Here is a 115,343-nt window from a genome sequence, read left to right as displayed (position 1 = left end):
CCTTGTGCTTTTCCAGTTCGCCCAGACGCGCAATCAGCTTGTCCTGAGGAATGTTCAGGGCGCCAACGATATGGCCGGCGGCATAATCCTTGGCCGGGCGAATATCGACGACGACGGCCTCATCCTTGTTGACCAGCGCGGTCAGCTCCGACGTGCTCAGGCTGCGACCACCGCGGCTCAGTTCGTGAGCGATCAGCAGCGCCAGCAGGATGACGAAGGCGCCCACAAGCAGGTAGTGGGCAGTGGCAAATGCAATCAGGTGATCAACCATCAAGGAGGTTCCAGGGCGTTAAAATGGCGGTAAGTATACACAGCCGCCAGGGGGGGCCAACCCCCGTAAAGCGGTGACGTGGTTGGAACTTCGCTTTAAACTGCCACTCCCTTTTCAATTGTCTTCCTTTATTAGCGCCGCGAGAGGATCTATGACTACCACGCCTAAACCTTTGGTCCTGATAATTCTCGATGGCTTCGGACACAGTGAAAGCCACCACGACAACGCGGTGTACTCGGCCAACAAGCCGGTACTGGACCGCCTGACCGCCACCGTGCCCAACGGCCTGATCTCAGGTTCCGGCATGGACGTGGGCCTGCCGGACGGCCAGATGGGCAACTCGGAAGTCGGCCACATGAACCTCGGTGCCGGACGAGTGGTGTACCAGGACTTCACTCGTGTCACCAAGGCGATCCGCGATGGCGAGTTCTTCGAGAACCCGACCATCTGCGCCGCGGTCGATAAAGCCGTTGCCGCGGGCAAGGCCGTGCACTTCATGGGCCTGTTGTCGGACGGCGGCGTACACAGCCATCAGGATCACTTGGTCGCCATGGCCGAACTGGCGTTCAAGCGCGGCGCTGACAAAATCTATCTGCACGCCTTCCTCGACGGCCGCGACACGCCGCCTAAAAGCGCGCAATCCTCCATCGAACTGCTGGATACCACCTTCGCCGCTCTGGGCAAGGGCCGTATCGCCAGCCTGGTGGGCCGTTACTTCGCCATGGACCGCGACAACCGCTGGGACCGTGTCGCCCAGGCGTACAACCTGATCGTCGACGGCCAGGCCGAATTCAACGCAGCCACCGCCCAGGAAGGCCTGGAAGCGGCCTACGCCCGAGGTGAAAGCGATGAATTCGTCAAAGCCACCACCATCGGCGAACCGGTGAAGGTCGAAGACGGCGACGCCGTGGTGTTCATGAACTTCCGCGCCGACCGCGCCCGTGAACTGAGCCATGTGTTCGTCGATGAAGGCTTCAAGGACTTCGAACGCGCGCGCCAGCCGAAGGTCGAGTTCGTCATGCTCACTCAATACGCCGCCAACATCCCGGCCCCGTCGGCATTCGCCCCGGGCAGCCTGGAGAACGTGCTGGGCGACTACCTGTCCAAGAACGGCAAGACCCAACTGCGCATCGCCGAAACCGAGAAATACGCCCACGTGACGTTCTTCTTCTCCGGTGGCCGCGAAGAGCCGTTCCCCGGCGAAGAGCGCATCCTGATCCCGTCGCCAAAAGTCGCTACCTACGACTTGCAGCCGGAAATGAGCGCACCGGAAGTGACCGACAAGATCGTCGACGCCATTGATCACCAGCGTTATGACGTGATCGTCGTCAACTACGCCAACGGCGACATGGTTGGCCACAGCGGCAACCTGGAAGCGGCGGTCAAGGCCGTGGAATGCCTGGATAAATGTGTTGGCCGCATCGTCGACGCGCTGGAAAAAGTCGGCGGCGAAGCGCTGATCACCGCCGACCATGGCAACTGCGAACAGATGTCCGACGAATCCACTGGTCAGGCTCACACAGCACACACCACCGAGCCGGTACCGTTCATCTATGTCGGCAAACGTGACCTGAAAGTGCGTGAAGGTGGCGTGCTGGCGGATGTGGCGCCGACCATGCTGAAACTGATGGGGCTGGAGCAACCGAAGGAGATGACCGGGACCTCGATCCTGGTCTGATCCAAAGTACGCCACAAAACAGTGTGGGAGCGGGCTTGCCCGCGATAGCGGCTAATCAGTCGACATCTATGTCGCTGACCCACCGCAATCGCGGGCAAGCCCGCTCCCACATTGGTTTTGTGGTGTTTGATAGATGTCTTTTTGCCATACCATCGCCACTCGGCGGCTATCTTGCCCTACCGCCCCAATTGGGCGTTTTTTTTGCAGCGCTTGGCGGGCATACTAGGCCGTCCTTTTCCCCTGGTGTCGCCCGCCTCTATGCTTCGCGCCTTGATCACCCTTGCTCTTGTCTGCCTGCTCCAACCGGCATTTGCCGATGAGCGCGCACAAACCCAACAACAGTTGGACGCTACGCGTCAGGACATTACCGAGCTGAAAAAACTGCTCGGCAAGCTCCAGGAAGAAAAATCCGGGGTGCAGAAAGACCTGCGCGGCACGGAAACCGAGATGGGCAAGCTGGAGAAGCAGGTCCAGGAGCTGCAAAAAGAACTAAAGAAGAGCGAGTCGGAACTGGAGCGACTCGACGCTGAGAAAAAAAAACTCCAGAGCGCACGCGTTGAACAGCAACGCCTGATCGCGATCCAGGCCCGTGCCGCGTACCAGAGCGGCCGCCAGGAGTACCTCAAGCTGCTGCTCAACCAGCAGAACCCGGAAAAATTCGCCCGTACCCTCACCTATTACGACTACCTGAGCCAGGCACGCCTGGCGCAATTGAAGGGGTTTAACGAAACCCTGCGCCAATTGGCCAATGTCGAGCAAGAGATTGCCGACCAGCAATCGCAACTGCTCGACCAGAAAACCGCCCTCGACACCCAGCGTGATCAGTTGGACAAGGTGCGCAAGGAACGCCAGCAGGCCCTGGCCAAGCTCAACAGCGACGTAAAAGCCCGCGACGCCAAGCTCCAGGCCCGCGAGCAGGACCAGGCCGACCTGGCCAAAGTCCTCAAGACTATCGAAGAAACCCTGGCCCGCCAGGCACGCGAGGCCGAAGAAGCGCGGCAAAAAGCGCTGATCGCCCAGCAGGAAGCCGAAAAAAAGCGTCAGCGTGAGGCCGAACTGGCTGCCACCAGCGACGCTCCGGCCCCGCGCAAACCGGCGCGTGCAGCCCCTGGCCCGCTGGTTTCCAGCAGTGGCGAGTCCTTCGGTGGCCCTTTTGCTTCAGCTCGGGGCAAACTTCCATGGCCGGTTGATGGTCGATTACTGGCACGCTTTGGGGAAACCCGTGGCGATGACACCCGTGCCAAGTGGGACGGCGTGATGATCAGCGCCTCTGCCGGCAGCCAGGTCCACGCCGTGCATGGTGGGCGCGTGGTGTTCGCCGATTGGTTGCGGGGCGCCGGCTTGCTGGTGATTCTTGACCACGGTAATGGCTATTTGAGCCTTTACGGCCACAATCAGACACTACTCAAGTCGGCAGGTGATGTTGTAAAAGCCGGTGAATCCATCTCCACTGTCGGTAACAGTGGTGGTCAGGACACCCCGGCGCTGTACTTTGCTATTCGTCAGCAGGGCCGCCCGAGCGACCCTGCACAATGGTGCCGGTCCCAAGGATAGGGTCGCATCTACATTAGGAGTTCGTTCGACATGCTGCATTTGTCCCGCCTCACTTCGCTGGCCCTGACGATCGCTCTGGTGATCGGCGCGCCTCTGGCTTTTGCCGACCAGGCCGCACCGGCTGCACCTGCCATGGCTGCGACGACCAAGGCGCCATTGCCGCTGGACGAGCTGCGCACCTTTGCCGAGGTCATGGACCGGATCAAGGCAGCGTATGTCGAACCCGTAGACGACAAGGCCCTGCTGGAAAATGCCATCAAGGGCATGCTCAGCAACCTCGACCCGCACTCCGCCTACCTGGGCCCGGAAGATTTCGCCGAGCTGCAGGAAAGCACCAGTGGTGAGTTCGGCGGCCTGGGCATCGAAGTGGGCTCCGAAGACGGCCAGATCAAAGTGGTCTCGCCCATCGACGACACCCCAGCGTCCAAGGCCGGCATCCAGGCCGGCGACCTGATCGTGAAGATCAATGGCCAGCCGACCCGTGGCCAGACCATGACCGAAGCCGTCGACAAGATGCGCGGCAAGCTCGGCCAGAAGATCACCCTCACCCTGGTACGCGACGGCGGCAACCCGTTTGACGTGACCCTGGCCCGTGCGACCATCACGGTCAAGAGCGTGAAGAGCCAGTTGCTGGAGTCGGGCTACGGTTACATCCGTATCACCCAGTTCCAGGTCAAGACCGGCGACGAAGTGGCCAAGGCCCTGGCCAAGCTGCGCAAAGACAACGGCAAGAAGCTCAACGGCATCGTGCTTGACCTGCGTAACAACCCAGGCGGCGTGTTGCAGTCGGCGGTTGAAGTGGTCGACCACTTTGTCACCAAGGGCCTGATCGTTTATACCAAAGGCCGGATTGCCAACTCCGAACTGCGCTTCTCGGCCACCGGCAACGACTTGAGCGAAAACGTGCCGTTGGCGGTGCTGATCAACGGCGGCAGCGCCTCGGCCTCGGAAATCGTCGCCGGCGCCCTGCAAGACCTCAAGCGCGGCGTGCTGATGGGCACCACCAGCTTCGGCAAAGGCTCGGTGCAGACCGTATTGCCGCTGAACAACGAACGCGCACTGAAGATCACCACGGCGCTGTACTACACGCCTAACGGCCGCTCGATCCAGGCCCAGGGCATCGTGCCGGACATCGAAGTACGCCGCGCCAAGATCACCAACGAGATCGATGGCGAATACTACAAAGAGGCCGATCTGCAAGGTCACCTGGGCAATGGCAACGGCGGCGCCGACCAGCCAACCGGCAGCCGCGCCAAGGCCAAGCCGATGCCCCAGGACGATGACTACCAACTGGCCCAGGCACTCAGCCTGCTCAAGGGCTTGAGCATCACCCGCAGCCGTTGATCATGCGCTTTGCCCTGATCTTCGCTGTGCTGTGCAGCCTGGCAGGGGTCGCTCAAGCGGCCCCTGCCGGCGAACCGCACAAAGCCTACCTGACGCTTATCATCGACGACCTGGGGCAAAACCTGCCTCGGGATCGTCGCGTGCTTGCGCTACCCGGCCCGGTGACCGCCGCCATCATGCCGGACACGCCCCACGCCGCCGAATTCGCCCGTGAGGCCCACAAGGCTGGCAAGATCGTGATCCTGCACATGCCTATGGACCCGGCCACCGGCCCATTCGCCTGGCACCCGGAGCTGTCCATCGAAGAACTGGGCAAGCGCCTGGACGCGGCATTTGAAGCCGTGCCCTACACCGCCGGTATCAACAACCACATGGGCAGCCGCATGACTGCACAACCGGTAGCGATGGCCTGGCTGATGGGTGAGTTGCAACGGCGTCACAAGTTCTTCGTCGACAGCCGCACCAGTGCGCAAACCGTCGCCGCCGCCGAGGCACAGAAGATCGGTTTGGCCCATGTGTCGCGGGATGTATTTCTCGATGACGAACGCACCGAGGCAGCGATTACCACGCAACTGCAGACCGCGATCAAACTGGCACATAAGCAGGGTTCGGCAGTCATGATCGGGCATCCTTACCCACAGACGCTGGCGGTGCTGGAGCGCGAATTGCCCAAGCTCAAGGCCCAGGGCGTGGAGTGGATCGATATCAAGTTGATGATCAGCGTGCGCAGTAATCGGGCGATGGCCGGGCATGGCAAGGACGGTATTTACCGTTAAGGAAGATCGCAAAGATCTACTGTGGGAGCGGGCTTGCCCGCGATGGCGGAGTGTCGGTCACACAGGTATTGGCTGATCCAATGTTATCGCGGGCAACCCCGCTCCCACATTGTTGATCATGTTCATCCTGCCGACTTCAGAGGTAACGCGCCATGATTTCGTCTATACGGCCGCTGTTGCGTAACTCATCCAATGCGGCCTGGAGCCTGGCCACCACCTCATCCGGCACGTCCTTGTTCAACGCCAGGTAAAGCTGCGCACTGTTGAACCGCAACACCGTCTTGAGCCCGTTTACCCCCACCTGCCGCGCCAGGTAACGCCCGGCAGGATCGCCGGTGGCCCACAGGTCGATCTGGCCTTCCATGAGCTTTTGCGCATTGTCCTGGTCACGCAGGGCGACCATCGGCTTGAGCCCCTGCTTGTCGAGGCTTTCGGCAATGGCGTCGCCTTTGTAGGCGCCAATCTTGTAGCGGCGCGCTTGCTCCAGGCTTTCTAGCTGAATCTTGCTGTCGGCCTTGGCCAGCAGTACCCAATCATCCGGGCCGATGGGGCCGACCCATTTGAACAAGGCTTCACGGTCTGGCAGACGCGCCATCACAAACACACCGTAACCGGGTTTTTCCAGGGCGAGCTTGTAGATTCGTTCCCACGGGAAGCGCAGGGTCAGGTTGTAGGAAATGCCGGCACGCTGGAAGGTTTCGCGCATGATGTCTACGGCGATGCCTTCGATGTTCTCGTCCTTGGCGAAGTTCTTGCCGTTTTTCGCCATGTTGTAGGGCGGAAAATTTTCCGTCAGCAACACCAGGGAGGCGTCAGACGGTTGTTCGGCGTGTGCCGTAGCCGCCATGAACATGGAGGAACTGGCGAGGGCGAGCAGCAGGTGTTTGAACATGAAGGCTACCGGAATCCATGGCAAGCGCAGAGAGTGCCGCGAGCCTGCCATGGTGTCCAGCAGCGTTTAGCGCACGACGATACCGCGCGCCGCCATATAGGCCTTGGCCTCGGGCACGGTGTATTCACCAAAGTGAAAAATACTCGCCGCCAGCACCGCGCTGGCATGGCCTTCGAGCACGCCATCGGCCAAGTGTTGCAGGTTGCCGACGCCGCCCGACGCGATCACCGGGATGCCCAGGGCATCACTGATGGCGCGGGTGACGCCCAGGTCGAAACCGTTTTTCATGCCGTCCTGGTCCATGCTGGTCAGCAGGATTTCACCGGCGCCCAGGCCTTCCATCTTCATCGCCCACTCCACCGCGTCCAGCCCGGTAGGCTTGCGCCCGCCGTGGGTGAAGATCTCCCAGCGCGGGGTTTCGCCCGGGCCGGACACCTTTTTGGCGTCGATAGCCACCACGATGCATTGCGAGCCGAAGTGTTGCGCGGCTTCGCCGACAAACTCAGGGTTGAACACGGCGGCGGTGTTGATCGAGACCTTGTCCGCACCGGCATTAAGCAGGTTGCGGATGTCTTGCACGGTGCGCACGCCACCGCCCACGGTCAGCGGGATAAATACCTGGCTGGCCATGCGCTCGACGGTATGCAGCGTGGTGTCGCGGCCATCGACGCTGGCGGTGATGTCGAGGAAGGTGATCTCGTCGGCACCTTGCTCATCGTAGCGACGGGCGATTTCTACCGGGTCGCCGGCATCACGGATGTTCTCGAACTTGACGCCCTTGACCACACGACCGTTGTCGACGTCCAGGCAAGGGATGATGCGTTTGGCCAGCGCCATGGTCAGTCCTCAGCCGTTGTAGGCGTCGCAGTAAGCCTGAGCTTCGGCGACGTCCAGGGTACCTTCATAGATCGCACGGCCGGTGATGGCGCCGATAATGCCGGGAGCCTTGGCGTCCAGCAGCGACTTGATGTCACCCAGGTTGTGAATGCCGCCCGAGGCGATCACCGGAATCTTGGTGGCCGCTGCCAGGGCTGCGGTGAACGGAACGTTGCAGCCCTGCATCATGCCGTCTTTGGCGATGTCGGTATAAACGATGGCAGACACGCCGTCGGCTTCGAACTGTTTGGCCAGGTCGATCACCTGCACGGTGCTGATTTCAGCCCAGCCATCGGTGGCAACAAAGCCGTCTTTAGCATCCAGGCCGACGATAACCTTGCCGGGGAACGCGCGGCAGGCTTCGGCGACGAAGGCCGGGTCTTTCACGGCCTTGGTGCCGATGATCACGTAGCTCACGCCCGCCTTGACGTAGTGCTCGATGGTTTCCAGGGAGCGGATACCACCGCCGATCTGGATCGGCAGGTTCGGGTAGCGTTTGGCGATGGCGGTGACCACCTCGCCATTGACCGGCTGGCCTTCGAAGGCGCCGTTCAAGTCCACCAGATGCAGACGACGGCAGCCCCCTTCTACCCATTTGGCAGCCATGCTCACCGGGTCATCGGAGAACACCGTGGAATCTTCCATGCGGCCTTGGCGCAGGCGGACACAAGCGCCGTCCTTGAGATCGATAGCGGGGATAATCAGCATCTGGCAAACCTTATTCGATATTCAGCAATGCTTGGGAAATCAGGGTTTCTCAAGCGACCACAAGTCGCTTTCGATGCTTTCGAACCTTTCCTTAAGGAGCGTCTGCGTGTCGAAAACCGCCCTGTTGTAATAATGCGGCGCCACTTCGGTGGTGAACAGCTCAAGAATCTCGGCGACCTCGAACGAACCCAGCTTGAGCTCGAAGCGGTCTTCCATGAAACGTTTGATCTTGTCGGTGGCCGCACGCTCCTGCTCGGGCGTGAGGTTCAAGATCGGCGGCTTCGGTTTCTTGGCCATTACCAGCGACCATCCCACGCGGCGAAGTTCTGCAGCAATTGCAGGCCATGGGTATGGCTCTTCTCCGGGTGGAACTGCACGGCAAAGCGCGAACCATCGGCCAGCGCGGCGGCAAAATCGACGCCGTAATGCCCGCCACCCACCACCTGGCGCGGGTTACCGGCGGCGATATAGTAGCTGTGCACGAAGTAGAAACGCGCCATGTCCGGGATGTCGTGCCACAGCGGGTGGTCGACGGTGCGGCGCACTTCGTTCCAGCCCATGTGCGGGACTTTGAGGTGCTCGCCCTCTTCATGCAGGTCTTTGCCGAAGAACTTCACCTGGCCCGGAAACACCCCGATGCAGTCGACACCGCCGTTCTCTTCACTGCTGTCGAGCAAAGCTTGCATGCCCACGCAGATACCGAGGAAGGGGCGGTCCTGGCTGACTTCGCGCACCAGGCTGTCAAAGCCCAGGCGGCGGATCTCGGCCATGCAATCGCGAATCGCGCCAACGCCAGGAAACACCACGCGGTCGGCTTCGCGAATCACGTTGGCATCGCTGGTGATCAGCACCTTGCCGGCACCTACATGCTCAAGGGCCTTGGCCACCGAGTGCAGGTTACCCATGCCGTAATCGATAACCGCGACCGTCTGCATTACAGAACGCCCTTGGTCGACGGCATTTGCCCGCCCATGCGCTCATCGACTTCCACAGCCATGCGCAACGCGCGGCCGAAAGCCTTGAACACGGTTTCGATCTGGTGGTGGGTGTTGGTGCCGCGCAGGTTGTCGATGTGCAGGCTGACCAGTGCGTGGTTGACAAAGCCCTGGAAGAATTCCTGGAACAGGTCAACGTCAAAGCCACGGCCCACGTTCGCGCGGGTGTAAGGCACGTGCATCTGCAAACCCGGGCGGCCGGAGAAGTCGATGACCACCCGGGACAGCGCTTCATCCAACGGGACATAGGCATGGCCGTAGCGACGGATGCCTTTTTTGTCGCCGATGGCCTTGGCAAACGCCTGGCCGAGGGTGATGCCCACGTCTTCCACCATGTGGTGGTCGTCGATATGCAGGTCGCCTTTGCCGACGATATCCAGGTCGATCAGCCCGTGACGGGCGATCTGGTCCAGCATGTGCTCAAGAAAAGGGACACCGATATCGAATCGGGCCTTTCCGGTGCCATCCAGGTTGATCGAGGCTTTGATCTGGGTTTCCAGAGTGTCGCGCTCGACAGATGCCTTACGTTCGGCCATCACCAGCTCCGCAAAATCATTGGGCGAAAAAGGCAGCCATTATAGGGGCGCAGGCGCTAAACAGAAACAACGAAGGGGATAAGACTGACGAGTTGGAGCGAGGAATGTCGGGGATAGACATGTGCATACATGTGAGCATGGGCTTATGTGGGAGCTGGCTTTTGTGGGAGCTGGCTTGCCTGCGATAGCATCACTGCGAGGCAACTGGTACACCGAGGTGCCTGTATCGCAGGCAAGCCAGCTCCCACATTAGCCCGGCCCCACAGGAGCCGGGCCCACCCTTATTGCGGTGTCAGTGGAACAGTACCGCCGTCTTCTGCAGGGTCACCCACACACCCCACGCCAGCGGAATACCCACTACCAGCCACGCGGCAATCGCCAGCGGCTTGCTGGCGGCGGAGGCCTTCCACTCCAGCACGGTGGTGGCATCGGCACCTTTGTCATGGCCCAGCGCCTGTTCGGCGGCAAGTTCTGCATCAGTCATGAAGTACTTATCGGCCACCGGGCGCACCAGCAGGTTGCAGATGAAGCCCAGCACCAGCAAGCCGGCGAGGATGTACAAGGTGATGTCGTAGGCCGCGGCGCGTTCAACGCCGATGCTCAACTGGTATTCACGCAGGTAGTTCACCAGCACCGGGCCCAACACGCCCGCAGCGGCCCAGGCGGTCAACAGGCGACCGTGGATCGCGCCAACCATCTGGGTGCCGAACAGGTCGGCCAGGTAGGCCGGAACCGTGGCAAAACCACCGCCGTACATCGACAGGATGATGCAGAACGCCGCCACAAACAGCGCCACGTTGCCCAGATGCCCCAGGTTCGGGATCAGCGCGTACAGGGCAAAGCCCAGGGCGAAGAACACGAAGTAGGTATTTTTACGCCCCAGGTAGTCAGAGAACGAGGCCCAGAAGAACCGGCCACCGATGTTGAACAGGCTCAACAGGCCGGTAAAACCAGCGGCAATGGCTGCAATGGAGGCCAACTGGCCCGCATCCAATTGGCCGAATGGCACATCAACACCCAACAACTTACCGCCGAACACTTCCTGCAGCAGCGGCGAGGCCATGCCCAAGATGCCGATACCGGCAGACACGTTCAGGCACAGCACCAGCCATACCAGGCGGAACTGCGGGGTTTTCCACGCCACATTCACATGCACGTGACGGTGAGTGATCATCGCATTGCTGGCTTTTTTCGCCGGCGCGGTCCAGCCCTCAGGCTTCCAGCCGGTCGGCGGTACGCGATACAGCAGGGCGCCACCGATCATGAACACGAAGTAAATCGCCGCCATGACCACAAAGCTCTGCCATACGCCCACGCTGGTGGGCGAAGAGAAATGGCCCATCAGTGCCGCAGCCAGGGGCGCACCCACCATCGCGCCGCCGCCGAAGCCCATGATCGCCATGCCGGTCGCCATGCCGCGCTTGTCCGGGAACCACTTGATCAAGGTCGAAACGGGCGAGATATAGCCCAGGCCCAAGCCGATACCGCCAATGACACCGGAGCCGATCCACATCAGCCAGATCTGGTGGGTATAGATACCCAGCGCCGAGATCAGCAGGCCACCGCACCAGCACAACGCCGAGACAACGCCGGCCTTGCGTGGCCCGGCATGTTCCAGCCAGCCGCCCCAGATCGCTGCCGAGCAGCCCAGGAAGATGAAGAACAGGGTGTAGATCCAGCCCAGCATGGAGATGGGCCAGTCACATTGGGACGAGAAGACTTGGGCGATAAAGCTCATGTCCGGCGCGCAGGCCACCGGTGCGGTGATACCCAGCGCCTTGGACAACGGCAGCCAGAACACCGAGAAGCCGTAGGCCATGCCGATGCACAGGTGGATGGCCAGGGCGGCCGGTGGAACCAGCCAGCGGTTGAAGCCCGGCTTGGCGATGATGCGCTCCTTGGACAGGAACGCAGGCTGTGCGGCGGCAGTGCCGGCCACAGTGCTAGTGCTCATTGGTGTTTCCCCCAGTTATTGGTATGCGTCCGTCAGGCGCTCTCTCCCTCGGCCTTGCACGCAAAGCGTGGCCGTTTTGTTGAGTGAAGCTCCCTTTTAGGCGCGACCTTAAGTCGCAGAAGGCGGACGAACGTGCAGAGATTAGCACCAGTGGATGACAGAAAAATCAAACTGCCACTACCTTTTTTGGATTATCTGTATTTTTCTGACGTCAAAATCCCATTTCCACGCCGGTGGATACAATGTAACGATCCGTGAACTGACGCCGGCCTTCGGGCGTTATACTCTGCGGCTAAATTTTGAATTCGACATACAAGGACTCGCCCATGAAAGCGTTCGGCAAAATCCTGGGTCTGGTACTTCTGGGGCTGTTGCTGATCATTGTGGCGCTCGGCTTTGCCCTGACCCACCTTTTCGATCCCAACGACTACAAAGAAGAAATTCGCCAGATAGCCCGCGACAAGGCCCACATCGAGCTGACGCTCAATGGCGATATCGGCTGGAGCCTTTTCCCCTGGCTGGGCCTGGAACTGCACGAGGCCAGCGTCGCGACCCTGACCGCACCCACCCAACCTTTCGCCGACTTGCAGATGCTCGGCCTGTCGGTACGCGTACTGCCACTGCTGCGCCGCGAAGTGCAGATGAGCGATGTGCGTGTCGAGGGCTTGAACCTGCGCCTGAACCGCGACAAACAGGGCCACGGCAACTGGGAAGACATCGGCAAGAACCTGCCCGACGAAACCACAGGCACCCCCGCTCCCGCGCCAGTCGAACCCGTGGCTGAAACCAAGCCGGAAAAGCCGCCGCAGCCGATCCGCCTGGACATCGACAGCCTGACCATCAACAACGCTCGTGTTGAGTACACCGATGAACAGACCGGCAAGCAATTGAGTGCCGAGAGCATCCAACTGAGCGCCGGAGCCATCCACGAAGGCGCCAGCATTCCGCTGAAACTCACGGCGTTCCTGGGTAGCAACCAGCCGCTGATGCGGGTCAAGACCGAGCTGAACGGCAACTTGCGCATCCAGCGGGCCCTCAAGCGCTACCAGTTCGAAGACATGCGCTTAAGCGGTGAAGCCACCGGCGAGCCGCTGCAAGGCAAGACCGTGAGCTTCTCTACCCAGGGCCAACTGCTGGTGGACCTGGCGGCCAACGTCGCCGAATGGACCAACCTGAAACTGGCGGCCAACCAATTGCGCGCCTTGGGCGAACTGAAAGCCAATGACCTGGACAAAACCCCGCAGATCAGCGGCGCCCTGTCGGTTGCCCAGTTTGACCTGGCCAAGTTTCTTGAGAGCATCGGCCACCCACTGCCAGCCATGGCCCCAGGTAGCCTGAGCAAGGTCGAGCTGGTGAGCCGCCTCAAGGGCACGCCCACCAGCGTCGCCCTGGAAGACCTGAACCTGAAGCTCGATGGCAGCACCTTCACCGGCCGCGTCGCCGTGGATGATTTCGCCAAGCAGTCCCTGCGTGTGCAGCTCAAAGGCGATACCTTCAATGCCGACAATTACCTGCCGGCCAAATCCGAAGCCGCTAAAGGTGCAACCGCTGCACGCCAGGCCGAAGTACAGAGCAGCGAGGCCGGCGCCATGGCGGCAGGCGGCAACACACCATTGCCCGAGGCGCCGACCAAAGGTGCCTGGAGCAATGACAAACTGCTGCCGCTGACGCGCCTGCGCAGTCTGGACGTGAATGCAGACCTGACCTTTGGCGAGCTGACCCTTAGCCAATTGCCCATTCAAAATGCGGTGCTTAAAGCCTCCGGCATTGACGGGCAACTCAAGCTCGACACCCTTAGCGGCGGCCTCTACAACGGCACGTTCCAGGCCAACGGCACACTCGACGTGCGCCAGGACACGCCAGTGCTGGCCCTGCAAAGCCACATCAAGCAGGTACCTGTTGAACGCATCCTGCAGGCCCAAGGGAAAACTCCGCCGGTCAAAGGCCAGCTCACCCTCGACAGCAACCTCAGCGGCCGCGGCAACAGCCAGAAGGCCCTGATCGACAGCCTCAACGGCAACGCCAGCCTCGTGATCAACAACGGTGTGCTGCTCAATGCCAACATTGAGCAGCAACTGTGTACCGGCATCGCCCTGCTCAACCGCAAGACCCTGAGCACCACGCCAGGCGGCAAGGACACGCCCTTCCAGGAACTGCGCGGCAACCTCACGTTCCGTAACGGCGTGGCCAGCAACCCCGACCTGAAAGTGCGCATTCCTGGCCTGACGCTCAACGGCAACGGTGATGTGGATTTACGTGTGCTGGGCATGGACTACCGCGTCGGCATCATCGTTGAAGGCGACAAGCGCGACGTGCCGGACCCGGCTTGCCAGGTCGGCGCCAACTTCCAGGGCATTGAGGTACCGCTGCGCTGCCGTGGCCCGCTGGAGCTGGGCGCCAAGGCCTGCCGTCTGGACAAGGACGGCCTGGGCCAGGTCGCCCTCAAGGCGGCCGGCAATCGCCTGAACGAGAAGCTGGAAGAGAAACTCGACAAGGTTAATCCCAAGCTCAAAGACGCATTGAAAGGCCTGTTCAACCGATGAAAAACGAGCAGTTTTCACAGGCGGTGCTGGACTGGTACGACCGCCACGGCCGCCACGACCTGCCCTGGCAACAGGGCATCACGCCGTACCGAGTGTGGGTGTCGGAGATCATGCTGCAACAGACCCAGGTCAGCACCGTGCTCAATTATTTCGACCGTTTCATGGCGTCTCTGCCCACGGTCAAAGCCCTGGCCGCCGCGCCGGAAGACGAAGTGCTGCACCTGTGGACGGGCCTGGGCTACTACACCCGGGCGCGTAACCTGCAAAAAACCGCCAAGATCGTTGTCGCCGAATACGGCGGTGAGTTTCCCCGCGACGTCGAAAAGCTCACCGAGCTGCCGGGCATCGGCCTGTCCACCGCTGGCGCGATTGCCAGCCTGAGTATGGGCCTGCGCGCGCCGATCCTAGACGGCAACGTCAAACGCGTGCTGGCGCGCTTTACCGCGCAAGAGGGTTACCCTGGCGAGCCCAAGGTGGCCAAGCAGCTGTGGGCCACCGCAGAGCGCTTTACACCCCATACCCGCGTCAACGCCTACACCCAGGCAATGATGGACATGGGCGCCACGCTCTGCACCCGCAGCAAACCCAGTTGCTTGTTGTGCCCGCTGGAAAAAGGCTGCGAAGCCCACATGCTCGGCCTGGAGACGCGCTACCCGATCCCCAAGCCGCGCAAGACCATCCCGCAAAAGCGCACGCTGATGCCGATGCTGGCGAACGCCGAGGGCGCGATCCTGCTTTACCGTCGCCCGTCTACGGGCTTGTGGGGCGGCTTGTGGAGCTTGCCGGAGCTGGATGACCTGGGCGACCTTGACCACCTGGCCAACCAGCATGCACTCGCGCTGGGCAAGCATCAGGAACTGCCGGGGCTGATCCACACCTTCAGCCACTTCCAGTTGGCCATCGAACCCTGGCTGGTCCAGGTCGAGGAAACCGCCCATCACGTGGCCGAGGCCGACTGGCTCTGGTATAACCTCGCCACCCCGCCGCGCCTGGGCCTTGCCGCCCCGGTAAAAACATTGCTCAAGCGCGCGGCCGACGTATTGAACGCAGGAGTTTCGTCATGACCCGCACCGTTATGTGCCGTAAGTACAAAGAAGAACTGCCAGCCCTGGAACGTGCCCCTTTTCCGGGTGCCAAAGGCCAGGACATCTACGATAACGTTTCCGCCCAGGCGTGGGCCGACTGGCAAAAACACCAGACCCTGCTGATTAACGAAAAACGCCTGAACATGATGAACGCCGAAGACCGCAAATACCTGCAGGGCGAAATGGACAAGTTCTTTTCCGGCGAGGAATACGCCCAGGCCGAAGGCTACGTCCCACCTGCTCAATAATTGATCAAAAACCGGGGTCGGCACGTAAGCGACGGTAATAATTAAATATTTTTTGAAAACTTGCTTGACGACCCCCTGAAAAACCCGTTTAATGCGCCCCGTTGCCCAGATAGCTCAGTCGGTAGAGCAGGGGATTGAAAATCCCCGTGTCGGCGGTTCGATTCCGTCTCTGGGCACCATGAATTCTTTTCAGGTGCTTCCGAAAACACCTGAAACCCTTAGAAAACCGGCCCTAGCGCCGGTTTTTTATTGCCTACGATTCCCCATACCTACCTTGCCAGCCCAAAGTTTTGGGGGCAGAGTTGGGGGCATGACCGGTTCGGTCATCTCGCATGCCCCCAAAATGGTGCTCCATGGCCCTGAAAGTCACGCCTCTGACCGATTCCGCCCTCAAGGCTGCCAAGCCCAGGGAGAAACCCTACAAACTCGCTGACGGCGAAGGCTTGTACCTCGAAGTGATGCCCACCGGCTCCAAGCTCTGGCGCCTCAAGTACCGGCACCTAGGCCAAGAGAATCGCCTGGCGTTCGGCTCCTACCCGGAAGTGACATTGCTGCAGGCCCGCCGTAAGCGATCTGAGGCACGTCAGTTGATTTCCGAGGGCAAAGACCCAGCCCAGGAGCGCAAATCCACCAGACAGGCGCAGAAGGTCGAAGGGCTGACGTTCGAGACGCTGGCGCGAGAGTGGTTCGCCTACAACGCACCGCGCTGAGCAGAGAGCACCACCTACAAGGCCAAGCTGTACCTGGAGAATGATTTGATCCCGGGCATTGGCTCGCGCACGCTCAAAGACATCACCCGGCCCGACCTGGTGGAGCTGGTGCGCAAGGTCGAGGCCCGAGGCACGCTCAACGCCGCCGGCAAGATCCGCCAATGGCTGCACCAGATATTCCGCTACGGCCTGGCCAAGGGTGTCGTAGAGACGAATCCAGCCACAGACCTGGACGTGGTGGCCGCGCCTGCACGAGCACCCCGCCATCACCCCCACGTCGCCCTATCTGAACTGCCTGAGCTGCTGACCAGGTGCGAAAGCGCCAACATCAACACGCTGACCCGTTACGCCATCCGCCTGCTGGTGCTGACAGCCGTGCGGCCGGGGGAGCTGCGCGCGGCGCCCTGGTCTGAGTTCGATCTGGAATCCGCCACCTGGACAATCCCGAAAGAGCGGATGAAGGCTCGCCGGCCGCACGTCGTCCCACTGCCAAGCCAGGCCGTGGAGATCCTGCGCCAGATCAAGCCGATCACCGGCGAATACCCGCTCGTCTTCGCCGGCCAGCAGAACCCAGATCGTCCAATGAGCGAGAACACCGTGAACAAGGCGCTGCGCATCATGGGCTACGAGAACCGCCAGACCGGCCACGGGTTCCGGCACCTGCTCTCCACCGAGCTGAACGGACGTGGCTACAACAAGGATTGGATCGAGCGGCAGCTGGCCCACGGCGACAGCGACGGCATCCGCGACACCTACAACCACGCCAACTACCTGGAGCAGCGCCGCGGGATGATGCAGGCATGGGCTGACTCAATCGACGCGCTATGTGCTGGCGCAAACTCAAATATAAAATTGATGAGGGCGTGCTAATGCTTTGCGAATACTTCCGATATATAGACCTTGAAAAACTTTACGAGCAGCTAGACTCATTCAATTCATTTGAAAGCTCTAACCTTTCGAATATTCAAGATCAATTTACAGACACTCTATCGTTCTGCTTTGAGGAGCTGGCACACATTGCATTAGGCTTGGAGGATGAAGACGCTTGGAAGAATGTACCTGCGATCCAAGTTGGCGCAAACGTAGGCGATATCATAGAGGCAGACTTAGAGCTAATCGCAATAGCTGCTGAGATAACCCTTCCAAGCCGCCGCGCATCCGCGACGACAGCCATTGAAAAGTTAACCACGTTATCTATCCATGCCTCGTTTGGAGATTTTGACTACTGGCAGAAAACAAGCCTATTGGTATATCAATACGATTTGATGTGTTGGCTATATAGTAAAGATAAGATCAAAGAAGCGTTTGAAGTATATGAACTGATTCTGAGAACATATGGAGAGCTGGCCTCCATATACGCGCTAAACCGATCTTTTGAAAGGCAAGGACAAATCGCATCAAACATAGCCAGTGAACGAGCGAATAAACGTCATGCCTCGACGAACAAGGTAAAGACCACGCTGCTGGCGGAGTGGGACGAAACATCTTCAGCGTACAAGAACCGCTCCGACTTCTGCCGCATCATAGCCAGGCGAGACGGAATCAAAGAGCGGACACTACAAGAATGGATTCGAATTCACGAAAGCATTCGCTCGTGAGTTGACTACGGCCTGCACTGCAAACCGTACATTATGCTTGGCAAACTGTACGGTTTGCGCGGCACACCGATCTATCAGCACCGCCTCCTACCAGCCAGCATTGCCATCGTCGATTACCAATACCGCCCCAGGAGGCGCAGACGATGGCAAACGCTACCAACACCACCGCCCCAGCACGCCGCTTTATCAAGCGCCAGGAAGTAGAGTCGATCACCGGCCTATCCTGCACCGAGATTTACCGCCGTGTCGCCGCTGGCAAATTCCCCAAGCAGGTCACCCTAGGCCCCAAGAGCGTCGTCTGGATCGAATCCGAGGTGCTTACCTGGTGCGACGAGCGCATTGCTGAATGCCGCTCCGAGGTTGCGTGATGAATGCCCTTTCCTCCATTCGTGCCCTTTTTTTCCATTCGTGCCCTACTTTTTTCTCCGGCACGAATGGGGCACGAGAGGGCACGAATGAAAAAACCGCCCTAAAGATCGGCGACGAACGGTCGATAGATTCGGTTGCAAGCAATCATGGTCCTCGGTATGGTTTGCCCGTCACTGCAAATTCAGTGACCGGGTTTGGCGACCCGATGAATTCAAGGCGCACAGGCGCCCCCATCACGATTGCAGGCGCTTTTTTTGTGCCCGCACATCCTGTTTATGGTGGCTGTGCGCGGGAGACCTTCGGGTCTGCCGGGTTCCTTGATTCCCGGTTCGCCAACCTGCGCACAGCTGCCACCTTTAATCGTTTGGCGACGATCAGTGGCAGCTCCCCAAATCAAGGAGCTCGACCATGACCACTATTGTCACATCCAAAATCCGCGCACTTGCTCACCGCCGCATGGCACTGAGCGCGCTTCGCGCAAACTCGTCCTTATCCGTCCGTTTGAAACGCTACAACCACCACATGGCCCAGGCCCGCACCTTGGAATGCTCAGGGGGTGCCCAATGAACAACCTCCCGGCTATTTTGCTGCTCGAAGGCGACGTAGTACGCGAAGTGCTCATAAGCCCCGAAGACATGGCAAGGATGAATGATGCTCGCGCCACTTTCAAAGAGCTTTACTCAATCCTCATGGGTCAAGTTATTCCGGAACTTGGGGGTTTCAATAATCCGGTAGCTACTGAGATTGAGCGTCGTCTTGAATCTATCATGTTCGATAGTCGTAACTTCCTCTGGCCACATCGTTACACGGGCGCTGCTCATGCTGCCGTAAACGTTGGAGGTGTCCAGTGAGCACTCAAACTAAGCCAGGCAGCATTTCACAAGTTGCCGTCGATGCGGAATTTCAACTTTATGTAGCCCGTGGATACTCCGAGTGGATAGAAGCCTTGGCAATGTCGATTGAGGCATCTATTACAAGTCAATGCGAAATAAAACCCGACATTTTAACGCTGGCTAACCTCATACGGCATCTAAGTAACGAATCCGCCGGACATGCAGATGATGCCCGCCTTCGATTCAAATCCTTAGCAGAACAACCCATCCTTAAAAGGGGCTGATCATGAATATTCAAAACGGCGCACTTGCGCCGGCGGGATCGGCTTGCCTGGATAAAGTACTTAGTTGCCTCGACAAAGTTAAACCAGCTGGCGCCAACAAGTGGAAAGCGTGCTGTCCGGCGCATGACGACAAGAGCCCGAGCCTGGCAATTACTGAAACGTCGAAGGGAACAGTTCTGCTCAAGTGCTGGGCCGGCTGCACCACGCAAAGCATTTTGACGGCCATCGGCCTGGAGTTCCGGGATCTGTTTCCGGGCTCGTCCACCGCCCGACGCGGACCCAGTGCCGCCGCCGTTAAGCATGAGCGGGCCGTCTACCTGATCGGAAAGGCCCTGCTCGACAAGGGAACGCTGGAAGGCGACGACCTGCAGCGCTTCAACCTCGCCAAGCAGCGCCTGGGGGTCAAATGAACAAGGACCGATTTGCAGAGCAATGGACCGATGCCACGGACCCACTCCAGGCGCTTGGGCTGAAAGCTGTGCCCACCACCCCGGCGGTTTGGAAGGTGAACGCGGTAAGCGCCGCAGACATAAAGCCTCTGGCCATTCGTTGGCTATGGCCTGGCTGGTTGGCGAAAGGGAAGCTGCACATTTTGGCTGGCGCGGGCGGTACCGGGAAAACCACGCTACTCATCAGCCTTATTGCAACCATCACCACTGGAGGGCGCTGGCCAGACGGAGAGCTCTGCCAGGAGCGCGGCAATGCGCTTATCTGGTCGAGCGAGGACGACCCGGCGGACACACTGGTGCCGCGCCTGATCGCCGCCGGCGCCGACCTGTCCCGCGTCCACATCATCCAGGGCCGCACGAATGCCCAGGGAGAGGCCGATCCATTCGACCCTTCAAACGATATAGGGCTGCTACGAGACACGGTTCGCGACCTGGGCGGCGTGTCGCTGCTGATGCTCGATCCCGTGGTCAGTGCTGTGAAGGGGGATATGCACAAGGCCAATGATGTTCGGCGCGGCCTACAGGGCGTGGTGGACTTTGCTGAGGCCAATCTCTGCGCCGTGGTCGGCATCAGCCACTTCGCCAAGGGCGGTGCCGGTTCATCGCCGGCAGATCGGGTGATCGGATCGCAAGCGTTCTCGGCGCTCGCCCGGACGGTACTGGTTGCCGCCAAGCAGCAAGATTCTGACGCCCGGGTGCTGGCGCGGGCCAAGTCCAACATCGGCACCGACGAAGGCGGCGTCTCGTACACGATCGAGCCCTGCACCATTCCTGGGGAGATCGAGACAACGCACGTTGCCTGGGGCGATCTGATCGAGGGATCGGCGCGGGAGATCCTTGGCGACGTGGAAGGCCCCGACGATGACACGCACATAGATGACGACGATCCGTCAGAGGCATTGAAACGAATCCTCAAGGACGGGCCGATGACCGGCAAGCAAGTGAAAAGCTTGATGGCGGAGAACGGATACAGCGCGAAACAGACTCGCACCGCTCGCGAAAAACTGTCAGTAGTGACAGCACGTGAGGGTTTCGGAAAGGAGATTAAAACCCTCTGGTCTCTGCCACAGGCCGCCGGTCCTTTCTCGGCATTTCCTCCACTCGTGCCCTCGTGCCCCGACTCGTGCCCAGCCTTAGACATGGGCACGAATGGAGAAAAAGGGCACGAATGGGAGAAATCTGGTGATGGGGCACCAATGCCAAGCTTTGCAGACGACGACGCGGAGGAGGTCTGATGGCCGCCCTCGCCTACCTGCTCAACCTTGGATTTGTGGCGAAATTGAGCGGAAAGCGTGTCCGGGTATCGCCGGCCAGCAAGCTCAATGACCAGGTGCGGGCCTACATCAAAAACCACCGCCTCGAGCTGCTGGCGGAGCTGGCATCGAATGACGGCATTGAGCGGCGCTGCCACTGGCAGGTGACGCTCGACGGCAAGCCTCTATGCACGATGATCGGGGAGCCGATGACGCGTGCTGAGGCACTGGAGGTGGTGCGGTGGCGATGGCCTACCGCTGACCTGTCGTGATGGCTCAAATCCGAGCCAGGCACGGGGTGCAGATCCTGCGGGGGTAACGGACAAGTAACGCTCGCACCGTTACTTACCCATAAGCAGCAGTAGGGGGGTCGTGCCTGGAAACGACACCCCCCGGTTTTAACGTTAACAACCCGTTAAAGCACCGTTAAGCAGTCGGTAGGTGCGCTCAGGTGTGAGCAGATTTGCTCATATCTCGATGGAGCAGATCTGCGCCATTGCTGGATTGACCCGCTATTGATGAGCGTTCATGCGCTTATCGCTACAGGCCACGGGGCGTATGGCGCGCAGGCCGATCACCACTCCACCAGCTGCGAGGAATAGAAAGTTAGATCGGAAGGTGTTTTGAGCAAGTCCCGACCAGACGGGCGTTAGATTTCAAGATTCACATATTCCGCTACAGGCCACGGGGTGCGCCGCCTGCACCCCGTATCCGCAAATTGTGATTATGGAGGTTTGAAACGATGAAAGACGACTACGCCAGGCCTAAGCACGCGCCCTTCCCCGCTGCGCTGGCCGCCATGATTGCCCGGAAGGCTTCGATCATGGCGGACAGGCTGGAGGATCAAGCGATACGAGCAATGGTTCGCGATGCCCAGCGCGCACTAGACCGAGGGCTGGCCGTGGCAGATATCGCCCGCGAGATGGAGTTACTGCCCGCCGGCGCCGCGAAAGCAAAAAACACCGAGAAAAACAGTTGAAAACACCCAAATGAGAGCGATTCGCGCCGTAAGGGTGGGGGCGGGTCGAAAGTCTGGGCCTTTCCGCTTCTAGACCGCGCCCTCAGTCGTTTTTTCACACCCGCGAAATTAAAAACCCAGGAGTTGACCATGAAAAGAGATATTCCAATGCTGCGAGCACTCGAGCGGTACCTCCGATCAGTCGGTGTTCCTCGATCGCTCGCCGTTCAGTTCACCGGTCTTGTCCCAGATCACGTAATTCGCCGTCTCCTGCCGTGGCGCCTTCGCTTTCGACTTGCCTTAAACGGTTGGGCAGTTAGAATTGGCTTGTCGGCTAGGCCAACTGCCACCGACGCGACAACTTTGAAATCATCGACGGCGCGAGGCTGCGCGATGATAGATGAGGCCAGATCCGGAGCGAGTCCGGCGGGACGCGAAAGCAAACACCAGCGCAAGAGTCACGCACCCCGTGCGGACAAAGCGCGTCCCCCATTCCGGAAATAAAGGTCATCATCATGATTAACGCTATGAGCAACAACGCCCGCCGCGAACTCCGCACCAAAGCCGGCGGGAGCAACGATCAAGTTGGCGAGCTCCTCCTCAAAGAGCTCCAGGACCGCGACGTTGAAATCAAGAATTTCAGCGAGAACGCTGTCAAAGAAATCACCGCCTTGAAAGACCGCCTGCAAGACTTGGAACAGAAGGGTCAGCGCCGTGGTAGCAATGTTACGGCGGGTGGCGATGACGCGGTTGGCAAGATGGCAGAGGAGTTCACGAAGTCGGGCCAGTTCGCCGCTATGAAGTCTGGCGGCCCAACTACCGGGCGGGTCACTGTCGATAGTGTCAGCATCAAAGCGCTGACCAACGCCGGCCAGGGTGTCGCCGGTTCTACCAGCTACTCCGCCACCGCCCAGCGTCAGCCAGGCCTGCATAACGATCCACGCCGGGATCTCTCCCTGCTGGACTACCTGCCCTCCCTGCCCGCAACCTCCAGCACCTTCGAGTATATGCAGCTCAAGGACTACGTGAACAACGCCACGGAGCAGGAAGAAGAAGGCCAGCAGAAGGCAGAAAGCAAGATCGACGCGGAGCTGGAAACCGCCAACATCGCCACCGTCGCGCACTGGACCAGAGCGTCTAAGCAAGTGCTGGACGACACCCCGGCCCTGGGCCAGCAGATCGGCAACCTTCTGGACTATGGCTTGCTGGAGAAGCTGGAAGCCCGCTTGATCGCCGGCCCGGGTGGGAAGGGCAAGATCAAAGGCTTGCTGGGTTACGCCGTACCGCACACTGTCGTCGGCACTCTTCTGCCCGTAGATGCAATCGGCCAGGCGGTTACCGCGATGAAGACCAGCGGCTGGCAAGCCCGTCTGATCATCATGAACCCGAACGACTGGTTCAATATCTCCAGCGAGCGAGATGCCGACGGCCAATACGTGCTGGGCTCTCCACGCGATCCAGCGCCGCCTGTTCTGTGGGGTGTGCCGCTGATCACGTCTGGTTCGATGCCGGCGGGTACTGTGCTTCTCCTGGACACGTCCCAAGTGGCGATGCTAGACCGCGAACAGCCGACGCTGATGCTCAGTCGCGAAGACGGCAATAACTTCACCAGCAACATGGTCACCTTGCTGGCAGAGCTGCGCGCCGGGCTGGCGGTCTTCTCAACTGGTGCGGTTCGATCGGTTGATATCACGCCTCCCGCTGGCGGTTAACCATGTCTGTGGCCCGCAACGATGCGGGCCACAGATCAGCGATTGCCAACCCTTCCCACCCGAACATCCAATTCAGGAGGGGGCCATGAGCACCCACCAAGAACGCTTCGCCGAGGCGTGCAAATCTCAGCAGTTCCAGCCGTATGCGCTGATCCAAGGGCCCACCGCCGGCTACCTGACGTGGGAAGTTCAGCACGTCAGCCAGGGGCAGACGGTAACCATCGACGGGCCTTACTTCACTGAATCCGAGGCCCGCGTCTCCGCCGATCTAATGCGCGGGACATTCCGTGGAGCCAGGGCCAGCGAAGTAATTCACAGTCGGGTATGGAACTACGACGCGCGCCAGGAACAGTTGACCATCGACCAAGCGCTTATGGCCCGCTCGCTGCTCGCTATCCGCCTCGGCCTGCCAGCCCCGGCCACCAACACATAGGAGGTCACTCATGGCCGCACTTTCGGTTGAATATACCCCGATGAGAAACGTCAGGCTGTGCGCGCAGTTGCGCCAATTCGGGAAGTCTTACCCGCTGGCCGTCCGCACACCAGCGGAAGCCATAAAAGCCTTATGCGTGCAGATCCCTGGGTTTGAAAGATTTATCTCCAACGCCAAGTCGAGAGGCCTGGTATTTGCAGTGTTCGTGGGCAAGAAGAATGTCGGAGAGACGGAGCTGGGTTTCCAGGGCTCAGGCGACATCATCATCGCGCCCGTGATCACCGGCAGTAAGCGCGCAGGTGTCCTGCAGACCATTGTGGGAGCGGTACTTATTGTCGCGTCGTTCTTCTCGTTCTGGGCGCCACCCGTCGCTGCTGGGCTGTTTGCCTCTGGCGTTGGTATGGTCGCCGGCGGCGTGATCCAGATGCTCAGCCCTCAAACTGGAGGCCTCAAGACCAGCGCAGCGCCGGAGAATACTCCCGGCTATGCCTTCGGCAGCGCGAAGAACACCACTGCGTCGGGCAACCCGGTACCTCTCTGCTACGGCAAGCGGCGGGTGGGCGGTGCGATCATCAGCGCCGCCATCTACGCTGAGGACCAGATGTAGGAAAGAAATTACCGGAGGTCGATATGAAAATGATCACTCTAAAGGCATGGGCATCATTAAATTTCGACCCGGTACCTAGCGTAAACACGGTGAGGAGGTGGGCAAGGGATGGCCTGCTGTTCCCTGCGCCAACTAAGCACGGACGTAGCTATTACATAAACCCTGACGCTCGATACGTACCAGTGGATAAATGCCCTGTGCCGCGCGGCAATCTCTTGGAAAGAGTTCATGCGGCGAGAGGCATTTCCCCGGGCAGTACATAGGGGCACTGGTTTTTGGGGGCAGATTTGGGGGCATCCCCAACAATCAAACTGTACACACCCAGCCCAGCCATGGCTCAGGAGGACCGGTTCGATTCTGTCTCTGGCACCAAAATACCGAGAAACCCCAAGGAACAATGTGTTCCTTGGGGTTTTTTATTGCCTGCGATTTAATGCGACTCACGCATTTACGGACACGATGTCGCAGCAAGACGATTGAGGGTTATTTTTGGCTGGACTCAATCGTTCAGCCTTTACCCAAATCTCAGTTGTAAGGTTTTTTCATGACCCGCTTCTTGCTTTGCACCCTATTCATACTGGCCGCCCTGCTCAGTGGGTGTGCCACGCAGCTGGACGTAGCGATCAACGCGACGCCTGATCCCGACTATCACTTCGACCGACAGGCAGCCGTGCTGGTGACCTCCACTGGCGGCAGTGATGAAAACTCGCTCAACGCCCGCTACTACTTGCGTGACATGGTCCGCGCCATGCAGGACCAGGGCTTTCGCAATGTCTTCACCGACACCACGCTGCCCAAGAACCATGCACCGATCAAAATGACCGTCACCCTGGATGTCGACAGCAAGCAGGTGACTTATCGCTATACCGCCACCGAATACGGGCAGGTGGCAAACAGCACCACCACCCAATGCAAGAAGAACAAGAAAAAGACCGACCAACTAACCTGCACCAGCACTCCAAACACCTCCTACGGCCCGGTAGGGACCTCGGAGCGCACCGGCTACACCACGCTCACTACCTTCCGGGTCACCGCTCGTGATGAAGTGAGCAGGCGCGCGGTCTACCTGCTACGGGCGTCGTCCTATAACGACGATTGCCAAGCCGCCAAGGTAGAAGCCTTCCTGGTACAGCAGGGTTTGCAGAATCTGAATTTCCAGGACCGCGTGCAGCGCAACTATACGGTCACGATGCCTGAAGGCTTCCGTTGCAAGTAATCAGCTGCTCGGCAGGCCCTTGGCTCAAGGGCCTTCTTACCTGAGCAAAAACACCATCAATGGGTTGTCATTCAAGCGCCCTTGATAGCTCGGCGCCAAGTGCTCCACCGGCGACCCCTTCAACAGCGCGGTCTCCTTGCGCGACACGATCACCCACGAGGGCCGGGGCAGCACCGCCAATTTCTCAAGCTCGTGTCGCCCGACAAACAGCGGCTGTTCATCGTGATCCAGGTTCATCATGTAGCGCACCGCCCAGGTATCCCGTGCCAGGTCGACAAATACCAAAGGGCCCGGCTGCGCCTGGCGCAACGCCTCCACCTGGCTGACAAACCGCCGAGTATCGAATTGCAGGTCCTTGGCCGGCTCTATCACCGTCACCAGCAACAGCCATTGCGCCGCCAGGGCGATCAGACTGAGCCACACCAACCGCCATGCTCGCTGCCAGGCAATCAACGCTGCGGCTTGCAGCACCACCAGCACGCCGATCATCAACGGCAAGGAAATCTCTGGCCAGTAGCCCTGCTTGTGCCAGGCGTGTCGACACACAAACAACACCACCACGCACAACGCCGGCAGCGCCGCGACCAGCCATTCGTAGCCACGACGCACGCCCACCAGCCAGCCTTGCGCATGCAGCAGTCCATAGGCAGCGACAGCCGCAAACATCGGCACCATCGGCAGAATGTAATAAGCGCGCTTGAAGTGCGGTACCGACAGGCCGAGCAGAATCATCAAGCCGCAGCCCCCGAACCGCACCAGCAATTGCAGGTGCTCATTGCCCCAACGCTCGGGCCAGCGATGGCGCAACGCAAACAGGGTTGCAAACGCCAGCGGTACCACCGGGAAGTAGCGGTACAAGCTCAGTTGGAAGTAAAAGTAAAACGGCTCACCCGACTCATCCAGACGCCCACCGACTTGCATCTTGAAGACTTCATCGGCAAACGCATTGCCACCACTGAACCGCGCAAGCTTCATCAGTAACCACCAGCACGCGGCGAGCAACACCAGACCGACAACGCCGTGGATCAGGATCTGCCGGACACGCACCCCCGGTTTGCCCAACGCCCAATACACACACACCACCCCGCAGACTTCAATCAACCCCAGCGGCCCACGTATGGCGAAACCCAGGATGAACAACGGGAACACCGCCAGTTGCCTCAGCCGTGACCCGAGGCGTTCGCCGGTGTGCAGCAGATAGAAACTGCCCACGCATAACAATGCGACCATCTGGTCCAGGCACACCGAGCGCGACTTTTCGAGCAACTGGGCGGTGAGCAGCGTGAGCAGCATCGTCAGCAGCGACCAGGCACGGCTGTAGGGTGCCAGCAGACGATACATCAGCGCGATCACACCCGCCGAGGCGAGCGCCGTGGGCAGCACATTCGCCAAGTGGTTCGGCGCGTCGAACAAGCGGGCGAATAGATAACTGAAGAAGGTCGCGGTGCCTGGGTAATCCGCATAGGGCTGGCCGTAGGTGGTGGGGAAAAGACTCGCGCCATGGCGATACATCTCCTGCAGGAACAGCGCCCAACGCCCGTCAAAACCCTGGGGCTGCTGATCCCAGATACCTACTGTGAACAACAAGAGAGCGACCAGGAAAATACCCAGTGACTCCAGGCGAAAACGGTTGCGGTGATCCATCGGGTGACCTGTCAGGTGGGAAGCGCTGGCGTATGGTGCCGAACGCGCCCCTGAATGGCGCCTGAACAGACCTGAACATTCACGCGGTTACCGACTGGAGGGCCACACCACTGCCGGGATCAGGCGAACGTAGGCCAACTCGGCAACCAACTCGATCAGGGTCTGCAGGACCACCACCGCTGCGGCCAAGCCGCGCACATCCTCCGGCAGGGCCAGCGCCAACGGTAAAACCACCAGCGAATTACGGGTCGACGCACTGAACGTTACCGCCCGCGCCGTCAAAGCTGGCAGTGCGAACAGGCGCGCAGCCCCAATGCCCATCAACGGCGCCAGCAACACAAAGGCCACGTAGACCGGAATAACTGGCAGCAACACATTGATATCCTGCATTACCGCCGTGATGTGCGAAGCGAGCACGACAAACAGCACCAACGCCATCGCCGGCACCGGCAACCACGCCCAGGCACTGTTCCAATGACTGATTATGCTCGACCGCCGCGCAAGAGTGCTGGTCAAAACCGCCAGAAGCATCGGCACCACAATCAGCCCCAAGAACGCCTCGACAAACGGCCTCGCAGCCACCACCACGGCCGATTGCTCGCCCAACATCAGCCCCAGGTATACCGGCAACAGCAGCAGTTGCAGCAACAGCAGCAGCGGGGTTGCCGCCAGCATCGACCGCGAGTCGCCCTTGCCGATATGGGTAAACACCACCACGTAGTCGATACAGGGCGTCAGCAACACCAGCAGAGCGCCCACCAGCAACGCCGGGCGCTCCACCAGGCCGCGGGTCAACCCCCACACCAGTAAAGGCACCAGGATGAAATTGGCCACCAGCAAAGCCCCCATGAAGCGCTTGTTGCCCAAGCCTTGGCGCAGCTCAAGAAAGGGTATCTGCAAAAACGTCGCATACATCAGCACGGCGATGGCAGGGGTCACCCAAAGACTGAGGCCCTGCGCCGACAAAGGCCAGAGCAGGCCAAACGTGACGGCCGCAAAGACGGCAACGAAGTAGATCGGGACCTGATGGTGTTCCAGGGTGTCACGGGTCATGGGCGGGCTCTGGTGGATCCATAGACTGTCAGCCTAAGTACCCGCGCAGATAAGGTCGAGCACTACAGCAATCATTGCCGCCCGAGAAACCCTTGGGATTTACCCCAACCTGCGCTTCAATACACCCTCTAAATCCAGACCCCAAGGACGTTAAGCCCATGGCCTCGCCAAACAAGCAGCAAAAACGCGCCCACCGGGCAAAAGCCAAGGCCAAGCAAAACCGCACCCAGCGCGCCGTGGCGCACAAGCCGGATGCTTTTGCTGGCGACGACAGCCGCATCGACCTTGAGTCGGTGGATTTGACTGAACTGTTCGTCGAAATGCGTACCGCCGGCGAGATCAGCCAGCAGGCGCTGTGTGCGGTGTTCCTGGCGCACCCGTTGCTGGCGTTGGTGCTGGAGCAGGAAGGCGAAGAGGAAGCGACCGACTTTATCCTGGCGGCGCTGATCGAGTATCGGCAGTGGGCGACGGACAGCGATGATGAAGCCGCCGCATTGGCGTGGATTGAGTCGCCGCAGTTCCAGGCCGACTACGTGGCGGCGTCCCAGGCGCTGGCCAACGCCCCCGACTGACGCAAAATAAAAATGTGGGAGCGGGCTTGCTCGCGAATGCATTCTGACAGTCACTCAATTATTGACTGGTCTAGCGCATTCGCGAGCAAGCCCGCTCCCACAGTTTCAATAGCGGCGTATCAGTTAAGCGCCGCAGCCCCCACTCTTTGAGCCTTGCGACGGCTCGCCACCACCAACCCCGCCAACACCACCAGCAAGCTCAGAATCCCGGTGGCGATGATCTCGACCCGGTGCGCTTCCTGGAACAGCATGATGGTCAACGTACCGACGATAAACACCATCACCGCGTACGTCAGGCCAGGAAACAACCACATCTTGAACACGATCTTCTCGCCCGCCGCCGCACGCTTCTGACGCATGCGCAGTTGCGACACGGCAATCACCAAGTACACCAGCAACGCAATGGCGCCGGAGCTGGCCAGCAGGAATTCGAACACGGCCGCCGGGGCGACGTAGTTGGCAAATACCGCCAGGAACGCAGCGCCGGTAGACAGCAACACTGCCCAGTAAGGCGTGCCGCTCTTGTTGGTACGCTTGGCCACGGCCGGTGCGTCACCGCGACGGCCCAGGGAGAACAGCATGCGCGACGCGGTGTACAGCGCCGAGTTGAGGCAGCTGGTCACGGCAACCAGCACCACCAAGTCGACAATCAGCTTGGCGTTCGGAATGCCCATGCGTTCCAGCACAGTCTGGTAGGAACCTACGGCAGCCAAGGTCGGATCGTTCCAAGGCACCAGGGAGACCACGATGAAGATCGACAACAGGTAGAACAAACCAATCCGCCAGATCACCGAATTGGTGGCCTTGGTGATTTGCTGGCCAGGGTTCTTCGATTCGGCGGCAGCAATGGTGACAATCTCAGTGCCCATGAACGAGAACATGGTGGTCAGGATCGCCGCCAACACCGCGCCCATGCCGTTGGGCATGAACCCTTGGGTATCGAACAAGTGCGAAACACCGCTGACCTGGCTGGTGGGCAAGAAGCCGAAGATCGCGGCCAGGCCGAGGATCACAAAGCCGACGATCGCCACGACCTTGATCAGCGCAAACCAGAACTCGAACTCACCGTAGTTCTTCACACTGAACAGGTTGGTTGCAGTCAGCAACAACGTAATGATTAGGGTAAACGCCCAAATCGCCACGTCGGGGAACCAGGCGTGCAGGATGGTCGCCGCTGCGTTGGCCTCCAACGGAATCACCAGCACCCAGAACCACCAGTAGAGCCAGCCAATGGTGAAACCGGCCCAGTGGCCGATTGCCCGGTCGGCATAGGTAGAGAACGAACCGGTATCGGGTGACGCAACGGCCATCTCGGCCAGCATGCGCATTACCAAGACCACCAGTGTACCGGCGGCTGCATAGGCCAACAGTACAGCCGGGCCGGCAGCAGCGATCGCATGGCCGGAGCCGACAAACAAACCGGCGCCGATGACGCCGGCAATCGACAGCATGGTGACGTGCCGCGGTTTGAGCCCCTGTTCGAGGTCATTGGAGCTTTGCGTACTACTCATTGACACACCTTTGCGAGGAATTGCGAAAACGGTTCGCCCGGCCTGCAGCCTTTCTCGTGAAAAGAATCCAACAGGGCGTTCTTTATTTTTTACGCAAGATTTGCGCCAAAATATTTCAGAGCCAGAGTTGACGGGGGCTGTAGGACAATTCGCCATCTATCGCAAGTCATTGAGAACAATGGCATTCCGCTATAGCGTTACCGTGCGACTCACATTCACGGCACACCGACGCACCAAAAACACACACAAAAAGTACGTGACGCCCCATAAACGGGCTGATATGGACCGTTTGCCCGGTTAACCCTTCCAACACCCGGCCAAAGCTGGCACCATCGCGCCCTTTTTTACGCGAAGCCTGTGGATCTTTCCGGTTCAAACGTCTGTAGGTTGTTGATGGCGCGACACGCTACTGCGCCGATGCGACACCCTGCCGCAGACCATCGGTTAACCGTCCGCAGCGCTGTTGGCTGTCATCCAAACGCTATGCTAGCTTGGCGCCTCGCCAGGAAGGCGGCCCAACAGCGAAGATCGCAACGAACACAATGAGGACCGCACATGGCCGAGGCCACGCCCGCGCTTGAAATCCGCAACTTGCACAAACGCTATGGTGAGCTTGAGGTACTCAAGGGTATCTCGCTGACCGCTCGCGACGGCGATGTGATCTCGATCCTGGGTTCCTCCGGTTCCGGCAAGTCCACCTTCCTGCGCTGCATCAACCTGCTGGAAAACCCGCACCAGGGCCAGATCCTGGTGGCCGGCGAAGAACTCAAGCTCAAGGCCGCGAAAAACGGCGAACTGATGGCCGCCGACGGCAAGCAGATCAACCGCCTGCGCAGCGAAATCGGGTTTGTGTTTCAAAACTTTAACCTGTGGCCGCACATGAGCATCCTCGACAACATCATCGAGGCCCCTCGTCGCGTGCTCGGCCAAAGCAAGGCAGAAGCCATAGAAGTGGCCGAGGCCCTGCTGGCCAAGGTCGGTATTGCTGACAAGCGCCACGCTTACCCTGCGCAACTCTCCGGCGGCCAGCAACAGCGGGCGGCGATTGCCCGCACCCTGGCGATGCAACCTAAAGTCATCCTGTTCGATGAGCCGACGTCGGCGCTTGACCCGGAAATGGTTCAGGAAGTACTTAATGTGATCCGCGCACTGGCCGAAGAAGGCCGCACCATGCTGCTGGTCACCCACGAAATGGGTTTCGCCCGTCAGGTATCCAGCGAAGTGGTGTTTTTGCACCAGGGCCTGGTCGAAGAGCAAGGATCGCCACAGCAGGTGTTTGAAAACCCGCTTTCGGCGCGCTGCAAACAATTCATGTCCAGCAACCGCTAACGGAGCAACATGCATGCAGACCTATAAGAAATTCCTTCTGGCCGCGGCCGTCTCGATGGCGTTCAGCGCCACGGCCATGGCAGAAACCTTGAAAATGGGGATCGAAGCGGCCTACCCGCCGTTCAACAATAAAGACGCCAGCGGTAACGTTGTCGGCTTCGACAAGGACATCGGCGACGCCCTGTGCGCCAAGATGAAAGTCGAAAAGTGCGAAGTGTATGTGTCCGACTGGGACGGCATCATCCCGGCCCTGAACGCCAAGAAGTTCGACTTCCTGGTGTCCTCGCTGTCGATCACCGACGAGCGCAAGCAGGCGGTGGACTTCACCGACCCGTACTATTCCAACAAGCTGCAGTTCATTGCGCCCAAAGCCACTGCGGATTTCAAGACCGACGCCACTTACCTCAAAGGCAAGGTGATCGGTGCACAGCGCGCAACGCTGGCCGGTACCTACCTGGAAGACAAGCTGCCGGACACCGAAGCCAAGCTCTACGACACACAGGAAAACGCCTACCTCGACCTGACCTCCGGTCGCCTCGACGGCATCCTGGCTGACAAGTACGTGCAGTACGAATGGCTCAAGAGCAAAGACGGTTCGGCCTATGAATTCAAAGGCGACCCGGTGGTAGAAAGCGACAAGATCGGTATCGCCGTACGCAAGGGCGACCCGCTGCGCGAGCGCCTGAACAAAGCCCTGGCAGAGATCAAGGCAGACGGCACCTACAAAAAGATCAACGACAAGTACTTCCCGTTCAGCATCGAATGATCTGAACGGCCTGCCCGGCGCGCTCCTGCGAGCGCGCTGGCTTTTAGCAATGCCTGCCGCGATATGAAAACACCATGAATTTCGATCTCTACGGATTCGGCCCGGCGCTCGCCGCCGGCGCGCTGATGACCGTCAAACTGGCGCTCACGGCCCTGTGCCTGGGGCTGGTGCTCGGCCTTGCCGGCGCCTTGGCCAAGACTTCGCCGTACAAGCCGCTGCAATGGCTGGGCGGTGCGTATTCGACCATCGTTCGCGGTATTCCCGAATTACTGTGGGTGCTGCTGATTTACTTCGGCACCGTCAATCTGATGCGTGCCCTGGGTGAGTTCTTCGGCAACCCAGACTTGTCCCTGAGCGCCTTCGCCGCCGGCGTCATCGCCCTGGGCCTGTGCTTCGGCGCCTACGCAACGGAAGTGTTCCGCGGCGCGATCCTCGCCATTCCCAAGGGCCACCGCGAAGCCGGTGTGGCGTTGGGGCTGTCGAAGTTTCGGATTTTCACCCGGCTGATCATGCCGCAAATGTGGCGTATCGCCCTGCCGGGCCTGGGTAACCTGTTCATGATCCTGATGAAAGACACCGCGCTGGTGTCGGTGATCGGCCTGGAAGAAATCATGCGCCACGCGCAGATCGGCGTGACCGTGACCAAGCAACCCTTCACCTTCTTCATGGTCGCGGCGTTCATGTACCTGGGCCTGACCGTACTGGCGATGACCAGCATGCACTTCCTGGAAAAACGCGCCGCCCGCGGCTTTGCAAGGAGCACCCAATGAGCGGCGACTACAGCTGGCTATCGCACTTTGACCTGGGCCTGAACTGGGCCGTGATCATCAAGTGGCTGCCGAAGTTGGCCCAGGGCGCAACCTTGACCCTGGAGCTGGTGGCAATCGCCGTGATCGCCGGTCTGCTGCTGGCGATCCCTCTGGGCATCGCCCGCTCTTCGCGCCGCTGGTACGTGAGCGCCCTGCCCTACGGCTACATTTTCTTCTTCCGTGGCACGCCGCTGCTGGTGCAGTTGTTTTTGGTGTATTACGGCCTCGCGCAGTTCGATGCCGTGCGCAACAGCTTTATGTGGCCGTACCTGCGCGACCCGTTCTGGTGCGCCACCGCCACCATGACCCTGCACACCGCCGCCTATATCGCCGAGATCCTGCGCGGCGCGATCCAGGCCATTCCGCCGGGGGAGATCGAAGCAGCGCGGGCATTGGGCATGTCCAAACCGAAAACGCTGTTCTACATCATCCTGCCCCGCGCCTCGCGCATCGGCCTGCCGGCCTACAGCAACGAAGTGATCCTTATGCTCAAGGCCAGCGCCCTGGCCAGCACCGTGACCCTGCTGGAACTGACCGGCATGGCGCGCACCATCATTGCCCGCACCTACCTGCCGGTCGAAATCTTCTTCGCCGCCGGACTGTTCTACCTGCTAATGGCCTACGTGCTGGTGCGCGGCTTCAAACTGCTGGAAAAATGGCTGCGCGTCGATGCGTGCCAAGAACGTTGAGGCACGCTTCCAGGCACTGGATGCATTCCTGATCGAGCACCAAGGGCTGTGGCGACCACGGCCCTTTACCCAGTTGCAGTTGCCCTGGGAAACCGAGCATCCGGAATTATCCCGGTGGTTGCGTCAGCGCTCGCTGGCCGAAGCTGAAGCCAGTCATAACCAACCCCACGACCTGCCCGCGCCCGCACCGTTTCCACAGCTGGCCGCTCGCGCGCTGCGCCTCGGCGCTGTGGATAAGTTACCCACGCACACCCTTGAGCCCGCTCGCCATCGCCTGAATGTCGACGTGCCCGGGCGCAAATGGCAACAGATCGAAGCCTTCGGCGCCGCGCTGACTTTTGCCCAAACGCCTGTCCACTGGCTGGACTGGTGCGCCGGCAAAGGCCATCTAGGCCGCCGCCTGCTGCAACCCGGCCAACAGCTGACCTGCCTGGAACACGACCCCGCCCTCATCGCCTCCGGCCAAGCCTTGAGTGATCGCCACGACCTCCACGCAACCCATCACCTCCAAGACGTCATGGCGGATGTCGCGATCCAGCCCGAACACACACCGGTCGCCCTGCATGCCTGCGGCGACCTGCATGTGCGCCTGCTGCAATTGGCCAGCGCTGCCGGCTGCAAACAAATGGCCCTGGCGCCCTGCTGCTACAACCGCATCACCGCCGACCGTTATCAGGCCCTCTCCGCTGCCGGGCGCGCCTCACTGCTGCAACTGTCGATTGATGACCTGGGCCTGCCCCTGAGCGAAACCGTCACCGCCGGCAACCGTGTACGCCAACAACGAGACACCTCCATGGCGCGGCGCCTGGGTTTTGACCAACTACAGCGGCAAGTGCGCGGCTGCGACGACTACCTGCCGACACCCTCCCTGCCCGCCAGTTGGCTGGATAAATCCTTTGCCGACTACTGCCAGGAACTGGCGAGCCTCAAGGGCTTATCCACAGGTGTTCAGGACTGGCAGGCCCTGGAAGCCCACGGCTGGCAGCGCCTGGCCGAAGTGCGCAACCTTGAGTTAGTGAGAGGCTTGTTTCGACGCCCATTGGAACTGTGGTTGGTATTGGACCGAGCACTGTTCATGGTGGAACAGGGCTACAACGTCGAGGTCGGCAGCTTCTGCGAACCATCGTTGACCCCTCGCAACCTGATGGTGCTGGCCGAGCGCGAATAAAGGGCAAAAAAACCTACAAGCGCCTTGTGGATAACTCTGTTGATGAATAGTTTGCAGAGGCCCTAGATATAGGCACTTCACACCCAAAGCCGGCCTGGTCATTTTTTGTTCACAAAATAAAATGCACACAAAACAGGCAGTTGCAGCGTGTTGAGAACTGCTGCACAAAATGGCTGTTTCGGGACAACCGTTACCAACCGATTGTGCATAAACATCTGGCGCCAGACGCATAACGGGCTCTTTGTGCGGGCTGTTTGGCGCGTTTGGCAGGGGGTAAAGCCCGTTGTGCATCAGGTTACGAGAGGGTCTGTCCAAGGGATGCTTGAACCCTATCGATCTCGTCTACTGCATGGAGTTGGACCCGTACTTTGCACGCGCTCTTCAACCTTTGAAGACACGGGGAAAACGCCCTAATCGCGAGAAACCTCCGACTTTGCAAAAATAGTCAGAATTCAGGGGTTTACAGAACCTTTCCAATCGCTATAATCGTCGCCCTAACACGCCGGTATAGCTCAGTTGGTAGAGCAACTGACTTGTAATCAGTAGGTCCCGGGTTCGACTCCTGGTGCCGGCACCATACAAAACAAAGCCTCCACAGAAATGTGGAGGCTTTGTTGTTTCCGCATGTCCACATCCTGTCCACACCTTGCCATCCTGCAGCGCAAGCCTCATCGCGGTGAGATCGACAAATCAACCGACTACCAGGGTGGCAAATACAAAGACTGCCTTTTCGCACTCCTATTTCCAGGAGATGAGGGAGGTGATGATTGAATAGCCCAGGAACGTTGAGCAATAGCGAAGTGATGTGGTGCCTAGGCTGGCCGCCCGAAGCCCACGGAATAAAACCCCGGCCTGGACACGCCCGGGCTTTTTTACGAATGACGATCCATGCGCCCATCGCGATATGGCACTTAGCCACTTTTCCAATTGACACCCCCTCCCCACTCCGTTAAAAACCCCGCCTTGCTTGCGTTTTTATCGAGACATGGATGTTGTCCAAACCCCCGCTATTCAAATACCGCCGCTATTGGCTGGCGGTCATCATCGTGTTGCTGGCGATTCTTGATCCTTTCGGCCTGGCCAGTTCCAGCGACAAGGCGTCGGCGCAGTGGCTCAATCGCATGTTCGCCAGTCACTACCCGAGCCTTGGGCAGCAGCGGGTGGCGGTGGTGTTGATCGATGATGCCTACCTGATGCGCAATAACAGTTCATGGCCCATGCCGTATGGCGAGCAGAGTAAGTTGTTCAAGCGGTTGCTGGCGTACAAGCCCCAGGCGGTGTTTGTGGATTTGCTTTATAGCCACGACCACTCGCTCGGTGACCCTGCGCGGGGCAGTCAGTTGCTGGCGAATGTGTTTGAGCGTTATCAGCGCCAAGGCATCCCGCTGTGGCTGGCCAATACGGGGTTGATGCGCGCAGAGGCGGGCCAGGCGAATACGCTGGCGCCGTTTATGCAGGTGAGCCAGCCGGCCCTGGTGGTGTGGGAAGGCGTGGATGACAAATATCCACTGGCGATGAAGACACAGGCAGGGTTGTTGGAAACCCCTGCCATGTCGCTGTACCGGGTGTTCTGCGCCACGCAGCACTGCAAGCCGCCGCCGGTGGATGCGCAAACCGCTGCGCAACGCCAGCCCATTGCAGTGCAGTGGGGATTGAAGCTGGCGCCGGAACAGGCGCGTATCGCCGATATCCGCCACTGCGCGCCCGCGCGGCATTTTTTGCTGGATGGGGTGGCGCAGTTCTTCCAGGCGGTGTTCTGGAAACTCGATGACTCGGCCCAGGCGCGCTGCCCTTATACGCTGACGTTGTCGGCCAGTGACCTGGAGGTCAGCGACCCCGACGACCAGGCACTGGTCGCCGAATTGCTGCGCGACCGCCTGGTGTTGGTGGGCGCCAATATCGCCTCGACAGGGGACTTGGTGGAGTCGCCGGTGCACGGCCAACTCCCCGGCGTTTACCTGCACGCCATGGCGCTGGACAACCTGATCAATACGGGCATGGACTACGATCATGAACCGGCCAATTTCCCCCACCTGCCGTTCAATTGGCTGGACCTGCTGGAGCTCGGGCTGCTGGCGTTGATCGCCGTGCTCAAGGCGCTGCACGCACGTCGCCTGGCGGGCCATCGCCCCTGGAGCCGGTGGCGTCGCCAGGAAATCTGGTTTTTTACCTCGCCATGCCCGTCGTGGCTGTTGGTGATGTCGATGTTGGCGGGGGTCAGTGTGTTGCTGAGCCTCAATGACATCACCCCGGTCAACGTGCTGGGCATTGTGTTGCTGTCGTTGGTGCTGTTCAGCGAGCGGATCGAAGCCTTCTTCGACCGCGATCGCCGAGTGCACCGCTCTGCTATCTGACTCAAGGAAACCAAGGATGAACAGAAGCCTCATCGTCTTGCTCGCCGCCCTCTTCACCCAGGGCGCCTGGGCAGAAACCCACAGTATCAAGGCGTTCCTCGCCGACCCGGTGACCGTACTGGACGAGCAAGGCAAGCAACAACGTGAGCTGGCGAAAAAGGACGCGCCCACCCAGCCCCTGCCGGTGTTGCAGTACAACCAGGCGCTGGACCTGGTGCAGGTAGAACTGGCAGGCCAGAAGGTGTGGCTGGACACCATGGACCTGCGCATCGAGCCACCGCTGAACGTCGTGGACCTGCCCTGCCAGGGCCTGACCAAAAGCCAGGCCAAGGACAGCCGCAACAACTCCACCATCGGTTTTGGTGCCGGCTGCAATCAATAAAAGGAGCGTTGCGGTGAAGGGATATCTAGTAGCAGCCAGCCTGTTGGCCAGTTCGGTGCTCAGTGGTTGCGCCACCTTGAAAGGCGCAGACCAGGCATTTCTGAACCTGGTGGGGCCCTCGACCCAGTCCCGGGTTCAGGGCCACTACGTGGACAACAGCGACGTACGCCAGTATTACAAGCTCGACCCACAACGCCAGAGCAAACAGCGCTTGAGCTACGACGGTCGTGCGGTGCCGGCCGCTGAAGCGCGCCAGCAGAACCTGGTGGATATCCCCATGCTGCAAGCCTACCTGCAGGGCATTGTCACGCGCTTGTCCAAAGGCTGGCCGGGGGAGTTGCCGCCGCTGCAGGTGAAGATCACCGACAGCTATGGCTTCGGGCCGTCGGCAGACCCTTACGGCAATCTGTTCGTGCCGCTGGGCATGCTGGACAACGTCGCCAGTGAAGATGAAATCGCCGCGATGCTGGGCCATGAAATGAGCCACGTATTGCTGCATCACCATGACCGCATGGCCGCTTTCCAGCAGCAGAAAGACATGTTCACCACCGTCGCCTCCACGGTCGCCTTGGCCACCATGGCTGCCGATACGGGCGTGGACCGCAGCTCCGGTACGATGAAACTGTTCAGTAAAGACCCGGCCGGCACCCAGAAGACCATCGGTAATACCGTGCTGTACACCGCCCTGGCCAATACCTTTTCCGATCAGGTATGGAGCACCGCCTGGGGCCGCAGCCAGGAAGACCAGGCCGACTTGCTGGGCACCGACTTGATGATCCGCGCCGGTTACGCGCCGCGAGCCGCCACCCATAGCCTGGAGCGCCTCAACGACTTCCAGGGCAAGCAGAAACCCTTGCTCACGGGGTTCCTCACCGCGCGCAAGAATGCCATGCAGGATTCGCTGCAGCAGTTCAATCTCAACCAGTTCACCAAAGAGCTGGACGTGCTGGTCAAGGATGGCTTGACCACCGGCCTCACCGCGACCAGCCAATATTTCAACCGCTCACATATGTCGGCCATGGACCGCGATACCGAACTGCGCCAGTACTTGCAACGCGAATATCGCCAGGAACGCCGCGCCCGGGTCAACCCGCAAAGCTGGGCGAAAATGAAGAGCACGCCCCAGGTGGCGAAGGCTTTGCAGGGCTATAAAGACGCGTACTTCGCGATTGATGCCCTGGAGAAAAACAAGGTGCCAGACGCTGACGCTTTCATCCGCAAGGCCCTGGCTTCGCCGGTAAAAGACCAGCCGAGCATTCGGCGCACTGCCTATACCGTGCGCCTGGCCCAAGGCAAAAACAGCGAAGCGGTGAAAGAGTTGCAGGCGATCAAGGACTGGTCCCTGGCCGGGCCTTCCACCTATGACTTGATGATCAGCTACCACCTCAAACGCGGTGACGGGCAATCGGCACTGGCGATGATCGACAAGGCAGAACGCAACCTGGGCTCGGAGGAACTGTTTATTACCGAAAAGCTGCTGGCCAACCAGCAACTGCAGAATGCGCAGCAGGTGCAAACGGTGTTGCGCAAGTGCGAGCAGTACCCGACACGCAAGGAAAACTGCAAGAAACTCGCGCCAGCCAAGGCCTAGGTAGCAGCCTCCAGGCATAAAAAAACCCCGAACCAGTCGGGGTTTTTTATGGCCTGGCATCAGGCACGACATTCGATCAATTAGAAAACGTTGATCGGGTAGTCGGCAAACAGACGGATTTCGTTACCGCCTACGTTGTACTCGCTGGCGTTGTTGGAAACGCGCAACCACGAGGCACGAGCACGCAGGCTCAGGTCTTTGGCTGGGCCGCTCTGTACCACGTACTTGAACTGGTTCCAGATTTCACGCTCGGTACCATCGCCACGGTTGGTACCGTCGTCGATGTTGGTACCGCGCACGTAGGCAATGTTGTAGGTCAGGCCCGGTACGCCGAAGGTGGCGAAGTCGATGCCGTAACCTGCTTGCCAGGAGCGCTCGTCCTTGCCGTTGAAGTCGGACCAGTAGGAGTTGGCCAGCAAGATGGTATTGCCGCCGTCGCCGATACCGCCGGCGTTGCGGTAGCCGCCGTACAGGTAGCCAGTGTCACCGGTGCTGCGCTGGTGAGCGATGGTGAAGCTGTGCGGGCCAACGGCCCACGTGGCGCCCAGGCTCCAGATTTTGTTGTCGCGCGCGTCAGCGTCTTTTTGGTTTTCCAAGGCGAAGCTGCGATCCAGCTTGGTCTTGTAGCCATTGAAGTCAAACGTCAGCGACTGCTGCTGCGGCAAGGCCAGCACGTAGTTGACGTTGACGTATTGCTTCTTCAACACGTCCTGCATGTCGGAGGCGTAAAGGGCAGCCGACAGGCTTTCGGTGAATTTGTAGCTACCACCGATATAGTCGATGCTTTTCAGGCGGCCGCTGTCGGTGCCTTCCATGCTCTTGCGCGCTTCTTTAGTGAAATGACCCGCGTCCAATTGCAGACCGGCGATTTCTTTAGAGACGATCGAAGTACCGGTGTAGGTTTCCGACAACAGGCGAGAGTTGTCGTACTGCAGCACAGGCACAGCCGGGAACTGATCACCGTACTTGAGTACAGTGTTGGAAACGCGGAACTTAACGGCAGCGCCGCCTTTGGCCAGGTCGTGCGGTGCCGAGCCTGGGTTTGGCTTGCCGTTGTCATCAAGAGTGCCGTTGCCCTGCTTGAAGAAGTCGATACCGCCGGCGCCAGCGCGACCTTTACCACCGTCCAGGCGGATAGCGTATTGGCCAATCACATCCACACCCACACCCACGGTGCCTTGGGTGAAGCCGGACTCGAACTTGCCGATGAAGCCTTGGCCCCATTCAGCTTTGTCCTGCTTGCCGTTTTTGTAGTCACGGCTGATGTAGGCGTTACGTGCTGCGATGTTCAGGTGGCTGTCTTCAACGAAACCCTTGGATTGCTCCTGGTCGTTTGCCATTGCTGTCGATGCGCTCAAAATCCCCAGAGCGATCAGACTCATCCGTTGCTTCAACATTTTCTTATATTCCTTATTACGGGTTGAGTACGCGCTGTGACACCAGGCTCCTATTGCTTTTTCTGGTGTCGACTTTGCCGGCAAAAAGAAGGCCCGCGGACGACTGAACTGCCGCAGGCCTTTTTTATTGGGATTAGTCATGGTGGTTAGCCACAGGCGTTGGGCGCAATCCTATGCGGGCGTTGAACTATGTGTCAATTTCGTGAATCGTCTGTATTTAGGCGATATTCGTCTAAGCGGCGAGCGGAGGCGCAGGGATGAAAGCCTGAAAAGCGCCTTGAATCCCCCTCGAAACACATTAAGTAACAAATCCGACAGAGCGGACGTTAGGGAATAGATAACACGCGCAAATGCAAAGCATTACCATTCGCGCACAATTTTCCTGTCACGTCATTTGGATACGCTCCCATGCCTGCCCCTCGCCTGACGCCCCTCTCCCTTGGGCTCTCTGTTCTGCTGTCTGCCGGTTTTGCCGGTGCGGCCACGGTCTTGCCTGAAACCTCGATCAGTGTGGAAGCAGACGAAGACGACCCACGGGTCAAGGAGACCAGCACCGCCACACGCACCGCGACGGCTGTTCGCTATGTGCCCCAGGCGATCGACTCAGTCAAAACCGAAAGCCTGCGCTCCTATGGCACCAACGAGCTGGGCCAGGCGTTGAGCGGTATCCCCAACGTCAGCAGCGGCGCCGATACACGCTTCGACAGCCTGCGCATACGTGGTTTCGACGCCAGCAATGACTTCTATCTGGATGGCATTCGCGACGACAGCCAGTACGTGCGCGACCTGCATAACATCGAGCGTATCGAAGTACTCAAGGGGCCGGCTGCGGTGCTTTACGGGCGAGGCGGCCAGGGCGGCATCGTCAACCGGGTGAGCAAAATGCCAACCCCAGGGCAAAAATCCAGCATCGAAGCCCAAGGCGGCAGCAACGATTTGCGCAGCCTGTATGCCGACCTGAGTACCGACCCCACCGATAACATCAGCCTGCGCCTGAACATGGGCAACCAGGATAACAACAGCTTTCGCGATGGCGTCAGCGGCAACCGTCAGTTGTTCGCGCCGTCAATGAGCTGGCAGCTCACTCCAGAGCTGAACTGGCTGGTGCAATACGAATACAGCCGTTACAACCGCACCCCAGACCGTGGCATTCCGGGCGTCAACGGGCGCCCGGCGGATGTGAGCCGCAGCACCACTTACTTTGATCACGGCGATTACATCGACGATAAATCCCAGTCCCTGCGTTCCAAACTCGCCTACGAGCTCAACGCCGACTGGCAACTGCGCCACACCCTTGGCGTGTTCAAGCTCGACAGTGATTTCGACAATACCTACCAGACCGGCTATGAGCCGAAAACCAACAGCGTCACCCGCCAACACTGGCAGCAGGACCTGACCACCCGCAACGTGTTCAACAACCTGGAACTGGAAGGCGGTTTCGACACCTTTGGCCTGGAACACCGCCTGCTCACCGGTATTGAGCTGGGCAGCCAGCGCCGCGATCCGAAGCTGTACTCCGCTCGGGATGGCAGAACAGTGCCGAGCCTGGACCTCAACCAACCCAATCGCCGCCTGAGCCACACCGGGAGCATGCGACTGTCGAGTAACAACCACACCGAAGTCGAAAGCCGCGCCCTGTATGTGCAGGACCAACTGCGCCTGAACGACCAGTGGCAACTGCTGGGCGGGCTGCGTTATGACCGTTTCGAAGTGGACACCACCAACAAGCTGCTCGACATCCAACAGAACGTGAAAAGCCACAGCACCAGCCCGCGGGTCGGCCTGGTGTGGACGCCCCTGGAACACCACTCGTTCTATGCTTCGTGGAGCAAGACCTTCACACCAGCCGGCGGCGGCCTGATCGGCATCACGCCGAACGCCACCGGCAACGCCAACGACCTGAGCCCGGAGCTGACCAAGCAAAAGGAAATCGGCGTGAAGAGCGACTGGTTCGACGAACGCCTGAGCACCACCCTGGCCGTGTACGAACTGGAACTCTACAACCGCCGCACCAGCGACCCGCTGGACCGCACCATTACGCTGCTCACTGGCGAGCAACGCTCACGCGGCGTGGAGCTGACCGCCACCGGCAAGATCGTCGACAACTGGTATGTGCGCGGCGGCGTAGGCCTGCAGGACGCCAAGGTCGAGAAGGACAACAATGGCTTTGAAGGCAAACGAATCAGCGACGTGGCCAAGCGCAACGCCAGCCTGTTCATCACCTGGAAACCGCAGATGGGCTGGTACGCGGAAACCGGTTTGACCCTGGTGGGTGATCGATATGCCGACAACCTCAACACCGTGGTGTTGCCGGGTTATGGCCGCTGGGACGCGCTGGCCGGGTTCCGTCAGAAAGAGTGGGACGTGAGGGCGGCGCTGAACAATATTGCCGACAAAAACTACTACGCCTCGGCGACCAGTGCGGCGCAGATTCAACCGGGGGAGCCGCGAAGCCTGGTGGTCACCGGTACCTACAGCTTCTGACACGCCTCATGTGAAACAAAGCCAGCCCCCACACTGGTTAGGCATTGCCCACAACATCAGCGCCTGGCGCAGATCCCTGTGGGAGCGGGCTTGCCCGCGAAAGCGGTGTGCCAGTCACTGGATGTTTAACTGAACCACCGCCATCGCAGGCAAGCCAGCTCCCACACTGGTTAGGTAGTGCCCACAACATCAGCGCCTGGCGCAGATCCCTGTGGGAGCGGGCTTGCCCGCGAAAGCGGTGTGCCAGTCACTGGATGTTTAACTGAACCACCGCTATCGCAGGCAAGCCAACTCCCACAGTTGGTTTCAGGTGTTCTTTAGTTGCTCATTACCTCGCACAACGCCTGCACTTCATCCTCCGTGAACAACCCCAACGGGTAGCGCTCACTCATCACACTGCGCAAGTCAGACGCTTGTCTGGCCTGTCGCGAGCCGTTCGCCTTCAACCAAAGGGCCAACGCATGGATGGCGTCACCGTCGACCCGCAAAGGGTGGAACGTACGCGTGTTCATCAGGTGGACATCGGCATTCATTTCAGCGCTCTCTCCTGCTGCGTGAGCGGCTAACTTACTCAAGGTTTGTGACAGAACTACGCGGTCATCCCCCTTGGGCCACTGTAACCACAGCGATACAAGAGCTATGCCAATGTGCCCTGTTCACCGGCATGCAGGCATGAAAAAGCCCGCGACCGGGCTGGGTCGCGGGCTTGCGGGGAACACTGCAAACGCGCGGTGCTCGTGCGCCATCAAGGCGCTGTTACAACTGCACTCACTTTCGCTGCGGAGCTGGCTGCTGCTGGGTCAGGCAATGGATATTGCCCCCACCCAGTAACAGTTCGCGGCCCGGCACCATCACCACTTCATGCTGTGGGAAAAGGTTCTGCAGGATCTGCTTGGCCTGGTCGTCCAACGGGTCATCGAAGCTCGGCGCGATGATGCCGCCGTTGACGATCAGGAAGTTGACATAGGAACCGGCCAACCGCACGGTCGGATTACGCTCCTGGCTGCCCTCAACCAGGTCTACCCCGGCGCATTCCTCCTCAGTGGCATACAGCGGACCCGGGATCGGCATTTTATGCACGATGAACGAGCGGCCCTGGGCATCGGTGCTGCTTTGCAGCACGTCCATGGCAGCGTGGCAGCGGGGGTAGTTCGGGTCTTGCGGGTCATCGGTCCAGGCCAGCAACACTTCGCCCGGGCGCACGTAGCAGCAGAAGTTATCCACATGGCCGTCGGTTTCGTCGTTGAACAGGCCATCCGGCAACCAAATGATCTTATCCACAGCCAGGTTATCGCTGAGCACCGCCTCAATAGCCGCACGATCAAGGTGTGGGTTGCGGTTGCGGTTCAACAGGCATTCTTCGGTGGTGATCAGGGTGCCTTCGCCGTCGACATGAATCGAACCGCCTTCAAGCACGAAGCCTTCAGTGCGGTAACGCGGTGCGCGCTCCATCTCGAGGATCTTGCCTCCCACTTGGGAATCGCGGTTCCACGGGGAATACAGGCCGCCGTCAAAACCACCCCAGGCGTTGAAGTCCCAGTTCACACCCCGTACTTCACCACTGCCGTTGATCACGAAAGTCGGGCCGGTGTCGCGAACCCACGCGTCGTCATTGGACATTTCCACCAGGCGGATATTGGGTACGTCCAGGCGGGCACGGGCGTTTTCGTACTGGCTGGCGGAGACCGCGACGGTCACCGGCTCAAAACGTGCGATAGCCTTGGCCACCGCCACATGGGCCGCCTGCGCTGGCTTACCGCCCAGGCGCCAGTTGTCTGGGCGCTCGGGCCAGATCATCCAGGTCTGGGTCTGGGGCGCCCATTCGGCAGGCATATGAAAGCCATCGGCGCGAGGTGTGCTGTGCAAGGTGGTCATGGCGATCAGGGCTCCGAATGGGGTGAAGGGCAACTTTATAATGGATAAAAATCGGCTTTAACAGACTAAAAACATGATAGGTGCTCGGGTCTGCAAAAAATAGCCGATAACAATCGATAAATCACAGTTGTTCATCCAGCACTTTGGACAGCATGTCCACAAAGAAGTCCACGCTGCGCCTGGACGTCACCATCGGCGGCTTGATTTTGAGGATATTCAGATAATCACCGGTAGGTTGCATGAAAATCCCCAGCTCCCGCAGGCGATCACACAACAAGGCGGTTTCTGCCGTCGCAGGTTCCAGGGTGTGGCGATCACGCACCAGTTCAAGGCCCAGATAGAAGCCCGAACCGTGCACGGCACCGACGAGTGGATGGCGATCAATCAATTCCTCCAGTCGTGCCTTGAAATGCCCGCCTACCACTTGGGCGTTTTCCCACAGCTTTTCCTCTTCCATCACGTCCAGCACTGCCATGCCGATCCGGCAACTGACCGGGCTGCCTCCCGATGACGAGAAGAAGTAACCCTCGGCCTCCAGCGCCTCGGCAATCTCTCGGCGGGTAATCACTGCGCCCAACGGCTGGCCGTTGCCCATGCCCTTGGCCATGGTAATGATGTCAGGCACCACACCCTGCTGTTCAAACCCCCAGAAGAAATGCCCCATGCGGCCGTAACCCACCTGCACTTCATCGGCGATGCACACGCCCCCCTGGGCACGCACCAAGCCATACACCTGTTGCAGGTAACCCGCTGGCAGGGAGATGCCACCGGCGTTGCCGTACACCGGTTCACAGATAAACCCGGCCAATTGACGCTGGCTCGCGGCGATTTTCGCCAGGTTATGCTCAACACTTCGTACATAGTCCGGCGCGCTGTCCGGCCCGCGGAATTCACCGCGGTAAGTATTGGGCGCGGTCACCGGGTGTACCCAATCCGGGCGGCTGCTCAAGGCCTGGGGGTTATCGGCAATCGAGGTGGACACGGCATCCGCCGCCACCGACCAGCCGTGATAGGCCTCCAGCACGCTGAGCATGTCGCGCCCGCCGCTGTAGGCCCAGGCCAAACGAATCGCCAGGTCATTGGCCTCCGTGCCGCTGTTGACCAGGAACACCCGGTCCATGCCCTGTGGCGCCAACGCCAGCAGGCGCTCGGAGAACTCGGCAATTGCCGCATAGTGAAAGCGCGAGTTGGTGTTGAGCAACGACCATTGCCGAGCCGCCACCTCAGCCATGCGCGGGTGGCCATGGCCCAGCACGGCCACGTTGTTGAGCATGTCGAGGTAGGATCGGCCCTGCATATCGATCAGGTGGTTACGCCAGCCGCGCTCGATACGCGGTGGGTCGGCGTAGTAGTGCTTCTGGGAGCGGGCAAAGCTGGCATCCCGCCGGGCCAGCAGGGCCTGCGGGTCCAGTTCCGGCTCAGCATCACAGGCCAGGCCCAACAGCGCCGAGGGTGACGGGCACAACGCCTGCCACGCCAACGCCCGGGAAGGTGTGCAGAACAGCGGCGGCTCAAGGTCGGCGCGGCATAACTGCACAGTCAACGGCGCCTGCACCTCGCCCAGCACCTGCCCTTTGACCAGCGTTGCGCCGGGCTTGAGTGACGTGCGCACGCCCCACAGGCGCAGGCTCAGCTCACTGTCGTGCAAGCACAGCAAGCCGTCGGCACCTTCGCGCAGCGTTCCCGCAAAGGGTGCTTCCAGAACCGTGCCGTGAGGCAGGTGCAGTTCGACATGCAGGGGTAATGTCTCGGGCTCTAGCGCACTGTCGGGGCGGGTGCGCGACAAGCGGTATTGCCCATAACGACTGGCCGCCAGCCCATGCACCGTCGCCGCTTGATCCAGCAAGCGCCGATCGATGCCGGGAGTTTCCCAATTGCCAGCCTCGAAATGCGGGCTGAGTACGCCCAGGTCGATCAGCGCGAACTCGCGCCCCACCAAGCCTGGCAATAAAGGCGCGAAGTCTTGGTTGGCGACGGGCGGTAATGTTTCACCGACGCTGCACAGAATCGCTGCTTGCATGAGTTCAAAGGGCACCGACGTGGCGATATGGAAGATTTCCCACTCGTGTTCGGCGTTTTTCTTTAGATAAACGTTATCCGGGTCCAGGCATTGCTGCTGCTCACTGCTGAGCACCAACACTGCCGCGCGGGCGACGATCAACGGCCACAACACCTCCAACTCTTCGCGCTGCAACGGCGTGACCGCGTGGCAGGCCTGGATCGCCGGCAAGAGGGCAAACGGATCACCGTCGGCATGGTGCAACAGCGCCGCGCAGGTCACCGACAGGTCGGCAACTCGCCAGGTACGCACCAGATCGCCAAAATCGATCACGCCTTGTATACGCCAGTGCCGCTGGGCATCACGCTGCCACACCACATTGTCATCGGTGATATCCATGTGCACCGCTTGCCACGGCAGGTGTGCCGCCAACGGCTGGACATGCGCCTCGACCTGCCTGGCCACCTGCTCCAAAGCAGCACGCTGCGGCAGGTCGGGCAAGGTTGCCAGCAGGTGGGCGATCAATGCCTGCGCGTGGCGCGGGTCCCATTGCAGGGTGCGCGCAAGGCCAGGGTGCTCGAAATCTGCCAGCGCGAGGCTCATCTGCCCGCACAGCTCACCAAAGCCTTCGATCACGGTGCGGCTCAGGTGGGGTAAATGCGTCAGGGGCTGGCCGTCGATGTAGCCCAATAGCCGCAGGTGCAGGGTTTGGCCATCGACGTTGACCGTCAGTAGATCCTCGCCCTCCACGGTCGGGATGACCTTGGGCACGCGCAGGCCGGGATGCGTGCCCAGGCTGTTAAGGGCCGCATGCTGGGCCTGGAGTTCAAGCGCGGCGTAGTCACCTCGGCAGATCTTCAGAACAAAGCGGCCCCGAGTGCTGTCAACTCTATAGTTGAGGTCTTGTTGACTGCCCAATGAGCGTAATTTGCCCGTCATTCCATAATGTCGCTCGAGCAGGTGTGCTGCCTGCTCGAGGGTTACTTGTGGGCAAGGCAAGCTGGCACGGTGGGTCAACGTGGCTAACGACATTGTGACGACCTTTGTTTTTTCAGGCGTCTATATCGCCATTGTTCAGGGGCGATAATCAACCCCTTATGCTCACGGCGCTTGCGCCAGCCCGATTCACAACTCAAGCTATGCATCTTTCGCTTTATGTCCGTCTAAGGAAAAGGCCCTCGACATGCGCATTCTCATCACCGGCGGTGCCGGATTTATTGGCTCGGCCCTGATCCGGCACTTGATTCAACACACTGAGCATGAAGTGCTCAACCTGGACAAGCTGACTTACGCCGGCAACCTCGAGTCGCTGACCAGCATCGCGTCCAACAGCCGCTATGAGTTTGTCCAGGCCGATATCATCGACCAGGCCACCGTCAGCGCCGTGCTCGCACGCTTCCAACCCGATGCGATCATGCACCTGGCGGCCGAGTCCCATGTCGACCGCTCCATTGACGGTCCGTCGGATTTTATCCAGACCAACATCGTCGGCACCTACAGCCTGCTGGAAGCCACGCGCGCCTATTGGCAGAAGCTGGCAGAGCCGGCAAAAAGCGCGTTCCGTTTCCACCACATCTCCACTGATGAGGTGTATGGCGACCTGCATGGCGTGGACGACCTCTTCACCGAAACCACGCCTTACGCCCCCAGCTCGCCTTATTCCGCGAGCAAGGCGGCGTCCGACCACCTGGTACGCGCCTGGCAGCGCACCTATGGCCTGCCGGTGCTGTTGACCAACTGCTCGAACAATTACGGGCCGTTCCACTTCCCCGAAAAATTGATCCCGCTGGTGATTCTCAATGCCCTGGCGGGCAAGCCACTGCCGGTGTATGGCGATGGTCTGCAGGTGCGTGACTGGCTGTTCGTCGAGGATCACGCCCGTGCGCTGCTCACAGTGGTCACCACTGGGGTTGTGGGCGAAACCTACAATATTGGCGGCCACAACGAACAGAAGAACATCGACGTGGTACGCGGCATCTGCGCCCTGCTGGAAGAACTGGCGCCGCAACGCCCAGCCGGCGTGGAGAAATTCACTGACCTGATCACCTTCGTCAAGGATCGCCCAGGCCACGACCAACGCTATGCCATTGACGCCAGCAAAATCGAACGCGAACTGGGCTGGGTCCCGGAAGAAACCTTCGAGACCGGCCTGCGCAAAACCGTGCAGTGGTACCTCGATAACCTGGAATGGTGCCGCAGGGTCCAGGACGGCAGTTATCAAGGTGAACGACTGGGCAATACTGACGTGAAGGATTTGATCGCATGATGAAGGGAATTGTATTGGCCGGCGGTTCCGGCACCCGTTTGCATCCCATTACCCTGGGCGTGTCCAAACAGTTGTTGCCGGTATATGACAAGCCGATGATCTACTACCCGATCTCGGTACTGATGCTGGCGGGGATTAAGGACATCCTGGTGATCTCCACACCAGTGGACTTGCCCCAATACCAGAACCTGCTGGGCGATGGCAGCCAATTCGGCGTGCGCTTCACCTACGCGGAGCAGCCTTCGCCGGATGGCTTGGCCCAGGCGTTTATCATCGGCGAAGAGTTCATTGGCGATGACCCTGTGTGCTTGATCCTGGGGGACAATATCTTCCACGGCCAGCATTTCGGCGAGCAGCTGCGCACTGCGGCGGAACGCCCCTCAGGCGCTACCGTGTTCGGTTACTGGGTCAAAGACCCTGAGCGTTTCGGTGTAATTGACTTCGATAGTGAAGGCCGCGCCCTGTCCATCGAAGAAAAACCGGCTAAGCCTAAGTCCCACTACGCCGTGACCGGCCTGTACTTTTACGACAACGACGTGATCAAGATCGCCAAGGCGGTCAAGCCGTCGCCACGCGGCGAGTTGGAGATCACCGACGTCAACAATGCCTACCTCCAGCGTGGCGATCTGCACGTTGAACGCTTCGGTCGTGGTTTCGCCTGGCTCGACACCGGCACCCATGACAGCCTGTTGGAAGCCTCGACCTACGTTCAGACCATCGAGCACCGCCAGGGCTTGAAAGTGGCCTGCCTGGAAGAAATCGCCTACGAAAACGGCTGGATCGATCGTGACTATCTGCTGGAACGTGCCAAGTACTTTGGCAAGACCGGCTATGGTCAGTACTTGTACTCTCTCGCTGGGAATCCTAAATGAATGTGAACGCCACTGAACTGCCCGGTGTATTGATCATCGAGCCCAAGGTTTTTGGCGATGAACGTGGCTTTTTCTATGAAAGTTTCAACGCCCGGGATTTTGCTCAGGCCAGCGGTCTGGAACTGCAGTTTGTGCAGGACAACCACTCGCGCTCGCAAAAGGGCGTGCTGAGAGGCCTTCACTATCAGGTAGAACACGCCCAAGGAAAATTGGTGCGTGTGACCGCCGGAGAGGTACTGGACGTTGCGGTGGATATCCGCCGCAGCTCACCACATTTCGGCAAATGGGCCAGCGTGCGCCTATCGGCCGAAAATAACCGCCAGCTGTGGATTCCTCCGGGCTTCGCCCACGGTTTTGTAGTACTCAGCGAATACGCAGAATTCCTCTACAAGACCACGGATTACTACACACCGTCTGCGGAGAGGTGCATTCGCTGGGACGAACCTGAACTGAGCATTGATTGGCAGTTGGCGGGCCCACCCACCTTGTCTGCCAAGGATCAAAACGGTAAAAACCTGAAAGACGCGGACCTGTTCCCGTGACAGCCTCCCTAAAAATCCTCATCACCGGCCAACACGGCCAAGTCTCCCAGGAGCTGCAACAGCGGCTCCAGGACCTGGGCGAACTCATCGTCCTGGGCCGCGACCAGCTTGACCTGGCAAACGCAGACCTTATCCGCCAACAAGTGCGCGCCCATCGCCCCGGCCTGATCATCAACGCGGCGGCCCACACCGCCGTCGATCTGGCCGAGAGCGAGCCGGACGCTGCGTTCGCCATCAATGCCATCGCCCCCCGCATCCTCGCCGAAGAAGCCAAGGCCCTGGGCATCCCGCTGATTCACTACTCGACCGACTACGTGTTCGACGGCACTAAACCTGCCCCGTACACCGAAAGCGACACGCCGAACCCATTGGGCGTCTACGGCCAGAGCAAGCTGGCGGGTGAGCAGGCGATTGCGGCTGTTGGCGGCCAGTACCTGATCTTGCGTACCAGCTGGGTCTATTCGGGCCATGGCAAGAATTTCCTGCTGACCATGCAACGCCTGCTGCAGGAAAAAGCGCAGATGCGCATCGTTGCCGACCAGATCGGTGCGCCGACCTGGGCCGGGACTATCGCCAACAGCACCCGCGTGCTGATCGAGCAGTGGCAGGCCGGTAAGGCAGGGGATTGGGGTGTTTACCACCTCACTGCCCAGGGTGAAACCTCGTGGTTCGGTTTTGCCGCGGCGATTGGCGAGCAACTGCGCGCCGAAGGCAAGGCCTGCGCCGAGCTGGAACCGATTCCTTCCAGCGCCTACCCGACCCCCGCCAAGCGCCCGCTGAACTCGCGCCTGGACTGCACGCGCCTGCAACAGCAATGGCACGTCAGCCAGCCACAATGGCAAGACGCATTGCACGAGTGTCTTGCACAGCAGCACTAGGCATAATGCGCCTGTACTCACAGGCGCGACTCCCATGACCCCACCCCTTGCGCGAAGACCCCGCTGGCGCAGCCTAGCCCTGCTGGCTCTGTGCCTGGCACCGCTGTTGTGGCCGCTGGAGCATTTGGCCGAGCGCTATTACCGCAGCGAACTGGCCGGGCAAAATCGCCAGACCCTCGACCTCTACGTCGCCAACTTGCTGGGCACCCTGCACCGCTACGAAATACTGCCGCAGATCCTCGGTGACTTACCGGCCCTGCGTACTGCATTGGACGCTCCCCATGTCAGCACCCACCTGGTCAGCGCCAACCAGTTGCTCAAGGATGTCGCCGCCCAGGCCGGGGTAGAGGTGATGTATCTGATGGACACCACCGGCAAGACCCTCGCCGCGTCCAACTGGGACAAACAAGACAGCTTTGTCGGGCGCAACTTTTCCTTCCGTCCGTATTTCAGCGAAGCCATGGCCGGGCGCCTCGGCCGGTTCTTCGGCCTGGGCACCACCTCGGCCAAGCGCGGCTACTTCTTCGCAGCAGCGGTACGTGACGGCGATACTATCATCGGGGTGCTGGTGGTGAAGGTCGACCTGGACCACACCGAAAGCCTGTGGGGCAATACCCCCGAACAACTGTTGGTCACCGACCACAACGGCGTGGTGATCCTCACTTCGCGCCCGCAATGGCGATTCCGCGCCACGCGGCCACTGACCGCCGAAGAACGCCAGGCCATCATTGCTATCCAGCCCTACCCCACCCGCGACCCGCAGCCACTGAGCCTCAGCAGCAGCGCTTGGCTGCGCCAATCCACAGCCATCGCAGAGACCGGCTGGAACGTGGAAATCCTCGCGCCGCGCTCGCTGATCAACCGCCCGGTGCGCACGGTCGTTGCCGTGGGCGGCGCCACGTTGTTGGTGCTGATGCTGTTGCTGGGGTTGCTGATGCAGCGCCGCCGGCACTACCTGGAACGCATCGCCTTCGAAGCCAAGGCCCGCCGCGAGTTGGAAATGCGCGTGGCCGAGCGTACCAGTGACCTGGAGGGCCTGAACCGGCGCCTGAAGCAGGAAGTGCTGGAGCGCGAACACGCCCAGCAAGAACTGGTGCGCGCTCAGGACGACTTGGTCCAGGCCGGTAAACTGTCGGCGCTGGGCACCATGTCGGCGAGTATCAGCCATGAACTGAATCAGCCACTGGCGGCGATTCGCAGCTATGCCGAAAACGCCGAAATCCTGCTCGACCATGAGCGCACCAACGATGCCCGTGGCAACCTCAAGCTGATCAGCGAATTGACCGGGCGCATGGCTTCGATTATCGCCCACCTACGCGCCTTCGCCCGTCGCGACCGGCATGCGCCGGAGAGCGTGGCTTTGCAACCGGCGCTGGACGACGCCCTGGCATTGCTGGCCAAGCGTCGGCGTTCGATGGAGGTGGAGTTGATCCGCGACCTGCCAGAGGCAACCCTGTGGGTGCAGGCTGGTGAAACCCGCCTGCGCCAGGTGCTGGGGAACCTGCTGGCCAATGCCTTGGACGCCCTCACCGAAAAAGGCCCGCCACGCAAACTCTGGCTGAGTGCCGAAACCACGCCCCATGGCGTCAACTTGTATATTCGCGACAACGGCCCGGGCTTTTGCATGGAAGCCCTGGGCCGCGCCAGCGAGCCGTTTTACACCACCAAGACGCGCACTCAGGGCCTGGGCCTGGGCCTGGCGATCTGCGACACGCTGATGCGCGCCTTTGGCGGCGAACTGTTGTTCGCCAACCACAAGGAAGGCGGCGCGCTGTTAACCTTGAAATTACGTGCCGGCTCGCCGGGCGTCAGTCTGCAACCGTCCGAGGACCGCAGTGTATGAGTATCGACAACTCGATTCAGGTGGTATTGATCGACGACGATCCACACCTGCGTCAGGCCCTGTGCCAGACCCTGGACCTGGCCGGCCTGAACGTCCTGCCCCTGGGAGAAGCCAACGGGCTCACCGCACGTCTGTCCCGAGACTGGCCGGGCGTGGTGGTCAGCGACATCCGCATGCCCGGCATGGACGGCCTGGAATTGTTGGCCGAACTGCACGGCCAGGACCCCGACCTGCCGGTGCTGCTGATCACCGGCCACGGCGACGTACCGCTGGCGGTGCAGGCCATGCGTGCTGGTGCCTATGACTTCCTGGAAAAGCCCTTCGCCAGCGACGCGCTGCTCGACAGCGTGCGCCGCGCCCTGGCCCTGCGCCGGCTGGTACTGGACAACCGCAGCCTGCGCCTGGCTCTCAGCGACCGCCAGCAACTCAGTACGCGCCTGGTAGGGCACTCGCCACAGATGTTGCGCCTGCGCGAGCAAATCGGTGCACTGGCCGCGACCAAGGCCGATGTGCTGATCCTCGGCGAAACCGGCGCTGGCAAGGAGGTCGTCGCCCGCGCCCTGCACGACCTCTCAAGCCGACGCAGCGGCCCGTTTGTGGCGATTAACGCCGGAGCACTGGCGGAATCGGTCGTGGAAAGCGAACTATTCGGCCATGAACCGGGCGCGTTTACCGGCGCGCAAAAGCGCCGTATCGGCAAGTTCGAGTTCGCTAATGGCGGCACGCTGTTCCTCGATGAAATCGAAAGCATGAGCCTGGATGTACAGGTCAAGTTGCTGCGCCTTTTACAGGAGCGCGTCGTGGAGCGCCTGGGTGGCAATCAGCTGATCCCGCTGGATATCCGCATTATCGCCGCCACCAAGGAAGACCTGCGCCAGGCCGCCGATCAGGGCCGTTTCCGTGCCGACTTGTATTACCGCCTCAATGTGGCGCCGCTGCGCATTCCCCCGCTACGGGAACGGGGTGAAGATGCGCTGATGCTGTTCCAGCACTTCGCCGACGAGGCCAGCAGCCGCCACGGCCTGCCCTTGCACGAACTGCAACCGGGCCAGCGCGCGCTGTTGCTGCGCCACAGCTGGCCGGGCAATGTGCGGGAACTGCAAAACGCCGCGGAGCGTTTCGCCCTCGGCCTGGAGTTGGCCCTGGATAACGCCCAGGACCATCCCGCCGCCGGCGTGCTGACCTCCACGCCCGGAGGCCTGAGCGAGCAAGTCGAACAGTTCGAAAAAAGCCTGATCGCCGCCGAACTGACCCGCCCCCACAGCTCCGTGCGCAGCCTCGCCGAAGCCCTGGGCGTGCCGCGCAAAACCTTGCACGACAAACTGCGCAAACACGGCCTGAACTTCGCCGACAGTGCCAGCCAGAGCGCCGATGACGAATGACATCGTCCACCTACGAAGAGGCCGCCATGAGCCGCGATAGCCGTTACCTGGAATCCATCCTTCACCATGACATCCCACTCACCCGGGAAATGGGCCTCAGGGTGCTCGACTGGCAACAGGACCAGCTGCAACTGCACCTGCCCTTGCAAGCCAATATCAACCACAAGAGCACCATGTTTGGCGGCAGCCTCTACTGCGGCGCCGTGCTGGCGGGTTGGGGTTGGCTGCACCTGAAGCTGCGTGAAGCCGGGATTGAAGACGGGCACATCGTGATTCAGGAAGGGCAGATCAGCTACCCGCTGCCGGTGACCCAGGACGCGACAGCCATTTGCGCGGCGCCGGATGAAAAGATTTGGAAGCGCTTTATGGCGACCTATCAGCGCTATGGGCGGGCGCGGTTGGCGCTGCAGACGTGGATTGTGAATGAAGGCAGTGCAGCGCGTGCCGTAGTCTTTACCGGCCAGTACGTCCTGCACCGCTAGCAGCCATTACATAAAACAAATGTGGGAGCTGGCTTGCCTGCGATAGCGGTGGATCAGTCAATACCTGTACGACTGACACTCCGCCATCGCGGGCAAGCCCGCTCCCACATTTTGCTCTGCAGTGATCTTAAGATCTGGCCAGGGTCAGCAGCCGATCACGCCAGGCGGCCTTGGCTGGCAATGCCAGAAAGAACGGGTTCAGCAACGACTCCCGCGCCGGGTAGCTGAACGGCTTGCCATCCAACTCCAGCACTTCGCCCCCCGCCCCTTCCAATACACCCTGGGCCGCTGCGGTATCCCACTGCGAGGTCGGCGCCAGGCGCGGATAACAATCGGCACTGCCCTCGGCTAATAAGCAAAACTTCAACGAGCTGCCGATATTCGCCAGTTTCAACTCGCCCAAGCCCTCGCTCAAACCATCTAACAGACGCTCCTGCTCAGGGCTGGTATGACGACGGCTGGCCACCACGGTAAAGGCTTCGCCCGCAGCCCTGGCCTGGCGCACTTGAATCTGCTTGGGCGCGGCATTGACGTCCGAACGCCAAGCCCCCAGGCCCGCGCCGCCGAAGTAGCAACGGCCAGTGGTCGGTATCGACACCACGCCGAACACCACGCGGCCCTGTTCGATCAATGCAATATTGACGGTGAACTCTTCACTGCCAGAAATGAATTCCTTGGTGCCATCCAGAGGGTCCACCAACCACCAACGCTGCCAGCCGGCACGCACGCTCTGATCGATATCGGCGTCCTCTTCAGACAGCACTGGAATGCTTGGGTCCAGCGCGGTGAGGCCAGCGAGAATCAGATGGTGGGCAGCCAGGTCAGCAGCCGTCACGGGAGAATCATCCGCCTTGGACGTCACGGCTACCTCGGCACGCCAGTACGGCAGGATGGCTTCACCCGCCTGCCGAGCCAGTTCAATGACCGGAGCGATAAACGGGTGGCCTAAAAACAGTTCGCTCATGCGGTGAACGCTCCACGCTGGGTCAACAGGTCTCTTACCAGATACAGCGCCGCCAGGGCACGACCTTCGCTGAACTGCTCGTTTTGCGCCAGCGCCGACAGCTCACGCAGGTTGACCCGGTCTACCCGCATTGGTTCGGGCTCATCACCTTCAAGACGCTCTTCGTAGAGATCGGTAGCCAACACCACCTGGATCTTCTGGCTCATATAGCCGGGCGACAATGACAGCTCGGTGATGTGCTCCAACTGCCGTGCGCCATAGCCGGCCTCTTCCTTGAGTTCGCGGTCTGCCGCTGCAAGCACGTCTTCGCCGGGCTCGATCAGGCCTTTGGGCAACGACAATTCATACTCGTCAGTGCCGCCGCAGTATTCTTCCACCAGCACTGCATGGTCTTCATCGATCATCGCCACAATCATCACGGCGCCGTAGCCCGTACCGCGCCCGACAAGACGCTCGTAGGTGCGCTCAACGCCATTGGAAAAGCGCAATTGCACTTCCTCCACGCGGAACAAACGGCTACTGGCGACTATTTCGCGGGCGAGGACAGTGGGTTTCTGGCGCATAAACGGCTCCTTGGCGTGATCGGGTTACTATACCGTGGCTTTTCCGATTGTCTGTGTCGGATATCTTTACTTACGTGAGACCCCACCATGCCCTCTTTGCCCTGGCACGCCATCGACACCGTTCTGCTGGACATGGACGGCACCCTGCTCGACCTGCATTACGACAACCACTTCTGGATGGAGCACCTGCCCCAGCGCTACGCCGAACTGCACGGTGTGAGCCAGGCCATGGCCGAGATGGAGCTGCAACCGCTGTTTGAGCGTAACGCCGGACAGTTGCAATGGTATTGCCTGGATTTCTGGAGCGCCGAGCTCAAGATCCCGGTGCGCGAACTCAAGCTGGAAACCGCCCACCTGATCGCCCTGCGTCCGGATGCCGATACGTTCCTGGCGGCCATCAAACAGGCCGGCAAGCGCGTGATCATGATCACCAACGCTCATCGTGATTCGCTGTCATTGAAGTTGGAACGCATTGAACTGGCGCCGTATTTCGAGCGTTTGATCAGCTCTCACGACTACGGTTTTCCCAAGGAAAACCCGCAATTCTGGCAAGCCTTGCAAGCGGATATCCACTTTGACCCGGCCCGTAGCCTGTTTATAGACGACACTTTGCCGATCTTGCGCAGCGCCCGGGATTTCGGGGTCGGTCATTTGCTGGCAGTGAAAGAGCCTGATAGCAAGAAAGGACCAAAGGACACCGCAGAATTTTTAGCAGTGGGGGATTATCGAGATCTCATTGCCGGACTTTGATCAAGTGTGGGAGGGAGCACGCCCCTTCCCACATTTTGCCCTGCGTATTACTCAGGGATGCGCAGTGTCTGGCCGGGGTAGATCTTGTCCGGGTGCGACAGCAGCGGCTTGTTAGCCTCGAAAATCTTGTTGTACTGGTTGGCATTACCGTACACCGCCAGGGAAATCGCGCTGAGGGTATCGCCCTTTTTCACTACGACGAAGCGAGCAGCGGTAACCGCAGGGCCAGTAACAGTGATCTGGTCATCCACACTTGCCACGCCGGCAATGTTACCCAGCGCCAACAGGATCTTCTCTTTCTCTTCCTGCGTGGCCACTTCACCGGTCACCGTGACCTTGTCGCCATCCACCGTGGTCTGCACGTTTGGATTACCCAGGCCCACCTTGCTCACATGCTCCTTCAACTGCTCACTTGCGTTCGCATTACCCGGCGTCAACAGGTCGACAATCTTTTCGCCGGCTTCTTTGATAAAGCTAAAAATACTCATGGTGCGCTCTCCTTGGGATTTAATTTCCAGATGCCCAAGACTAGACCAGTCCTGCCGACTTGGGTTCCAGACTGGCTAAAGACTCAAAAGTATCCAACTCACCCCTGCCTGGAATAAGCCCGACGCAAACGCCGGTGAACCTTGATCGACGCCCTCTATCAATAGATCAATACTGGCGATTAGACGTGACCCTTTGCCGCGCCTAGTCTAAACACTGATCAATCCGCCGGTGGTACTGCCCCATGAACGCCAAGCGCCCTCACTGCGCGGCGCCCGCTCTCGAATCGACCGCGCCCGTCGCTAGCCAGAGCTATCACTATTGCAATCTTGAACACACGGAAGTCGCCAGCACTGCGCTGGCCGAAGAAGTGGCGTTGGCGATTGCCTACAACGATATCAGCCAGGCGGTGATGCTGGTGACGCCTACGGACCTGGAAGACTTCATTGTAGGTTTCAGCCTCGGCAGCGGCATTATCACCGACGTTAACGACATTTATGACCTGAAAATCAGCGGTTCAGGCGCAGCCCAGTACGCTCAGGTACAGGTTTCCAGCCGTGCGTTCTGGAACCTCAAGCAGCAACGCCGCCAATTGGCAGGCACCAGCGGCTGCGGTCTATGTGGCGTTGAAGCGGTAGAACAAGCATTGCCCGACCTCCAGGTACTGCCCGGCGCACCCTTGCCGCCCGCGCAGTGGCTAGATGGCCTGCGCCAGCGTATCAGCGCATTCCAACCCCTGGGCCAGCACAGCGGCGCCGTGCATGCGGCGATTTTTATGGACAGCCAGGGTGAATTGCTGATGGGTCGCGAAGACATCGGCCGGCATAACGCCCTGGATAAGTTGATTGGTGCGTTGATCCGCCAAAAGATTCCGACCGACGGCGGCCTCGCGATTGTTACCAGCCGCTGCAGCCTCGAATTGATTCAGAAAGTCTTGCGCGCGGGCATCCAGACCCTGGTCAGCCTGTCGTCGCCTACCGGCCTGGCCTTGCAATGGGCGCGCCGGCACAACCTCAACCTCATCCACCTGCCGCAAAAAAGCGCGCCACGGGTCTATAGCCCTGCGATGGAGCACCAGCCATGAGCCTTCACCACCAAGCCGACCAGACCCCAACCCCACGCTACAAGCCCTATAAAGGCCCAGCCGGTGGCTGGGGCGCTCTGATCAGTGTGGCGCAAGCCTGGCTGACCAGTGACAACGCCCTGAAAAACCTGCGCATGATGCTCAAGACCAATCAGAACGGCGGCTTCGACTGCCCGGGCTGCGCCTGGGGCGACTCGCCGGAAAGCGGCATGGTCAAGTTCTGCGAAAACGGCGCCAAGGCGGTCAACTGGGAAGCCACCAAGCGCCGCGTCGATGCGGCCTTCTTCGCCAAGCACAGCGTCACAGCGTTGCTGGAGCAAAGCGACTATTGGCTGGAATACCAGGGCCGCCTGACCGAGCCGATGCGCTATGACGCCGAGACCGATCGCTACACGCCCATCAGTTGGGAAGCCGCCTTCGACTTGGTCGGCAAGCACCTCAACGCACTGCCCAGCCCGAACATGGCCGAGTTCTACACCTCGGGCCGCGCCAGCAACGAAGCCGCCTACCTGTACCAGTTGTTCGTACGCGCCTTTGGCACCAACAACTTCCCGGACTGCTCGAACATGTGCCACGAAGCCAGCGGCGTAGCCCTGGCGCAGAGTGTCGGCGTGGGCAAAGGCACTGTGACCTTTGATGACTTCGAACATGCCGATGCCATTTTCGTCTGGGGCCAGAACCCCGGCACCAACCACCCACGCATGCTCGAGCCGCTACGCGAAGCGGTGAAACGCGGCGCTCAGGTGGTGTGTATCAACCCGCTGAAAGAGCGCGGCCTGGAGCGCTTCCAGCACCCGCAACATCCGCTGGAAATGCTCACCAACGGCGACAAGCCGACCAACACCGCCTACTTCCGCCCGGCGCTGGGTGGCGATATGGCTATCTTGCGTGGCATGGCCAAGTTCCTGCTGCTGTGGGAACGCCAAGCCCTGGCCGAAGGCAAGGAAGCGGTGTTCGACCACGACTTCCTCAACGAGCACACTGCCAACGTCCTGGAATACCTGGGTCAGATCGACGACACCTCGTGGGAGGAGATCGTCGAGCAGTCCGGCCTGACCCTGGTGGAGATCGAGCAAGCGGCACGCATGTACGCCAAAGGCAAGAATGTAATCATGTGCTGGGCGATGGGGATTACCCAGCACCGCCACTCGGTGCCGACTATCCAGGAAATCGCCAACCTGATGCTGCTGCGCGGCAATATCGGCCGCCCAGGTGCCGGGCTGTGCCCGGTGCGTGGCCACAGTAACGTACAGGGCGACCGCACCATGGGCATCAACGAACGCCCACCGGTGGCGTTTCTGGACGCGCTGGAGCGTCGTTTCCAGTTCCAGGTGCCGCGCGACAATGGCCATAACGTGGTGGAAGCAATTCACGCCATGCTTGAAGGCCGCTCCAAAGTCTTTATCGGCCTGGGCGGTAACTTTGCCCAAGCCACGCCAGACAGCACGCGCACCTTTGAAGCGCTGCGAAATTGCGACCTGACCGTGCAGATCAGCACCAAGCTCAACCGCAGCCACCTGATGCACGGTAAAGATGCGTTGATCTTGCCGTGCCTGGGCCGCACCGACATAGACATCCAGGCCGACGGCCCGCAAGCGGTGACGGTGGAAGACTCGTTCAGCATGGTCCACGGCTCCAACGGCCAACTGCAACCGCTGTCGAAACTGATGAAGTCCGAGCCGGCGATCCTGGCGGGCATTGCTGCCGCTACCCTGGGCAGCAAGCCCGTGGATTGGAACTGGCTGGTGGCCGACTACGGGCGCATCCGCGACCTGATCGCCGACACCATCCCAGGCTTCAAGGACTTCAACGAAAAGATCAAACATCCAGGCGGCTTCTATCTGGGCAACTCCGCCGGCGCACGCCGCTGGAACACCCCCTCAGGTCGCGCCAACTTCCGCCCCAACATCTTGCCCAAAGACCTGATCCATGAGCGCACCCACGCCACGGGCCGAGTGCCGGACCTGATCATGCAGTCAATGCGCTCCCATGATCAGTACAACACCACCATCTACGGCCTGGACGACCGTTATCGCGGGGTCAAAGGCCAACGTGACGTGCTGTTCGTCAACGAAGCCGACATCATCCGCCTGGGCTTCAAGCCGGGGCAGAAGGCAGACATCGTGTCGCTGTGGGAAGACGGTCGTGAGCGCCGCGTGAAGGGTTTTACGTTGCTGGCATTTGATATTCCGGCGGGGCAGGCGGCGGCTTACTACCCCGAAGTGAACCCGTTGGTGCCGTTGGAAAGCACTGGCGACGGTAGCCATACGCCAACGTCCAAGTTTGTTGCGATTCGCTTGGAAGCGGCGAGTGACAGTGGGTTGATCATGGCGCGCTCGGCCTGACTCGATCCGAGATATGTGTTGCTTGAACTAACGCTTTCGCGGGCAAGCCCGCTCCCACACTGGGATGGGTTCACCATTGAGACTGTGTGGACCGATCTGATGTGGGAGCGGGCTTGCCCGCGAAGAGGCCAGCACAAGCACCACACATTCGACAGGCACAAAAAAGGCCGCTTTTGCATAAAAGCGGCCGTTCCGAAGTAGCTAAAGACCCGTAAAAACGACTTAAGTTCCCCATACAAAACAGTAACTTAGCAAATTGTATACAACCTCTGCCGCCGGTCGGATTTCGATTGTCAGCGCCTCGATACAACCTCAGGATCGCGCCGTCATCCCTTGAGGTTTCCCTGAATGAAGTTCTCCTCGATTCTCTTGTTGTCCCTTGGCCTGGTCAGTGGCGCAGCCATGGCAGGCGGCACCACCGAAGCCGGTGTAGGCGGCGCATTGGGTGGGGTTCTAGGTTCCGTTGTCGGCCAGCAGCTGGGCGGCAACACCGGTTCGACCATCGGCGCGGCCCTCGGCGGCGCAGGCGGTAGTGCAGTCGGCGCCGACAAACGCAGCCGTGGCGAAGCCGCCATTGGTGGCGCATTGGGCGCAGCCGGCGGTAACGTCGTGGGCCGCAGCGTCGGCGGCAGCACCGGCGCACTGATCGGCTCCGCGGCCGGCGGTGGCGCGGGCGGCGCGCTAGGCAACTACATGGGTAACGAAAGTGATCGCGACAACCGCCATTACCGCGATCGCGACCGTGACGATCGTCGCTACTACCGCGATGGCCACCCAGGTCGCGGCCATGCCTATGGGCATCGCAAGAACAAGCATCGTTATCGCGACTGATAAACCCGCGCTCTGACGAACACATCCGATGTGGGAGCCGGGCTTGCCCGCGATAGCAGTGAATCAGGTTTTAGACGTACTGCCTGATACTGCGCCATCGCGGGCAAGCCCGGCTCCTACATTTGGGATGCTTTGCTTATAGGTGCGTCAAACCAGCAGCCGCTGCATCGCTTCGCGCAACATTCCCGGAATCGGCACTGGCTGGTTCGAGGCTCGGTCCACAAACACATGGACAAAGCGCCCCGCCGCACACGCCTCCTGCTCGCCCGCCTTGAATACTGCCAGCTCATACTGCACCGAACTATTGCCCAGCTTGCCTACCCGCAGGCCGATTTCAATGCGCTCGGGAAAAACGATCGAGGCGAAGTAATCGCAGGCCGAACTCACCACAAACCCCACCACCTCACCGTCATGAATATCCAGCCCGCCCTGTTCGATCAGGTAGGTATTAACGGCTGTGTCGAAGAAGCTGTAGTAGGTGACGTTATTCACATGGCCGTAGGCATCGTTGTCGTGCCAACGCGTGGTGATCGGTTGGAAGTGGCGGTAGTCGTCGCGCACAGGCGTTGAGTCAGGCATCGGCAAGTCTCATCAAAGTTGATCCAATTGAGCATGGGCCCAGTCGCGCACCTCGGCGTAGGGGTAGTCTTCCAGCGCAGCAAAACCGGGAATGCCCCGCGCCTTCAACTTGGTAAACAACGGTACGCTGATACCGCCAAGGAAACGCGTCAAACGCTCCGCATTCGGCAAGTGCCCCGTGTGCTCATGATGCCTGTGGATAAAATCACCGCACAGCCCCATGAAGTTTTTATCCACAAGCGGCGGCAGGCTCGGCGGCGCCGGCAGATGGGCGACCTGGCCGTGGCATACCGAACAATGCCCGCAACGCTGGGGTGCATTATCATCACCAAAGTAGTGCGCCAGACGCTGCCCCAGGCAGTGGTCGGTGGCGAACAGGTCGAGCATGGCGTGAATCCGCGCGACCTCCGTCACCTCATGCTGCTTGAAGCCTGTGTATAACTCGGCGCTTAACGCGTGCGGGTCGAAATGGGTGTCGAGCAAACTGTAGACCTCAGTCATCTGCTTGCTTTCGAGCTCGATCAGGCCCTGCTCCTGAAAATAATCCAGTGCCTTCACCACCCGGCTACGCTCGGCATTGTGCTGTTGATAAAGCGCATCGAAATCGACCGTCGCCCAGGTTTTAGCGCGCTTGCACACCTGGATGATCGCCGCGACAAACTGCTGCCGCTCGCCGGAAAAACGCGCCAGCAAGGCTTCGGGTTCGATCAGGTATTTGAAACGGTATTCCGCATAAAACGCATAGCGCGGCGCGATCATGCCCTTGAGCTCCAACTGCACCAAGAGCGTCTTGAGCGGCAGCTCGCGAATATTGCTGTGGTCCGACAGCGACCTGAGCAGGAACTCCCACTGCCCTTCACTACGCGCGGACTGCAACTCCTCCAATACGCGAAAAATGCCGTCCTGCTCCGGCGTATCACCGTACACGAAGTTTTCCAGCACATTGAGGCTGTCGCGGTTGGCCAACACCAGGCAATCCGACGGCTGCCCGTCACGCCCTGCGCGGCCGATTTCCTGGCTGTAGTTCTCGATGGACTTGGGCAGGTCGAAGTGCACGACATTGCGGATGTCACTCTTGTCGATGCCCATGCCAAACGCGATAGTTGCGACAATGCAATTGGAACGCCCGCCCATGAAACGCTGCTGGATACCTTCGCGTTTTTCATGGGGCAGCCCCGCGTGATAAGCCTCGGCCTGAATACCGTGGCGGTTCAGATGCTCGGCAATCTGCTCGGCGGTTTTCTGCAAGGTGACGTAGACGATACTCGGCTGGTTGGCCCGCGCTTTCATCCACTCCACCAGCCTGCGGCGCTTGTCATGGCCGCTGACCGGTTCCACCAGCAGGTTGAGGTTGGGCCGATAGAAGCCCGTGGTCACTACATCTTCGGCAGCAATGGCGAACTTGGCCTGCATGTCAGCAATCACCTTGGGCGTGGCCGTGGCCGTCAGCAACAGCGCCTGAGGGATGTTGAACTGGCGCTGGTAGTCCGGCAGCTTCAAATAATCCGGACGGAAGTTGTGGCCCCATTCGGAGATACAGTGCGCCTCGTCTACCACCAGCAACGAGATCTGCACGCTGTTCAGGAAATTACGGAAACGCTCGTTCTTCAAACGCTCCACGGAAATCATCAGAATCTTGAGCTCGCCCGATCGCGCACGGGCCATTACATCATTGGCCTCATCACGGCTCTGGGCCGAGTCGATACTGCCCGCCGAAATGCCATGGCGCTGCAGGAAACCCAATTGGTCCTGCATCAACGCCAGCAACGGCGACACCACCAGCGTCAGGTGCGGCAGCAACACGGCCGACAACTGGTAACACAAGGATTTGCCCGAGCCCGTAGGGAAAATGGCGGCGGCAGATCGCCCAGCCAGCACGGCGCTGACCGTCTCTTCCTGGCCCAAGCGAAAGTGTGGGTAACCAAAGACCTGCTGGAGGGTGTCGTGCATAAGGCTGTCACTCCATTGACCGCTGAGTTGGCTCAAAAACATAGCCCGGGATTCTCAGCGAATCGAGAAAGGTCGCATGGAAAAAAGAGACAGGATGATACACAGGGGGAGGGATGGCTCAGGGCCGAAGTGGGAGTTTTCTGAGAAAGTAACAGGAAGCAGCAGATTAAAAATGTGGGAGCTGGCAAGCCCTCCCCCACATTTCACAACCGAGCTACTGCTGAATCAGCGGTTCTGCACCCGCTCGATCGCCGTGTCATACACCGGGTTGGCCTTTTGCTCCTTGGCCAACTGGTAATGACGCAACGCATCCGGGAACTGCCCAGCCGCTTCGTAGATGCGTGCAATGTTGTAGTAGGCACCGGCACGCACGGTCGCGGCATTGGTACCGGTCGCCAGGGCGATAGCCTTGCGGTTGGCCCAGATCGACTCCGCAGTATTGCCGGCTTTCTGATACGCCAGGCCAAGGTTGCCGTAAGCCTTGCCGAAGCTGTTATCCAGCTCGATGGCTTGACGGAAGAAGTCGATGGCCTGGTCCAGGTTACCGGCCTGGTAGGCCGCTTCGCCCTTGAGGTTCAGCTTCTTCGCATCGGCCTGTACCGACGAGCTCACTGTCACGGCGGTGACGGCCACGCTGTCGTCCAGCAAAGGCTTGACCTCGTTGAGTACATCTTCGGCGCCAACTCTCACGCCGGTGAAGGTGTTGATGTCCTGGAAGTCGCCACTGCCTGTCATGCGGAACACGGTCCACAGGTTGCCCGTGCGGTTCTGCGGCACATAGTAAGTGCGCACCAGGGATTGCCCCATGTACACGAACACCTTGGCCTCACTGTTGGACAACTCGCTGGAGGTGGGAGAGCCGCTGTTGGAATAGTCATGCACGGCGTAGACGTAGCTTTCGCCGTAATGCTTTTTCTGCAGGGTGATGGTTTCCGGGCCATAGCTGTCGGTGTCATCCACGTCCAGTTCGGCGTCGGTGCCCTTTTTATTGTTGAAGAAGATGTTATTGCCGGGGAAGATCATATGGGAGTCGAGGTCACGTGGAGCCTTGCCCCAGGTCAACACCACACGCAGGCCGTCGAGATTTTCCATCACCGGGCTGACGGCATAGGTCATGCCTTTGCACGGGCACTTCACCACCAGGTTGGAATAGCCAGGCTTCTTGATGATCAGCAGGTTGCTGGCATCATCAGCCGCCTCGCTGGTCAGCGTTACCTGGCCTTGTGCGTTGGTACGGCCCACCACGTTCTGCGCGCCATTACGTTGCAGCAACACTTCGGCATCGGCGATTTTCTGGTCCTTGACCACCGCGCTGAGCACCTCAATTGGCAATTGCTCGGCTTGGACGGAAAACGCCACCGCACACAAAGACATCGCCGAGGCGACACGAAGCAAACCCATGCTTAACTCCCTTTAAGTAGTGGGCGGAATCGCCCTACAAGATTTTGCGGTGAAACATACGCTGAATTGAGCTCGCTGGCAGATTTTTTATACAAGTTGTGACGGGCGTTTTATCCCGCCTACCGAGCTACGCATTGCGCTACAATCAAGCCTTGCTTTCCAAGAGGACGCAGCGATGAGCGAACTGACGTTTGAGCAAAAACAGGATCACTATCACAAGATCCGGCGTTCCAATTACTTGGCCAGCCTGCGCCTGGAAGGGTTCGATACCCAACCGACCGACGTCGAAAAACCCCTGCCGACACGCGAAGCCGTCCTTGCCAAGTACCGCAACACCTCTAGCTGATGCTCGACAAATACGGGGTGGGCCAGGACCCATACTGCTACCCCGGTAGCAGTACTCTGCGCAACCGCCTCGATTTGCTCGATGAAGAACGCCTGCACCAGGCCGAGCGGGAATTATCCGAAATCGCCGTAGCCAACCTTCCACTCTTTCCGCCGCCCTACGACCTTGATCGCCTGCAACACATTCACCGCATCCTGTTCGGTGACATTTATGACTGGGCCGGCGAACTGCGCAGCGTCAACATCCAGAAAGGCGACACGCTGTTTTGCACCCCGGAGCGTATTCCACCGGAAGCGGCAAAAATTGTCCGGCATATGCAAGACGCCAATTGGTATGTCGGTGCGACTCAGGCTGACCTTGTGCGTCAAATCGCTGAAGCTTATGGCGACCTGAACGTCATTCATCCCTTCCGCGAGGGAAATGGACGGGCGCAGCGGATCCTGTTTGAGCAGATCATCGTAAACGCGGGGTTTTCGGTGAATTGGTGGTTGGTGAAACACGCGGCGTGGATACCGGCAAATATTGATGCGGTGGCGTGTGACTATCGGGGATTGGAAGCGATTTTTGAGCGGTGTATCGGTAGGCCTCTGAGTGCTTGATCGAACTTCGAACGACTAAACTATCTGTTTATTGCTCGAGAACAAACTCACTTTTAAGGTTCGGCTCGTCGCTGCCAATTCAGCGACCGGGTTTGGTCACCTGAAAACAGCTCACATAAGTGCCATTACTTGCCTTGCGAGCGTCTATCGTCTCGTAACGCACTGCTATGGCGGCTGTGTGTGGGACGTCTTCGGACGTGTCGGATTGCTGTTTCCGGCTGGCCAACCCGCGCACAGTCCGCCACCCACCGTTTGGCCACGGTGATGTCGGTTACCTAACAGCAAACCGAGTACGTTCAAATGCAAATACCTGAAACGAGGGACCGCTATCGTCAGTTACGCACCAACTTCACCGATACCCACCCTCTTGTCATAGACACCGCAGCCAAAGCTGAAGATATCCAATCGGCCGCCCACCAGCGTATCCGCGCTGCCAGCGACTTATTGGAAACCTTCTCCTGCCTGACCTTCGACCACGCCGACCTCAAAGACATTTCCCACATCATTAATGCGCTGTACCTGCTCGTTCAGGACGGCTGTGATTTGTTGGAAGCCGCGCAACACGTTCAGCTGCAACCTGAACAAGCGCAAGTCTAAGCAACACCTGTGTAGGAGCGAGCTTGCTCGCGAAAATCGCCAACGATGACGCGGTAAATCAGAAAAAACGCGGCGCCCCTGAGTTTTTCGCGAGCAAGCTCGCTCCTACAACTGATCAGCTTTACCTATTACATCGTTGCAAGCCATAAATGCCGGAGGCTTTTGTAAGACACCGCCAAACGTCACGCCATCCGTTTCCCAAACTGCTTCAAATACCCGCTCAACCCTCTATACGAGTTACGCGTAGCCGACTGAACATAACCTCCTATCAACTGTCTCGGAAAAAACCGTGAACATCGAAAGGACTCAATATATCGGCCACTATGGCATCACTTTCACGGTAATTCGACTCACCGTGATGCCAAACAATCAACAAGAGCTAGCCACACTTTGCTTGCTGGAAGTAAAAGCTTCAGCGATAGAGGTCCGCTTGCGGCTTCAGAAGTTGTACGAAAAGATGCTCGCCCGAGATCTACCCTGCGTCATGACAGTGGCCGTCTCAAAGCCACTGACCAGGAAGCAGGCAGATAGCTTGAACAATCGGAACAACCTCATAAAAGAAATCATTTCTGGCGCAGTTGCAGCCCCTGTCGGGATCATATCCAGCAAAGCAGAATCGATAGTCGAGAACGCTATCAGCGATTTGATTTCTCGCAGGATCCGCAACTTTCACAGCGCAGACATCGTCATTGGCCTGGATGCTCAGGTCAGCGGTGGCATAGGCCCGCAGCGCTCAAGCGTCTCAATGCATGTGTACTCCAGATGAACTTTAGTCAATGGCTTTACCTACAAACAGCGCTATTATTCGCTCTCCATCTGCTGCTGTATTACAAAATCACTGACTGCACGTTAAGAACGCGTTTCGCCGTTACCTTCATCGTAACGGGACTGCTTCTGTTGTTCTGGCTACCCTACATTGCCATTGTCCTGAACATTCAACTTCTTCCCCTGGCCTTGTTCTTGATAGGCTTGGCTCTCTTCGTCACGCGAAACAAATACCGCCTGCAACGTAAAAGGCCCCCTCACCCACTCCTACGCACCCCCACTATGAACCTGGCCCCCAACTTCCCCGAAGATCCAGTCATGCAGCAGCTCCTGCAATTGCTGCATGAAGAAATCGGCTTGCCAAAACACAAGACCATCGGCCTGCACACCTCACTGAACTTCGACCTCGGGTGCGATGGCGCTGAGGCCAAGCAATTCATGGAGGCGCTTGAACAGGATTTCGGGGTCGACCTGGGCGACTACGACGCTTATCGTTACTTCCAGCCGCCGGTGTTCGACGTGTTCCTGAAGCGTCGCGCCAAGGGCCGTGGTGACAAGATCCCGCTGACCATCGGCATGCTCTACCTGGCGATCAAGACCCACCGCTGGGACACGCAGATGCTGGAAAACCTGAGCTGATTCCAATGAAGGTTTTTTTGTAGGAGCGAGCTTGCTCGCGAAAAACTCACAGGCGCCGCGTTCATTCAGCAAGCACGCGTTATCGTTGACGTTTTTCGCGAGCAAGCTCGCTCCTACAGTATTAGGGCAAGCCCGCTCCCACAGTGGATCTGCGCTCATCTGACGAGCCGTATAAATAACAAGGACCTTACATGGACGTGACAATGGGCCTGCTGGCCGCTCTGCTCTGGGGTGGCACGGACTTTCTGGTGGGCCTCAACGCCCGCGCCGTTGGCGTAAAACGCGCGGTGTATTTCGGCCAAGCCCTCGGTTTTTTGATCATGACCCTCCTGCTGGTCATTTTCCCGGCCTTCCTTTTCAAATCCCTTGATGCGCCGTTAAGCGTTTGGCTCCTGGGCGTCGCCGCCGCTCTGCTGACGGTGTCCGGCGCCCTTGCGCTGTCCAAAGCCTTTGCCTTGGGCAAAGCGGCCATCGTCGCGCCATTGGTGACGTCCTATGGGGTCGTGACCACCTTGCTGTCCTGGGCCAGCGGTGAACACATCAGCCTGATACAACTGGGCTGCATCGCCCTGTGCGTGATCGGCGTTGTGCTGTCCAGCGTTCACAAGGACAACGGTACGCCTCACAACAACCCGCGCCTGTCCATTGCCTACGCCATGTTCGCTGCAACCTTGTACGGCACCAGTTTCTGGCTGCAAGGCCGCTACACACTGCCAGCGCTGGGGCCAATCACCATGTTGTGGCTGGGTTACCTGGTGGGCTTGTGCGTGCTGGTGGTGATGGTGCTGAAGATCAAGGATGGCTTGAAGATCCCGCAACTGAAAAACTGCGCGACTTTGACCGGGGCGAGCTTGATGAACCTCGGCGGTTTCTCGGCGTTTTCGTGGGGCGCAATGGCCGGCTCGGTGTCGGTGGTGACGGTGATCAGTACGCTCTCTGGAGGGATCGCGGCGATCCTGGGGTTTGTATTTTTCAAGGAGCGGTTGTCAGCGGTGCAGGTGGCAGGCGTCGTACTGGTGCTGGTCGGTGCAGTGGTACTGCACATGGCCGACTAATCGTTCGCACATAAAAAAGCCGCCTACTTAAGAGGCGGCTTTTTTACAACCGACGAATCTTACAACTTAGGACCCGCCGCCTTGATCGCATCGCTCACTTCAAACTTCTTGAAGTTCTCGATGAACAGACCCGCCAGCGCCTTCGCCGCTTCGTCGTAGGCAGCCTTGTCAGCCCAGGTGTTGCGCGGGTTCAACAGGCCGGTTTCAACGCCCGGTACGGCCAATGGCACGTCGAGATTGATGGTGTCCAGGTGTTCGGTTTGCGCACCGATCAACGCGCCGCTCTGGATCGCTGCAATCACGCCGCGAGTGGTCGGGATGTTGAAGCGTTTGCCGACGCCGTAGCCGCCGCCGGTCCAACCGGTGTTGACCAGGTAGACCTTGGAGCCGAAACCACGGATGCGCTTGATCAGAAGCTCTGCGTATTCGCCAGCCGGACGTGGGAAGAACGGCGCGCCGAAGCAGGTGGAGAAGGTCGACTTGATGCCGCTGCCCGAACCCATTTCGGTCGAGCCCACCAGAGCGGTGTAGCCGGACAGGAAGTGGTAGGCCGCCTGTTCTTCGCTGAGGATTGACACAGGCGGCAGTACGCCAGTCAGGTCGCAAGTCAGGAAGATCACCGCGTTTGGCTCGCCGCCCAGGTTCTTCTCGGAACGCTTGGCAACGTGCTCCAGCGGGTAGGCGGCACGGCTGTTCTGGGTCAGGCTGACATCGGCGTAGTCGGCGTGCTTGGCCTCGTCGATCACGACGTTTTCCAGCACCGCGCCATGCTTGATGGCTTTCCAGATAACCGGCTCGTTCTTCTCGGACAAGTCGATGCACTTGGCATAGCAACCGCCTTCGATGTTGAACACCACGCCTTCGCCCCAGCCGTGCTCGTCGTCACCGATCAGGTAACGGCTTTCGTCGGCGGACAGAGTGGTCTTGCCAGTGCCGGACAGGCCGAAGAACAGGGTCACATCGCCTGCTTCGCCGATGTTGGCGGCGCAGTGCATCGGCAGCACGTCGGCAGCCGGCAGCAGGAAGTTCTGCACCGAGAACATGGCTTTTTTCATTTCACCGGCGTAACGCATGCCGGCAATCAGTACTTTTTTCTGGGCGAAGTTGAGGATCACGCAACCGTCGGAGTTAGTGCCGTCACGCTCTGGCACGCACTCGAAGTTGGCCACGTTGAGCACTTGCCACTCTTCACGACCGGCCGGGTTGTACTGGGCCGGGTTGATGAACAGGCAACGACCGAACAGGTTCTGCCAGGCAGTCTGGGTAGTCATTTTCACGGCCAGGTAGTGGTCTTCTGCAGCCCCTACGTGAACATGGGAAACGAAATGCTCTTGCGCGTTATTGAACGCCTCGACGCGAGCCCACAGGGCATCGAACTTGTCGGCCGGGAACTTGCGGTTGATCGGGCCCCAGGCGATGGCGTCCTGGGTGGAAGGCTCTTCAACGATGAAACGGTCAACCGGCGAACGACCGGTGCGGTGACCGGTTTCTACGACCAGCGCGCCAGTATCGGCAAGCACGCCTTCACCGCGCTGCAGGGCTTCTTTGACCAGATCGTCAACACTCAGATCGGTGTATACGGCGTTATTGGCTTGCGTCATGAGGTTCCCCGTCGGCCTATGGCCGAGTGCTCCAAACGTTTTGTAGTAGAAAGTTGCGCACTACTACCGCGAAAAAAGTGGGCCGGATTATGCCAGAAAAGCCCAAAAAGAGTAGGGCCCTCCCGTCAGAACACCTCTAATCCGGCGTTTGTCAGGTGATTTACCTGTGCTTAAACGTTTTAGTGGCGGGTGTCGGAAGGGGTGTCGATGCCTGCTCCAGCGAACAATTGCGCTACATCAGCCGCATCGAACAGGTAGCGCTGGTTGCAGAACTGGCAGTCGATCTCGATATGGCCGCCATGTTCCACCACCAGGTTTTGCGCATCTTCCAGGCCCAGGCTGACCAGCGCGTTACCGGAACGCTCGCGCGAGCAACTGCAGCGAAAATGCAGGCCCTGTGCGTCGAACAGGCGCACGGCCTCTTCGTGGTAGAGGCGGTGCAGGATGGTTTCGTTGTCCAGGCCCAGCAGTTCTTCGGCCTTCAAGGTGTCGGCCAAGGCGATGATATGCCGCCAGCTTTCGGCACGATCATCCTCATCCTTGATGCGATCGGCCGGCAGTTGTTGCACCAGCAAACCACGGGCGCGCTTGCCGTCGGCGTTAAGCCAGAACTTGGTGCCCACTTGCTGGGACATAACGAAGTAGTTGGTGAAGCATTCCGACAGGGTCTGACCGTCGAGGTCGACAATACCCTGGTACCGCTGGCCCTCGGTCGGGTCGACAGTCAGTGCCAGGACGCCATTGGGCATCAGGTCGGCCAAGGTGGCATCTGCGGCAATCTGGTCAGGCTCGTAACGGGCCAGACCACGGATCTCGCGCTCGCTCGAGCACTCGATCATCAACATGGGCACTGGCCCTTCGGAACGAGCCTGCAAGATCAGCAAACCGTCGAACTTCATGGTGCCCACCAGCAGCGCCGCAGCGGCCATCAACTCGCCGAGCAATTGCGCGACCGGCTCCGGATAGGCGTGTTTGGCAAGGACTTCGGCATAGCTGAGCTCCAACGAAACCATCTCGCCGCGGGCATCGCTCTCATCGAAGATGAAGCGTTGGGTGAAGTCGGTATCCGGTAGATCAGTCATAGGTCTGGGTATCTGAAGTGATGACAAAATGATTACAAGGTTTATAAAATTAAACGCTTTAGCACCATCTTGGTGCGACTTCTCCTGAATTCAAGGAGCTGAATAGAGCGATGAGGGACAGTTTATGAACAATCCGGGTTTGTTCCAAGCCAACTGGAACCTCCGGCGATGGGCTCTTTGCAATCTACTCGCTATCGGGCTGCTGTGTTTTTGGCTGTGGCCCACGGGCCAGATGCTCTGTGTGATTTTCGACGAGTGGCTGTTTCATCTGCTCAATGGCCCATTGGCCACGAACTCGACCTGGTTGCATATATGGGCCGTGGCCAGCCTGCGGCCGTTTGATGCAGTGGTCGGCGTGATTTTGCTGGCACTGCTGATTCGCGGCGACTGGGTGTTCAAGGCCGTGCAGGTGCGCCAGGCGTTTTTTGGCTTCCTCGGCATTCTGCTGCTGTTGCTGTTTATCCGCATGCTGTTCTCCAAACTCTCGGCGCACATGGGCTGGCAGCACAGTAGCCCGTCGATGGTCATCAGCGGCGCGATTCAAATGAGCGACTTTTTCCCAGGGCTGGAGAAAGCCTGGGAATTGAAGGACCGCTCGAGCCAGAGCTTCCCCGGCGACCATGCTTCGGTGCTATTGATCTGGGCGATGTTCATGAGCGTGTTCGCCCGGCGCATCGGCCAGGTGCTGGTGATCTGGGGCCTGGCGCTGCTGTTGATGATGCCGCGGCTGGTCGCGGGCGCGCACTGGGGACAGGACGACTACATCGGTGGCGTACTGCTGGCGCTGTTGGCGTTGGGCTGGGGGTATTACACGCCGTTTGCGGCGAAGGTGTCGGGCGCTTTGTTGCGGATGACGGCGCCGCTTTTCGGGCTACTGAGCAAGTTGCCCGTTATTGGGCGGTTGAGTGTCATGCGCACAACTCCGTAACCCCCAGGGCTAAAAGTGGGAGCGGGCTTGCTCGCGAATACGGGGTGTCAATCAATGCATCTGTGCCTGACCCACCGTATTCGCGGGCAAGCCCGCTCCCACATTTGATCGAGTGTGCATGGGCGACTCGTGCAATCAATCGTCATTGCCGCTGCCGCGAAATTTGAATAGATCGCGGCGCTGCTTCTTGCTCGGCTTGCCGTCAGTGGTCAGGCCTGAAGCACCTGCTTTGCGCATGGCTGCAGCGTTTTCGCGCTTGGCGATGCTGGCTTCGGTCTCGGCATACAGTGCCTGCGCTTCAGGCGCGCCGCGGCGTACGATGGAAAGTGCCTGCACCACGATGGTTTTTTCATCAAACCCTGTACGAATCTGAAACTCGTCGCCGACGCGCGGCTCCTTGCCCGGTTTGCAGCGCTCGCCGCGATGATGCACCTTGCCGCTCTCGATAGCGGCCTTGGCCAGAGCGCGGGTCTTATAGAACCGCGCTGCCCACAACCACTTGTCCAGCCGGACCTTCTCTTCCTCTTCCTGCTTTTGAGCCACTTGAATTCCTCGCTCTGAAAAATGTCGCAACTTTACCGTTGAAACCCTTCGACGCATAAACCCCAAGGCTCACCTAAGATACGCCAGGTAGCACCCTGTTTTCGCGAGGATACGCCGTGACCGACTTTCCCCTTTCCCTCACCTCGCCCAACCAGGGGTGCGTGGGTTGCCAGCAAAGCGAGCCTCTGGGGTTCGATTTTGCGTTCGCCTACCAGCCTATCGTAGACCTGCGTGACCATTCGATCTTCGCCAACGAAGCCTTGGTGCGCGGCCCCCTGGGAGAAGGCGCGCTGTCGGTGCTGGCTCAGGTCAACGCAACCAATCGCTACCGCTTCGACCAGCGTTGCCGGACCAAGGCCATCGCCGGTGCCGCGGCCCTGGGCATGCAGACTCACCTTTCCATCAACTTCATGCCCAATGCGGTATATCGCCCGGAACTGTGTATCCGCAGCACTCTGGAGGCCGCCCGAGCGCACAATTTCCCGCTGGACCGGCTGATTTTCGAGACTCTGGAAAGCGAGCACGTAGATAACTATCGCCATTTGACGAATATTCTGCGTGAATACCGCGAATTCGGCTTCAAGACCGCCATCGACGATTTCGGCGCGGGCTATTCGGGGCTGAACCTGCTGGCCGATTTCCAACCTGACTTGATCAAGCTCGACATGGCGCTGATTCGCGATGTCGACCAGGATCGTGTCCGCCAGGTCATCGTCCGAGGGATTGTCACAATCTGTGAGCAGTTGGGGGTTACTGTCATCGCCGAAGGCATCGAAAGTGCCGGCGAGCGCGACTTCCTGTCCGACTGCGGAATATTTCTGATGCAGGGCTTCTGGTTCGCCAAGCCTGCATTCAAAGCGTTGGCTGAGGTATCTCCTCAAGCCTGGGCGAATTGACCGGTTAACCATATTGAAGACATTTGACCATTTGACCGTTGTGGGTCTGCGTGAGTGGGTGGCACTTCCCGACTTGGGAGTCGCAGGCCTGCGCGCGAAGATCGACACCGGTGCCAGTACCTCAAGCCTGCACGCCACCGATATCGAGCCCTTTGAGCGCGACGGTGAAAAGTGGGTGCGTTTTACCGCGCACCTGGGCAGCGTGGTGCAACTGCGTCACCGGCGCTGTGAAGCGCCCCTGGTGACGATGAAAACCATCAAGAGCTCCAACGGCCATGCGCAGGTGCGCTACGTGATCAGCACCACCCTGGCCCTGGGTGATCGGGTATGGCGGGTGGAGTTCACCCTCGCCTGTCGCAAAGCCATGCGTTACCGCCTGCTGCTGGGCTCCAAGGCGCTGATTGACGGCCAGCTGGTGGTCAATCCGGGCCTCAAGTACGTTCAAGACAAGCCGGTGTTCCCGGTCTCCACTATTTCTGCCCCAGGTGCTGCATGAAGATTGCTGTGCTGTCGCGAAACCCGCGTCTGTATTCTACCCGCCGCCTGGTCGAGGCCGGCACTGAACGTGGCCATGAAATGGTGGTGATCGACACGTTGCGTGCCTACATGAACATTGCCAGCCACAAGCCGCAGATCCACTACCGGGGCAAGCCCCTGGAAGGCTTTGATGCGGTGATCCCGCGTATCGGCGCTTCTGTGACGTTCTATGGCTGCGCGGTATTGCGCCAGTTTGAAATGATGGGGGTGTTTCCGCTGAATGAATCCGTGGCCATTGCACGCTCGCGGGACAAGCTGCGCTCCCTGCAACTGCTGTCGCGCCGGGGCATCGGCCTGCCGGTCACCGGTTTTGCCCACTCCCCGGATGACATTCCCGACCTGATCGAGATGGTCAATGGCGCACCGCTGGTGATCAAGGTGCTGGAAGGCACCCAGGGCATCGGCGTGGTGCTGTGTGAAACAGCAACGGCAGCGGAGTCGGTGATTGAGGCGTTCATGGGCCTCAAGCAGAACATCATGGTGCAGGAATACATCAAGGAAGCTGGCGGCGCGGACATTCGCTGCTTCGTGGTAGGCGACAAGGTGATTGCGGCGATGAAGCGCCAGGCCAAGCCCGGTGAGTTCCGCTCCAACCTTCACCGTGGTGGCAGCGCCAGCCTGATCAAGATCACCCCGGAAGAACGCATGACCGCGCTACGGGCAGCCAAGGTGATGGGGCTGAGCGTGGCGGGTGTGGACATCCTGCGCTCCAACCATGGCCCCTTGGTGATGGAAGTAAACTCATCGCCGGGCCTGGAAGGAATCGAGACCACCACCGGTAAGGATGTGGCAGGGATCATCATTCAGCATCTGGAAAAGAATGGCGGGCCGAATATGACTCGGACCAAGGGAAAGGGCTGAATACCCACATCTGCCACACGCCGCAAACCACTGTGGGAGCTGGCTTGCCTGCGATGACGCCGGTACATTCAACATCGTCGTTGAATGAACTACCGCTATCGCAGGCAAGCCAGCTCCCACATTTGCATTCATATTGCTTGTTAGACGGCGTCTCTAGGCAGCATCAACCCCAACGGCAGCCGCACCCGCGCCTCCAACCCGCCGCCTTCCCGGTTGCGCAACTCAACATTGCCGCCATGCATCGACGCAATCCGCCGCACAATCGCCAACCCCAACCCGGTGCCCTTGCCTCCTCGGGCTCGGTCGCCACGGGTGAAGGGGTTGAAGATACCTTCCAGTTCCGCCGGGTCGATTCCTGTGCCACGGTCCATCACGCTCAGCACCACGTAAGGTGCGGCACTGTCGCCAGAAACGTACGCCGCCACTTCCACATCGGAACCAGCATGGTGCAAGGCGTTGCCAATCAAGTTGTTCAGCAGGCGCTTCATCGACACCCGGCGTAATGCGAACGGCTGGATCGGCTCCAGGCGCGTGCGCACCTGCTCACCGTTCTGGTTATAGGGCGCAACCACCTCACGCACGAGCTCCGTGAGGTCGACCTCCTCGACCACCTCATCCCGCCCGTCGCGGATGAACGCCAGGAACTGGTCCAGGATGGCGTCCATGTCTTCGATGTCGCGCACCATGTCATCGGTGAGGTCGGTATGGTCACCCATCAATTCCAGGGACAAACGCAATCGCGTCAGCGGCGTGCGCAAGTCATGGGACACCCCCGCCAGCATCAACTCGCGTTCGCGCCCGGCCTGTTCGACATCTTCTGCCATCTGGTTGAAGGCGCCGTACACCTCGGTCATCTCACTGGGCGTGTCGCTGACCGGCAGACGCACACTACGCCCCTGGCCCAGTTGGCGAGCGGCAAACACCAGGCGCTTGAGGGGTTGGTTGAGCTGGCGGACGAAGATCCACGCCGACGCCGTTGAGAGCAAGCCAATGGCCAGGAACCAACCCAACACGTTCCAGATTTTTTGCCCACGCAGCGGGTGCGGATAAAGCGGAACCTTGATCCACGCATCCCCCAGGCTTGGCGCTCGCACCCACAACGCAGGCGAAACATGCATACGAAGCCGCACCTCGGTATCGGCGCCCAATTCGGCCTGCATCTGGCGCTGGTAAATCTCGCTGTAGGGCCAATGTTGCTCGCCTTCAGGCACACCGGCGCCGTCAACTCGAGTGAGGGTCGATGCCTTGGCTACCTTTTCGCGGTTCTCAGGGTCTACCGCCCAATAACCACGCAATGTCAGGGCGACGCCATGGCTGTACTGCCGATCCACCAGCACGTCTTCGTTCATCAGCAGATAAACCAACGTGAGTGCCTTGGAAAACAGAACGACAATAAGCACCAGCCAGAGGGTGCGGGAGAAGAAACTTTGCGGGAACCACAGCGGGGTTTTCATAGATGAAAGCTGCACACCTTGCAGGAACGAGCGGTGCTCGCAGAATTGCAGACGCCGGGCATCCCGTCGACCCTCATGGGGTCAAACGCCAGGATACCCGCCCCTGCAAATCATCGGTCACTTGGTTGCGGTGCCATCCGGCACAAACACATAACCCACACCCCACACCGTCTGGATATACCGCGGCTTGGACGGGTCTGGCTCGATCATCCGACGCAGTCGGGAAATCTGCACGTCGATGGAGCGCTCCAGTGCGTCCCATTCCCGGCCACGGGCCAGGTTCATCAGTTTGTCACGGGTCAGCGGCTGGCGAGCGTTCATGACCAAGGCCTTGAGCACTGCGAATTCACCCGTGGTGAGCATGTGCACTTCTTCACCGCGCTTGAGCTCACGGGTGGCCAGCGACAGTTCGTAGTCGCCAAAGGTGACGCTTTCGTCTTCGCTGCCCGGTGCGCCCGGTACCGCCGGTGCCTGGCGACGCAATACGGCCTTGACCCGCGCCATCAGCTCATCGGGGTTGAAAGGCTTGGCCAGGTAGTCATCAGCCCCCAGTTCCAGGCCCTTGATACGGCTCAGTTCATCGCCCTTGGCGGTGAGCATGATGATCGGGATCTGGTTGTTAGCACCGCGCAGGCGTTTACAGGCAGTAAGGCCGTCTTCGCCGGGCAGCATCAGGTCGAGGACGACCAGGTTGAAGACTTCACGCCCTAACAGACGATCCATCTGCTCGGTGTTCGGCACCGCCCGGGCACGATAGCCCTTGGAGTTGAAAAAACGCTCCAGCAGGCTGCTCAGCCCCGGATCGTCATCAACGATGAGAATTTTTTCGCCTTCAGCAGTTTGTGCGGTGCTGCTCATTGGATGCTCCTCTTATCTCGGCGCGCATTATGGCGTAGCTGCCGTTATACGCACCGTGTGCATTGTTAGCAGATTTTTCATCTACTGCCAGCGAACCCGCGCCCTACAAGCTGCGGCGCAGTAGCCCCCAAGGGCGGAACGCTGGTTATAATGCGGCGCCTCCGTGCAGGGCAACGTCAGATCGTTACCGTTTGCTGCCGGGCTTTTTTTACCCGCTTGTCGTGACTTTTTCGATTTCGAGGGTCAATAGCCAGCCTCTTGACCCAGGCAGCGGCGCCAGTCGGGCCGCTCAACCAGCCTCGCCGAGCCTTGTTTTTACGGGCCGGCGCGCTGATTTTAAGAATTTCAGGTGGTTTTATGGACAGCATCAACAGCCGCATCGCCGAGGAACTCGGTGTACGCCCACAACAGGTCGAAGCGGCCGTCGCTCTACTGGATGAAGGCTCCACCGTGCCCTTCATCGCCCGTTACCGAAAAGAAGTAACCGGCAGCCTCGACGACACCCAACTGCGTCACCTGGAAGAGCGCCTGCGCTACCTGCGAGAACTCGACGAACGGCGTATCAGCATCCTCGCCAGCATCGAGGAACAGGGCAAGTTGACTCCTCAACTGGAACGCGACATCAAACTCGCGGATACCAAGACCCGCCTCGAAGACCTTTACCTGCCATACAAACAGAAACGTCGTACAAAGGGCCAGATCGCCCTGGAAGCCGGCCTGGGTGATTTGGCCGACGGCCTGTTCAACGACCCATCGCTGACCCCGGAAACCGAAGCCGCGCGCTTCATCGACGCGGAAAAAGGCGTCGCCGACGTCAAGGCCGCCCTCGAGGGCGCCAAGTACATCCTGATGGAGCGCTTTGCCGAAAACGCCAGCCTCCTGGAAAAACTGCGTACCTACCTCAAGCAAGAAGCCATCCTCAGCGCCCGCGTTATCGCCGGCAAAGAGGAAGAAGGCGCCAAGTTCCGCGACTATTTCGAACATGACGAGCCGCTCAAAAGCATGCCGTCCCACCGCGCCCTGGCGATTTTCCGCGGCCGCAACGAAGGCATTCTCAGCTCCGCGTTGAAAGTCGGTGACGAGTTGCCGGGCACCATGCACCCGTGCGAAGGCATGATTGGTCAACAATTCGGCATCCAGAACCAGAACCGCCCGGCGGACAAGTGGCTCGGCGAAGTGGTGCGCTGGACCTGGAAGGTCAAGCTTTACACCCATCTGGAAACCGACCTGCTGGGCGAGCTGCGCGACGGCGCCGAAACCGAGGCGATCAACGTGTTCGCCCACAACCTGCACGATCTGCTGTTGGCCGCACCGGCCGGCCCGCGCGCCACCCTGGGCCTCGACCCGGGCCTGCGCACTGGTTGCAAGGTCGCGGTGGTCGATGCCACCGGCAAGCTGCTGGACCACGCCACCGTGTACCCACACGTACCGCACAACAAGTGGGACCAGACCCTCGCGATCCTGGCCGCCCTGTGCGCCAAGCATGCGGTGGACCTGATCGCCATCGGCAACGGCACCGCCAGCCGCGAAACCGACAAGCTGGCCGCCGAGCTGATCAAAAAATACCCAGCCATGAAGATGACCAAGGTCATGGTCTCCGAAGCAGGCGCTTCGGTGTACTCGGCGTCGGAGCTGGCCTCCAAGGAATTCCCGGACCTCGATGTGTCGATCCGTGGCGCGGTGTCCATCGCCCGTCGCCTGCAAGACCCGCTGGCCGAACTGGTGAAGATCGACCCTAAATCCATCGGCGTCGGCCAGTACCAGCACGACGTGTCGCAGCTGAAACTGGCACGCGGCCTGGATGCGGTGGTGGAAGACTGCGTAAACGCCGTGGGCGTGGATGTGAACACCGCGTCCGTGGCCCTGCTGGCGCGAATCTCCGGCCTCAACGCCACCCTGGCGCAGAACATCGTCAGCCATCGCGACGAAAATGGCGCGTTCAAAACCCGTGCTGCACTGAAAAAAGTCGCACGCCTGGGTGAAAAAACTTTTGAACAGGCTGCTGGTTTCTTACGCGTAATGAACGGTGACAACCCGCTGGACGCCTCTGCGGTTCACCCGGAAGCCTACCCATTGGTGCAACGCATTGCCGCCGAGACCGACCGCGATATCCGTTCGTTGATCGGTGATGCCGCGTTCCTCAAGCGCCTGGACCCCAAGAAGTACACCGACGAGACCTTCGGTGTGCCGACCATCACCGATATCCTGCAAGAACTGGAGAAACCGGGTCGCGACCCGCGCCCGGAGTTCAAGACCGCCGAGTTCCAGGACGGCGTCGAAGACCTCAAGGACCTGCAACCGGGCATGATCCTCGAAGGCGTGGTGACTAACGTGACCAACTTCGGCGCATTCGTGGACATCGGCGTGCATCAGGACGGTTTGGTACACATCTCCGCGCTTTCGGAGAAGTTCATCAAGGACCCACGTGAGGCGGTCAAAGCCGGTGACGTGGTCAAGGTCAAGGTCATGGAAGTCGACATCCCGCGCAAACGCGTCGGCCTGTCGATGCGCATGAGCGACACCCCCGGCGAAAAAATCGACGGTGCACGTGGTGCTCGCCCCGGTTCGGCGCCGCGCCAGTCGCAGAACAACGCGCCGCGCAAGGAAACCGCGACTGCCGCGCCAAGCAACAACGCCATGGCGTCGCTGTTTGCAAACGCTAAACAGCTGAAGAAGCGTTGATGGAGATTCCGGCCGGTTTGACCCAGAGCGCATTCAGCGAACTGATCGGCTGCCGCCTGCAACGCCTGGAAGAGGGCGTTGCCGAGGTGGCCCTGACCCTGGAGCCGCACCTGCGCAACCGCGCGGGCAAGCTCCATGGCGGGGCGATTTTCAGCCTGGTGGATATAACCATGGGCCTGGCGTGTTCCAGCGCCCACGGTTTCGACCAGCAGAGCGCCACCATCGAATGCAAGATCAACTATATTCGCGCCGTGGAAGACGGTGATGTGCTGTGCACCAGCCGGGTGATCCACACCGGTCGCCGCACCCTGGTGGTCGAGGCCGACGTGTACCAAGGCGAAAGACTTGTCGCAAAAGCACAGGGCACGTTCGCTGTCCTATAGCTCCCCACCCCCGATTTGAGTTAATTTCGGCGCTGCGATAACAGCGTCGGAATTTTCTCGCTGCGCTGTAGCCCAATTCATGGAGTGAAGTCGGCAAATTCAGAGCGGGTCAAATCGACTCAAAACCAGGCGATCACGCCAGTTTCCACTTCACCCTTGTAGACCGTCCTGCCCACCCCCATATTGGGGCGACTGACGCGTGAAGGAATCCAACTTGAGCGAACTTCTCAACCGCCGCCTGGCCCTGCTCGGCAAGCGCGAACACCTCTCCCTGCTAGAGCAATGCTTGCACGGCATCGAGCGCGAATGCCTGCGCGTCACCAGTGAGGGTCGCCTGGCGCAAACGCCACACCCCGAAGCATTGGGCGCCGCGTTGACCAACGAACAGATCACCACCGACTACTCGGAATCGCTGCTGGAGTTCATCACCCCAGCCCTGCCGAACCCGGCCGATACCCTGAGCAGCCTGGACAAGATCCATCGCTTTGCCTACACCAAGCTGGGCAGCGAATACCTGTGGAGCCCCTCGATGCCGTGCCCGTTGCCGGCCGAGGAAGATATTCCGATTGCCTACTACGGCACCTCCAATATCGGCCAGCTCAAGTACGTGTACCGCAAGGGCCTGGCCCTGCGTTACGGCAAGACCATGCAGTGCATCGCGGGCATCCACTACAACTTTTCCCTGCCGGAACAGTTGTGGCCATTGCTCAAGGAAACAGAAGGATTTGTCGGCACCGACCGTGACTATCAGTCCACGGCCTACATCGCGCTGATCCGTAATTTCCGTCGCTACAGCTGGCTGTTGATGTACCTGTTCGGCGCCTCGCCAGCCCTGGACGCCGGCTTCCTGCGGGGGCGCTCGCATCAGCTTGAAGTCCTGGATGCCGACACCCTGTACCTGCCCTACGCCACCAGCCTGCGCATGAGCGACCTGGGTTACCAGAGCAACGCCCAGGCCGGTCTGACGCCGTGCTACAACGACTTGGCCAGCTACACCGACAGCCTGCGCGAAGCGGTGGCAACACCCTACGCGCCGTACGTTGAAGTCGGCACGCACAAGGATGGCGAGTGGGTGCAGCTCAATACCAACATCCTGCAGATCGAAAACGAGTACTACTCCAACATCCGTCCCAAGCGCGTGACCTACACCGGCGAGCGGCCGATCCAGGCGTTGATGGCCCGCGGCATCCAGTACATCGAAGTACGCTGCCTGGACATCAACCCGTTCTTGCCGATGGGTATCGATCTGCCGGAATCACGGTTCCTCGACGCATTCCTGCTGTACTGCGCACTGAACGACAGCCCACTGTTCGCCAACAACGAGTGCGGCAACGCCACCTCCAACTTCCTCAGCGTGGTCAAGGAAGGTCGCCGTCCTGGCCTGCAATTGCAGCGTGACGGCCAGCCGGTGGACATGAAGGAGTGGGCGGCCGAGTTGCTGGAGAAGATTGCCCCGCTGGCCGCCCTGCTCGATCAGAGCCACGGCATCACCGAACACAGCGAGGCACTGGACGCCCAGTTGGCCAAGGTCAAGGACCCGTCCCTGACACCGTCGGCTCAGGTGTTGGCAGCCATGGCTGAGCGCAAGGAAAGCTTTGCGCAGTTCTCTCTGCATCAAAGCGAAGTGCATGCCGAGTACTTCCGCAAGGAGCCTTTGGCGCCTGAGGAACAAGCGCACTTTGAAGAACTGGCCCGTGCCTCGCTGGCGCAGCAGGCGGAGCTGGAACAGAACGAAGTGGGCGATTTCGATGTGTTTGTCGGCTCGTACCAGGCAAGCATCCTGGCCATCAGCAACTAACCTCAGGCTCGCTCTCCTGTGGGAGCTGGCTTGTGTGGGAGCTGGCTTGCCTGGGATATCGGTGGGTCAGCAACCCACCTGTTGACAGATACACCGCTATCGCAGGCAAGCCAGCGCCCACATTATTTTTGCCAGCCTGAAAACAGGCTTCGCCATTTCCCCTCATAAGCTAATTCGAAAAAGTTATTTATTTTCGAATTCTTAGATCATTTAGTCTCCTCTCACGCCGACCCTCGGCCGCCTGATTGAGGAGCTTCCCCTTGAAACTGTTGACCCCTCTGCGCCTGTTGGCCGCATTGTCCCTGGCCGGTGCCAGCCTGTTTGCCCAGGCGGCGGATGTGACCATTGCGTACCAGACCACCGTGGACCCGGCCAAAGTCGCCCAAGCCGACGGCGCCTATGAAAAAGCCACCAACGCCAAGATCGACTGGCGCAAATTCGACAATGGCGCCGACATCATCGCCGCCATCGCCTCGGGCGACGTGCAGATCGGCTACCTCGGTTCCAGCCCGCTGACCGCCGCAATAACCCGCAAAGTCCCGGTGCAAACCTTCCTCGTCGCCACCCAGATCGGCGGCGCCGAAGCCTTGGTGGCGCGTAACGGCTCGGGGATCAACAGCCCGCAGGACCTGGTCGGCAAAAAAATCGCTGTGCCCTTCGTTTCCACCGGCCACTACAGCCTGCTCGCTGCCCTGAAGCACTGGAACATCGACCCGGCCAAAGTCACCATCCTCAACCTGGCCCCGCCCGCCATCATCGCCGCCTGGAAGCGCGGTGATATCGACGCCACCTACGTGTGGGACCCGGCCCTGGGCGTGGCCAAAGAAACCGGCAAGGTGCTGATCACCTCCGGCGAACTGGCCAAGTTCGGCGCGCCGACGTTCGATGCCTGGATCGTGCGCAAGGATTTTGCCGAGAAGCACCCAGAGATCGTCACCGCCTTTGCCAAGGTCACTCTGGATGCCTACGCCGCCTACCGCAAAGACCCACAAGCCTGGCTTGCCGATACCGGCAACGTCGACAAACTGGTGAAACTCTCCGGCGCCAAGGCCAGCGATATCCCGTTGCTGCTGCAAGGCAACGTCTACCCGTTGGCCGCCGACCAGGTAACCCTGTTGGGAGCGCCGACCACCAAGGCCGTCACCGACACCGCTGCGTTCCTCAAGGAACAAGGCAAGGTCGAGGCCGTGCTGCCCGACTACGCCCCTTACGTCAGCGCCAAGTTCATTACCAACTGACCCAGGAGTTCACTGCGATGGCCTTGCTACAACTGGAGCGCATCAGCGCACAGTACCCAGGCGCCCCGGAACCGGTACTGTCCGATATTTCACTGGAGCTTGGGCCCCAGCAACTGCTGGTTGCCCTGGGCCCGTCCGGCAGTGGCAAGACGTCGTTGTTGAACCTGATTGCCGGCTTTGTCGAGCCGTCTGCCGGGCGTATCACCCTCGATGGCGAGCCGGTCAAGGGCCCCAGCGCCGAGCGCGGCGTGGTGTTCCAGGACGACGCCCTGCTGCCCTGGCAGGACGTGCTGGCCAACGTCGCCTTTGGCCTGGAACTGGCCGGCGTGCCCAAGGCGCAGCGCGAAGTGCGCGCCCGCGAAATGCTCGCGCTGGTGGACCTGGCCGGTTTCGACAGCCGGCGCATCTGGCAGCTCTCGGGCGGCCAGAAACAGCGCGTCGGCCTGGCCCGCGCCTTGGCGGCCGACCCTCGCGTATTGCTGATGGACGAACCCTTCGGCGCGCTGGATGCCTTTACCCGCGAACAAATGCAGGAGTTGCTGCTGCAAGTGTGGCGGCGCACGGCCAAGCCGGTATTCCTGATTACCCATGACATTGAAGAGGCGGTGTTTCTGGCCACGGACCTGATCCTGCTGGCGCCCAACCCCGGCCAGATCGTCGAACGCCTGCAGCTGGATTTCGGCCAACGTTACGCCGCCGGTGAATCAGCCCGCGCAATCAAGTCCGACCCGCGCTTTATCGAAACCCGTGAACATGTGCTGGGCAAAGTGTTCTCCCAACGGCAGGTGTACGCATGAGCAGCTACGAACTTCCCGCCACGGCCAGCAAGGCGGTGGCACCTGTCGTTATTCCGGTACGCCGCAGCCTGAGCACGCGTTGGATCAGCGTGCTGACCCTGGTGGCCTTGCTCGCCCTCTGGTGGGCCGTCACCGCCACCGGTTTGATCGAACCTCTGTTCCTGCCGCCACCATCGGCAGTGTTGCAAAAAGGCTGGCTGCTGGCGACCACCGGCTACATGGATTCCACCTTGTGGCAGCACCTGGGCGCGAGCTTGAGCCGCATCGGCCTGGGCCTGGGCTTTGCGGTGCTGACAGCCGTGCCGGTGGGGATTGCCATCGGAGCCAACCGCATTGCCCGAGGCATTTTCGATCCGTTGATCGAGTTCTACCGGCCAATTCCGCCGCTGGCCTACCTGCCGCTGATCGTGATCTGGTGCGGTATTGGCGAGCTGTCCAAGGTGCTGCTGATTTACCTGGCGATTTTCGCCCCGATTGCCATCGCGACCGCAACCGGGGTGCGCACCGTCGACCCTGCCAAGCTGAGGGCCGCGCAGTCGCTGGGCGCAACCCGCGCGCAACTGATTCGCCATGTGATCCTGCCCAGCGCCCTGCCCGACATCCTCACCGGTGTGCGTATCGGCCTGGGTGTGGGCTGGTCGACCCTGGTCGCCGCCGAGCTGATTGCCGCCACCAGCGGCCTGGGCTTCATGGTGCAGTCGGCGGCGCAGTTTCTGGTCACCGATGTGGTGGTTCTGGGCATCCTGGTCATCGCCCTGATCGCCTTCGCCATGGAAATGGGCCTGCGCGCCCTGCAGCGTAAATTAGTGCCCTGGCATGGCCAGGCACACTGAGTGAAGAATCCACAATGAGCAGCCTGACCGTTACCCCATTAAGCACCGCCCTGGGCGCCCAGATCAGTGGCGTCGACATCACCCAGCCGCTGAACCCTGAACAGCGCGACGCCATTGAACAGGCGTTGCTCGACTATTCGGTGCTGTTCTTCCGCGACCAGCCGATCACCCCGCAGCAACAGGCACGCTTCGCGGCCAATTTTGGCGACCTGCACATCCATCCGATCTACCCCAACGTGCCGGAACAGCCCGAAGTGCTGATCCTCGACACCGCCGTCACGGATGTGCGTGATAACGCGGTGTGGCATACCGACGTGACCTTCCTGCCCACGCCGGCCCTGGGCGCTGTGCTCAGCGCCAAGCTGCTGCCAGCCTTCGGCGGCGATACCTTGTGGGCCAGTGGGATTGCGGCGTATGAGGCATTGTCCGAGCCGTTAAAGCGCATGCTCGATGGCCTCACCGCCACACACGATTTCACCAAGTCGTTCCCGCTGGAGCGCTTTGGCAACACCGCCGAAGACCTTGCGCGCTGGGAAGCAACCCGCAAGAAAAACCCGCCGCTATCGCACCCAGTCGTGCGCACACATCCGGTGAGTGGGCGTAAATCGCTGTTCGTCAGCGACGGATTCACCACCCGAATCAATGAACTGGAACCGGCCGAAAGCAAGGCCATTCTCAAGCTGCTGTTCGCCCACGCCACCCGCCCGGAATTCACCATCCGCTGGCGCTGGCAGGAAAATGACGTTGCGTTCTGGGATAACCGCGTCACCCAGCATTACGCCGTGGATGACTACCGGCCGCAGCGGCGGGTGATGCACCGCGCGACGATTCTTGGGGATGTGCCGTTCTAACGCTTGGCGACAGATCGTTCCCACGCTCTGCGTGGGAACGCCTCCTGTGACGCTCTGCGTCACGACTTTAAAGCGGACGCCGAGCGTCCGGGGCTGCATTCCCACGCAGAGCGTGGGAACGATCAACCAGTGGTGTAAGGTTATTCGGCGGTGGACGGTTTTTCCCACAGGTTGATCCCACCTTCCTGCGCAAACCGATCAATCTCCGCCAGTTCTTGCGCACTGAAGCTCAAGTTCTTCAACGCCCCGACGTTCTCGATAATCTGCTCCGGCCGGCTTGCGCCGATCAGCGCACTGGTTACCCGTGGATCACGTAATGTCCACGCCAACGCCAACTGGGCCAGGCTCTGGCCACGGCGCTTGGCGATTTCATTCAGGCCGCGTACATGGGCGATGTTGGCTTCGGACAGGTGCTGGGCCTGCAACGAGCCACCACCCGGACGATTGACCCGCGCATCGGCTGGCACCCCGTTAAGGTATTTATCGGTCAACAAACCCTGGGCCAGCGGCGTGAAAGCGATCACCCCGGCGCCGAGTTCTTCAGTGGTCTCCAGCAGGTCTTTTTCCACCCAACGGTTGAGCAGGTTATAGGCCGGCTGGTGGATCAACAGCGGCACTTTCCACTCTTTGAGCAGCGCCGCCATTTCGCGGGTTTTTACTCCGGAGTAAGACGAGATACCGATGTACAACGCCTTGCCTTGCTGCACGGCGGTGGCAAGGGCGCTGGCGGTCTCTTCCAGCGGCGTGTCGGGGTCGAAACGGTGCGAATAGAAGATATCCACATAATCGACGCCCAGGCGTTGCAGGCTCTGGTCCAGGCTCGCCAATACGTATTTACGCGAACCGCCACCCTGGCCGTAAGGACCGGGCCACATGTCCCAACCGGCTTTGCTGGAAATGATTAATTCGTCGCGGTAGTGCTTGAAGTCTTCGCGCAGCAAACGGCCGAAGTTGATCTCGGCGCTGCCATAGGGCGGGCCGTAGTTGTTAGCCAGGTCGAAGTGGTTGATGCCCAGGTCGAACGCCGTGCGCAGCAACGCGCGCTGGGTGTCGATCGGGGTGCTGTCGCCAAAGTTGTGCCACAACCCCAGGGACAGGGCTGGTAGCACCAATCCACTGCGGCCTACGCGGCGATAGGGAATAGATTCATAGCGGTTTTCGGCAGCAATGTACGTCATCGAATCCTCTCTTGATCTAGGGCAAATAAGGCCCGGGAATAAGCATATTCCCGGGCCTTTTAAGCAGCTGAATCGCTTAAGTCTGCCTCTTCCTTTTACAGCAAAGACCTACTTGAGAGGAACGCTATCAGCGCACCATGTGCAAGAACTGCAGATGGCGCTCGTACTGGTCGAGGATGTCATTGATGATCTGCTCCTTGGTGTAGCCCACCAGGTCATAGTCCTGGCTGCCCTCACTCAAGTGCACTTCGGCCCGATAGTAGCGGCGGTTGTTGATCTCTTTCTTGCCGATGCCGCCCAAGGCGAACGACGGCGTGAAGTAGCCACGCATCTGCACCTGGTAGATGAACGGACGTTCTTCGCCATGGCCGATTTCGAGGCTGACACTGTCGTTGGACGGGTCGGGCTGGGTCACCACCGTAAGGCCCTTCTCGACAAACACGGCGGTCACTTCTTCAATCGCGGGGCGCACCGTGGTGTCGAGGAAACGGTACACCTCGTCACGCGACGGAAAATGCACGGCCTGGCTCAAGCGCTGGCGCCAGCCGCCTCGACCTTTGCGTGAAGCCGATATCGGCGCCAGGGAATGCAACTGCGCGATCTGCTTTTGCGACTCCAGGTAGAACGCCTTGTGCAGCCCCCACATCATCAGCAGCAGGATCAGCGAGAACGGCAGCGAGGTCAGTACCACCGCAGACTTGAGCGAGTCGATACTGCCAGCGAACAGCAACGCACTGGTGACCAGGGCGGTCATCGCGCCCCAGAACACACGCAGCCACTTCGGCCCGTCTTCATCCGCGTTGCCGCCTTTGGACGAGAGGGTGGAGAGCACCACAGTGCCGGAGTCAGCCGAGGTCACGAAGAATACAAAGCTGATGAACACCGTGACCGCGATCACGGTCTTGCTCCACGGGTAGGTTTCCAGCAGCAGGTAGAGGCTCATCGATGGGTCATCGATAGCCGACTGGCCCAGTGCAGCCATGCCATGGTTGAGCACCTGGTCGATGGCGCTGTTACCGAAAATCGACATCCACGCCAGGGTGAAGCCCAGCGGAATCAGCAGCACGCCAAACACGAATTCGCGGATGGTACGGCCACGGGAAATGCGCGCGATAAACAGGCCCACGAACGGCGACCATGCGATCCACCAGGCCCAGTAGAACACCGTCCAGCCGCCCAGCCAGTCGCTCGGCTCGTTGTAGGCGTACACATCAAAACTCTTGGTGGGCAACGCGCCCAAATAGTCACCGATGTTCTGGATCAGGGTGTTGAGCAGGTGCTGGGTAGGCCCGGCGAACAACACGAACAGCAGCAGCGCACAGGCCAGCAGCATGTTGATGTCGGACATCACCCGCACGCCTTTGTCGACGCCGGCCACGGCCACGATGATCGCCGCGCCCATCATCAGGGTGATCAGGCCCACCTGGATCCACTGGGTATGGGCAATGCCAAACAGGTAGTCCAGGCCAGAGTTGAGGTGCAGTACGCCAAAGCCCATGTCGGCGCCCAGGCCGAACACCGTGGCAATGATGCCAAAGCCATCCACCGCATAACCGATAGGGCCATTGATGCGCTTGCCGATCAGCGGGTACAGCGCCGAGCGCAATGCCAGCGGCAGGTTATGCCGGTAGGCGAAATAGGCCAGGGCCATGCCGACAAACGCGAACACGCCCCAGCCATGCAGGCCCCAGTGCAGGAACAACACCTGCATGGCCTGGCGCGCCGCATCGGCGTTCATTGCTTCGCCCTGGGGCGGCTGCACCAGGTGCGTCAGCGGCTCCGAGACACAGAAGAAAAACAGCGTGATGCTGATCCCGGCGGCGAACAACATGCCGGCCCAGGACAGGTAACTGAATTCGGGCTCGTCGTGGTCGGCACCGAGTTTTATCTTGCCGTAGCCCGATAGCGCGGTGACCACCACGAAGACCAGATACAGGGTCATCGCCAGCATGTAGTACCAGCCGACCGTGTTGGCCGCCCAGTTTTGCGCCGCCAGCAGCCAGGCACCGGCCTGTTGCGGGATAGCGATGACCGTGATGCCAAACAGCAGGATGACGGTGGCGGCAAAATAGAAAACGGGCGCATTCATGCGCACCATGCCGCTGGAAGGGGTGGACGATGCACTCATGAACGATGCACCTCAAGGTTGCGGGATATGGCTGTAAAAAACGGACTCAGCAAAGGTAAGCCTCCTGTTGTGAGCGGGCAGCGAACCACCGGTTTAACTTGAACGAACGTTCAAGTTAAACATGAATAGGCGGTCTGGGACTAATCGCAAGGCTGAGTGGTAGGTGTTTCCTACACTAGCTCAGGGATTGGTATGACGGATGAAGAAGGCAAATCGTTCAGCGACCCCACGTTGAAATACATTCGAAATGTGGGAGCTGGCTTGCCTGCGATAGCGCTGGGTCAGCCACCCATCTGTTGACTGATACACCGCTATCGCAGGCAAGCCAGCTCCCACACTGACCGGCGTTTGGCTCAGGTATTACTTCTGCGCCCCATCATCATGCTGCAAATTCGCCTGGGTGATATTCGCCCCGGCCGGCACGCTGCGGGTCAGCCACACATTGCCGCCAATGGTCGAACCCTGGCCAATGGTGATCCGCCCCAGGATCGTCGCCCCGGCGTAAATCACCACATCATCTTCAACAATAGGGTGACGCGGGTGGCCTTTCTGCAATTGCCCATCTTCATCCGCCGGAAAGCGTTTGGCGCCCAGTGTCACGGCCTGGTAGATGCGCACGCGCTCGCCGATGATCGCCGTCTCGCCAATCACCACGCCTGTGCCGTGATCGATAAAAAAACTCGGGCCGATCTGTGCGCCGGGGTGGATATCAATGCCGGTGGCCGAGTGGGCGATTTCTGCACTGATCCGCGCCAACAGCGGCAGGCCGGCACGGTACAGGTGATGGGCCAGGCGATGGTGGATCACCGCCAGGATGCCCGGGTAGCACAACAGCACCTCATCCACACTGCGTGCGGCCGGGTCGCCGTGGTAGGCGGCCAGTACGTCGGTGTCCAGCAGGCTGCGCAAGGATGGCAAGGCCAGGGCGAAATCCTGGATCAGGCGAATGGCGTGGGCGTTGACTTCGCTGTCGTCCTCACCGCTCTGGCGCGCGGCATAGCGTAACTCCAGGCGCGCCTGGGCGAGCAAGGCGTTGAGCGCGACGTCGAGGGTGTGGCCCACGTAGAAGTCTTCGCTTTCTTCGCGCAGGTCCGCCGGGCCCAGGCGCATCGGAAACAGGGCGCCGCACAAGGCCTCAAGAATCTGTGCCACCGCCTCGCGGGACGGCAACTCGCGGCCACCATGCTCGCCACTCAAGCGCCCATTGCGCGTTCGCCACTGGTCGCGGGCGCCGCGCAGCTGGCTGACGATGGTCTGCAATTGCCAATGACTGGAACGCTCACTCACGGTATTCACTCCTGACGAAATGGCCATCACTTTACGGTATGCACCCAGGCAGCTCTTAAGAACCAATGGTGTGAACATAAGAACCTTTCGTCATAAGCGATTGACGGTTGCCCGATGAAAAGTGCCTGCCTATAGTCCCCCCATCACTCAGCCACCGTGCGTACCCATGATCAAACAACAGCTCGACCGTTTTAACCGTCTGGAACTACTGGGCAGTGCCACGGCCCTGGAAAAACTCGAGCGGCTGTCGGCTTGGCTGGGCAGGGACATCTACGTCAAACGCGATGACACCACGCCGCTGGCCATGGGCGGCAACAAGCTGCGCAAACTCGAATACCTGGCCGCCGACGCCATCGCTCAGGGCGCCGATACCCTGGTCACCGCCGGCGCGATCCAGTCCAACCATGTGCGCCAGACCGCCGCGCTGGCTGCCAAGCTCGGCCTGGGCTGTGTTGCCCTGCTGGAGAATCCTACCGGCACCGACGACCCCAACTACCTGGGCAACGGCAATCGCCTGCTGCTGGAGTTGTTCGACGCCAAAGTGGAGTTGGTGGAAAACCTCGACAACGCCGACGACCAACTCAACGCCCTCGCCGACCGCCTGCGCAGTAACGGCAAGAAGCCGTACCTGGTGCCTATCGGCGGTTCCAATGCACTCGGCGCGCTGGGCTACGTGCGCGCCGGGCTGGAGTTGGCCGCGCAGATTGAAGACAGCGGCATTGAATTTGCCGCCGTGGTGCTTGCCTCTGGCAGTGCCGGCACCCACAGCGGCCTGGCCCTGGCCTTGAGCCAAGCACTGCCGCAATTGCCGGTGATCGGCATCACGGTGTCGCGTACCGAGCAAGCGCAATTGCCCAAGGTGCAGGGCTTGGCCGAGCGCACTGCCGAGTTGCTCGGCGTGGCTATTCCGCAAGCCTTCAAGGTCACCCTGTGGGACGAGTATTTCGGGCCGCGTTATGGCGAGCCAAACGCTGGCACCCTCTCGGCGATCAAACTTTTGGCCAGCCAGGAAGGTCTGTTGCTGGACCCGGTGTATACCGGCAAGGCCATGGCCGGTTTGCTGGACGGCATCGGGCGCCAGCGCTTTGAAGAGGGGCCGATCATTTTCCTGCATACCGGTGGCGCGCCGGCATTGTTTGCTTATGACTCAGTTTTCAACTGATTGAATACGGTCGATGTGGGAGCTGGCTTGCCTGCGATTGCGGTGGGTCAGCCAGAAACTTGGCACTGACACACTGCAATCGCAGGCAAGCCAGCTCCCACACAAGCCGCACATATTTCCAAAAAGAATATGAAATTGTATTTTTATTATTTTCAAGACTTAAAAACCCGCTTTATCATCGCGCCGAAGGCGAAGACGCGCTTCGCACTTTAGGGCAGGATACGACTACCGCGTCACCTGCTTCGCTCACCATAAAAACACAGGGGCTCTCCATGACTATTTCCGCATTTCGTCGCACGCTGTTGGTTGGCACTTTGGGCCTGGCGCTTGGCGCTGGCTGGCTGGGCCAGGCGGTTGCCGGCGAGCAGTTGAACACCATCAAAAAGGCCGGCGAGATCAAGATCGGCCTGGAAGGCACCTACCCACCGTTCAGCTTTGTCGATGAAAGCGGCAAGCTCAGCGGTTTCGAAGTGGAATTGTCCGAGGCACTGGCCAAGGAGCTGGGCGTCAAGGTCAAGCTGCAAGCCACGCCATGGGACGGCATCCTTGCCGCGCTGGAATCCAAGCGCCTGGACGCCGTGGTCAACCAGGTGACCATCTCCGAAGAGCGTAAGAAAAAATACGATTTCTCCAAGCCTTACACCGTGTCCGGCATCCAGGCGCTGGTGCTGAAAAAGAACGTCGACTCGATCAAGAAAGCCGACGACCTGGCCGGCAAGAAAGTGGGTGTGGGCCTGGGCACCAACTACGAACAATGGCTCAAGGACAACCAGCCTAAAGCTATTATCAAGACCTACAACGACGACCCGACCAAGTTCCAGGACCTGCGCATCGGCCGCATCGACGCCATCCTGATCGACCGCCTGGCCGCGCTGGAATACGCCAAGAAGGCCCCCGACACCGCCGCTGCCGGCGACGCCTTCTCCCGTCAGGAATCCGGTATCGCCCTGCGCAAAGGCGAGCCTGAATTGCTCGACGCAGTCAACAAGGCTCTGGACAAACTGCGCGCCGACGGCACCTTGAAGACGCTGTCCGAGAAGTACTTCAACGCTGACGTCACTCAATAATGGAAGCAGGTTTCCAACTCGCGCTGGACTCCGCGCCCTTTCTGCTCAAGGGCGCGTACTACACGGTAATCCTCAGCCTCGGCGGGATGTTTTTCGGCCTGTTGCTGGGCTTCGGCCTGGCCTTGATGCGCCTCTCGCGCTTCAAGTTGCTGAGTTGGACGGCCCGGGTCTACGTGTCGTTCTTTCGTGGCACGCCGTTGCTGGTGCAGCTGTTCCTGATCTACTACGGCTTGCCGCAAGTGGGCATCGAGCTGGACCCTATCCCTGCTGCCATGATCGGCTTTTCGCTGAACATGGCTGCCTATGCGTGTGAAATCCTGCGGGCCGCCATCGCCTCCATCGAGCGTGGCCAGTGGGAAGCTGCTGCCAGTATCGGCATGACCCGTGCGCAGACGTTGCGCCGGGCCATCCTGCCCCAGGCGATGCGCACGGCGTTGCCGCCTTTGGGCAACAGCTTTATTTCACTGGTCAAGGACACGGCGCTGGCCGCCACCATCCAAGTGCCCGAGCTGTTCCGCCAGGCCCAACTGGTGTCGGCGCGTACCTTCGAAATTTTCACCATGTATCTGTCCGCGGCCCTGATCTACTGGATCCTGGCGAGCATCCTGGCGCATCTGCAAAATCGTCTGGAAGACCGGGTCAACCGGCATGACCTGGAGTCTTGAAGCATGATCGTGGTTGAAAAACTGACCAAACAATTCAATGGTCAGGTGGTGCTCAACGGCATCGACCTGGAGGTCAAGGAAGGCGAAGTGGTCGCCATCATCGGCCCCAGTGGTTCCGGCAAGACCACCTTCCTGCGCTGCCTGAACTTCCTCGAAGAACCCACCAGCGGCCGTATCAAGGTGGGTGACATCGAGATCGACAGCAGCAGGCCGCTCAACCAGCAACAGGGCCTGGTGCGACGCCTGCGCCAGCATGTGGGCTTTGTGTTCCAAAACTTCAACCTGTTCCCCCACCGCACCGCACTGGAAAACGTCATCGAAGGCCCCATCGTGGTCAAGAAGATGCCACGGGAAGCGGCGGCCGAACTGGGGCGCAAGCTGTTGGCCAGGGTCGGCCTGGCAGGCAAGGAAGCGTCCTACCCAAGGCGGCTGTCCGGCGGCCAGCAACAGCGTGTGGCGATTGCCCGCGCATTGGCCATGGAGCCGGAGGTGATCCTGTTCGACGAACCCACCTCGGCCCTCGATCCGGAACTGGTGGGTGAAGTATTGGCGACCATTCGCAGCCTGGCCGAAGAAAACCGCACCATGGTCATCGTCACACACGAGATGAGCTTTGCCCGTGATGTGGCCAACCGGGTGATCTTTTTCGACAAGGGCGTGATCGTCGAACAGGGCGAAGCCAAGGCGCTGTTTGCCAACCCCAGGGAAGAACGTACCAAGCAGTTCCTGAGCAAATTCCTCGCCCACTGATGTTCTGTGTGGGAGCTGGCTTGCCTGCGATGCAAGCGCCTCGGTGTAGCAGTCCAACCGGGGTGATCCTATCGCAGGCACGCCAGCTCCCACATAAGCGAGGCCCTACAGGGAGTCGCCATTCCACCCCGTAAAAGACCCCGCCGCCTGCCCCCTGAGGTCCCCCCTCCCCGTCAGACCCGTCTGAATCTCGCCAAACCCACCGTTTAGCCCTTTGCCTCCATTGACGCTCCTTGGCCAACCCTCTTATCTAGCGCCTTGAGGATTGGATCCTATCCCGGCTACTGACTGAATCGTGCCTTTCGACCCCCCTTGCGCCTGTTCGTCGAGGTTTCGGAACGATTGCTGCTGGCTGCACCAAGGAGATTACTTATGACACACGCTCAAACCTCGGCCACGCTCCGTGCCCCAAGGCTGCCCCAGGCTATTGGAAACGGCATCAGCGCCCTGGCCTCCGCCCACTTGCAGGTCGACATTTCACCCTACCCGAGCATGGAAGAAGGCGACCTGATCGAACTGTTCTGGAACAACTGCTTCGCCGCCTCGCGCAAGGTGACGGCGTGCAAGATCGGCACGTGCACCCACCTGTGCGTACCGCAGAGTTTTGTGCAGGACGGACCGGCACGCGTCCACTACCAGGTCTTGCAGATCGGCCATGGCCCGATGCGCTCGGCGGTGACCCTGGTGCGGGTCAAGACCAACTACCCCGGCGGTCAGCCTTCGCCGCGCCTGAACCCTGAAGGCAGCGATGAAAACCAGAACCTGGCGCCCGTGAACCTGCCCGAGACGATCCGCCGCCATGGCGTCAACAGCAGCCAGGTAAGGCGCGGCATTCCGCTGACCATCGAGCCTTACCTGAACATGAGCACGGGCGATGCCATCACCTTGCGCTGGGGCGATGTACGCCTGGACCTGCCCCGCATTCAGGCTCAAAGCGTCGGCCTGGCGGTGCAGGTGTGGGTGCCGCCCCACGTGATTGTCGAAGCCGGCGACGACTGCCGGTTGGAGGTCACCTACTGCATTCTCGATCGCGTGGGTAACAACTCCCGCTGGGCGCCCGCCCGCACGCTGCGCATCGCGGCCTGCACACCGCCCCGCCCAGCCTCGCCCGCGCCAGGCTATCAACCGCGTCGCTTCGGTTCACCCTGTGAACCGGGGTGACAGCCCTTCTATGCATATTCCTAAAAGTTAGTTTATTTAAATAATTAACACGCTTAGGGTATATGCACCGGACCACCGGACATTCCTGATTTTTCTGTTTATTTCATTGAATGCGAGGTCGGTATGGTCAGAATTACCCCGGTGCGCAACGCCAGGGCATTGCGTGCAGCCAAGGAGCGGCGCTGATGTCTAACTTGGCTCTAACATCCCCCCAGAGTGATGTGGACGTAGCTCCCCTGCTGTTGCCCGCCACGGTGCTGCGCAACGACGCCCAGGCGCTGAGCGCCGCCCACGAGCTGGCCCAGGCTGCGCGTGCGCAGGCCGCCCAGCGCGACCAGCAACGCAAACTGCCCTGGGCGCAGCTCGAACAGTTCACCCGCAGCGGCTTGGGCAGTATTTCCATTCCCCGCGAATACGGCGGCCCCCAGGTGTCGTTTGTGACCCTGGCCGAAGTCTTCGCGATCATCAGCGCGGCCGACCCGGCACTCGGGCAGATCCCGCAGAACCATTTCGGCATCTTGCACGTATTGCAGGGCACCGCCACCGAGCGTCAGAAAAAGCAGCTGTTCCAGAGCGTGCTCGACGGCTGGCGCATCGGCAACGGCGGCCCGGAACGCGGCACCAAAAATACTCTGGAGCTCAAGGCGCGCCTCACGGCCGAAGGCGACGGTTACGTGCTCAGCGGCCAGAAGTTCTACTCCACAGGCGCCCTGTTCGCTCACTGGGTGGCAATCAAGGCCCTGAACGATGACGGCAAGCAGGTCATGGCTTTTGTACGTCGCGGCAGCGAAGGGCTGCGCATCGTTGATGACTGGTCCGGCTTTGGCCAACGTACCACCGCCAGCGGCACCGTGCTGCTTGATCGCGTAGCGGTGGACCCGGACCTGGTCATCGACAACTGGCGCCTGGGCGAAAGCCCGAATATCCAAGGGGCCGTGTCGCAACTGATCCAGGCCGCCATCGACGCCGGCATCGCCCGGGGCGCCCTCGACGATGCCATCGCCTTCGTGCGTGAGCGTTCGCGCCCGTGGATCGACGCCAAGGTCGAGCGAGCCAGCGACGACCTGTATGTGATCGCCGATATCGGCAAGCTGAAGATCGAACTGCACGCCGCCGAAGCCCTGCTGCGCAAGGCAGGCCAGGTGCTTGACCAGGTCAGCGCCGCGCCGATCACCGCGCAATCCGCCGCCCACGCCTCGATTGCCGTGGCCGAAGCCAAGGTGCTGACCACCGAAGTGGCGTTACAAGTCACCGAGAAGCTCTTTGAACTGGCGGGCAGCCGCGCCACCCTGGCCGAATTCAACCTTGACCGTCACTGGCGCAACGCCCGGGTTCACACCCTGCACGACCCGGTGCGCTGGAAGTACCACGCCATCGGCGCCTATCGGCTCAACGGCACCTTGCCGGCTCGTCATTCGTGGATTTAACCAACCAGAACACTTTTTCCACGAGCTTCTGGAGAAACTCATGACCCTTTCTCACCCCGTCGCGGTCATTACCAGCGACGAACAAGCGCTTATTGTCGCCAGCGATCTTGCTGAAGACTTGCGCCGCGACAGCGCCCAACGCGACCGCGAACGCCGCCTGCCGCTGCCCGAGCTGGACGGGTTTTCCCGCTCTGGCCTGTGGGGCATCAGCGTGCCCAAGGCCTACGGTGGCGCGGGCGTGTCCAACGTCACCCTGGCCAAGGTCATCGCACTGATCGCCCAGGCCGATGGCTCGTTGGGCCAGATTCCGCAAAACCATTTCTATGCCCTCGAAGTACTGCGGGTGAACGGCAGCCCCGAACAGCAGCAACGCCTGTACGCCGAGGTATTGGCTGGCCAACGCTTTGGCAACGCCTTGGCGGAGCTGGGCACCAAGACCGCACACGACCGCATTACCAGCCTCACCCGCGACGGCGATGGTTTTCGCATCAACGGGCGCAAGTTCTACGCCACCGGCGCGATCTACGCCCAGCGCATCCCCACCTCGGTGGTGGATGCAAATGGCGTGCAGCAACTGGCCTTCGTACCGCGTGACAGCGAGGGGCTGACGGTGATCGATGACTGGAGCGGCTTCGGCCAGCGCACCACCGGCAGCGGCTCGGTAGTGTTCGACAACGTGTGGGTCGCGGCGCAAGACGTGGTGCCGTTCCAGAGCGCCTTCGAACGCCCGACTACTGTCGGCCCGCTGGCGCAGATCCTTCACGCAGCCATCGACACCGGCATCGCCCGCGCAGCCTTTGAGGATGCCTTGCATTTTGTGCGCACCAAGACCCGCCCGTGGATCGACGCCGGCAACGACAAGGCCACCGAAGACCCGCTGACACTCAAGAGCTTCGGCCACCTGAGCAGCCGCCTGCACGCCGCCGAAGCCTTGCTGGAACGCTCGGGTGAATTCCTCGACCGCGCCCAGGCCGACAGCAATGCCCAGACCGTCGCCGCAGCCTCCATCGCCGTTGCCGAAATACGCGCCCTGAGCACCGAGATTTCCCTGGCGGCCGGCAGCACCCTGTTCGAACTGGCCGGCAGCCAGGCGACCCTGGCCGAACACGGCCTGGACCGCCACTGGCGCAACGCCCGGGTGCACACCCTGCACGACCCGGTGCGCTGGAAATACCATGCGGTTGGCAACTACTACCTCAACGATGAAAACCCGCCGCTGCGGGGGACCATCTGATGAGCAAAAAAAAGATCCTGCTCAATGCTTTCAACATGAACTGCATCGGGCACATCAATCACGGTTTGTGGACTCATCCACGGGACAACTCGACCGAGTACAAGACCCTCGAATACTGGACTGAACTGGCGAAGATCCTGGAGCGCGGGTTGTTCGACGGTTTGTTCATCGCTGATATCGTCGGCGTGTATGACGTGTATCAGGACTCCATCGACGTGCCGCTCCAGGAGTCGATCCAGTTACCGGTCAACGACCCGTTGCTGCTGGTGTCGGCCATGGCCGCCGTTACCCAGCACCTTGGCTTCGGCCTTACCGCCAACCTCACCTATGAGCCGCCGTACCTGTTCGCCCGGCGCATGTCGACGCTGGATCACCTGAGCCGTGGCCGGGTGGGTTGGAACATTGTCACCGGCTACCTCGACAGCGCCGCCAAGGCCATGGGCCTTACCGAACAGGTCGAGCATGACCGGCGCTACGACCAGGCCGATGAATACCTGCAGGTGTTGTACAAGCTCTGGGAAGGCAGCTGGGAAGACGACGCGGTGCACAACGATCGCCAAGCGCGGGTGTATGCGCAACCGGGCAAGGTGCACAAGGTAGAGCACCACGGCGAGTTCTATCAGGTGGAGGGTTACCACCTGTGCGAGCCATCGCCGCAGCGCACGCCGGTGCTGTTCCAGGCCGGCAGTTCCGAGCGCGGCTTGCTGTTCGCCGGGCGGCATGCCGAGTGCGTGTTTATCAGCGGGCAGAACAAGGCCGCGACCAAGCGCCAGGTGGACAAGGTGCGCGCCAGCGCAGTGGAGGCTGGGCGCAACCCGGACGACATCAAGGTGTTCATGGGCCTGAACGTCATTGTGGGCGCCACTGAAGCGTTGGCCTGGAACAAGCACGCCGAGTACCTCAGCTACGCCAGCGCGGAAGCTGGCGTGGCGCACTTCTCGGCCTCGACCGGGATTGATTTTGCCCAGTACGCGTTGGACGAACCGATCCAGTACGTCAAGAGCAACGCGATCCAGTCGGCCACCCAGAACCTGCAGAACAACGACTGGACCCGGCGCAAATTGCTCGACCAGCACGCCTTGGGCGGGCGCTATATCACCCTGGTGGGCTCGCCTGAACAGGTGGCCGATGAGCTGGAATCCTGGATCAGCGAAACCGGGCTGGATGGTTTCAACCTGACGCGCATTGTGACGCCGGAGAGCTATGTGGATTTCATTGAGCTGGTGATACCGGAGTTACAACGACGGGGCTCGTACAAGACGGAATATGCGCAGGGAACGCTGAGGGAAAAAGTCTTTCATGACACGGCTCGCTTACCCAACCAACACACCGGCTCTACCTACCGCCACGTTGTTTGATCGTTCCCACGCTCCGCGGGGGAATGCCTCTTGGGCGCTCTGCGTTCGCTTTGGGGACGCGGAGCGTCCCTGGCTGCATTACCACGCGGAGCGTGGGAACGATCTCGCTACCTAAGACCTTATGACTGGAAAACCACTATGAAAAAGACATTCTTAAACAACCCAGTCAAAGCACTGGCCCTGGCCTTCGGCTTATTCAGCTCGGCGGTATTCGCCGCCGATGCACCGTTGAAAATCGGCACCACCGCTGCCTTCGCCATTCCGTTGGAAGCCGCCGTAGAAGAGGCCGGCAAGCAGGGCCTGAAGGTCGAACTGGTGGAGTTCACCGACTGGATCGCGCCCAACGTCAGCCTCGCCGCCGGCGATATCGACGTGAACTACTTTCAGCACATCCCCTTCCTGGAAAACGCCAAGGCCGCCGCCGGGTTTGACCTGGTGCCGTACGCGCCGGGCATCATCAACAACGTCGGGCTGTATTCGAAAAAATACAAAAGCTTCAACGAGCTGCCCGCAGGCGCCAGCGTGGCGATTGCCAACGACCCGATCAACAGCGGTCGCGGCCTGCAACTGCTGGCCAAGGCCGGGCTGATCACCCTCAAACCGGGCGTGGGCTACAAGGCCACAGAAGAAGACATCATCGCCAACCCGAAAAACATCAAGATCCTGCAAGTGGAAGCGGTGCAACTGGTGCGCGCCTATGACGACGCCGATCTGGTGCAGGGCTACCCGGCGTACATCCGCCTGTCCAAGACCTTCGATGCCGAGTCGGCACTGCTGTTCGACGGCCTCGATCATCCGGAATACGTGATTCAGTTCGTCATCCAGCCCAAGAGCAAAACCGACCCACGGGTGATCAAGTTCGTCGATATCTACCAGCACTCGCCAGTGGTGCGTGCAGCCTTGGACAAGTCCCTCGGCAAGCTCTATCAGGTTGGCTGGGAAGCTAAACCATGAGTGCCGCCAACGCCCGATTGCACGATCTGGCCCCTGCGCCCAGCCACGCGGAACAGACTGAACTGCACCCGGACTTGAACCGCGCCCATGTGCGGTTCATCAACCTGGGCAAAACCTATGACGGCACGGTGCATGCGCTGCAAGGCATTGACCTGGCGATCCAGCGGGGCGAAGTGTTCGGCATCATCGGCCGCAGCGGCGCCGGCAAGTCATCGCTGATCCGCACCATCAATCGCCTGGAACAACCCAGCAGCGGACGGGTGCTGATCGACCAGGTGGACATCGGCAGCTTCGATGAAGACCATCTGGTGGCGCTGCGGCGACGCATCGGCATGATCTTCCAGCACTTCAACCTGATGTCGGCCAAGACCGTGTGGCAGAACGTCGAGTTGCCGCTCAAGGTCGCCGGTGTGCCCCAGGCACAACGCGCGCGAAAGGTGCATGAACTGCTGGAGCTGGTAGGCCTGCAAGACAAACACAAGGCGTACCCGGCGCAGCTGTCCGGCGGGCAGAAGCAGCGCGTCGGCATCGCCCGCGCGCTGGTGCACGACCCCGAGATTCTGCTGTGCGACGAAGCCACCTCGGCCCTCGACCCGGAAACCACCCAGTCGATCCTCGGCCTGCTGCGCGAGATCAACCAGCGCCTGGGCCTGACCATCGTGCTGATCACCCATGAGATGGCGGTGATCCGCGACATCTGCGACCGCGTAGTGGTGCTGGAGCACGGGCGTATCGTCGAGCAAGGCCCGGTGTGGCAGGTGTTTGGCGATCCGCAACATGAGGTCAGCAAGACCCTGCTCGCACCGCTGCAACACGGCTTGCCGCCAGAGTTGCAACGCCGCCTGCAACCCACGCCCGCCTCGGCCGACGCCGCACTGGTGCTGCGCCTGCAGTTCACCGGCAGCGACACCCTGGAGCCAGACCTCGCGGCACTGTTCAGTGCCCTCGGCGGCCGTGTGCGTTTACTACAAGGGGGCGTGGAACGCATCCAGGGGCATGCCTTGGGGCAACTGCTGCTGGCGGTGAATGGATCGCCGCACAACGCCGAAGAACTGCGCAAACGCGCGGCCAACTGGGCACAACAGGTGGAGGTGCTGGGCTATGTGGTTTGATCGTTTAGTGCAGGGCGCCATCGACACCTTGTTGATGGTGGGGGTGTCATCGCTGATCGCGCTGCTGGTGGGCATTCCGCTGGCGGTATTCCTGGTCACCAGTGACAAGGGCGGCATCTACCAGGCACCGGCGCTAAACCGCGTGCTGGGAGCGTTCGTGAATCTGTTCCGCTCCATTCCGTTTCTGATCCTGATGGTGGCGCTCATCCCGTTCACGCGCCTGATCGTCGGCACCACCTATGGCGTCTGGGCGGCAGTGGTACCGCTGACCATCGCCGCCACGCCGTTCTTTGCACGCATCGCTGAAGTGAGCCTGCGCGAGGTCGACCATGGCCTGATCGAAGCCGCGCAGGCCATGGGTTGCCGCCGTTGGCACATCATCTGGCATGTGCTGTTGCCAGAGGCGTTGCCCGGCATCGTCGGCGGCTTCACGATCACCCTGGTGACCATGATCAATTCATCGGCCATGGCCGGAGCAATCGGCGCCGGTGGCCTGGGCGATATTGCCTACCGCTATGGCTACCAGCGCTTCGATACGCAGATCATGCTCACCGTGATTGTGTTGCTTGTGGTGCTGGTGGCGGTGATCCAACTGAGTGGGGATAGGTTGGCGCGGGTGTTGAACAAGCGCTGACGTCACGGGCACTCATCCAGTTGGGCAACACTGGCACGGGGCACGAAGGTGATGGTTTTTTCCTTGGCCTGCCAGGGCCGCACGATATAGCTGCCATCCGAGTCGGCCATCACTCGCAATTTTACGCTGCGCTTGGGGTTGTCGGCGTCTACCAGCGCGCCGGGAACCTGGGCCTGCGCCGTCCAGGTCATCAAGGTACAAACGCGCCCTCCCGAGGCGGATCCTTGCAGCGGCAGGCCGCCCAACTTGGCCCCACTCGCCGGGATCAGCCCGAGTAAAACGATGAGCGCAAAGGCTACCAATGAGGCGAACGCCACCGGTTTTTTCTGGACGCGCATACGCACCACCAGGCAGGCGGCGCTTCCCTGGATCAGGAACAACACGGCCATTTCGGCGGCCATGAACGGCGCAAAGAACACGGCGCTGTCGGAGTACTCGCTGAAGGCGCGGGAGACCGGCACCGTCACCATCAGAATGACCACCATTTGAACCACCCCGGCGCCAGCACTGGCCAGCCAGAACTCGCCGGACAACTCACGCAGGGCAACATGGGCGGGGCGCGCACGAATGATGATGCCGACATAGGCCACTACCGCCGCCATGATCGCCACGATCCAACTGAGCGTCAGCAAAAACCCACTTTCGGCGTTCACGGACAGGTATACGGCGGACATCCAGAACACAAACATCACCAACAGGCTGGCCGCCCAATGTCCCAGTAACCTCCTGTGCTGGGCCGTCTCTTGCGGCGACTGCGGGCTGAGATTGAGTTGATCACTCAGACGCACACCTGTGCCGTTCAGGCGTGTGAACAAGATGAACGTGGGCACCAGGATCGATGCACCCATCATGCCGATCACAAATACCAACATGGCGAACATCGCTGGCAATGCGGTGAACGCCGACGCCGACAAGATACTCAGCGGCACCTTTTCCATCTGGATGTACTGGTACAGGTATAGGCCTGCCACCGAGAGAATCCCCACCGTCAGCGGCCAGGCACGCTCATTGAGCCAGAACAGCCCATTGCTCAATCTCGTGGCGTATTGGTCGACCTTGTTCGGCGCGGTGTGGTTGCCAACGGCGGGACGTTTTTCCTCTTCCATGGATGTATAACCCTCTGCAAATGAAGGCCGAATCTTACCCACAATTTCCCGTGACGGTCTGTCGGATGCGCACACTGCGAGCGCCATGAAGTGCCCTACAGCGGATACACGGTTTTCAACTCAAGAGTGGGCCGGGGTATAGTCCAACCACCTCAGCCGCAGCCGTGCGCCATGCCATGAAACTTGCTCCCGACGACCTCAACCAGATCACCTCCACCACCCTGGGCCATTACAACAAGGTGGCCGAAGACTTCCGTGAAGGCACCCGCGATCACGATGTGAGCCAGAACATCGACGCGCTGCTGCGGCATATCCAGGGCACGCCGCCGTTTACCGTGCTGGATTTCGGCTGCGGGCCCGGGCGGGATTTGCAGACGTTTACGCGCATGGGGCATATCGCCGTGGGCCTGGATGGCTCCGAACGTTTTGCGCAGATGGCCCGCGAAGACAGCGGCTGTGAGGTGCTGCAGCAGGACTTTCTCAAGCTGGACCTGCCCGCCGAACGCTTCGATGGCGTGTTTGCCAATGCGGTGCTGTTTCATATTCCCAAGCAGGAGTTGCCCCGAGTGCTCAAAGAGCTGCACGGCGCGTTGAAGCCTGGGGGCGTGCTGTTCAGCTCGAACCCTCGGGGCGAGAACCAGGAGGGCTGGAATGGGCCGAGGTATGGCTCTTATCACGATCTGCAGGCCTGGCGGGCCTTGCTGACCGCAGCCGGGTTTGAAGAGTTGGAGCACTACTACCGGCCGGCCGGGTTGCCGCGGGAACAACAGCCTTGGTTGGCGAGTGTATGGCGTAAGATTTAGTGCTGCATCGCCTGTACCTGCCTCATCGCAGGCAAGCCAGCTCCCACCTTTGGAATGCATTCCCTTGTGGGAGCCGGGCTTGCCCGCGATGACGCCGTAACGGGCAGCGTTATTTCACCTGATACACCACCGGCTCCCACCTTTGGAATGCATTCCCTTGTGGGAGCCGGGCTTGCCCGCGATGGCGCCGTAACGGGCAGCGTTATTTCACCTGATACACCACCGGCTCCCACCTTTGGAATGCATTCCCTTGTGGGAGCCGGGCTTGCCCGCGATGGCGCCGTAACGGGCAGCGTTATTTCACCTGATACACCACCGGCTCCCACCTTTGGAATGCATTACCCTGTGGGAGCCGGGCTTGCCCGCGATGGCGCCGTAACGGGCAGCGTTATTTCACCTGATACACCACCGGCTCCCACCTTTGGAATGCATTCCCTTGTGGGAGCCGGGCTTGCCCGCGATGGCGCCGTAACGGGCAGCGTTATTTCACCTGATACACCACCGGCTCCCACCTTTGGAATGCATTACCCTGTGGGAGCCGGGCTTGCCCGCGATGGCGCCGTAACGGGCAGCGTTATTTCACCTGATACACCACCGGCTCCTCCCCCTCCACAAGCACCGTCACACTGCGCCCGGCATACCCCTGTTTATCCACCGCCGAGAAATTCGCCACCAACCGCGTCCCGTCTGCGAAGGTGGTTTGCTGCAGCTGCTTGTCCACCGTCAGCCAGCGGAAATCCGTCATTTCCTGGGTTGCCAGGCGCTGGTGCAACGGCCGGAAAAAGCGGTCCTGGCGCTGAATAATCGGCAGCCGCGCCTTGAGCGTCGCCGCACTGAGGTGGTACAGCGGCGGCACGTTGTAGAGCAGTTGGGTCAGCTCATTGTCGCCCTGCACATTGCTCAGTTTGAGGCTGTCGAACAGCCAATGATGGGTGGTGATCACCGAGCCGTGGAACACCGCCTGATACAACGGCACGCGCATCGTCGGTTCGAAATACAGCGTGCGAAACGGCTCCTTCAACGGCACTGATTTGAAGAACACCGCCGGTTGCTCCGTGGGGTACCAGTTGCCTACGAAGTACGGCGACTGCGGGTCCTGGGTCATCTCGCGGTCACCCCAGCCGATCACCGGGGTCTGCATGCCGTGGGCAAACAGGATGCCTTGGGCAGTGATCGCGTTGCCGTCTTCGGAGCCTGTGACCAGCTTCGGCACGGTGTTGATCCAGCGGGAAGCATCGATATTGCCTTCGGCGTTTTGTGCCTGAGTCATGCTGGCGTTGCTGCGATAGCTGTCGAACAACATGCTGGTGGCGTAGGCATCGAGAAACCAGGCATTGAAGCCAGCCTTGGCGTGTACTGCCTTCACGCGTGCCTCCAGCAGCGGCCGCACACAACGTGGATCCGTGTAGTGGCCGGACTTCTGGAAACCGGTTTTCAGCTTGCCGTCTTTCAACACGATCGCGCAGTCGCGGTAGGCCTTGGCGCCCAGGTGGGCAGTGGTCCAATCGGGGTTTTCCGTGGCGGACAGGGCCGTTTCGTAGGAGTCGTAAGGCGCCATCAGAAAACCGGCTTCCACCCCCGCGCGAATCGCTTCGGGATGCCAGAGGCCACCCTCCCAACCTTCGCCCAAGGTCAGCAGCAGACGCTGCAGCCCGGCGTCGCGCAGGGTTTGAATGGTGCTACTGCCCCAGGTCTGCGGGCTGTCACTCAAGGCTCCCGCAAAGTCCACGGCCAGTTCACTGCGCAGCTCACCATAACGGGCGGCAAGGCGGGTCATATCTGGCTCTTGCACTTGCCAGGCCTGCCGGGCCTTGGTGTTGATCGCCGCGTTGAGGCCGCGCAGGAGCACGGTTTGTTCATAGCGATTCAGTGCAGCGGACTGCGCCAGCAGCTGTGCGCTCTCTTTGTCCATCAGGCTCTTGAGTTCATGGCTGCGCAGCCGTTGGATCAGTCTTGGCCAATCACGCACATCGCCCAAAGCCAGCAGGCCGTTGTCCCAGAGGTACACATGGCTGGCGCCCAGCAGTTTCTGGGCTTCGGGTGTTTGCCGCAGTTTGTCCGCCAACGGCTCATAGCGGCCCTGCTCCAGCAGCCACTGGCGGTAGCGCTTGGCACCAGCCAATGGGTCGGCATCGCCCAGGTACAGCCGCAGCGTCATCGGCGCATCAGGCGCCAGCGAGGTGAATTCATGGGCCGCGGAGAGCGCCAGGCCGTTGCCGTCGGCTTGCCATTGCAGGCGGTTGTTGTAGGGGTTGGTCAACAGCCAGCTCAAGGTGAAGCCACCGTGATCCACGCCCCACAGCGGCAGGCTCAGGTCCTGGGTGGTATTGAACTCGCCCCGCTCCAGCAGAAACGTCTTCCAGATGGCATTGCCGGCAGGCACGTAATGCCCCTCGGCCAAGGGCCAGATCAACCCTCGCCCCATGGCCTCGGCAGGCTGACGCAGCAGGGCCAGCTCACCGGGCTCGCGGGCGTTGATGGTCAAGGCCAGGTCGCGCTGTTGCAGGCGGGCGGTCAGGCGATAGGCGCCGTTGTCCCATTGCCAAGTGGCTTGATCAGGCGTGTTCTGCAATTGGCTGACGGCATGCGAGGCCACACCACTGGATGCCTGCACTGAAGCCTGGCCTGCGGGTGTCACGCGCAGCGCCAGGGTGGCGGGGTCGAGTTCGACGCGCCACAAGGCATTTTCCAGTACGGTGGCGGCGAAGGCAGACGGTGCAAGGAGCAACGCGCAAAACAGCAAGGTGAAACGCAGGCACTGCATGAGGATCGACCTGGGTTTGGAATGAGGACCAGAGGGTACAACATGCAGTAGCGAGCCAGGACGACATGGGGATTTTTCAGAAACTTCACACAGTCTCAACCAGAATGAAGATCCAAATGTGGGAGCTGGCTTGCCTGCGAAAGCGACAGTTGAGTCACAGATGCAGCGACCGATACACCGCCTTCGCGGGCAAGCCCGCTCCCACAGGGGGTTTGCGCTTAACCGGCAGCCCCCTCTCTCAGTGTTAATCCTGTTGTGGCTGATGTTCGTGTTTCGGCTCGCGGATCTTGTACCAGGCCACATACAGCGCCGGCAGAAACAGCAACGTCAGCAACGTCGCAATGATGATCCCGCCAATCATCGCGTAGGCCATCGGCCCCCAGAACACTTCCCGCGCAATCGGGATCATGCCCAGGCTCGCGGCGGCGGCCGTCAGCAGAATCGGCCGACGCCGGTGTTCGGTCGCTTCCACCACCGCGTCCCACGGCGTGTAGCCGGCCTCTTCGTACTCGTGGATCTGTGTGACCAGAATCACCGAGTTGCGGATGATGATGCCGATCAGCGCCAGGATCCCCAGGATCGCCACAAAGCCCATGGGCGTGCCCGTGGGGATCAACGCCAGCACCACGCCGATCAGCCCCAGTGGCGCAACGCTGGCCACCAGGAACATCTTCTGCACGCTGTGCAACTGAATCATCAGGAACGTGGCCATCAGGAACAACATCAACGGCACCACGCTGGCAATCGGGCCCTGGGCCTTGCCACTTTCTTCCACGGTACCGCCGGTGGCGACTTTGTAGCCCACCGGCAAGCCTTCGCTGAATTTCTCGATGGTCGGCGCCAACTGCTTGACCAGGTCGGTCGGCTGCATCTCATCGCGCACCGCGGCCTTGATGGTAATCGTCGGCTTGCGGTCACGACGCCACACCAGCGGCTGCTCCAGTTCGTAACGCACCGTGGCAAAGGCCAGCAATGGAATCGAGGTGCCATTGGGCGTAACAATCTGCAGGTTCTGCAAGGTTTCCGGCGTACCGCGCTCGGCATCCTCGGCGCGGCCGACCACGTTGATCAGGTAGATATCGTCGTGCACCTGGGTCACCGCCGCGCCGCTGACCACGCTGTTCATCAACTGCGCCACGTCTTCCGACGAAAGCCCCAGTTGTCGCGCCTTGTCCTGGGCGATGTCGACGCGCAGCACTTTGCCCGGCTCGTTCCAGTCGTAGATGATCTCGCCCAGGTGGGTGTTCTGATCCAGCAAGGTCGCCAGTTCAATGGCGTGCTTGCGCACCTGGTCGGTGTCTTTACCAGAGACGCGGTACTGGATCGGCCGCCCGACCGGCGGGCCCATTTCCAGCGGCTGCACGTAGCTGCCGATACCGACAAAATCATCGCGCAAGCGTTTCTGCAATCGAGCGATCAGGGCGCCACGCTCTTCCAGGCCCTTGCTCACAATCACCAGCTGCGCGTAGTACGGGTTCTCCAGTTGCTGGTCCAGCGGCAGGTAGAAACGAATCGCGCCCTGGCCGATGTAGGTGCTCCAACGGGCGATATCCGGGTCGTCCTTGATGATCGCTTCGAGGCGGTCTACCGCCTTGCGCGTCTCGTTGATCGAGGCGTTTTGCGGCAGGTTCAGGTCGACGAGAATTTCCGGACGGTCCGACGACGGGAAGAACTGGTTCTGCACAAATTGCATGGAAAATACCGAGGCCACGAACAGCGCCACGGTGATGCCAATCGCCCACCAGCGGTTGCGCATGGCCCACAGCATGCCGCCATTGAAGGCACGGCCAATGCGCCCTGGCTCGGCGTTGTGCGGTTTCACATTGGCGCTGAGGATATGCACGCCGATCACCGGCGCAAACAGCACCGCCACCACCCACGACACCAGCATCGCCACGGCAATCACCGCGAACAGGGTAAAGGTGTACTCGCCTGCCGAACTGGCGTTGAGGCCAATCGGTACGAAACCGGCCACGGTCACCAGCGTGCCGGTGAGCATCGGGAACGCCGTGGAGGTATAGGCGTAAGTCGCCGCCTGTTCCTTGGTTTCGCCTTTTTCCAGGCGCGTGATCATCATCTCCACCGTGATCATCGCGTCATCCACCAGCAGGCCGAGGGCGATGATCAACGCGCCCAGCGACACGCGCTGCATGGTGATGCCGCTGTATTCCATGAACACGAATACCAGCGCCAGCACCAACGGAATCGAGCACGCCACCACCAACCCGGCGCGCATGCCGAGGCTGATAAAGCTCACCACCAGCACGATGATCACCGCCTCGAACAATGCGCTGGTGAAGCCGCCGACCGCCTCTTCCACCACTTCGGCCTGGTCGGACACCTTGTGCACGCCGACGCCCACCGGCAGGTCGGCGGTCAGCTCGTCCATGCGCCCGTGCAGGGCCTTACCGAACGACTGGATATTGCCGCCCTTCTGCATGGCGATGGCCAAGCCAATCGCCGGTTTGCCGTTGAAGCGAAACATCGGCCGCGCCGGGTCCACATAACCACGGCTGATGTCGGCAATATCCGCCAGCCGGTAGAAGCGGTCATTGAGGCGCAGGTTGACGTTGGCCAGGTCTTTCTCCGAGGCGAACTGCCCGGAGGTGCGCACGGAGATGCGTTCCGGCCCGGCCTCGATCACCCCGGCGGGGGTCACGGCGTTTTGCGATTGCAGGCTTTGCACGACCTGGCGCTGATCAATCCCCAGGGCCGCGAGTTTGCGCGTGGAGAAATTCAGGTAAATCACTTCGTCCTGCTGGCCGATCATCTCGACCTTGCCCAGCCCTGGCACCGAGCGGATTTCGGCGCGCACCTGTTCCACGTAGTCACGCAACTGGCGCATCGACAGGCCATCGCCGGTAAAGGCATACACCGAGCCGAACACGTCACCGAACTCATCGTTGAACGATGGCCCCTGCAAGCCCTGGGGGAAGGTCCCACGAATGTCATCGATCTTTTTGCGGACCTGGTACCAGATCTCCGGGATGGCCTTGGCACTGGTGGTGTCCTTGAGGAACACGAACACCGTGGACTCGCCGGGCCGGGTGTAGCTTTTCACATAGTCGAGAGAGTCGAGTTCCTCGAGTTTTTTCTCGATACGGTCGGTGACCTGCTTGAGGGTTTCTTCCTGGGTCGCGCCCGGCCAGCGGGTCTGGATCACCATGGTCTTGATGGTGAACGACGGGTCTTCTTCACGGCCCAGGTTCATGTACGAGAACACGCCCATCAGCAGCGCGACGAACATCAGGTACCAGACGAAGGACTGATGCTTGAGGGCCCAGTCGGATAAGTTGAAGCTCCCTTTCATCGCGGGCTGTCCTCGTCGATTTTGACTTTTTGCCCAGGTTTCAGGCTGTTCACGCCGGCGGTGACAATGCGCTCGCCGGGTTTGACGCTGCCATTGAGCAAGGCGCTGCGGGCATCACGGCTGATAACCGTGACCTCGCGGGGTTGCACGGTCTGGCTCTGGGTGTCGAGCAGCCAGATACGGGTCTTGCCGTCCACTTCCTGCAAGGCGCTCAGGGGCAGTTCGATACGCGGGGCGATGGCGGTGCTCAACGTCACGCTGATTGCCGTGCCCAGGCGGAACGCGGGCGGGGTTTCGGCCAGGCTCAGGCGTGCGCGACGGGTGCGCGTGGCGCTTTGGGCCTGAGGCTCGATCTCACGCACCACGGCGGTGGTGTGCACGCTGGGGTCCAGTTGCCCGGCGACCAGGAACACCACATCGGCAGGCAAGCGTTCAGCCAGGCCGGCGGGCAGGTCGATCACCGCTTCCTTGATGTCCGGACGGGCCAGGGTCACCACCTGCTGGCCGGCGCTGACCACTTGGCCAGCCTCAGCGTTCCAGGCAGTGACGATGCCGGCATGGTCGGTGCGCAGTTCGGCGTAGTTGAGTTGGTCCTTGGCCTGGTTGACCGAGGCACGGGCCTGGTCAAGGGTCGCCTGGGTGGTTTTCAGGTCGGTCTGGGCCACATCCAACTGAGCCTGGGCGCCGACGCCACGGTTGAACAGCTCCTGTTGCCGCCGAGCGTTGGCCTGGGCGTTGATGAACTGCGCCTGTACGCGCGCCAGGTCGCCCTGGGCAGCGCGTAATTGGTTCTGCTGGTCGGTGGGGTCAAGCACGGCGAGCAAGGCGCCCTTCTCCACCTCGGCGCCGACATCCACGGCGCGACGGGCGATGCGGCCAGGCACACGGAAACCCAGGTTGCTTTCATAGCGGGCCTGGATGGTGCCGGCGAAACGACCGAGGTTTTCCTGGTCTTCAGCCTTCACTTCCATGGACAGCACCGGGCGTATGGGTTCGGGCGGCGCCTCTTCCTTGGAGCAGGCCATCAGCAACAGGCTGGCGGCGACAATCAGCGTCAATTGCTTCATGGCTGCGCTCCGGGTTGGGCGATCTCGACGACCATGCCGGGGTGCAGCAATTGCCCACCGGCTATCACGACTTTTTCACCGCCTTTGAGGCCCTCGCCGATGATCACTTTGCCGGTGAGGTAGCGCGCCACGGTGACCTTGTGCAACTGCGCCTTGCCTTCACCGTCCACCAGCCACACGGCTGGCTCGTTGAGGTCTTTGGTCAGCGCTGACCAAGGCAGCTCGATGCTCGCCTTGGCCGGGCCATTGGCGGTGGCACTCACCACCGACCCCAGCTCCATACCCTTGGGCAGGCTTTGCAGGGCGATCTTCACTTGGACGGTGCCGGTATTGGCGGCCACGGCGGGCGTGACTTCGCGGACTTTGCCCACGGCCTTGATGCTCGGGTTGTCCAGCAGGCTCACCGTAATCGGCGCGTCGGGGGGCGGCTCCACCAGCAGGGACTCATACACGTTGAACACGGCGTCACGCTCGCCATCGCGGGCCAGGCTGAAGATCGGCACGGTGGCTTGTACCACTTGGCCGACTTCGGCCTGGCGCGCCGTGATGATCCCCGGGGCATCGGCGATCAACGCGGTGTAGCCCAACTGTTCGCGTGCATTGGCCAACTGCGCCTGGGCAGCGGCCAGGGCACTTTGACTGCTGCGCAGCGCGGCCTGGGCGGCGTCGTATTCGCTGCGGCTGGTATAGCCTTTGGGCAAGAGTTTTTCCTGGCGCACGAAGGCGGCGGAGGTCTGCTTGACCCGCGCCTGCTCGGCCACAACCTGGGCCTGGGCCGAATCGACGTTGGTTTGCAGGTCCTTGGGGTCGAGCTTGGCCAAGACTTGCCTGGCCGTGACGCGGTCGCCTACGTCGACCATGCGCTGGATGATCTTGCCACCCACGCGAAAGGACAGATCGGTTTGCACGCGCGCCTGGATATCGCCGGTCAGCGTGACCGCCGCGGCAAAATCCGCTGACTGCACGGTTTGCACGAATACCCGCGAATGCTGCTTGGGCTCGGCTTTGTCCTGGCCACAGCCGCTGAGCAGCGCCAGGAGGCCAAGGCTGAAAATAAATGTCGAGGTGCGACCGCCCATGCAGGCTCCTTTTGCGTGATGCCGACGTTCAAGTGTGTATGCGACTGTGAGCTTAGATCAGGGTTCCTTATCTGCATGGAGGATCCCATACTCCAATGGTTCCCATGCTGACTAATTACACATGCTTAAAACCCTCGCGGTGGCCAATTACCGCTCGATCAACAAATTGGTGGTGCCCCTGGACCGGCTGAACCTGGTGACCGGGCCCAATGGCAGCGGCAAATCCAACCTGTATCGCGCCCTGCGCCTATTGGCCGAAACCGCCCAGGGCGGGGTGATCAATGCGCTGGCCCGCGAAGGCGGGCTGGATTCGACCTTCTGGGCCGGGCCGGAAACCATCAGCCGGCGCATGCGCAATGGCGAAGTACCGGTCGAATCTACTGTGCGCCAGGGCGTCAAACGCCTGCGCCTGGGGTTTGCCGCAGAGGATTTCAGCTACGCGATCTCTTTGGGCTTACCCGAAAAAACCCTCTCGGCCTTCAAACTGGACCCCGAAGTAAAAAAGGAGTGCATCTGGGCCGGCCACGTCTACCGTCCGGCCAGCCTGCTGGTGCAGCGCTCAGGGCCGATGGTGCGTGCCCGCGAAGGCCGTGCGTGGGATGTGCTGGCGCATCACACACCGAACTACCACAGCCTGTTCGATCAGGTCGGCAGCCTGCGTGGCTCGCCGGAAGTGCTGCTGTTGCGTGAAAGCATTCGTGGCTGGCGCTTTTACGATCACTTTCGCAGCGACGTGGACGCGCCAGTGCGCCAGCCACAGTTGGGCACGCGCACGCCGGTGTTGCACCACGACGGCCGCGATCTGGCGGCCGCGTTGCAGACCATCCGCGAGATTGGCGATCCCGAGGCGCTACAACGCGCCGTGAGCGATGCATTTCCGGGCGCGCGTCTGCACATTGAACCGTTGCAGGGCGGACGCTTTGCCATCGAGTTCTATCAGGAAGGCTTGCTACGCCCATTGTCGGCGGCGGAGCTGTCGGACGGCACCTTGCGCTACCTGCTGCTGATCGCCGCGCTGCTGACCCCTCGGC

106 protein-coding genes, 2 tRNA genes and 1 pseudogene (2 of these 109 only partly in view) are annotated in these 115,343 nt (G+C 60.3%); 75 read left to right on the top strand and 34 right to left on the bottom strand.

What is annotated here, in order from left to right:
- Positions 1 to 271, bottom strand: partial view of a rhodanese-like domain-containing protein gene (locus GH769_RS26660; RefSeq protein ID WP_032901811.1) — the 5' portion only. Its footprint begins 143 nt before the window's first position; only the first 271 of its 414 coding nucleotides appear in the window; it begins with the start codon at positions 269 to 271; its stop codon lies off the left edge, out of view.
- A 151-nt stretch (positions 272 to 422) separates the two neighbouring features.
- Between GH769_RS26660 and gpmI the strand changes: the two genes are divergently transcribed.
- The 4 genes from gpmI (at position 423) to GH769_RS26640 (ending at position 5,623) form a co-directional block, all read left to right on the top strand.
- The gene (gene gpmI, locus GH769_RS26655) at positions 423 to 1,949 is read left to right on the top strand and encodes a 2,3-bisphosphoglycerate-independent phosphoglycerate mutase (protein ID WP_032901810.1); all 1,527 of its coding nucleotides are present in this window, start codon (positions 423 to 425) and stop codon (positions 1,947 to 1,949) included.
- Positions 1,950 to 2,207: 258 nt separating this feature from the next.
- Entirely contained in the window at positions 2,208 to 3,503 is a 1,296-nt protein-coding gene (locus GH769_RS26650) for a murein hydrolase activator EnvC (protein ID WP_019819986.1), read from the top strand.
- A 30-nt stretch (positions 3,504 to 3,533) separates the two neighbouring features.
- Positions 3,534 to 4,847 (top strand): S41 family peptidase, encoded by a 1,314-nt coding sequence (locus GH769_RS26645; RefSeq protein ID WP_020302395.1) that lies wholly within the window; start codon positions 3,534 to 3,536, stop codon positions 4,845 to 4,847.
- A 2-nt stretch (positions 4,848 to 4,849) separates the two neighbouring features.
- The gene (locus GH769_RS26640) at positions 4,850 to 5,623 is read left to right on the top strand and encodes a divergent polysaccharide deacetylase family protein (RefSeq protein WP_019819983.1); all 774 of its coding nucleotides are present in this window, start codon (positions 4,850 to 4,852) and stop codon (positions 5,621 to 5,623) included.
- A gap of 136 nt (positions 5,624 to 5,759) precedes the next feature.
- On the opposite strand, the gene GH769_RS26635 is transcribed toward GH769_RS26640, so the two are convergent.
- The 7 genes from GH769_RS26635 to GH769_RS26605 all read right to left on the bottom strand — a co-directional run bounded on the left by GH769_RS26635 (position 5,760) and on the right by GH769_RS26605 (position 11,584).
- Positions 5,760 to 6,515 (bottom strand): ABC transporter substrate-binding protein, encoded by a 756-nt coding sequence (locus GH769_RS26635; protein ID WP_014716515.1) that lies wholly within the window; start codon positions 6,513 to 6,515, stop codon positions 5,760 to 5,762.
- A 66-nt stretch (positions 6,516 to 6,581) separates the two neighbouring features.
- A complete protein-coding gene (gene hisF, locus GH769_RS26630; RefSeq protein ID WP_003187786.1) occupies positions 6,582 to 7,352 on the bottom strand; it encodes an imidazole glycerol phosphate synthase subunit HisF in 771 nt (256 codons plus the stop codon).
- Between the two features lie 9 nt (positions 7,353 to 7,361).
- A complete protein-coding gene (hisA, locus tag GH769_RS26625) occupies positions 7,362 to 8,099 on the bottom strand; it encodes a 1-(5-phosphoribosyl)-5-[(5-phosphoribosylamino)methylideneamino]imidazole-4-carboxamide isomerase (RefSeq protein ID WP_003187784.1) in 738 nt (245 codons plus the stop codon).
- A gap of 39 nt (positions 8,100 to 8,138) precedes the next feature.
- Entirely contained in the window at positions 8,139 to 8,396 is a 258-nt protein-coding gene (locus GH769_RS26620) for a DUF2164 domain-containing protein (RefSeq protein ID WP_014716514.1), read from the bottom strand.
- On the bottom strand, positions 8,396 to 9,034 hold the full coding sequence (gene hisH, locus GH769_RS26615; RefSeq protein ID WP_014716513.1) for an imidazole glycerol phosphate synthase subunit HisH: 639 nt from the start codon (positions 9,032 to 9,034) through the stop codon (positions 8,396 to 8,398). The genes GH769_RS26620 and hisH overlap by 1 nt, the downstream gene beginning before the upstream one ends.
- The gene (gene hisB, locus GH769_RS26610; RefSeq protein ID WP_003187781.1) at positions 9,034 to 9,630 is read right to left on the bottom strand and encodes an imidazoleglycerol-phosphate dehydratase HisB; all 597 of its coding nucleotides are present in this window, start codon (positions 9,628 to 9,630) and stop codon (positions 9,034 to 9,036) included. The genes hisH and hisB overlap by 1 nt, the downstream gene beginning before the upstream one ends.
- Before the next feature lie 292 nt (positions 9,631 to 9,922).
- Positions 9,923 to 11,584 (bottom strand): OFA family MFS transporter, encoded by a 1,662-nt coding sequence (locus GH769_RS26605; protein WP_014716512.1) that lies wholly within the window; start codon positions 11,582 to 11,584, stop codon positions 9,923 to 9,925.
- A gap of 326 nt (positions 11,585 to 11,910) precedes the next feature.
- Here GH769_RS26605 and GH769_RS26600 point away from each other — a divergent pair, with 326 nt between their 5' ends.
- From GH769_RS26600 to GH769_RS26515, 19 genes and pseudogenes are all read left to right on the top strand, one after another.
- Positions 11,911 to 14,127 (top strand): AsmA family protein, encoded by a 2,217-nt coding sequence (locus tag GH769_RS26600; RefSeq protein ID WP_032901809.1) that lies wholly within the window; start codon positions 11,911 to 11,913, stop codon positions 14,125 to 14,127.
- The gene (mutY, locus tag GH769_RS26595; RefSeq protein ID WP_032901808.1) at positions 14,124 to 15,191 is read left to right on the top strand and encodes an A/G-specific adenine glycosylase; all 1,068 of its coding nucleotides are present in this window, start codon (positions 14,124 to 14,126) and stop codon (positions 15,189 to 15,191) included. Before GH769_RS26600 ends, mutY begins: the two co-directional genes overlap by 4 nt.
- Entirely contained in the window at positions 15,188 to 15,460 is a 273-nt protein-coding gene (locus GH769_RS26590; RefSeq protein WP_014716509.1) for an oxidative damage protection protein, read from the top strand. The genes mutY and GH769_RS26590 overlap by 4 nt, the downstream gene beginning before the upstream one ends.
- Before the next feature lie 103 nt (positions 15,461 to 15,563).
- A tRNA-Phe gene (locus tag GH769_RS26585) sits at positions 15,564 to 15,639 on the top strand.
- Between the two features lie 174 nt (positions 15,640 to 15,813).
- Positions 15,814 to 17,040, top strand: a pseudogene (locus GH769_RS26580) (tyrosine-type recombinase/integrase).
- Positions 17,040 to 17,768: a hypothetical protein gene (locus GH769_RS26575; RefSeq protein ID WP_178128928.1), complete on the top strand. Its 729-nt coding sequence runs from the start codon at positions 17,040 to 17,042 to the stop codon at positions 17,766 to 17,768. Before GH769_RS26580 ends, GH769_RS26575 begins: the two are co-directional and overlap by 1 nt.
- Positions 17,769 to 17,911: 143 nt before the next feature.
- On the top strand, positions 17,912 to 18,136 hold the full coding sequence (locus GH769_RS26570) for an AlpA family transcriptional regulator (protein WP_153649941.1): 225 nt from the start codon (positions 17,912 to 17,914) through the stop codon (positions 18,134 to 18,136).
- Positions 18,137 to 18,545: 409 nt separating this feature from the next.
- Complete coding sequence (locus tag GH769_RS28890) at positions 18,546 to 18,704, top strand: hypothetical protein (protein ID WP_178128927.1); 159 nt, start codon at positions 18,546 to 18,548, stop codon at positions 18,702 to 18,704.
- Positions 18,701 to 18,988 carry a hypothetical protein gene (locus GH769_RS26565; RefSeq protein ID WP_153649940.1) on the top strand — a complete coding sequence of 96 codons (288 nt, stop codon included), beginning with the start codon at positions 18,701 to 18,703 and terminating at the stop codon, positions 18,986 to 18,988. The genes GH769_RS28890 and GH769_RS26565 overlap by 4 nt, the downstream gene beginning before the upstream one ends.
- Positions 18,985 to 19,254: a hypothetical protein gene (locus GH769_RS26560; RefSeq protein WP_153649939.1), complete on the top strand. Its 270-nt coding sequence runs from the start codon at positions 18,985 to 18,987 to the stop codon at positions 19,252 to 19,254. Before GH769_RS26565 ends, GH769_RS26560 begins: the two co-directional genes overlap by 4 nt.
- 2 nt (positions 19,255 to 19,256) lie before the next feature.
- A complete protein-coding gene (locus tag GH769_RS26555; RefSeq protein ID WP_153649938.1) occupies positions 19,257 to 19,664 on the top strand; it encodes a virulence-associated protein E in 408 nt (135 codons plus the stop codon).
- The gene (locus tag GH769_RS26550) at positions 19,661 to 20,938 is read left to right on the top strand and encodes an AAA family ATPase (protein ID WP_153649937.1); all 1,278 of its coding nucleotides are present in this window, start codon (positions 19,661 to 19,663) and stop codon (positions 20,936 to 20,938) included. The genes GH769_RS26555 and GH769_RS26550 overlap by 4 nt, the downstream gene beginning before the upstream one ends.
- A complete protein-coding gene (locus GH769_RS26545) occupies positions 20,938 to 21,228 on the top strand; it encodes a hypothetical protein (protein ID WP_153649936.1) in 291 nt (96 codons plus the stop codon). The genes GH769_RS26550 and GH769_RS26545 overlap by 1 nt, the downstream gene beginning before the upstream one ends.
- Before the next feature lie 470 nt (positions 21,229 to 21,698).
- Positions 21,699 to 21,935: a hypothetical protein gene (locus tag GH769_RS26540; RefSeq protein WP_153649935.1), complete on the top strand. Its 237-nt coding sequence runs from the start codon at positions 21,699 to 21,701 to the stop codon at positions 21,933 to 21,935.
- 494 nt (positions 21,936 to 22,429) lie between these two features.
- Entirely contained in the window at positions 22,430 to 23,626 is a 1,197-nt protein-coding gene (locus GH769_RS26535; protein ID WP_153649934.1) for a phage major capsid protein, read from the top strand.
- 85 nt (positions 23,627 to 23,711) lie between these two features.
- Positions 23,712 to 24,059 (top strand): hypothetical protein, encoded by a 348-nt coding sequence (locus GH769_RS26530; RefSeq protein WP_153649933.1) that lies wholly within the window; start codon positions 23,712 to 23,714, stop codon positions 24,057 to 24,059.
- Between the two features lie 10 nt (positions 24,060 to 24,069).
- Positions 24,070 to 24,666: a tail assembly protein gene (locus GH769_RS26525; RefSeq protein ID WP_153649932.1), complete on the top strand. Its 597-nt coding sequence runs from the start codon at positions 24,070 to 24,072 to the stop codon at positions 24,664 to 24,666.
- 23 nt (positions 24,667 to 24,689) lie between these two features.
- Entirely contained in the window at positions 24,690 to 24,929 is a 240-nt protein-coding gene (locus tag GH769_RS26520; RefSeq protein ID WP_153649931.1) for an excisionase, read from the top strand.
- 281 nt (positions 24,930 to 25,210) lie between these two features.
- Complete coding sequence (locus tag GH769_RS26515) at positions 25,211 to 25,882, top strand: hypothetical protein (protein WP_020302400.1); 672 nt, start codon at positions 25,211 to 25,213, stop codon at positions 25,880 to 25,882.
- 36 nt (positions 25,883 to 25,918) lie between these two features.
- Here GH769_RS26515 and GH769_RS26510 read toward each other — a convergent pair whose 3' ends face one another.
- On the bottom strand, positions 25,919 to 27,526 hold the full coding sequence (locus GH769_RS26510; protein WP_032901806.1) for a glycosyltransferase family 39 protein: 1,608 nt from the start codon (positions 27,524 to 27,526) through the stop codon (positions 25,919 to 25,921).
- Between the two features lie 87 nt (positions 27,527 to 27,613).
- On the bottom strand, positions 27,614 to 28,579 hold the full coding sequence (locus GH769_RS26505; RefSeq protein WP_032901805.1) for an arsenic resistance protein: 966 nt from the start codon (positions 28,577 to 28,579) through the stop codon (positions 27,614 to 27,616).
- A gap of 158 nt (positions 28,580 to 28,737) precedes the next feature.
- Between GH769_RS26505 and GH769_RS26500 the strand changes: the two genes are divergently transcribed.
- On the top strand, positions 28,738 to 29,151 hold the full coding sequence (locus tag GH769_RS26500) for a hypothetical protein (protein WP_014716505.1): 414 nt from the start codon (positions 28,738 to 28,740) through the stop codon (positions 29,149 to 29,151).
- A gap of 119 nt (positions 29,152 to 29,270) precedes the next feature.
- Here GH769_RS26500 and gabP read toward each other — a convergent pair whose 3' ends face one another.
- A complete protein-coding gene (gene gabP, locus GH769_RS26495; RefSeq protein ID WP_020302403.1) occupies positions 29,271 to 30,662 on the bottom strand; it encodes a GABA permease in 1,392 nt (463 codons plus the stop codon).
- Positions 30,663 to 31,217: 555 nt separating this feature from the next.
- On the opposite strand from gabP, the gene GH769_RS26490 reads away from it, so the two are divergent.
- The 9 genes from GH769_RS26490 to GH769_RS26450 all read left to right on the top strand — a co-directional run bounded on the left by GH769_RS26490 (position 31,218) and on the right by GH769_RS26450 (position 39,750).
- Positions 31,218 to 31,991, top strand: coding sequence for an ABC transporter ATP-binding protein (locus GH769_RS26490; RefSeq protein ID WP_010213906.1), 774 nt, complete (start codon positions 31,218 to 31,220; stop codon positions 31,989 to 31,991).
- Positions 31,992 to 32,004: 13 nt separating this feature from the next.
- Positions 32,005 to 32,757 (top strand): ABC transporter substrate-binding protein, encoded by a 753-nt coding sequence (locus tag GH769_RS26485; RefSeq protein WP_014716503.1) that lies wholly within the window; start codon positions 32,005 to 32,007, stop codon positions 32,755 to 32,757.
- A 74-nt stretch (positions 32,758 to 32,831) separates the two neighbouring features.
- Positions 32,832 to 33,527: an ABC transporter permease gene (locus GH769_RS26480; protein WP_005783890.1), complete on the top strand. Its 696-nt coding sequence runs from the start codon at positions 32,832 to 32,834 to the stop codon at positions 33,525 to 33,527.
- 38 nt (positions 33,528 to 33,565) lie between these two features.
- Positions 33,566 to 34,255, top strand: coding sequence for an ABC transporter permease (locus tag GH769_RS26475; protein ID WP_032901841.1), 690 nt, complete (start codon positions 33,566 to 33,568; stop codon positions 34,253 to 34,255).
- Positions 34,236 to 35,423: a methyltransferase gene (locus GH769_RS26470; RefSeq protein WP_032901804.1), complete on the top strand. Its 1,188-nt coding sequence runs from the start codon at positions 34,236 to 34,238 to the stop codon at positions 35,421 to 35,423. The genes GH769_RS26475 and GH769_RS26470 overlap by 20 nt, the downstream gene beginning before the upstream one ends.
- A 501-nt stretch (positions 35,424 to 35,924) precedes the next feature.
- A tRNA-Thr gene (locus tag GH769_RS26465) sits at positions 35,925 to 36,000 on the top strand.
- Between the two features lie 412 nt (positions 36,001 to 36,412).
- Positions 36,413 to 37,777, top strand: coding sequence for a CHASE2 domain-containing protein (locus tag GH769_RS26460; RefSeq protein WP_032901799.1), 1,365 nt, complete (start codon positions 36,413 to 36,415; stop codon positions 37,775 to 37,777).
- Positions 37,778 to 37,793: 16 nt separating this feature from the next.
- Positions 37,794 to 38,159 (top strand): hypothetical protein, encoded by a 366-nt coding sequence (locus GH769_RS26455; RefSeq protein WP_014716500.1) that lies wholly within the window; start codon positions 37,794 to 37,796, stop codon positions 38,157 to 38,159.
- 13 nt (positions 38,160 to 38,172) lie between these two features.
- Positions 38,173 to 39,750, top strand: coding sequence for a M48 family metallopeptidase (locus GH769_RS26450; RefSeq protein WP_032901798.1), 1,578 nt, complete (start codon positions 38,173 to 38,175; stop codon positions 39,748 to 39,750).
- A gap of 80 nt (positions 39,751 to 39,830) precedes the next feature.
- Here GH769_RS26450 and GH769_RS26445 read toward each other — a convergent pair whose 3' ends face one another.
- A complete protein-coding gene (locus tag GH769_RS26445; RefSeq protein ID WP_014716498.1) occupies positions 39,831 to 41,147 on the bottom strand; it encodes an OprD family porin in 1,317 nt (438 codons plus the stop codon).
- Positions 41,148 to 41,555: 408 nt separating this feature from the next.
- Here GH769_RS26445 and GH769_RS26440 point away from each other — a divergent pair, with 408 nt between their 5' ends.
- On the top strand, positions 41,556 to 43,631 hold the full coding sequence (locus GH769_RS26440) for a TonB-dependent siderophore receptor (RefSeq protein ID WP_032901797.1): 2,076 nt from the start codon (positions 41,556 to 41,558) through the stop codon (positions 43,629 to 43,631).
- Positions 43,632 to 43,948: 317 nt separating this feature from the next.
- On the opposite strand, the gene GH769_RS26435 is transcribed toward GH769_RS26440, so the two are convergent.
- The 3 genes from GH769_RS26435 to GH769_RS26425 form a co-directional block, all read right to left on the bottom strand.
- A complete protein-coding gene (locus tag GH769_RS26435; protein ID WP_014716496.1) occupies positions 43,949 to 44,164 on the bottom strand; it encodes a hypothetical protein in 216 nt (71 codons plus the stop codon).
- Positions 44,165 to 44,399: 235 nt separating this feature from the next.
- Complete coding sequence (gene aguA, locus GH769_RS26430; RefSeq protein ID WP_019817883.1) at positions 44,400 to 45,506, bottom strand: agmatine deiminase; 1,107 nt, start codon at positions 45,504 to 45,506, stop codon at positions 44,400 to 44,402.
- A 121-nt stretch (positions 45,507 to 45,627) separates the two neighbouring features.
- A complete protein-coding gene (locus GH769_RS26425; RefSeq protein ID WP_020302408.1) occupies positions 45,628 to 48,537 on the bottom strand; it encodes an aminotransferase in 2,910 nt (969 codons plus the stop codon).
- 151 nt (positions 48,538 to 48,688) lie between these two features.
- On the opposite strand from GH769_RS26425, the gene rfbB reads away from it, so the two are divergent.
- The 7 genes from rfbB to GH769_RS26390 are packed head-to-tail and all read left to right on the top strand — an operon-like array spanning position 48,689 to position 55,770.
- Positions 48,689 to 49,771, top strand: a complete 1,083-nt coding sequence (rfbB, locus tag GH769_RS26420) for a dTDP-glucose 4,6-dehydratase (RefSeq protein ID WP_020302409.1) — start codon at positions 48,689 to 48,691, stop codon at positions 49,769 to 49,771.
- The gene (gene rfbA, locus GH769_RS26415) at positions 49,768 to 50,643 is read left to right on the top strand and encodes a glucose-1-phosphate thymidylyltransferase RfbA (protein ID WP_014716492.1); all 876 of its coding nucleotides are present in this window, start codon (positions 49,768 to 49,770) and stop codon (positions 50,641 to 50,643) included. Before rfbB ends, rfbA begins: the two co-directional genes overlap by 4 nt.
- Positions 50,640 to 51,185 (top strand): dTDP-4-dehydrorhamnose 3,5-epimerase, encoded by a 546-nt coding sequence (gene rfbC, locus GH769_RS26410; RefSeq protein WP_014716491.1) that lies wholly within the window; start codon positions 50,640 to 50,642, stop codon positions 51,183 to 51,185. Before rfbA ends, rfbC begins: the two co-directional genes overlap by 4 nt.
- Positions 51,182 to 52,063, top strand: coding sequence for a dTDP-4-dehydrorhamnose reductase (gene rfbD, locus GH769_RS26405; protein ID WP_014716490.1), 882 nt, complete (start codon positions 51,182 to 51,184; stop codon positions 52,061 to 52,063). Before rfbC ends, rfbD begins: the two co-directional genes overlap by 4 nt.
- A gap of 34 nt (positions 52,064 to 52,097) precedes the next feature.
- On the top strand, positions 52,098 to 53,906 hold the full coding sequence (locus tag GH769_RS26400) for an ATP-binding protein (RefSeq protein WP_032901796.1): 1,809 nt from the start codon (positions 52,098 to 52,100) through the stop codon (positions 53,904 to 53,906).
- The gene (locus GH769_RS26395) at positions 53,903 to 55,288 is read left to right on the top strand and encodes a sigma-54 dependent transcriptional regulator (RefSeq protein ID WP_020302411.1); all 1,386 of its coding nucleotides are present in this window, start codon (positions 53,903 to 53,905) and stop codon (positions 55,286 to 55,288) included. Before GH769_RS26400 ends, GH769_RS26395 begins: the two co-directional genes overlap by 4 nt.
- 26 nt (positions 55,289 to 55,314) lie before the next feature.
- A complete protein-coding gene (locus tag GH769_RS26390; protein WP_014716487.1) occupies positions 55,315 to 55,770 on the top strand; it encodes a thioesterase domain-containing protein in 456 nt (151 codons plus the stop codon).
- Positions 55,771 to 55,897: 127 nt separating this feature from the next.
- Here the strand turns inward: GH769_RS26390 and cysQ are convergent, their stop codons facing one another.
- Positions 55,898 to 56,734, bottom strand: coding sequence for a 3'(2'),5'-bisphosphate nucleotidase CysQ (gene cysQ / locus GH769_RS26385; RefSeq protein WP_014716486.1), 837 nt, complete (start codon positions 56,732 to 56,734; stop codon positions 55,898 to 55,900).
- Positions 56,731 to 57,297: an ADP compounds hydrolase NudE gene (gene nudE / locus GH769_RS26380; RefSeq protein WP_014716485.1), complete on the bottom strand. Its 567-nt coding sequence runs from the start codon at positions 57,295 to 57,297 to the stop codon at positions 56,731 to 56,733. Before nudE ends, cysQ begins: the two co-directional genes overlap by 4 nt.
- 87 nt (positions 57,298 to 57,384) lie before the next feature.
- Between nudE and yrfG the strand changes: the two genes are divergently transcribed.
- Positions 57,385 to 58,047: a GMP/IMP nucleotidase gene (gene yrfG / locus GH769_RS26375; protein WP_014716484.1), complete on the top strand. Its 663-nt coding sequence runs from the start codon at positions 57,385 to 57,387 to the stop codon at positions 58,045 to 58,047.
- Between the two features lie 47 nt (positions 58,048 to 58,094).
- Here yrfG and lysM read toward each other — a convergent pair whose 3' ends face one another.
- Positions 58,095 to 58,535 (bottom strand): peptidoglycan-binding protein LysM, encoded by a 441-nt coding sequence (gene lysM, locus GH769_RS26370; protein WP_003187704.1) that lies wholly within the window; start codon positions 58,533 to 58,535, stop codon positions 58,095 to 58,097.
- Positions 58,536 to 58,777: 242 nt separating this feature from the next.
- Between lysM and fdhD the strand changes: the two genes are divergently transcribed.
- From fdhD to GH769_RS26355, 3 genes are all read left to right on the top strand, one after another.
- A complete protein-coding gene (gene fdhD, locus GH769_RS26365; RefSeq protein ID WP_020302412.1) occupies positions 58,778 to 59,617 on the top strand; it encodes a formate dehydrogenase accessory sulfurtransferase FdhD in 840 nt (279 codons plus the stop codon).
- Complete coding sequence (locus tag GH769_RS26360; RefSeq protein ID WP_020302413.1) at positions 59,614 to 61,962, top strand: FdhF/YdeP family oxidoreductase; 2,349 nt, start codon at positions 59,614 to 59,616, stop codon at positions 61,960 to 61,962. Before fdhD ends, GH769_RS26360 begins: the two co-directional genes overlap by 4 nt.
- 348 nt (positions 61,963 to 62,310) lie before the next feature.
- Entirely contained in the window at positions 62,311 to 62,793 is a 483-nt protein-coding gene (locus GH769_RS26355; RefSeq protein WP_014716482.1) for a glycine zipper domain-containing protein, read from the top strand.
- A gap of 147 nt (positions 62,794 to 62,940) precedes the next feature.
- On the opposite strand, the gene GH769_RS26350 is transcribed toward GH769_RS26355, so the two are convergent.
- The 3 genes from GH769_RS26350 to GH769_RS26340 form a co-directional block, all read right to left on the bottom strand.
- Positions 62,941 to 63,372, bottom strand: a complete 432-nt coding sequence (locus GH769_RS26350) for a thioesterase family protein (RefSeq protein WP_032901795.1) — start codon at positions 63,370 to 63,372, stop codon at positions 62,941 to 62,943.
- 12 nt (positions 63,373 to 63,384) lie between these two features.
- Positions 63,385 to 65,322, bottom strand: a complete 1,938-nt coding sequence (locus tag GH769_RS26345; protein WP_032901794.1) for an ATP-dependent DNA helicase RecQ — start codon at positions 65,320 to 65,322, stop codon at positions 63,385 to 63,387.
- 225 nt (positions 65,323 to 65,547) lie between these two features.
- Positions 65,548 to 66,723, bottom strand: a complete 1,176-nt coding sequence (locus GH769_RS26340; protein ID WP_020302416.1) for a tetratricopeptide repeat protein — start codon at positions 66,721 to 66,723, stop codon at positions 65,548 to 65,550.
- Positions 66,724 to 66,898: 175 nt separating this feature from the next.
- Here GH769_RS26340 and GH769_RS26335 point away from each other — a divergent pair, with 175 nt between their 5' ends.
- The 6 genes from GH769_RS26335 to GH769_RS26310 all read left to right on the top strand — a co-directional run bounded on the left by GH769_RS26335 (position 66,899) and on the right by GH769_RS26310 (position 70,724).
- Complete coding sequence (locus GH769_RS26335; protein ID WP_020302417.1) at positions 66,899 to 67,069, top strand: YhfG family protein; 171 nt, start codon at positions 66,899 to 66,901, stop codon at positions 67,067 to 67,069.
- Entirely contained in the window at positions 67,069 to 67,668 is a 600-nt protein-coding gene (locus tag GH769_RS26330; protein WP_032901793.1) for a putative adenosine monophosphate-protein transferase Fic, read from the top strand. Before GH769_RS26335 ends, GH769_RS26330 begins: the two co-directional genes overlap by 1 nt.
- A 300-nt stretch (positions 67,669 to 67,968) precedes the next feature.
- Entirely contained in the window at positions 67,969 to 68,265 is a 297-nt protein-coding gene (locus GH769_RS26325) for a hypothetical protein (protein ID WP_032901792.1), read from the top strand.
- A 289-nt stretch (positions 68,266 to 68,554) separates the two neighbouring features.
- Complete coding sequence (locus tag GH769_RS26320) at positions 68,555 to 69,031, top strand: hypothetical protein (protein WP_032901791.1); 477 nt, start codon at positions 68,555 to 68,557, stop codon at positions 69,029 to 69,031.
- A gap of 281 nt (positions 69,032 to 69,312) precedes the next feature.
- Positions 69,313 to 69,669, top strand: coding sequence for a DUF1493 family protein (locus tag GH769_RS26315; RefSeq protein WP_032901789.1), 357 nt, complete (start codon positions 69,313 to 69,315; stop codon positions 69,667 to 69,669).
- 191 nt (positions 69,670 to 69,860) lie between these two features.
- Positions 69,861 to 70,724 (top strand): DMT family transporter, encoded by an 864-nt coding sequence (locus GH769_RS26310; protein ID WP_256670257.1) that lies wholly within the window; start codon positions 69,861 to 69,863, stop codon positions 70,722 to 70,724.
- 59 nt (positions 70,725 to 70,783) lie between these two features.
- On the opposite strand, the gene GH769_RS26305 is transcribed toward GH769_RS26310, so the two are convergent.
- Both GH769_RS26305 and hslO read right to left on the bottom strand, forming a co-directional pair.
- Positions 70,784 to 72,325 carry a phosphoenolpyruvate carboxykinase gene (locus tag GH769_RS26305; protein ID WP_005783824.1) on the bottom strand — a complete coding sequence of 514 codons (1,542 nt, stop codon included), beginning with the start codon at positions 72,323 to 72,325 and terminating at the stop codon, positions 70,784 to 70,786.
- Positions 72,326 to 72,504: 179 nt separating this feature from the next.
- Entirely contained in the window at positions 72,505 to 73,407 is a 903-nt protein-coding gene (hslO, locus tag GH769_RS26300) for an Hsp33 family molecular chaperone HslO (RefSeq protein ID WP_020302421.1), read from the bottom strand.
- 124 nt (positions 73,408 to 73,531) lie between these two features.
- Here hslO and GH769_RS26295 point away from each other — a divergent pair, with 124 nt between their 5' ends.
- The gene (locus tag GH769_RS26295) at positions 73,532 to 74,335 is read left to right on the top strand and encodes a phosphatase PAP2 family protein (RefSeq protein WP_153649930.1); all 804 of its coding nucleotides are present in this window, start codon (positions 73,532 to 73,534) and stop codon (positions 74,333 to 74,335) included.
- Between the two features lie 135 nt (positions 74,336 to 74,470).
- On the opposite strand, the gene GH769_RS26290 is transcribed toward GH769_RS26295, so the two are convergent.
- On the bottom strand, positions 74,471 to 74,878 hold the full coding sequence (locus GH769_RS26290; RefSeq protein WP_003236026.1) for an RNA-binding S4 domain-containing protein: 408 nt from the start codon (positions 74,876 to 74,878) through the stop codon (positions 74,471 to 74,473).
- A gap of 116 nt (positions 74,879 to 74,994) precedes the next feature.
- Between GH769_RS26290 and GH769_RS26285 the strand changes: the two genes are divergently transcribed.
- The 3 genes from GH769_RS26285 to rimK are packed head-to-tail and all read left to right on the top strand — an operon-like array spanning position 74,995 to position 77,172.
- Complete coding sequence (locus tag GH769_RS26285) at positions 74,995 to 75,774, top strand: EAL domain-containing protein (protein ID WP_020302423.1); 780 nt, start codon at positions 74,995 to 74,997, stop codon at positions 75,772 to 75,774.
- Positions 75,775 to 75,820: 46 nt separating this feature from the next.
- Positions 75,821 to 76,270: an ATP-dependent zinc protease gene (locus GH769_RS26280; protein WP_169856571.1), complete on the top strand. Its 450-nt coding sequence runs from the start codon at positions 75,821 to 75,823 to the stop codon at positions 76,268 to 76,270.
- On the top strand, positions 76,267 to 77,172 hold the full coding sequence (rimK, locus tag GH769_RS26275; RefSeq protein WP_003187674.1) for a 30S ribosomal protein S6--L-glutamate ligase: 906 nt from the start codon (positions 76,267 to 76,269) through the stop codon (positions 77,170 to 77,172). The genes GH769_RS26280 and rimK overlap by 4 nt, the downstream gene beginning before the upstream one ends.
- 140 nt (positions 77,173 to 77,312) lie before the next feature.
- Here rimK and GH769_RS26270 read toward each other — a convergent pair whose 3' ends face one another.
- Both GH769_RS26270 and ompR read right to left on the bottom strand, forming a co-directional pair.
- Entirely contained in the window at positions 77,313 to 78,626 is a 1,314-nt protein-coding gene (locus GH769_RS26270; protein WP_014716473.1) for an ATP-binding protein, read from the bottom strand.
- Between the two features lie 117 nt (positions 78,627 to 78,743).
- On the bottom strand, positions 78,744 to 79,484 hold the full coding sequence (gene ompR / locus GH769_RS26265) for a two-component system response regulator OmpR (RefSeq protein WP_003187669.1): 741 nt from the start codon (positions 79,482 to 79,484) through the stop codon (positions 78,744 to 78,746).
- A gap of 357 nt (positions 79,485 to 79,841) precedes the next feature.
- Between ompR and GH769_RS26260 the strand changes: the two genes are divergently transcribed.
- The 7 genes from GH769_RS26260 (at position 79,842) to tauD (ending at position 88,066) form a co-directional block, all read left to right on the top strand.
- Positions 79,842 to 82,166, top strand: coding sequence for a Tex family protein (locus GH769_RS26260; protein ID WP_014716472.1), 2,325 nt, complete (start codon positions 79,842 to 79,844; stop codon positions 82,164 to 82,166).
- Positions 82,166 to 82,549 (top strand): PaaI family thioesterase, encoded by a 384-nt coding sequence (locus tag GH769_RS26255; RefSeq protein WP_014716471.1) that lies wholly within the window; start codon positions 82,166 to 82,168, stop codon positions 82,547 to 82,549. The genes GH769_RS26260 and GH769_RS26255 overlap by 1 nt, the downstream gene beginning before the upstream one ends.
- Positions 82,550 to 82,763: 214 nt before the next feature.
- Positions 82,764 to 84,347, top strand: coding sequence for a glutamate--cysteine ligase (gene gshA / locus GH769_RS26250; RefSeq protein ID WP_032901783.1), 1,584 nt, complete (start codon positions 82,764 to 82,766; stop codon positions 84,345 to 84,347).
- Positions 84,348 to 84,607: 260 nt separating this feature from the next.
- A complete protein-coding gene (tauA, locus tag GH769_RS26245) occupies positions 84,608 to 85,585 on the top strand; it encodes a taurine ABC transporter substrate-binding protein (RefSeq protein ID WP_014716469.1) in 978 nt (325 codons plus the stop codon).
- A 17-nt stretch (positions 85,586 to 85,602) separates the two neighbouring features.
- Positions 85,603 to 86,382 carry a taurine ABC transporter ATP-binding subunit gene (gene tauB, locus GH769_RS26240; protein WP_032901782.1) on the top strand — a complete coding sequence of 260 codons (780 nt, stop codon included), beginning with the start codon at positions 85,603 to 85,605 and terminating at the stop codon, positions 86,380 to 86,382.
- Positions 86,379 to 87,215: a taurine ABC transporter permease TauC gene (tauC, locus tag GH769_RS26235; protein WP_014716467.1), complete on the top strand. Its 837-nt coding sequence runs from the start codon at positions 86,379 to 86,381 to the stop codon at positions 87,213 to 87,215. Before tauB ends, tauC begins: the two co-directional genes overlap by 4 nt.
- A 14-nt stretch (positions 87,216 to 87,229) precedes the next feature.
- Positions 87,230 to 88,066 carry a taurine dioxygenase gene (tauD, locus tag GH769_RS26230; protein ID WP_032901780.1) on the top strand — a complete coding sequence of 279 codons (837 nt, stop codon included), beginning with the start codon at positions 87,230 to 87,232 and terminating at the stop codon, positions 88,064 to 88,066.
- Positions 88,067 to 88,206: 140 nt separating this feature from the next.
- On the opposite strand, the gene mgrA is transcribed toward tauD, so the two are convergent.
- The 3 genes from mgrA to epsC all read right to left on the bottom strand — a co-directional run bounded on the left by mgrA (position 88,207) and on the right by epsC (position 92,659).
- A complete protein-coding gene (gene mgrA / locus GH769_RS26225) occupies positions 88,207 to 89,244 on the bottom strand; it encodes an L-glyceraldehyde 3-phosphate reductase (protein ID WP_014716465.1) in 1,038 nt (345 codons plus the stop codon).
- Between the two features lie 127 nt (positions 89,245 to 89,371).
- Entirely contained in the window at positions 89,372 to 91,333 is a 1,962-nt protein-coding gene (betT, locus tag GH769_RS26220; RefSeq protein WP_169856569.1) for a choline transporter BetT, read from the bottom strand.
- A 399-nt stretch (positions 91,334 to 91,732) separates the two neighbouring features.
- Entirely contained in the window at positions 91,733 to 92,659 is a 927-nt protein-coding gene (epsC, locus tag GH769_RS26215; protein WP_014716464.1) for a serine O-acetyltransferase EpsC, read from the bottom strand.
- A 166-nt stretch (positions 92,660 to 92,825) separates the two neighbouring features.
- Here epsC and GH769_RS26210 point away from each other — a divergent pair, with 166 nt between their 5' ends.
- From GH769_RS26210 to GH769_RS26160, 11 genes are all read left to right on the top strand, one after another.
- Positions 92,826 to 93,821, top strand: a complete 996-nt coding sequence (locus GH769_RS26210; protein WP_032901778.1) for a D-cysteine desulfhydrase — start codon at positions 92,826 to 92,828, stop codon at positions 93,819 to 93,821.
- 272 nt (positions 93,822 to 94,093) lie between these two features.
- Positions 94,094 to 94,888 carry a cystine ABC transporter substrate-binding protein gene (gene tcyJ, locus GH769_RS26205; protein ID WP_014716462.1) on the top strand — a complete coding sequence of 265 codons (795 nt, stop codon included), beginning with the start codon at positions 94,094 to 94,096 and terminating at the stop codon, positions 94,886 to 94,888.
- Positions 94,888 to 95,553, top strand: coding sequence for a cystine ABC transporter permease (gene tcyL, locus GH769_RS26200; RefSeq protein WP_003187646.1), 666 nt, complete (start codon positions 94,888 to 94,890; stop codon positions 95,551 to 95,553). The genes tcyJ and tcyL overlap by 1 nt, the downstream gene beginning before the upstream one ends.
- A 3-nt stretch (positions 95,554 to 95,556) precedes the next feature.
- Positions 95,557 to 96,303 (top strand): L-cystine ABC transporter ATP-binding protein TcyN, encoded by a 747-nt coding sequence (tcyN, locus tag GH769_RS26195; protein WP_014716461.1) that lies wholly within the window; start codon positions 95,557 to 95,559, stop codon positions 96,301 to 96,303.
- Between the two features lie 372 nt (positions 96,304 to 96,675).
- Positions 96,676 to 97,464 carry a hypothetical protein gene (locus tag GH769_RS26190; RefSeq protein WP_032901776.1) on the top strand — a complete coding sequence of 263 codons (789 nt, stop codon included), beginning with the start codon at positions 96,676 to 96,678 and terminating at the stop codon, positions 97,462 to 97,464.
- Positions 97,465 to 97,649: 185 nt separating this feature from the next.
- Complete coding sequence (locus GH769_RS26185; protein ID WP_019819871.1) at positions 97,650 to 98,891, top strand: SfnB family sulfur acquisition oxidoreductase; 1,242 nt, start codon at positions 97,650 to 97,652, stop codon at positions 98,889 to 98,891.
- Between the two features lie 40 nt (positions 98,892 to 98,931).
- Complete coding sequence (locus tag GH769_RS26180) at positions 98,932 to 100,125, top strand: SfnB family sulfur acquisition oxidoreductase (protein ID WP_020302428.1); 1,194 nt, start codon at positions 98,932 to 98,934, stop codon at positions 100,123 to 100,125.
- Positions 100,125 to 101,483, top strand: coding sequence for an LLM class flavin-dependent oxidoreductase (locus tag GH769_RS26175; protein WP_032901775.1), 1,359 nt, complete (start codon positions 100,125 to 100,127; stop codon positions 101,481 to 101,483). The genes GH769_RS26180 and GH769_RS26175 overlap by 1 nt, the downstream gene beginning before the upstream one ends.
- A 138-nt stretch (positions 101,484 to 101,621) precedes the next feature.
- Positions 101,622 to 102,437 carry a MetQ/NlpA family ABC transporter substrate-binding protein gene (locus tag GH769_RS26170; protein ID WP_019819873.1) on the top strand — a complete coding sequence of 272 codons (816 nt, stop codon included), beginning with the start codon at positions 101,622 to 101,624 and terminating at the stop codon, positions 102,435 to 102,437.
- Positions 102,434 to 103,549, top strand: coding sequence for a methionine ABC transporter ATP-binding protein (locus GH769_RS26165; protein WP_032901774.1), 1,116 nt, complete (start codon positions 102,434 to 102,436; stop codon positions 103,547 to 103,549). The genes GH769_RS26170 and GH769_RS26165 overlap by 4 nt, the downstream gene beginning before the upstream one ends.
- Positions 103,539 to 104,183 (top strand): methionine ABC transporter permease, encoded by a 645-nt coding sequence (locus GH769_RS26160; protein ID WP_003187635.1) that lies wholly within the window; start codon positions 103,539 to 103,541, stop codon positions 104,181 to 104,183. Before GH769_RS26165 ends, GH769_RS26160 begins: the two co-directional genes overlap by 11 nt.
- A gap of 2 nt (positions 104,184 to 104,185) precedes the next feature.
- Here GH769_RS26160 and GH769_RS26155 read toward each other — a convergent pair whose 3' ends face one another.
- Positions 104,186 to 105,289, bottom strand: a complete 1,104-nt coding sequence (locus tag GH769_RS26155; RefSeq protein ID WP_153649929.1) for a hypothetical protein — start codon at positions 105,287 to 105,289, stop codon at positions 104,186 to 104,188.
- A 176-nt stretch (positions 105,290 to 105,465) separates the two neighbouring features.
- On the opposite strand from GH769_RS26155, the gene GH769_RS26150 reads away from it, so the two are divergent.
- Positions 105,466 to 106,092, top strand: a complete 627-nt coding sequence (locus GH769_RS26150; RefSeq protein WP_032901772.1) for a bifunctional 2-polyprenyl-6-hydroxyphenol methylase/3-demethylubiquinol 3-O-methyltransferase UbiG — start codon at positions 105,466 to 105,468, stop codon at positions 106,090 to 106,092.
- A gap of 574 nt (positions 106,093 to 106,666) precedes the next feature.
- Here the strand turns inward: GH769_RS26150 and GH769_RS26145 are convergent.
- The 4 genes from GH769_RS26145 to GH769_RS26130 form a co-directional block, all read right to left on the bottom strand.
- Positions 106,667 to 108,856: a glycoside hydrolase gene (locus GH769_RS26145; protein ID WP_032901771.1), complete on the bottom strand. Its 2,190-nt coding sequence runs from the start codon at positions 108,854 to 108,856 to the stop codon at positions 106,667 to 106,669.
- Positions 108,857 to 109,100: 244 nt separating this feature from the next.
- Positions 109,101 to 112,166, bottom strand: a complete 3,066-nt coding sequence (locus GH769_RS26140; protein WP_019819880.1) for an efflux RND transporter permease subunit — start codon at positions 112,164 to 112,166, stop codon at positions 109,101 to 109,103.
- Entirely contained in the window at positions 112,163 to 113,233 is a 1,071-nt protein-coding gene (locus GH769_RS26135; protein WP_032901770.1) for an efflux RND transporter periplasmic adaptor subunit, read from the bottom strand. The genes GH769_RS26140 and GH769_RS26135 overlap by 4 nt, the downstream gene beginning before the upstream one ends.
- Positions 113,230 to 114,312 carry an efflux RND transporter periplasmic adaptor subunit gene (locus tag GH769_RS26130; protein WP_032901769.1) on the bottom strand — a complete coding sequence of 361 codons (1,083 nt, stop codon included), beginning with the start codon at positions 114,310 to 114,312 and terminating at the stop codon, positions 113,230 to 113,232. The genes GH769_RS26135 and GH769_RS26130 overlap by 4 nt, the downstream gene beginning before the upstream one ends.
- A gap of 121 nt (positions 114,313 to 114,433) precedes the next feature.
- Between GH769_RS26130 and GH769_RS26125 the strand changes: the two genes are divergently transcribed.
- On the top strand, positions 114,434 to 115,343 hold the 5' portion of the coding sequence (locus GH769_RS26125) for an AAA family ATPase (protein ID WP_032901767.1). The gene runs 251 nt beyond the window's last position; the window shows 910 of its 1,161 coding nt (coding positions 1-910); it begins with the start codon at positions 114,434 to 114,436; its stop codon lies beyond the right edge, outside the window.

The organism is Pseudomonas sp. CFSAN084952, assembly GCF_009648855.1.
GTDB lineage: Bacteria > Pseudomonadota > Gammaproteobacteria > Pseudomonadales > Pseudomonadaceae > Aquipseudomonas > Aquipseudomonas paracarnis.
Note: the sequence above shows the minus strand (reverse complement) of the source record. Positions and strands in the feature narration are given on the sequence as shown.

Coding starts and splice junctions, on each gene's coding strand:
- gpmI (WP_032901810.1), top strand. CDS start 423: ATGACTACCACGCCTAAACCTTTGGTCCTGATAATTCTCGATGGCTTC.
- GH769_RS26650 (WP_019819986.1), top strand. CDS start 2,208: ATGCTTCGCGCCTTGATCACCCTTGCTCTTGTCTGCCTGCTCCAACCG.
- GH769_RS26645 (WP_020302395.1), top strand. CDS start 3,534: ATGCTGCATTTGTCCCGCCTCACTTCGCTGGCCCTGACGATCGCTCTG.
- GH769_RS26640 (WP_019819983.1), top strand. CDS start 4,850: ATGCGCTTTGCCCTGATCTTCGCTGTGCTGTGCAGCCTGGCAGGGGTC.
- GH769_RS26635 (WP_014716515.1), bottom strand. CDS start 6,515: ATGTTCAAACACCTGCTGCTCGCCCTCGCCAGTTCCTCCATGTTCATG.
- hisF (WP_003187786.1), bottom strand. CDS start 7,352: ATGGCGCTGGCCAAACGCATCATCCCTTGCCTGGACGTCGACAACGGT.
- hisA (WP_003187784.1), bottom strand. CDS start 8,099: ATGCTGATTATCCCCGCTATCGATCTCAAGGACGGCGCTTGTGTCCGC.
- GH769_RS26620 (WP_014716514.1), bottom strand. CDS start 8,396: ATGGCCAAGAAACCGAAGCCGCCGATCTTGAACCTCACGCCCGAGCAG.
- hisH (WP_014716513.1), bottom strand. CDS start 9,034: ATGCAGACGGTCGCGGTTATCGATTACGGCATGGGTAACCTGCACTCG.
- hisB (WP_003187781.1), bottom strand. CDS start 9,630: ATGGCCGAACGTAAGGCATCTGTCGAGCGCGACACTCTGGAAACCCAG.
- GH769_RS26605 (WP_014716512.1), bottom strand. CDS start 11,584: ATGAGCACTAGCACTGTGGCCGGCACTGCCGCCGCACAGCCTGCGTTC.
- GH769_RS26600 (WP_032901809.1), top strand. CDS start 11,911: ATGAAAGCGTTCGGCAAAATCCTGGGTCTGGTACTTCTGGGGCTGTTG.
- mutY (WP_032901808.1), top strand. CDS start 14,124: ATGAAAAACGAGCAGTTTTCACAGGCGGTGCTGGACTGGTACGACCGC.
- GH769_RS26590 (WP_014716509.1), top strand. CDS start 15,188: ATGACCCGCACCGTTATGTGCCGTAAGTACAAAGAAGAACTGCCAGCC.
- GH769_RS26575 (WP_178128928.1), top strand. CDS start 17,040: ATGCTTTGCGAATACTTCCGATATATAGACCTTGAAAAACTTTACGAG.
- GH769_RS26570 (WP_153649941.1), top strand. CDS start 17,912: ATGGCAAACGCTACCAACACCACCGCCCCAGCACGCCGCTTTATCAAG.
- GH769_RS28890 (WP_178128927.1), top strand. CDS start 18,546: ATGACCACTATTGTCACATCCAAAATCCGCGCACTTGCTCACCGCCGC.
- GH769_RS26565 (WP_153649940.1), top strand. CDS start 18,701: ATGAACAACCTCCCGGCTATTTTGCTGCTCGAAGGCGACGTAGTACGC.
- GH769_RS26555 (WP_153649938.1), top strand. CDS start 19,257: ATGAATATTCAAAACGGCGCACTTGCGCCGGCGGGATCGGCTTGCCTG.
- GH769_RS26550 (WP_153649937.1), top strand. CDS start 19,661: ATGAACAAGGACCGATTTGCAGAGCAATGGACCGATGCCACGGACCCA.
- GH769_RS26545 (WP_153649936.1), top strand. CDS start 20,938: ATGGCCGCCCTCGCCTACCTGCTCAACCTTGGATTTGTGGCGAAATTG.
- GH769_RS26540 (WP_153649935.1), top strand. CDS start 21,699: ATGAAAGACGACTACGCCAGGCCTAAGCACGCGCCCTTCCCCGCTGCG.
- GH769_RS26535 (WP_153649934.1), top strand. CDS start 22,430: ATGATTAACGCTATGAGCAACAACGCCCGCCGCGAACTCCGCACCAAA.
- GH769_RS26530 (WP_153649933.1), top strand. CDS start 23,712: ATGAGCACCCACCAAGAACGCTTCGCCGAGGCGTGCAAATCTCAGCAG.
- GH769_RS26525 (WP_153649932.1), top strand. CDS start 24,070: ATGGCCGCACTTTCGGTTGAATATACCCCGATGAGAAACGTCAGGCTG.
- GH769_RS26520 (WP_153649931.1), top strand. CDS start 24,690: ATGAAAATGATCACTCTAAAGGCATGGGCATCATTAAATTTCGACCCG.
- GH769_RS26515 (WP_020302400.1), top strand. CDS start 25,211: ATGACCCGCTTCTTGCTTTGCACCCTATTCATACTGGCCGCCCTGCTC.
- GH769_RS26510 (WP_032901806.1), bottom strand. CDS start 27,526: ATGGATCACCGCAACCGTTTTCGCCTGGAGTCACTGGGTATTTTCCTG.
- GH769_RS26505 (WP_032901805.1), bottom strand. CDS start 28,579: ATGACCCGTGACACCCTGGAACACCATCAGGTCCCGATCTACTTCGTT.
- GH769_RS26500 (WP_014716505.1), top strand. CDS start 28,738: ATGGCCTCGCCAAACAAGCAGCAAAAACGCGCCCACCGGGCAAAAGCC.
- gabP (WP_020302403.1), bottom strand. CDS start 30,662: ATGAGTAGTACGCAAAGCTCCAATGACCTCGAACAGGGGCTCAAACCG.
- GH769_RS26490 (WP_010213906.1), top strand. CDS start 31,218: ATGGCCGAGGCCACGCCCGCGCTTGAAATCCGCAACTTGCACAAACGC.
- GH769_RS26485 (WP_014716503.1), top strand. CDS start 32,005: ATGCAGACCTATAAGAAATTCCTTCTGGCCGCGGCCGTCTCGATGGCG.
- GH769_RS26480 (WP_005783890.1), top strand. CDS start 32,832: ATGAATTTCGATCTCTACGGATTCGGCCCGGCGCTCGCCGCCGGCGCG.
- GH769_RS26470 (WP_032901804.1), top strand. CDS start 34,236: ATGCGTGCCAAGAACGTTGAGGCACGCTTCCAGGCACTGGATGCATTC.
- GH769_RS26460 (WP_032901799.1), top strand. CDS start 36,413: ATGTTGTCCAAACCCCCGCTATTCAAATACCGCCGCTATTGGCTGGCG.
- GH769_RS26455 (WP_014716500.1), top strand. CDS start 37,794: ATGAACAGAAGCCTCATCGTCTTGCTCGCCGCCCTCTTCACCCAGGGC.
- GH769_RS26445 (WP_014716498.1), bottom strand. CDS start 41,147: ATGTTGAAGCAACGGATGAGTCTGATCGCTCTGGGGATTTTGAGCGCA.
- GH769_RS26440 (WP_032901797.1), top strand. CDS start 41,556: ATGCCTGCCCCTCGCCTGACGCCCCTCTCCCTTGGGCTCTCTGTTCTG.
- GH769_RS26435 (WP_014716496.1), bottom strand. CDS start 44,164: ATGAATGCCGATGTCCACCTGATGAACACGCGTACGTTCCACCCTTTG.
- aguA (WP_019817883.1), bottom strand. CDS start 45,506: ATGACCACCTTGCACAGCACACCTCGCGCCGATGGCTTTCATATGCCT.
- GH769_RS26425 (WP_020302408.1), bottom strand. CDS start 48,537: ATGTCGTTAGCCACGTTGACCCACCGTGCCAGCTTGCCTTGCCCACAA.
- rfbB (WP_020302409.1), top strand. CDS start 48,689: ATGCGCATTCTCATCACCGGCGGTGCCGGATTTATTGGCTCGGCCCTG.
- rfbA (WP_014716492.1), top strand. CDS start 49,768: ATGATGAAGGGAATTGTATTGGCCGGCGGTTCCGGCACCCGTTTGCAT.
- rfbC (WP_014716491.1), top strand. CDS start 50,640: ATGAATGTGAACGCCACTGAACTGCCCGGTGTATTGATCATCGAGCCC.
- GH769_RS26400 (WP_032901796.1), top strand. CDS start 52,098: ATGACCCCACCCCTTGCGCGAAGACCCCGCTGGCGCAGCCTAGCCCTG.
- GH769_RS26395 (WP_020302411.1), top strand. CDS start 53,903: ATGAGTATCGACAACTCGATTCAGGTGGTATTGATCGACGACGATCCA.
- GH769_RS26390 (WP_014716487.1), top strand. CDS start 55,315: ATGAGCCGCGATAGCCGTTACCTGGAATCCATCCTTCACCATGACATC.
- cysQ (WP_014716486.1), bottom strand. CDS start 56,734: ATGAGCGAACTGTTTTTAGGCCACCCGTTTATCGCTCCGGTCATTGAA.
- nudE (WP_014716485.1), bottom strand. CDS start 57,297: ATGCGCCAGAAACCCACTGTCCTCGCCCGCGAAATAGTCGCCAGTAGC.
- yrfG (WP_014716484.1), top strand. CDS start 57,385: ATGCCCTCTTTGCCCTGGCACGCCATCGACACCGTTCTGCTGGACATG.
- lysM (WP_003187704.1), bottom strand. CDS start 58,535: ATGAGTATTTTTAGCTTTATCAAAGAAGCCGGCGAAAAGATTGTCGAC.
- fdhD (WP_020302412.1), top strand. CDS start 58,778: ATGAACGCCAAGCGCCCTCACTGCGCGGCGCCCGCTCTCGAATCGACC.
- GH769_RS26360 (WP_020302413.1), top strand. CDS start 59,614: ATGAGCCTTCACCACCAAGCCGACCAGACCCCAACCCCACGCTACAAG.
- GH769_RS26355 (WP_014716482.1), top strand. CDS start 62,311: ATGAAGTTCTCCTCGATTCTCTTGTTGTCCCTTGGCCTGGTCAGTGGC.
- GH769_RS26350 (WP_032901795.1), bottom strand. CDS start 63,372: ATGCCTGACTCAACGCCTGTGCGCGACGACTACCGCCACTTCCAACCG.
- GH769_RS26345 (WP_032901794.1), bottom strand. CDS start 65,322: ATGCACGACACCCTCCAGCAGGTCTTTGGTTACCCACACTTTCGCTTG.
- GH769_RS26340 (WP_020302416.1), bottom strand. CDS start 66,723: ATGGGTTTGCTTCGTGTCGCCTCGGCGATGTCTTTGTGTGCGGTGGCG.
- GH769_RS26335 (WP_020302417.1), top strand. CDS start 66,899: ATGAGCGAACTGACGTTTGAGCAAAAACAGGATCACTATCACAAGATC.
- GH769_RS26330 (WP_032901793.1), top strand. CDS start 67,069: ATGCTCGACAAATACGGGGTGGGCCAGGACCCATACTGCTACCCCGGT.
- GH769_RS26325 (WP_032901792.1), top strand. CDS start 67,969: ATGCAAATACCTGAAACGAGGGACCGCTATCGTCAGTTACGCACCAAC.
- GH769_RS26315 (WP_032901789.1), top strand. CDS start 69,313: ATGAACCTGGCCCCCAACTTCCCCGAAGATCCAGTCATGCAGCAGCTC.
- GH769_RS26310 (WP_256670257.1), top strand. CDS start 69,861: ATGGACGTGACAATGGGCCTGCTGGCCGCTCTGCTCTGGGGTGGCACG.
- GH769_RS26305 (WP_005783824.1), bottom strand. CDS start 72,325: ATGACGCAAGCCAATAACGCCGTATACACCGATCTGAGTGTTGACGAT.
- hslO (WP_020302421.1), bottom strand. CDS start 73,407: ATGACTGATCTACCGGATACCGACTTCACCCAACGCTTCATCTTCGAT.
- GH769_RS26295 (WP_153649930.1), top strand. CDS start 73,532: ATGAACAATCCGGGTTTGTTCCAAGCCAACTGGAACCTCCGGCGATGG.
- rimK (WP_003187674.1), top strand. CDS start 76,267: ATGAAGATTGCTGTGCTGTCGCGAAACCCGCGTCTGTATTCTACCCGC.
- GH769_RS26270 (WP_014716473.1), bottom strand. CDS start 78,626: ATGAAAACCCCGCTGTGGTTCCCGCAAAGTTTCTTCTCCCGCACCCTC.
- ompR (WP_003187669.1), bottom strand. CDS start 79,484: ATGAGCAGCACCGCACAAACTGCTGAAGGCGAAAAAATTCTCATCGTT.
- GH769_RS26260 (WP_014716472.1), top strand. CDS start 79,842: ATGGACAGCATCAACAGCCGCATCGCCGAGGAACTCGGTGTACGCCCA.
- GH769_RS26255 (WP_014716471.1), top strand. CDS start 82,166: ATGGAGATTCCGGCCGGTTTGACCCAGAGCGCATTCAGCGAACTGATC.
- tauB (WP_032901782.1), top strand. CDS start 85,603: ATGGCCTTGCTACAACTGGAGCGCATCAGCGCACAGTACCCAGGCGCC.
- tauC (WP_014716467.1), top strand. CDS start 86,379: ATGAGCAGCTACGAACTTCCCGCCACGGCCAGCAAGGCGGTGGCACCT.
- tauD (WP_032901780.1), top strand. CDS start 87,230: ATGAGCAGCCTGACCGTTACCCCATTAAGCACCGCCCTGGGCGCCCAG.
- mgrA (WP_014716465.1), bottom strand. CDS start 89,244: ATGACGTACATTGCTGCCGAAAACCGCTATGAATCTATTCCCTATCGC.
- betT (WP_169856569.1), bottom strand. CDS start 91,333: ATGAATGCGCCCGTTTTCTATTTTGCCGCCACCGTCATCCTGCTGTTT.
- GH769_RS26210 (WP_032901778.1), top strand. CDS start 92,826: ATGATCAAACAACAGCTCGACCGTTTTAACCGTCTGGAACTACTGGGC.
- tcyJ (WP_014716462.1), top strand. CDS start 94,094: ATGACTATTTCCGCATTTCGTCGCACGCTGTTGGTTGGCACTTTGGGC.
- tcyL (WP_003187646.1), top strand. CDS start 94,888: ATGGAAGCAGGTTTCCAACTCGCGCTGGACTCCGCGCCCTTTCTGCTC.
- tcyN (WP_014716461.1), top strand. CDS start 95,557: ATGATCGTGGTTGAAAAACTGACCAAACAATTCAATGGTCAGGTGGTG.
- GH769_RS26190 (WP_032901776.1), top strand. CDS start 96,676: ATGACACACGCTCAAACCTCGGCCACGCTCCGTGCCCCAAGGCTGCCC.
- GH769_RS26185 (WP_019819871.1), top strand. CDS start 97,650: ATGTCTAACTTGGCTCTAACATCCCCCCAGAGTGATGTGGACGTAGCT.
- GH769_RS26180 (WP_020302428.1), top strand. CDS start 98,932: ATGACCCTTTCTCACCCCGTCGCGGTCATTACCAGCGACGAACAAGCG.
- GH769_RS26175 (WP_032901775.1), top strand. CDS start 100,125: ATGAGCAAAAAAAAGATCCTGCTCAATGCTTTCAACATGAACTGCATC.
- GH769_RS26170 (WP_019819873.1), top strand. CDS start 101,622: ATGAAAAAGACATTCTTAAACAACCCAGTCAAAGCACTGGCCCTGGCC.
- GH769_RS26165 (WP_032901774.1), top strand. CDS start 102,434: ATGAGTGCCGCCAACGCCCGATTGCACGATCTGGCCCCTGCGCCCAGC.
- GH769_RS26160 (WP_003187635.1), top strand. CDS start 103,539: ATGTGGTTTGATCGTTTAGTGCAGGGCGCCATCGACACCTTGTTGATG.
- GH769_RS26155 (WP_153649929.1), bottom strand. CDS start 105,289: ATGGAAGAGGAAAAACGTCCCGCCGTTGGCAACCACACCGCGCCGAAC.
- GH769_RS26150 (WP_032901772.1), top strand. CDS start 105,466: ATGAAACTTGCTCCCGACGACCTCAACCAGATCACCTCCACCACCCTG.
- GH769_RS26145 (WP_032901771.1), bottom strand. CDS start 108,856: ATGCAGTGCCTGCGTTTCACCTTGCTGTTTTGCGCGTTGCTCCTTGCA.
- GH769_RS26140 (WP_019819880.1), bottom strand. CDS start 112,166: ATGAAAGGGAGCTTCAACTTATCCGACTGGGCCCTCAAGCATCAGTCC.
- GH769_RS26135 (WP_032901770.1), bottom strand. CDS start 113,233: ATGAAGCAATTGACGCTGATTGTCGCCGCCAGCCTGTTGCTGATGGCC.
- GH769_RS26130 (WP_032901769.1), bottom strand. CDS start 114,312: ATGGGCGGTCGCACCTCGACATTTATTTTCAGCCTTGGCCTCCTGGCG.